Annotated in this window: 72 protein-coding genes; 39 read left to right on the forward strand and 33 right to left on the reverse strand. The window is 62.4% G+C overall.

Annotation, left to right across the window (positions count from 1 at the left end):
* Positions 1-134 precede the first annotated feature (134 nt).
* The 3 genes from gyrB to dnaA form a co-directional block, all read right to left on the reverse strand.
* Positions 135-2,606 (reverse strand): DNA topoisomerase (ATP-hydrolyzing) subunit B, encoded by a 2,472-nt coding sequence (gene gyrB / locus KHO23_RS30210; RefSeq protein ID WP_211616037.1) that lies wholly within the window; start codon positions 2,604-2,606, stop codon positions 135-137.
* 115 nt (positions 2,607-2,721) lie between these two features.
* Positions 2,722-3,825 carry a DNA polymerase III subunit beta gene (gene dnaN / locus KHO23_RS30215; RefSeq protein ID WP_074281733.1) on the reverse strand — a complete coding sequence of 368 codons (1,104 nt, stop codon included), beginning with the start codon at positions 3,823-3,825 and terminating at the stop codon, positions 2,722-2,724.
* Positions 3,826-4,044: 219 nt separating this feature from the next.
* Positions 4,045-5,676: a chromosomal replication initiator protein DnaA gene (gene dnaA / locus KHO23_RS30220; RefSeq protein WP_236067051.1), complete on the reverse strand. Its 1,632-nt coding sequence runs from the start codon at positions 5,674-5,676 to the stop codon at positions 4,045-4,047.
* Positions 5,677-6,059: 383 nt separating this feature from the next.
* Here dnaA and rpmH point away from each other — a divergent pair, with 383 nt between their 5' ends.
* From rpmH to yidC, 4 genes are all read left to right on the forward strand, one after another.
* Complete coding sequence (gene rpmH / locus KHO23_RS30225; protein ID WP_004198824.1) at positions 6,060-6,194, forward strand: 50S ribosomal protein L34; 135 nt, start codon at positions 6,060-6,062, stop codon at positions 6,192-6,194.
* Positions 6,195-6,208: 14 nt separating this feature from the next.
* The gene (rnpA, locus tag KHO23_RS30230; protein WP_211616040.1) at positions 6,209-6,706 is read left to right on the forward strand and encodes a ribonuclease P protein component; all 498 of its coding nucleotides are present in this window, start codon (positions 6,209-6,211) and stop codon (positions 6,704-6,706) included.
* 115 nt (positions 6,707-6,821) lie between these two features.
* Complete coding sequence (gene yidD / locus KHO23_RS30235; protein WP_007180115.1) at positions 6,822-7,052, forward strand: membrane protein insertion efficiency factor YidD; 231 nt, start codon at positions 6,822-6,824, stop codon at positions 7,050-7,052.
* A gap of 30 nt (positions 7,053-7,082) precedes the next feature.
* Complete coding sequence (gene yidC / locus KHO23_RS30240; protein ID WP_211616042.1) at positions 7,083-8,744, forward strand: membrane protein insertase YidC; 1,662 nt, start codon at positions 7,083-7,085, stop codon at positions 8,742-8,744.
* A gap of 138 nt (positions 8,745-8,882) precedes the next feature.
* Here yidC and KHO23_RS30245 read toward each other — a convergent pair whose 3' ends face one another.
* On the reverse strand, positions 8,883-9,317 hold the full coding sequence (locus KHO23_RS30245; RefSeq protein WP_211616044.1) for an XRE family transcriptional regulator: 435 nt from the start codon (positions 9,315-9,317) through the stop codon (positions 8,883-8,885).
* Between the two features lie 347 nt (positions 9,318-9,664).
* Between KHO23_RS30245 and mnmE the strand changes: the two genes are divergently transcribed.
* The 3 genes from mnmE to KHO23_RS30260 all read left to right on the forward strand — a co-directional run bounded on the left by mnmE (position 9,665) and on the right by KHO23_RS30260 (position 12,885).
* Positions 9,665-11,059, forward strand: a complete 1,395-nt coding sequence (mnmE, locus tag KHO23_RS30250) for a tRNA uridine-5-carboxymethylaminomethyl(34) synthesis GTPase MnmE (RefSeq protein WP_211616046.1) — start codon at positions 9,665-9,667, stop codon at positions 11,057-11,059.
* Positions 11,060-11,235: 176 nt separating this feature from the next.
* The gene (locus KHO23_RS30255; protein WP_211616048.1) at positions 11,236-12,447 is read left to right on the forward strand and encodes a tyrosine-type recombinase/integrase; all 1,212 of its coding nucleotides are present in this window, start codon (positions 11,236-11,238) and stop codon (positions 12,445-12,447) included.
* A 276-nt stretch (positions 12,448-12,723) separates the two neighbouring features.
* Positions 12,724-12,885 (forward strand): hypothetical protein, encoded by a 162-nt coding sequence (locus tag KHO23_RS30260; RefSeq protein ID WP_211616050.1) that lies wholly within the window; start codon positions 12,724-12,726, stop codon positions 12,883-12,885.
* Between the two features lie 97 nt (positions 12,886-12,982).
* On the opposite strand, the gene KHO23_RS30265 is transcribed toward KHO23_RS30260, so the two are convergent.
* On the reverse strand, positions 12,983-13,327 hold the full coding sequence (locus tag KHO23_RS30265; RefSeq protein ID WP_211616052.1) for an ecotin precursor: 345 nt from the start codon (positions 13,325-13,327) through the stop codon (positions 12,983-12,985).
* A gap of 271 nt (positions 13,328-13,598) precedes the next feature.
* On the opposite strand from KHO23_RS30265, the gene KHO23_RS30270 reads away from it, so the two are divergent.
* From KHO23_RS30270 to KHO23_RS30300, 7 genes are all read left to right on the forward strand, one after another.
* On the forward strand, positions 13,599-15,224 hold the full coding sequence (locus KHO23_RS30270) for a methyl-accepting chemotaxis protein (RefSeq protein WP_211616054.1): 1,626 nt from the start codon (positions 13,599-13,601) through the stop codon (positions 15,222-15,224).
* 65 nt (positions 15,225-15,289) lie between these two features.
* Positions 15,290-15,754, forward strand: a complete 465-nt coding sequence (locus tag KHO23_RS30275) for a chemotaxis protein CheW (protein ID WP_211616056.1) — start codon at positions 15,290-15,292, stop codon at positions 15,752-15,754.
* A complete protein-coding gene (locus KHO23_RS30280; RefSeq protein ID WP_211616058.1) occupies positions 15,751-17,223 on the forward strand; it encodes a CheR family methyltransferase in 1,473 nt (490 codons plus the stop codon). Before KHO23_RS30275 ends, KHO23_RS30280 begins: the two co-directional genes overlap by 4 nt.
* 10 nt (positions 17,224-17,233) lie before the next feature.
* Positions 17,234-17,908, forward strand: a complete 675-nt coding sequence (locus KHO23_RS30285) for a chemotaxis protein CheW (RefSeq protein WP_236067052.1) — start codon at positions 17,234-17,236, stop codon at positions 17,906-17,908.
* A complete protein-coding gene (locus tag KHO23_RS30290; RefSeq protein ID WP_211616062.1) occupies positions 17,905-20,415 on the forward strand; it encodes a hybrid sensor histidine kinase/response regulator in 2,511 nt (836 codons plus the stop codon). Before KHO23_RS30285 ends, KHO23_RS30290 begins: the two co-directional genes overlap by 4 nt.
* Positions 20,416-20,432: 17 nt before the next feature.
* On the forward strand, positions 20,433-21,449 hold the full coding sequence (gene cheB / locus KHO23_RS30295; RefSeq protein ID WP_211616064.1) for a chemotaxis response regulator protein-glutamate methylesterase: 1,017 nt from the start codon (positions 20,433-20,435) through the stop codon (positions 21,447-21,449).
* 71 nt (positions 21,450-21,520) lie between these two features.
* The gene (locus KHO23_RS30300) at positions 21,521-22,630 is read left to right on the forward strand and encodes a diguanylate cyclase (protein WP_328822011.1); all 1,110 of its coding nucleotides are present in this window, start codon (positions 21,521-21,523) and stop codon (positions 22,628-22,630) included.
* A 103-nt stretch (positions 22,631-22,733) separates the two neighbouring features.
* On the opposite strand, the gene KHO23_RS30305 is transcribed toward KHO23_RS30300, so the two are convergent.
* Positions 22,734-23,549, reverse strand: coding sequence for an SDR family NAD(P)-dependent oxidoreductase (locus KHO23_RS30305; RefSeq protein ID WP_211616066.1), 816 nt, complete (start codon positions 23,547-23,549; stop codon positions 22,734-22,736).
* A gap of 177 nt (positions 23,550-23,726) precedes the next feature.
* On the opposite strand from KHO23_RS30305, the gene KHO23_RS30310 reads away from it, so the two are divergent.
* The gene (locus tag KHO23_RS30310) at positions 23,727-24,662 is read left to right on the forward strand and encodes a GlxA family transcriptional regulator (protein WP_211616068.1); all 936 of its coding nucleotides are present in this window, start codon (positions 23,727-23,729) and stop codon (positions 24,660-24,662) included.
* 82 nt (positions 24,663-24,744) lie between these two features.
* Positions 24,745-25,170 (forward strand): HIT family protein, encoded by a 426-nt coding sequence (locus KHO23_RS30315; protein WP_211616070.1) that lies wholly within the window; start codon positions 24,745-24,747, stop codon positions 25,168-25,170.
* A gap of 247 nt (positions 25,171-25,417) precedes the next feature.
* On the opposite strand, the gene KHO23_RS30320 is transcribed toward KHO23_RS30315, so the two are convergent.
* Positions 25,418-25,636: a hypothetical protein gene (locus KHO23_RS30320; protein WP_407946087.1), complete on the reverse strand. Its 219-nt coding sequence runs from the start codon at positions 25,634-25,636 to the stop codon at positions 25,418-25,420.
* Between the two features lie 247 nt (positions 25,637-25,883).
* Between KHO23_RS30320 and speG the strand changes: the two genes are divergently transcribed.
* Positions 25,884-26,426, forward strand: coding sequence for a spermidine N1-acetyltransferase (gene speG / locus KHO23_RS30325; RefSeq protein WP_211616072.1), 543 nt, complete (start codon positions 25,884-25,886; stop codon positions 26,424-26,426).
* Between the two features lie 444 nt (positions 26,427-26,870).
* Entirely contained in the window at positions 26,871-27,209 is a 339-nt protein-coding gene (gene sap1, locus KHO23_RS30330; RefSeq protein WP_211616074.1) for a surface attachment protein Sap1, read from the forward strand.
* Positions 27,210-27,462: 253 nt separating this feature from the next.
* Here the strand turns inward: sap1 and KHO23_RS30335 are convergent, their stop codons facing one another.
* The 5 genes from KHO23_RS30335 to KHO23_RS30355 all read right to left on the reverse strand — a co-directional run bounded on the left by KHO23_RS30335 (position 27,463) and on the right by KHO23_RS30355 (position 34,610).
* Positions 27,463-29,196 (reverse strand): IlvD/Edd family dehydratase, encoded by a 1,734-nt coding sequence (locus KHO23_RS30335; protein ID WP_211616076.1) that lies wholly within the window; start codon positions 29,194-29,196, stop codon positions 27,463-27,465.
* A 45-nt stretch (positions 29,197-29,241) separates the two neighbouring features.
* Positions 29,242-30,246 carry an L-arabinose ABC transporter permease AraH gene (gene araH / locus KHO23_RS30340; protein WP_211616077.1) on the reverse strand — a complete coding sequence of 335 codons (1,005 nt, stop codon included), beginning with the start codon at positions 30,244-30,246 and terminating at the stop codon, positions 29,242-29,244.
* Positions 30,247-30,301: 55 nt separating this feature from the next.
* Entirely contained in the window at positions 30,302-31,861 is a 1,560-nt protein-coding gene (gene araG, locus KHO23_RS30345) for an L-arabinose ABC transporter ATP-binding protein AraG (RefSeq protein WP_211616079.1), read from the reverse strand.
* A 106-nt stretch (positions 31,862-31,967) separates the two neighbouring features.
* Positions 31,968-32,972 carry an arabinose ABC transporter substrate-binding protein gene (locus KHO23_RS30350; protein ID WP_211616081.1) on the reverse strand — a complete coding sequence of 335 codons (1,005 nt, stop codon included), beginning with the start codon at positions 32,970-32,972 and terminating at the stop codon, positions 31,968-31,970.
* Positions 32,973-33,158: 186 nt separating this feature from the next.
* The gene (locus KHO23_RS30355) at positions 33,159-34,610 is read right to left on the reverse strand and encodes an aldehyde dehydrogenase family protein (protein WP_211616083.1); all 1,452 of its coding nucleotides are present in this window, start codon (positions 34,608-34,610) and stop codon (positions 33,159-33,161) included.
* Between the two features lie 189 nt (positions 34,611-34,799).
* On the opposite strand from KHO23_RS30355, the gene KHO23_RS30360 reads away from it, so the two are divergent.
* Together KHO23_RS30360 and KHO23_RS30365 are read left to right on the forward strand one after the other, a co-directional pair.
* Positions 34,800-35,777, forward strand: a complete 978-nt coding sequence (locus tag KHO23_RS30360) for a LysR family transcriptional regulator (RefSeq protein ID WP_211616085.1) — start codon at positions 34,800-34,802, stop codon at positions 35,775-35,777.
* A 151-nt stretch (positions 35,778-35,928) separates the two neighbouring features.
* Positions 35,929-36,483 carry a YaeQ family protein gene (locus tag KHO23_RS30365; protein WP_211616087.1) on the forward strand — a complete coding sequence of 185 codons (555 nt, stop codon included), beginning with the start codon at positions 35,929-35,931 and terminating at the stop codon, positions 36,481-36,483.
* 124 nt (positions 36,484-36,607) lie between these two features.
* Here the strand turns inward: KHO23_RS30365 and KHO23_RS30370 are convergent, their stop codons facing one another.
* Positions 36,608-37,033 (reverse strand): VOC family protein, encoded by a 426-nt coding sequence (locus KHO23_RS30370; RefSeq protein WP_211616089.1) that lies wholly within the window; start codon positions 37,031-37,033, stop codon positions 36,608-36,610.
* 397 nt (positions 37,034-37,430) lie between these two features.
* Here KHO23_RS30370 and ada point away from each other — a divergent pair, with 397 nt between their 5' ends.
* The 4 genes from ada (at position 37,431) to KHO23_RS30390 (ending at position 42,229) form a co-directional block, all read left to right on the forward strand.
* Positions 37,431-38,609, forward strand: a complete 1,179-nt coding sequence (gene ada, locus KHO23_RS30375; protein ID WP_211616091.1) for a bifunctional DNA-binding transcriptional regulator/O6-methylguanine-DNA methyltransferase Ada — start codon at positions 37,431-37,433, stop codon at positions 38,607-38,609.
* Complete coding sequence (locus tag KHO23_RS30380) at positions 38,606-39,523, forward strand: DNA-3-methyladenine glycosylase family protein (RefSeq protein ID WP_211616093.1); 918 nt, start codon at positions 38,606-38,608, stop codon at positions 39,521-39,523. Before ada ends, KHO23_RS30380 begins: the two co-directional genes overlap by 4 nt.
* A gap of 340 nt (positions 39,524-39,863) precedes the next feature.
* Complete coding sequence (gene gshA / locus KHO23_RS30385) at positions 39,864-41,480, forward strand: glutamate--cysteine ligase (protein ID WP_211616156.1); 1,617 nt, start codon at positions 39,864-39,866, stop codon at positions 41,478-41,480.
* 257 nt (positions 41,481-41,737) lie between these two features.
* Complete coding sequence (locus KHO23_RS30390) at positions 41,738-42,229, forward strand: hypothetical protein (RefSeq protein WP_211616095.1); 492 nt, start codon at positions 41,738-41,740, stop codon at positions 42,227-42,229.
* Positions 42,230-42,598: 369 nt separating this feature from the next.
* Here the strand turns inward: KHO23_RS30390 and KHO23_RS30395 are convergent, their stop codons facing one another.
* Positions 42,599-44,161, reverse strand: coding sequence for a DHA2 family efflux MFS transporter permease subunit (locus tag KHO23_RS30395; protein ID WP_211616097.1), 1,563 nt, complete (start codon positions 44,159-44,161; stop codon positions 42,599-42,601).
* Between the two features lie 133 nt (positions 44,162-44,294).
* Complete coding sequence (locus tag KHO23_RS30400) at positions 44,295-44,837, reverse strand: MarR family winged helix-turn-helix transcriptional regulator (RefSeq protein WP_211616099.1); 543 nt, start codon at positions 44,835-44,837, stop codon at positions 44,295-44,297.
* A 252-nt stretch (positions 44,838-45,089) separates the two neighbouring features.
* Here KHO23_RS30400 and KHO23_RS30405 point away from each other — a divergent pair, with 252 nt between their 5' ends.
* Together KHO23_RS30405 and KHO23_RS30410 are read left to right on the forward strand one after the other, a co-directional pair.
* The gene (locus KHO23_RS30405; RefSeq protein ID WP_211616101.1) at positions 45,090-45,464 is read left to right on the forward strand and encodes a hypothetical protein; all 375 of its coding nucleotides are present in this window, start codon (positions 45,090-45,092) and stop codon (positions 45,462-45,464) included.
* Positions 45,465-45,647: 183 nt separating this feature from the next.
* Entirely contained in the window at positions 45,648-47,216 is a 1,569-nt protein-coding gene (locus KHO23_RS30410; RefSeq protein WP_211616103.1) for an efflux transporter outer membrane subunit, read from the forward strand.
* A gap of 40 nt (positions 47,217-47,256) precedes the next feature.
* Here the strand turns inward: KHO23_RS30410 and KHO23_RS30415 are convergent, their stop codons facing one another.
* The 8 genes from KHO23_RS30415 to gspG all read right to left on the reverse strand — a co-directional run bounded on the left by KHO23_RS30415 (position 47,257) and on the right by gspG (position 54,238).
* Positions 47,257-48,036, reverse strand: a complete 780-nt coding sequence (locus tag KHO23_RS30415) for a type II secretion system protein N (RefSeq protein ID WP_211616105.1) — start codon at positions 48,034-48,036, stop codon at positions 47,257-47,259.
* Positions 48,037-48,058: 22 nt separating this feature from the next.
* Positions 48,059-48,562, reverse strand: coding sequence for a type II secretion system protein M (locus KHO23_RS30420; protein ID WP_211616107.1), 504 nt, complete (start codon positions 48,560-48,562; stop codon positions 48,059-48,061).
* Positions 48,559-49,980, reverse strand: a complete 1,422-nt coding sequence (gspL, locus tag KHO23_RS30425; RefSeq protein ID WP_211616109.1) for a type II secretion system protein GspL — start codon at positions 49,978-49,980, stop codon at positions 48,559-48,561. Before gspL ends, KHO23_RS30420 begins: the two co-directional genes overlap by 4 nt.
* 28 nt (positions 49,981-50,008) lie before the next feature.
* On the reverse strand, positions 50,009-51,061 hold the full coding sequence (gspK, locus tag KHO23_RS30430) for a type II secretion system minor pseudopilin GspK (protein WP_236067054.1): 1,053 nt from the start codon (positions 51,059-51,061) through the stop codon (positions 50,009-50,011).
* A gap of 881 nt (positions 51,062-51,942) precedes the next feature.
* The gene (locus KHO23_RS30435; protein WP_211616111.1) at positions 51,943-52,620 is read right to left on the reverse strand and encodes a PulJ/GspJ family protein; all 678 of its coding nucleotides are present in this window, start codon (positions 52,618-52,620) and stop codon (positions 51,943-51,945) included.
* Positions 52,598-53,014, reverse strand: a complete 417-nt coding sequence (gene gspI / locus KHO23_RS30440; protein WP_211616113.1) for a type II secretion system minor pseudopilin GspI — start codon at positions 53,012-53,014, stop codon at positions 52,598-52,600. The genes KHO23_RS30435 and gspI overlap by 23 nt, the downstream gene beginning before the upstream one ends.
* A 1-nt stretch (position 53,015) precedes the next feature.
* Positions 53,016-53,594, reverse strand: coding sequence for a GspH/FimT family pseudopilin (locus KHO23_RS30445; RefSeq protein WP_211616115.1), 579 nt, complete (start codon positions 53,592-53,594; stop codon positions 53,016-53,018).
* Between the two features lie 179 nt (positions 53,595-53,773).
* A complete protein-coding gene (gene gspG / locus KHO23_RS30450) occupies positions 53,774-54,238 on the reverse strand; it encodes a type II secretion system major pseudopilin GspG (protein WP_211616117.1) in 465 nt (154 codons plus the stop codon).
* A gap of 260 nt (positions 54,239-54,498) precedes the next feature.
* Between gspG and KHO23_RS30455 the strand changes: the two genes are divergently transcribed.
* On the forward strand, positions 54,499-54,912 hold the full coding sequence (locus tag KHO23_RS30455) for a type II secretion system protein N (protein ID WP_211616119.1): 414 nt from the start codon (positions 54,499-54,501) through the stop codon (positions 54,910-54,912).
* A gap of 205 nt (positions 54,913-55,117) precedes the next feature.
* On the opposite strand, the gene gspF is transcribed toward KHO23_RS30455, so the two are convergent.
* The 3 genes from gspF to gspD are packed head-to-tail and all read right to left on the reverse strand — an operon-like array spanning position 55,118 to position 60,292.
* Entirely contained in the window at positions 55,118-56,335 is a 1,218-nt protein-coding gene (gene gspF / locus KHO23_RS30460) for a type II secretion system inner membrane protein GspF (protein ID WP_211616121.1), read from the reverse strand.
* Between the two features lie 4 nt (positions 56,336-56,339).
* Positions 56,340-57,890: a type II secretion system ATPase GspE gene (gene gspE / locus KHO23_RS30465; protein ID WP_211616122.1), complete on the reverse strand. Its 1,551-nt coding sequence runs from the start codon at positions 57,888-57,890 to the stop codon at positions 56,340-56,342.
* On the reverse strand, positions 57,887-60,292 hold the full coding sequence (gene gspD / locus KHO23_RS30470) for a type II secretion system secretin GspD (protein ID WP_211616124.1): 2,406 nt from the start codon (positions 60,290-60,292) through the stop codon (positions 57,887-57,889). The genes gspE and gspD overlap by 4 nt, the downstream gene beginning before the upstream one ends.
* Positions 60,293-60,809: 517 nt before the next feature.
* Between gspD and KHO23_RS30475 the strand changes: the two genes are divergently transcribed.
* Both KHO23_RS30475 and KHO23_RS30480 read left to right on the forward strand, forming a co-directional pair.
* Positions 60,810-61,256: a lytic transglycosylase domain-containing protein gene (locus KHO23_RS30475; RefSeq protein ID WP_211616126.1), complete on the forward strand. Its 447-nt coding sequence runs from the start codon at positions 60,810-60,812 to the stop codon at positions 61,254-61,256.
* Between the two features lie 143 nt (positions 61,257-61,399).
* Positions 61,400-62,716, forward strand: a complete 1,317-nt coding sequence (locus tag KHO23_RS30480; protein WP_211616160.1) for a GTP-binding protein — start codon at positions 61,400-61,402, stop codon at positions 62,714-62,716.
* 135 nt (positions 62,717-62,851) lie between these two features.
* Here KHO23_RS30480 and KHO23_RS30485 read toward each other — a convergent pair whose 3' ends face one another.
* The gene (locus KHO23_RS30485; RefSeq protein ID WP_006050811.1) at positions 62,852-63,130 is read right to left on the reverse strand and encodes an HU family DNA-binding protein; all 279 of its coding nucleotides are present in this window, start codon (positions 63,128-63,130) and stop codon (positions 62,852-62,854) included.
* A 415-nt stretch (positions 63,131-63,545) separates the two neighbouring features.
* Here KHO23_RS30485 and mnmC point away from each other — a divergent pair, with 415 nt between their 5' ends.
* The 7 genes from mnmC (at position 63,546) to KHO23_RS30520 (ending at position 72,760) form a co-directional block, all read left to right on the forward strand.
* On the forward strand, positions 63,546-65,513 hold the full coding sequence (gene mnmC, locus KHO23_RS30490; protein WP_211616128.1) for a bifunctional tRNA (5-methylaminomethyl-2-thiouridine)(34)-methyltransferase MnmD/FAD-dependent 5-carboxymethylaminomethyl-2-thiouridine(34) oxidoreductase MnmC: 1,968 nt from the start codon (positions 63,546-63,548) through the stop codon (positions 65,511-65,513).
* An 848-nt stretch (positions 65,514-66,361) separates the two neighbouring features.
* Positions 66,362-67,567, forward strand: a complete 1,206-nt coding sequence (locus tag KHO23_RS30495) for a cation:proton antiporter (protein WP_211616130.1) — start codon at positions 66,362-66,364, stop codon at positions 67,565-67,567.
* Positions 67,568-67,698: 131 nt separating this feature from the next.
* The gene (locus tag KHO23_RS30500) at positions 67,699-68,814 is read left to right on the forward strand and encodes a YbdK family carboxylate-amine ligase (protein ID WP_211616132.1); all 1,116 of its coding nucleotides are present in this window, start codon (positions 67,699-67,701) and stop codon (positions 68,812-68,814) included.
* A 535-nt stretch (positions 68,815-69,349) separates the two neighbouring features.
* Positions 69,350-69,988 (forward strand): MarR family winged helix-turn-helix transcriptional regulator, encoded by a 639-nt coding sequence (locus KHO23_RS30505; RefSeq protein WP_211616134.1) that lies wholly within the window; start codon positions 69,350-69,352, stop codon positions 69,986-69,988.
* Between the two features lie 127 nt (positions 69,989-70,115).
* On the forward strand, positions 70,116-70,829 hold the full coding sequence (locus tag KHO23_RS30510; RefSeq protein ID WP_211616136.1) for a glutamine amidotransferase: 714 nt from the start codon (positions 70,116-70,118) through the stop codon (positions 70,827-70,829).
* A 73-nt stretch (positions 70,830-70,902) separates the two neighbouring features.
* Positions 70,903-72,015 (forward strand): NADH:flavin oxidoreductase/NADH oxidase, encoded by a 1,113-nt coding sequence (locus KHO23_RS30515; protein ID WP_211616138.1) that lies wholly within the window; start codon positions 70,903-70,905, stop codon positions 72,013-72,015.
* 220 nt (positions 72,016-72,235) lie between these two features.
* Positions 72,236-72,760, forward strand: coding sequence for an SET domain-containing protein (locus KHO23_RS30520; protein WP_211616140.1), 525 nt, complete (start codon positions 72,236-72,238; stop codon positions 72,758-72,760).
* Between the two features lie 71 nt (positions 72,761-72,831).
* Here the strand turns inward: KHO23_RS30520 and KHO23_RS30525 are convergent, their stop codons facing one another.
* Together KHO23_RS30525 and KHO23_RS30530 are read right to left on the reverse strand one after the other, a co-directional pair.
* Positions 72,832-74,340, reverse strand: coding sequence for a sensor histidine kinase (locus KHO23_RS30525; protein WP_211616142.1), 1,509 nt, complete (start codon positions 74,338-74,340; stop codon positions 72,832-72,834).
* A gap of 150 nt (positions 74,341-74,490) precedes the next feature.
* The gene (locus tag KHO23_RS30530; protein WP_028197606.1) at positions 74,491-75,177 is read right to left on the reverse strand and encodes a response regulator transcription factor; all 687 of its coding nucleotides are present in this window, start codon (positions 75,175-75,177) and stop codon (positions 74,491-74,493) included.
* A gap of 184 nt (positions 75,178-75,361) precedes the next feature.
* On the opposite strand from KHO23_RS30530, the gene KHO23_RS30535 reads away from it, so the two are divergent.
* Entirely contained in the window at positions 75,362-75,586 is a 225-nt protein-coding gene (locus KHO23_RS30535; protein ID WP_063498128.1) for a DUF3717 domain-containing protein, read from the forward strand.
* A gap of 94 nt (positions 75,587-75,680) precedes the next feature.
* Here the strand turns inward: KHO23_RS30535 and KHO23_RS30540 are convergent, their stop codons facing one another.
* Positions 75,681-76,025, reverse strand: a complete 345-nt coding sequence (locus KHO23_RS30540; RefSeq protein WP_268963962.1) for a 4a-hydroxytetrahydrobiopterin dehydratase — start codon at positions 76,023-76,025, stop codon at positions 75,681-75,683.
* 49 nt (positions 76,026-76,074) lie between these two features.
* On the reverse strand, positions 76,075-76,965 hold the full coding sequence (gene phhA, locus KHO23_RS30545) for a phenylalanine 4-monooxygenase (RefSeq protein ID WP_236067053.1): 891 nt from the start codon (positions 76,963-76,965) through the stop codon (positions 76,075-76,077).
* A 148-nt stretch (positions 76,966-77,113) separates the two neighbouring features.
* On the opposite strand from phhA, the gene KHO23_RS30550 reads away from it, so the two are divergent.
* Positions 77,114-77,605 carry an Lrp/AsnC family transcriptional regulator gene (locus KHO23_RS30550; RefSeq protein WP_211616146.1) on the forward strand — a complete coding sequence of 164 codons (492 nt, stop codon included), beginning with the start codon at positions 77,114-77,116 and terminating at the stop codon, positions 77,603-77,605.
* An 84-nt stretch (positions 77,606-77,689) separates the two neighbouring features.
* Here KHO23_RS30550 and KHO23_RS30555 read toward each other — a convergent pair whose 3' ends face one another.
* Both KHO23_RS30555 and KHO23_RS30560 read right to left on the reverse strand, forming a co-directional pair.
* Complete coding sequence (locus KHO23_RS30555) at positions 77,690-78,226, reverse strand: class IV adenylate cyclase (protein ID WP_172162018.1); 537 nt, start codon at positions 78,224-78,226, stop codon at positions 77,690-77,692.
* Positions 78,227-78,569: 343 nt separating this feature from the next.
* Positions 78,570-79,469: a LysR family transcriptional regulator gene (locus KHO23_RS30560; protein ID WP_211616148.1), complete on the reverse strand. Its 900-nt coding sequence runs from the start codon at positions 79,467-79,469 to the stop codon at positions 78,570-78,572.
* Positions 79,470-79,602: 133 nt separating this feature from the next.
* Here KHO23_RS30560 and KHO23_RS30565 point away from each other — a divergent pair, with 133 nt between their 5' ends.
* A complete protein-coding gene (locus tag KHO23_RS30565) occupies positions 79,603-81,141 on the forward strand; it encodes a CoA-acylating methylmalonate-semialdehyde dehydrogenase (RefSeq protein ID WP_211616150.1) in 1,539 nt (512 codons plus the stop codon).
* The last annotated feature ends 214 nt before the right edge of the window (positions 81,142-81,355 follow it).

Below are 81,355 nucleotides of genomic sequence, written 5' to 3' on the forward strand. Positions count from 1 at the left end.
ATGCCGATCCGGGACTGGAAAGCAGCCCTGAACCGCTTCACCATCCAGTTCGAAGAACGGCTCGTGCCGGGTTAAACACAAACCCGTTTACACAAAATTCGGGACACCCTCGCGCCGTACGGCCGCGGCCTTCCTCAAACATCAATATTCCCCGCCCTCAACGCATTCGACTCAATGAAAGCCCGACGCGGTTCCACATCATCCCCCATGAGCGTAGTAAAGATCCCATCAGCCGCAATAGCATCCTCAATCTGCACACGAAGCAAGCGACGCACGGTCGGATCCATCGTCGTCTCCCAAAGCTGCCCAGGGTTCATCTCACCGAGACCCTTATAGCGCTGCTTCGAGATATTGCGTTCAGCATCAGCCAGCAACCACTTCATAGCGCTCTTGAAGTCGGTAACAGCCATACTCCGCTCACCACGCTTGATCACCGCCCCAGTCCCAATCAACCCCTTAAACGTATTAGCGGTATTGATCAGCTGCTGGTAATCAGCAGTCAACTGAAAATCCTGATCCAGCACAGAAATCTTCTGATTGCCGTGATGAGTCCGCGCGACGCGCAGCGAGCGCAGCTCACGCACCGGGTCATACATCGTCGTGACCTTAACCTCGGGCTTCAACGCATCATCACGCAACTTAGCTTCGAGAGCCGCCGCCGAAACCGCAGCCGCTTCCTCGCTAGACAGGTCAATAACAACCCCATCCATCACAGCCTCAAGCGCCCCAGCGTCATACAACCGGCTCAGTCGGTTCACCACAGCCTGGGCCAACAAATAAGCCCGAGCCAACTCACCCAACGCATCCCCAGTAATCGGCGTAGCCCCTTCCGAAGCCAACAACTCCGACCCCTGCAACGCCAGCTTCAGGATGTGAGCATTAACCTCAGCCTCATCCTTCAAATACCGCTCATCCTTACCCGCCTTGATCTTGAACAGCGGCGGCTGCGCGATATAGATATACCCACGCTCGATCATGTCCGGCATCTGACGATAGAAGAACGTCAGCAGCAGCGTGCGGATGTGCGCGCCGTCCACGTCAGCATCGGTCATGATGATGATGCGGTGATAACGCAGCTTGTCGAGGTTGTAGTCTTCCTTGCCGATCCCGCAACCCAGCGCCGTAATCAGCGTCACAATCTGCTCCGAAGAAAGCAGCTTGTCATAGCGCGCCTTCTCCACGTTGAGCACCTTGCCGCGCAGCGGCAAGATCGCCTGAAACTTCCGGTCACGCCCCTGCTTCGCCGAGCCGCCTGCCGAGTCGCCCTCGACGATATAAATTTCCGACTTCGCCGGGTCCTTCTCCTGGCAATCCGCCAGCTTGCCCGGCAGACCCACGCCATCCAGAACGCCCTTACGACGCGTCATTTCACGCGCCTTGCGAGCCGCATCCCGCGCCCGCGCCGCATCAACAATCTTGCCGCAAATGATCTTCGCGTCGTTCGGCGTTTCCAGCAGGAATTCTTCAAGCGCCTTCGCGACCACATCCTCCACCGGCGCGCGCACTTCCGACGACACCAGCTTGTCCTTGGTCTGCGCGCTGAACTTCGGCTCCGGCACCTTCACCGACAGCACGCACGAGAGCCCTTCGCGCATGTCGTCACCGGCCGTTTCGACCTTCGCTTTCTTCGCAACTTCGTGATCGGTGATGTACTTGTTCAACACGCGCGTCATCGCCGCACGCAACCCGGTCAAGTGCGAGCCGCCGTCGCGCTGCGGAATGTTGTTCGTGAAGCACAGCACGTTTTCGTTGTAGCTGTCGTTCCACTGCATCGCGACTTCGACGGCAATGCCGTCCTTCTCACCGCTCACGTGGAAAATGTTCGGATGCAGGACGGCCTTGTTCTTGTTGATGTACTCAACAAAACCCTTCACACCGCCCACAAACGCGAAATCTTCTTCCTTGCCCGAGCGCTGGTCGGTCAGCTTGATTCGCACGCCGTTATTCAGGAACGACAGTTCGCGAATCCGCTTGGCCAGAATGTCGTAGTGATATTCGACATTGCCGAAAATCGTTTCGTCCGCCAGGAAGTGCACTTCGGTACCGCGGTTTTCGGTGTCGCCAATGAGCTGAATCGGCGAGACAGCCACGCCGTCGATCTCTTCGAGCACGCGGTTCTGCGGCACGCCACGGTGGAATTCCATGAAGTGCTTCTTGCCGTCGCGGCGAATCGTGAGGCGCAGCCATGCCGACAGCGCGTTCACGCACGAGACGCCCACACCATGCAGGCCGCCGGACACCTTGTAGCTGTTCTGGTCGAACTTGCCGCCGGCGTGCAACTCGGTCATCACGATTTCAGCGGCGCTGCGCTTCGGATCGTGCTTGTCGTCCATCTTCAAGCCGGTCGGCACACCGCGGCCGTTGTCGGTGATCGAAATCGAGTTGTCCGCGTGGATAATCACCTGGATATCGTTGCAATGCCCCGCCAACGCTTCGTCGATCGAGTTGTCCAGCACTTCGAATACGAGGTGATGCAGACCGGTCCCGTCCGATGTATCCCCGATGTACATCCCGGGACGCTTGCGCACTGCCTCCAGACCTTCAAGGATCTGAATCGACGAGGCGCCGTAGCTGTTATCGGGTTGCGAATTGTTCGTGTCAGTCATGGATTTTTTCCGGTTCTGCGTTACTGCAAGGTTGCTGCTCGGGACTTTTCAAAACACCATAAAAACGCCAAAGGGGCGCTGCGCCCCTTGGTGTTGTTCTTTGGTTTTGGACGCGTTAGATGCGCATCGGCATCACGACGTATTTGAATTCGTCGTTCTCGGGAATCGTGATCAACGCGCTGGAGCTGGCGTCGCCAAGGCTCACTTGCAACATGTCGACCTTCAGGTTCGCGAGCACGTCGAGCAGATACGTGACGTTGAACCCGATATCGACGCTGTCGCCGTCGTACGCGATTTCCAGTTCTTCCTGCGCCTCTTCCTGATCGGCGTTGGTCGACATGATCTTCAACTGGCCCGGCTCGATGATGCAGCGCACGCCCTTGAATTTGTCCGACGTCAGAATCGCGGCGCGTTGCAGCGAGCGCTGCAGTTCTTCACGGCCGATCAAGAACTGATTCTTGTGCGACTTCGGAATCACGCGCTGGAAGTCGGGGAATTTGCCTTCCACCAGCTTCGACACCAGTTCGACCTGGCCGAACGTGAACTTCACCTGCGTTGCGGCGATGTCGATCTTCAGCGTGTCGTCGATGTCTTCCAGGAGACGCTGCAATTCCAGAATCGTCTTGCGCGGAATGATCACTTCCTGGCGCGCGAACGAGCCTTCGATCTTCATCGACGAGAACGCGAGGCGGTGGCCGTCAGTCGCGACCGCCATCAGCTGGTCGCCGTCTACCACCAGCAGCATGCCGTTCAGGTAGTAGCGGATGTCCTGCTGGGCCATCGAGAAATGGACCATGCCGAGCAACTGGCGGAACGTTTTCTGGGGAACCACCAGGTTCGCGCCGTAGTCTTTAGCCTGAGCGACGGTCGGGAACTCGTCGGCCGCCAGCGTTTGCAGCGCAAAGCGGCTTTTGCCGGATTGCACGGTCAAACGCTTGTCGTTCAGCGTAAGCGTGACCTGCCCGTCGGGCATGGCGCGCAGAATGTCGAGGAGCTTTCTTGCTGCCACCGTGGTCGCGACCGAATCGCCGCCCACGCCAAAATCGGCACGCGTGGTGATCTGCAACTCGAGGTCGGTCGACAGGAACGACACGTCAGGGCCGTTCTTGGTAATCAGCAAATTGGCGAGGATCGGCAACGTATGGCGGCGTTCGACGATGCCGCTCACGGTTTGCAGCGGCCTGAGGAGGTTATCGCGTTCGGTCTTGACCAGTTGCATAGAGTTCCTTCGTTGATATGACGGCCTGCGCGCCTGACTTGCCAGCCTTACAGCGCGCAACCGCGGCTCCCCGCCGGCGCCACGCAGCGCCTGTCACGGCGTGAATTCCGCCCGCGGCCGCCGGGCGGTTAAACCTGTATTGTGCCTGAAAACGGAACCGCTCCACTAAAATGGGGGCGAGTTCCGAAATAAACAGGTCGAATTTCCCATCCGACCTGCTTATCCCTTCAGCGTTTGCTCCAGCACGTGCAGTTCGTGGTTCAGCTGCGCGTCCGTGCCGCGCTCGGCGGCAATCTTGCGCACCGCGTGCAGCACGGTGGTGTGGTCGCGCCCGCCAAACAGCTCGCCGATTTCCGGCAAACTCTTCTGCGTCAGCTCCTTCGCCAGATACATTGCGATCTGCCGCGGCCGCGCAATGTTCGCCGGACGCTTCTTCGAATACATGTCCGCGACCTTGATGCTGTAGAAGTCAGCCGTGGTCTTCTGGATGTTTTCCACCGAAATCTGCCGGTTCTGCACCGTGAGCAGGTCTTTCAGCGCTTCTTTGGTCACTTCAATCGTGATTTCGCGGCCGTGGAACTTCGAATACGCGAGGATTTTGCGCAGCGCGCCTTCCAGTTCGCGGACGTTCGAGCGCAGATGCTTGGCGACGAAGAACGCGACGTCTTCATTCAGGCTCACGAACTCGGATTGCGCCTTGCGCATCAGAATCGCGACGCGCATTTCCAGCTCGGGCGGCTCGATCGCCACCGTCAGGCCGGAGTCGAAGCGCGAGATCAGGCGGTCGTCGATACCGGAGATTTCTTTCGGATACGTGTCGCTGGTGATGATCACCTGCGCCTTGTTCGCGACCAGCGCCTCGAACGCGTAGAAGAATTCCTCTTGCGTGCGCGACTTGCCGGAGAAGAACTGAATATCGTCGATCAGCAGCAGATCGAGCGAGTGGTAGTAACGCTTGAAGTCGTCGAACGCCTTGCGCTGGTAGGCCTTCACCACGTCGGACACATACTGTTCCGCATGGATGTAGCGAATCCGCGCGCCGGCCTTGTCCATTAGAAGCTGGTTGCCGATCGCGTGAATCAGGTGGGTCTTACCCAGACCCACGCCGCCATATAGAAACAGCGGGTTATACGAGATGCCGGGATTGTCCGCGACCTGAATCGCCGCGGCGCGCGCCAACTGGTTGGCCTTACCGGTCACGAAGTTGTCGAAGGTCAGCACGGGGTTGAGCTTCGAACGCTCGTACATGGAGTCGTTATCGCCGTTGCCGTTCGAGCTCGCGCTTTGGCCCGGACGCCATGTACGGCGGGCAGCCGCGGCTTCGTTCGCGTCGAGGCTGGGCAGATCGAGGTCGGCGGCATCTTCAGCCGCCGCGCGGGCGTTCGCGTTGAGGTCGGCCGCAGCGCGTGCATTCGCGTTGAGGTTCGCCATGGCGCTGTTCGCGCCGTTGGCGCGCGCAGCATGTGCCGATTGCACGGCGCCGACGGCCGCGTCCACTGCGGCACCGCCGCCGTTTGCACCAGACGAATGGCCGCCGCCCATCGAGCCTGAAGAAGACGCACGCGCCGGCGCCGACGACGCTGCCGCGGGGGCGCGCATGCCTGCTTTCGGGTCCAACACAAATTGCACGTCGACCGGGGCGTGCCAGAAATCGCGGGCCATGTCCGCGATGCGGCCGGAGAACTGGCTCTTGACCCAGTCGAGCTTGAAGCGGTTCGGCGCAGCGATGCTAAGCGTGTTCGCAGCGGCGTCGAAGGCGACCGGGGCCAACGGTTTGATCCACGTCACGTACTGCTGGGGCGTTAGCTCGCGCTCCAGCAATGCGGAACAGTGTTGCCAGAAATCGTTCATCGAGTTGCTGTCGTTATGGTATGCACGGCGTTCGCCGCTGCCCCTGTCGCGTTCGCGCAACAAGGCCCTGAGCAGCCAGGCGTAACGGCTCCAGGCGCTTGTGCCACAAGGGTTTGCGGGGCAAGCGAGCCGGAGCGGCGTGCAGGATTTTTGGGAAGTAAGGCGAGATTCTAACGCCAAAACGTCGGCGAAAGGGAGTTATCCACAGGGACGGATCATCTGACGAAGTCTCCCCGTGACGAGGCCGAACCAGGCTAAACTATTGACGGTCAACGAAAAACCGGTTTAAATAGCGGGTTCCGCGAAAACCAATTCAGTAAACCTCCGGCCATTGCGCTTTCAGCGATGATCGCGCGGTTATTTTTCGATCAAGTGAGAGCAACATGAAACGTACTTACCAACCTTCCGTTACCCGTCGCAAGCGCACCCACGGCTTCCGCGTTCGCATGAAGACTGCAGGTGGCCGCAAGGTCATCAACGCACGCCGCGCGAAGGGCCGCAAGCGCCTCGCCATCTAAGGCAGGCGAGCGGATTGCGCGCTCTGTCTGTGACAAGCGACGCCCGCGGTGAAGCGGGAGCGGCTGGGGCGCCGCAACTGGGCTCGGTTCCGTTGCGAGCGCAAGCCGCCTTCCCCAAAGCCGCAAGGCTACTGAAAACGGATGAATTTTCATCCGTTTTTCGTTTGCGCCCGTGGCGCCGCACCGCCCACTTCGTGGTGTACGGCCGGCCCACCGGCAACGACGCTCGCTTAGGCCTCGTGATCGGCAAGAAGTATGCGCCGCGCGCGGCCACGCGTAATCTGGTACGTCGACTCGCGCGTGAAGCCTTCCGGCTGCGTCGCGCGGAATTCGGCGGTTGGGATGTGCTGCTGCGTCTGCACACGCGCTTCGACAAGAAAGCTTTGCCGAGCGCCTCGTCGCCCCCGTTGAGGGCGCTGTGCCGCAGCGAGATAGAGGCGTTGCTCGACAAGGCAGCGCGCGAAATTGTCCGTCGCGAGGCGCCGCCCGCGGAAGCGCCCAAGACGGAATGACGCTCAAGTGACTGCCCGCTTTGCAGTACAGGCCGCCAAAGTAGGTCGGGCAGCCAGGCTGCACGGGCGTCGCCCGGTACTCCACGTTGCGCGGCGCAGCTAGGCCGCACCAGTCATGCAAACGGTACTCATCGCTTTACTGCGTTTCTACAAGGTTGCCGTGAGCCCAATGCTCGGCAACCGGTGCCGTTTTTACCCTTCCTGTTCTGATTACGCGCGCGAAGCAATCCAGTATCATGGCGCCGCGCGCGGGACTTATCTCGCCGCCAGGCGTATTTGCCGCTGCCACCCGTTTTCCGCGGGCGGTATCGATCTCGTCCCGCCTCCCACTTCTGAAAAGCGCTGACGCGCCGTTCCATCGACACTGAGACAACGCATGGATATCAAACGCACCGTCCTATGGGTCATCTTTTTCATGTCAGCGGTCATGCTGTTCGACAACTGGCAACGCGACCACGGACGCCCGTCGATGTTCTTCCCGAGCGCCAACCCGACCAAGACCGTCGGTAGCGCCGCACCGGGAACCACGACGCCGGGAACCCAATCCGCCGATCTGCCGGCCACCAACGCAGCAGCGCCGGGCAATGCGCCGGCTGCCGCGGCTCAGGGCCAGCTGATCAGCTTCAGCACCGACGTCTATAACGGCGAAATCGACACCCGCGGCGGCACGCTGTCGAAGCTGTCGCTCGTCAAGCAAGGCGACGGCAAGACGCCCGATCTGGTCATCACGCTGTTCGACCGCACCGCGAACCATACGTATCTGGCGCGCACGGGTCTGCTCGGTGGCGATTTCCCGAACCATAACGACATCTACACGCCGGTGCCGAACCAGCCGCACGATCTGCCGGGCGACGCCAAGTCGTTCCAGCTCAGCTTCGAGTCGCCGGTCAAAGGTGGCGTGAAGGTCATCAAGACCTATACGTTCACGCGCGGCAGCTATGTGATCGGTGTCGACACGAAGATCGAGAACGTCGGGACCGCGCCGGTCACGCCGTCGGTCTATATGGAACTGGTGCGCGACGATACGCCGGTGGAAACGCCGCGCTTCTCGCACACGTTCATCGGGCCGGCTGTCTACACCGACCAGCACCACTTCCAGAAGATGACGTTCAGCGACATCGACAAGAACAAGGAAGACTTCGTCAATTCGGCCGACAACGGCTGGATCGCGATGGTGCAGCATTACTTCGCGTCGGCGTGGATTCCGCAGCAAGGTGCGAAGCGCGACATTTATGTCGAGAAGATCGATCCGACGCTGTATCGCGTCGGTGTGAAGCAGCCGGTGGCGACCATCGCCCCGGGCCAATCGGCTGACGTGTCCGCGCGCCTGTTCGCCGGTCCGGAAGAAGAGCGCATGCTCGAAGGCATCGCCCCGGGTCTGGAACTGGTGAAGGACTACGGCTGGGTCACGATCATCGCGAAGCCGCTGTTCTGGGTGCTCGAGAAGATCCACAGCTATGTCGGCAACTGGGGCTGGTCGATCGTGCTGGTCACGCTGCTGATCAAGGCCGTGTTCTTCCCGCTGTCGGCGGCAAGCTACAAGTCGATGGCGCGCATGAAGGCGATCACGCCGCGTATGCAAGCCCTGCGCGAACGCTTCAAGGGCGATCCGCAGAAGATGAATTCAGCGCTGATGGAGCTGTACAAGACCGAGAAGGTCAATCCGTTCGGCGGCTGTCTGCCGGTCGTGATTCAGATTCCGGTGTTCATCTCGCTGTACTGGGTGCTGTTGTCGTCGGTTGAAATGCGCGGCGCACCGTGGATTCTCTGGATTCACGATCTGTCGCAGCAAGATCCGTTCTTCATCCTGCCGGTGCTGATGGCCGTCTCGATGTTCCTGCAGACCAAGCTGAACCCGACGCCGCCGGACCCGGTTCAAGCCAAGATGATGATGTTCATGCCGATCGCGTTCTCGGTCATGTTCTTCTTCTTCCCGGCCGGTCTGGTGCTGTACTACGTGGTGAACAACGTGCTGTCGATCGCCCAGCAGTACTACATCACGCGGATGATGGGTCAGTCGAAAACGAAAGCAGCCTGATTGACGTCTTGTCTGAAGCGGGTGGTGGTAGCGCCCGCTAGCTGACAGGCAGAAGCAGAAGCTAGCTGTTAAAAAAAGCCGCCCGGTTTGCGCCGGGCGGCTTTTTTGTTGGTCGGCCGATTGGCACTTGATTGGCACTTATGGTTTGATCGGGTCTTCAGGCGCGGCGCCCGTTGCCTGTTCCGTACCACCATCAAACTCAGTGATCATTTCTTCCAGCAGATTGCGCTGCTTCGGCGACAAACCCGCGAACCTCGTAGCCAATTCGATCGTTTCAGGTGAAAGTGGATACTTCTCGCCACGGGCAAGCGGTTTAGCCTTGCCGGATGGGGCGGGTCCGTAGTGCAGCCAGTGCACGTCTTTTTGCAGCCATGTAGCTAGAACCTGCAACTTATCGCGCTTTGGAATCGTCGTACCCGCGAGCCATTTGTGCGCGGTTTGCGGTGAGACGGCAGGGCCATTGCCATAGAGCAGATTGAATTCCCTGGCTAAATCGGTCCCACCCTTAATGTCTTTGGGGAGTGAGTCTTTCAGCCGTTTGGCGAAAGCTGCTTTTTCTTTGGAGGTCGGCATGGGCCCGATTGTGCAATTCGGCGCATAACCAGTGGACAACCATCCAGGCTATGTTTTAGCGTCTGTAAGCTATTTTTAGCCTGAAATCGCCACCTAATAACGCGTTTCACGATTTCGCCGAATACCGTCTTTTCCTTGCGTAGCATGCGTTTTAGGCATTCTGGCGTGTCCATCTGTCGCAAGTGCGTCTTAGGCTATCTTAGCTTGTGTGAGATAAATCCTTATTAGTCTTATGGAAATTAGGCCGCCCTAGGAATCGAGCCCTAGTCCAGAGCCAGAGGATGCCCGCGTTACAATGCGCGGCGCCCGCTCATGCGCATTCAATCCCTTCTGATAGTCTCGTCCCCATGCTCGCCACCGATTCCGATCCGATCGTCGCCATTGCCACCGCACCCGGCCGAGGCGGAATCGGGGTCGTGCGGATTTCGTGCGGACGTGCCGGGGCAGTCGCCGCTGAGCCGCTGATGCAAGCACTCACCGGCCAGGCACTCGCGCCACGGCATGCGAGTTATGTGCCCTTTCTCGACGACGTCGGCAACGCGCTCGATCGCGGTATCGCGCTGTACTTTCCCGCGCCGCACTCCTACACCGGCGAGCATGTGCTCGAGTTGCAAGGCCACGGCGGTCCGGTCGTGCTGCAACTGGTGCTGCAGCGTTGCATCGACGCCGGCCGTGCGTTTGGCCTGCGCCTCGCCGAACCGGGCGAATTCACGCGGCGCGCGTTTCTCAACGACAAGCTGGATCTGGCACAAGCGGAAGCTGTCGCCGATCTGATCGAGGCCAGCACCGAGGCTGCGGCGCGCTCGGCAGGCCGCTCGCTCGACGGCGCGTTTTCGCGCGACATCCACGCGCTGGTCGAAGAGGTCATCACGCTGCGGATGCTGGTCGAAGCGACGCTCGATTTCCCGGAAGAAGAAATCGACTTTCTCGAAGCCGCCGACGCCCGCGGCAAGCTCACGCGAATTCGCGAGCGCCTTGCGCACGTACTGAGCGAAGCACGCCAGGGCGCGTTGCTGCGCGAGGGTTTGTCGGTGGTGCTGGCGGGGCAGCCGAACGTCGGCAAGTCGTCGTTGCTGAACGCACTGGCCGGCGCGGAGCTGGCCATCGTCACGCCGATCGCCGGCACGACGCGCGACAAAGTCGCGCAGACAATCCAGATCGAAGGTATTCCACTGCATGTGATCGACACGGCCGGCCTGCGCGATACCGAAGACGAGGTGGAAAAGATCGGCATTGCGCGCACATGGAGCGAGATCGAACGCGCGGACGTCGTGCTGCATCTGCTCGATGCGCGAACCGGCATGACCGCCGAAGACGAAACGATCGCCGGTCGTTTTCCGGGCGGCGTACCGGTGGTGCGCGTGCTGAACAAGACCGATCTGACCGGGCTCGCACCGACCGCGGCACCGCTGGACGCCGATCTGGATCTCAGCGAAGTGCGGCTCTCGGCGAAGCAAGGCGATGGCGTGGCGTTGCTGCGTGAGGAATTGCTGCGCATCGCCGGCTGGCAGGCCGGCGCGGAGAGTGTCTACCTTGCGCGCGAGCGGCATCTGATTGCGCTGCGCGCAGCCCAGGAACATCTGGCGACGGCTGCGGCGCACGCCGATCAGAACGCGCAAGCACTGGATCTGTTCGCCGAGGAGCTGCGCCTCGCGCAGGACCAACTGAACTCGATCACCGGTGAATTCAGTTCGGACGACTTGCTCGGCGTGATTTTCAGCCGGTTTTGTATCGGCAAGTAAGCAAGGCCGGTAATTTGTGCGTGGAAGGCTTAGCTGGTATGGCAAAGATGGCGTTTCACCACAATCTCCCGGACACGCGAAAAATGCCATCTGTTGACCCAAACGTATCAATTTCTTTGGTACACAAAAGACATCCAGCTTAAAATCGCCGCTGTCCGAGTATCAATCGATCCGCCATGCCCAAACTAGCCGCCCCCCTCACCGAAACGCAGATCCGCGCGCTTGAACCCCGCGCCACCCGGTATTGCGTCGCGGACGGCAACGGCCTTGTTATCGAAATCATGACAACGGGCACCAAGGTCTGGCGTTTCCGCTATTCGCTGAACGGCAAGCGCCAGCCGCTCGTCACGATCGGCGACTACCGGATGATTTCGCTGCGGGTCGCGCGCGCCAAGGCGCAGAAGTACGCTGAGATGGTCGCGAGCGGCAACTCGCCAGTGGCGACGGCGCGCCGCGACCGCGGGGTGGAGAGCAAGATAGAGGTGCTGCGCGAGGGCGCGGAACTCTATCTTGCGACGGAGATGGCTGGCAAGTCAGCGGAATATCAGCGCACCACGCGGCGCGCGTTCGAAAAAGATGTGCTGCCCGCCATTGGCGCCAAGCCGATCAAAGCCGTGACGGACGACGACATCCGCGCAATTTGCGAGCAGATCAAAAGCCGTGGCTCGCCCAAGATGGCGCTGCACACGCGCAACGCGGTCAAGCGGCTCTATGAGTACCTGATCGCCCGGCAACTCGCCACGGCCAATCCGGCAGAGCTCATCCCGGCCCGCTTCATCGCAACGCCGGACAGCCGCACCCGCGTGCTCGCTCCAGACGAAATGGGCGCCATGCTCCGCGCGATTTATGCATCGAACATTCGACGTCCGCTGAAATTGGCTTTGCACCTGCTCGTGCTGACGATGGTGAGGAAATCGGACATCGTCGAGGCAGCCTGGTCCGAATTCAACCTCAACACAGCGCGATGGACGATCCCCGCCGCGCGGATGAACAAGGGCCGCGAGCACGTGGTGTATCTCTCGCATCAGGCGGTCGCCCTGCTTCGCGAGCTCCAGGACACGAAAACCAGCCGAAACTTCGTATTCCCGAGCGTCAGGGGCGACGATCGGCCGATCGCGAAAAGCACGCTCAATCAGGCCGTCAAATCGCTCGGACTCGACGTGGAGCATTTCGTCCTACATGACTTTCGGCGTACCGCCGCCACCCGCTTGCGCGAATTGGGGCAGCCTTCGAGCGTGATTGAAAATGCGCTGGCGCATATCGTCAAAGACGCCCCGGGGGGAGACGACCACGCGAAGCATGTCGCGCAACGGCGGGGAACCTCGCAACTGTGGGCGGATTTCGTCGACGCCCAGATCGAGAGCGGCCGACAAGGCGCGATCGGCTAAGTGCGGCAGGTGTCAGGCCGGTTGCCACGGTTCATCACGCCATTGGACAACGGCATGTTTGATGGTACACAGCTAAATCGACGCCATCCACAAGTACCTGCCCGAGAAAAGAAAAATATCTTTCTCACTAGGTTCTTAATTGCCTTGCGCCACACCCTGCCAGCCCCTTCGCGTCATTTCCAGCGCGCGGCCAGCCAACCCATCACAGCGTCCTTTTTTTTCTCGCCGTTCATCGCCTAAACTAGAGCATGGATGCAAGCCGGGACGGAGGCTCCCATGTCTGAATCGTTGATGGCTTATTTGTTGGGACCTTTGGTGATGCTGCTGGTCGGCGTGGCGATCTGGGCCGCGTCCCACTCCCGCCACAAGACGAAGCCGGAGCGCCTCGAACGCTGGCTCGACACGCATTACGCGGAGTGGCTGCATCACAAGCACTGAAGGCAGACACCCAAGATGACAAGGCCGTCGCACATTGCGACGGCCTTTTTCTCTGTGGTGCGCGAGCACTGAGACTGCGCGCGCCCGCGCAACTCATTTACCAGCCCGGTTGTTGTTGCTGCTGCGGATACCCATATTGTTCGGGCGGCGGCGCACCGCACGCGACGTACGCGCGCTGGTACTGGTCATAGCAATATCCGGGCGGCGGCCCCGCATACACGGGCGCCGGCTGATACACCGGTTGCGCATACACAGGCTGCGCATAGACCGGCTGCTGGTAAGCGACCACAGGCGCCGGATTCAGCGCGGACGTGACCACCGCACCGAGCAAGGCACCGCCGATCAGCGCCCCGACGACATCGCCGCCATTACCATGAGCCGACGCCTGACCGGCTACGCTCAGGCTCCCCACCATCACCAACGCCACCGCAATCTTTTTCATGTTTCGCTCCCGCCGTTCAAGCATGGAACAGATTGTGTAGGGCACGCGTGGAAATAGATGCTGCAGTTGGTAACCGGGCATTACGGGTGTAACGCCTAGGTGAACATGCGCCACACCGACCGCCATCCATTCCCACGATCAATGTAAAATTCGCCGCATGACCCGTCGGACAAATCCGACGACCCGCAAAGCTTTCCGATCCTTCGACCCCGAGACCAACAAGTCGGCATCGGGCGTCGAGCCCAAGCCAAAAAAGTTAAGGGGCGTGCGCGTGAAACAATGGACCATCCGGCAACGGATTCTGTGCAGCTTCGGGATCGTGCTGATCGTGATGCTGGCAATGGCAATCGTCACCTTCGAGCAACTCGGCGGGATTGACCGCGACGCGAAGAGCCAGCAAGAAGACTCGATGCCCGGCCTCTACTACGCGACCGCCATGCGGGCGGCCTGGTTCGAGAACTACACCGTCACGCAGCGTCTCATTTACGTGGATGCGGACCCCGAGTCCGTCAAGCGCGATACCGTACGTTTGCAAGAGACCGAGCAAACGCTTCAAAAGCTGTTCGGCGACTACGGCGAGACCATTTTCCGCGACAACGATCGCGAGTTCTTCAATGACTTCCGGCAGCAGCACACGCAATACCTGCCAATCCAGGCATCTCTGTTGAACGTCTTGCCGAGTTCGAAAGAGAACGCCGCGCGGATCTTCAACACGCAACTCACGTCGATCTGGGAAGCGGGCCGCCTGTCGGCGCGCAAGCTGGTCGAAAACAACAAAACCGACGCCGACAAAGCCGCCGAAAACATCCGCAACTCGGTCGAGACGACCCGTATCGTGCTGCTCGTGATGCTGCTGATCGCCGCCGTCGCTGCCGTGCTAGCCGGCTACTGGCTGCTGCGCGCGGTCACCACGCCGATGGCTAAGGTGCTGCAGGTCGTCGACATCATGCGCACGGGCGACCTCACGCAACGTCTGCAACTGAACCGCGCGGATGAAATCGGCGCGCTCGAAGCGGGCTTTAACCGCATGACCGACGAGCTCACCGCACTGGTCGGCCAGGCGCAGAAGTCGGCGGTTCAGGTCACCACCTCGGTGACGGAAATCGCCGCGACCTCGCGCGAACAGCAAGCCACCGCGAACGAAACCGCGGCGACCACCACCGAGATCGGCGCCACATCGCGCGAAATCTTCGCGACCTCGCGTGACCTGCTGCGCACGATGAACGAAGTCTCCGAAGTAGCCGGCCAATCAGCCGCGCTCGCCGGCACCGGCCACGCCGGTCTCGCGCGCATGGAAGACACCATGCGCCTCGTGATGGAAGCCGCCGGCTCGGTCAACGCGAAGCTGGCGATCCTCAACGAGAAGGCCAGCAACATCAATCAGGTCGTCGCCACCATCACCAAGGTCGCGGATCAGACCAATCTGCTCTCGTTGAACGCGGCGATCGAAGCAGAAAAGGCCGGCGAATACGGCCGGGGCTTCGCGGTCGTGGCAACCGAGATTCGCCGACTCGCCGATCAAACCGCCGTCGCAACCTACGACATCGAACAGATGGTCAAGGAGATCCAGTCAGCGGTGGCGGCGGGCGTCATGGGCATGGACAAGTTCTCCGAAGAAGTGCGGCGCGGCATGCTCGACGTGCAGAACGTGGGCGGCCATCTCACGCAGATCATCCAGCAGGTGCAGGCGCTCGCGCCGCGCTTCTCGATGGTCAACGAAGGCATGCAGACGCAAGCCACCGGCGCCGAGCAGATCACCCAGGCGCTGACGCAGCTCTCGGAGGCGGCGCAGCAGACGGCGGAATCGCTGCGCCAGTCGACCCAGGCGATCGATGATCTGACACACGTCGCCAATAGTCTGCGTACCGGCGTATCGCGTTTCAAGGTGATGGCCTGACGCGCCGCGCGGGCTCGTTCACGCGCGCTGAAGCACTCACCCACACGCCATCCCAGCCCACGCCGATGCTCTTCATCCTCTTCACGCTCGATAGCGAACGCTACGTGATCGACGCGACACAGGTGGAGCGTCTGATGCCGCTCACGCCGCAGTCGCCGCCCAAGACGATCCCCGGCGCGCCGTCGTGGGTCGCGGGCGTACTCGATCACGAAGGCACGCCGCTGCCGGTGATCGATCTGCCGGCGCTCGCGCTCGGCCGCCCCGCCGCGCAATTGATGTCGACGCGCGTCGTGCTGGTGCGCTATCCGCACGCGGGCACGGTGCGCCTGCTCGCGCTGCTGCTCGAAGGCGCAACGCGCACCATCCGCCTCGACGCCGACGCGTTTCACGACGCCGGCATCGACATGCCGCACGCGCGCTATCTCGGCCCGGTCGCGAGTGAAGCAAGCGGTCTGGTGCAATGGATTCGCGTCGAGCACCTGCTGCCCGACGACGTCAAAGCCCTGCTGTTTCCCGAGGCGCACGCATGAACGCGCATCACGATAACGCGCCGCTCTATCGACGCTTCACCGATCTGCTGCATCGAACCATCGGGCTCGATGCAGCGTCGCTCGGTCATCGCGCGATCGAACGCGCGGTCGATCAGCGCGCCGCCGCCTGGTGCGCGGACGGTCACACCGACGCCACCCTCGCCGACTACTGGGACGCCGTGCAAGCCTCGCCCGCCGTGGTGCAGGCACTGGTGGAAACGGTCGTGGTGCCGGAGACCTGGTTCTATCGCGACGCCGACGCGTTCAAAGCACTCGCACGCCTCGCGCGCGAACGCGTCGACGAGCGCGGCACCGCGCTGCCGTTGCGGATTCTGAGCCTGCCCTGCTCGACCGGCGAAGAGCCGTACACGATCGCGATGACACTGCTCGATGCTGGCGTCGACGCCGCGCATCTGCGCATCGACGCGATGGATATCAGCGAGCGCTCGCTGGCCGTCGCGCAACGCGCCGTCTACAGCCGCAACTCGTTTCGCGGCAATGCGTTCCCGTTTCGCGACGCCCACTTCACGCGCACCGAAGATGGCTGGCGTCTCGCTCCGCGCATCGTCGACGCGGTCCGGTTTTCGCGCGCCAATCTGATGCAACTCGATGCCACGGCGCTCGGCGTCTACGACTTCGTGTTCTGCCGCAATGTACTGATTTACTTCGACCGTGACGCACAACAGACGGCCCTGCATGCGCTCAATGACGTGCTGGCTGAAAACGGCACGCTGTTCGTCGGCCCTGCGGAAACCGGTTTGTTGATGCGTTATGGCATGCAGTCGGCGAAGATTCCCCTGGCGTTCGCGTTCCACCGCGCGGGCTCCGCTGAAGCGCAGTTCAACGGCTGGCACACCGCACCGCTCGCCACCGCCGCGGCACTCGCCATGACGCATTCGCCGGTGCCCGCGCTCGCGCCGCTGCAAGTGTTCTCGGCCGAGCCTTTCGCGTGGCCCGATCCGGTTGCACGCACCGCGTTCAGCGCGAGTTCGCCGCTCACGTTTTCCAACGGTACGTTACGGCCCTCGGCACTGAACGATACGCGGGCGCACTCGCCGGTTAGCGGCATGCCGGGTCGCGCGACCCACCCGTTGAAACCCGCGTCGCCGTCGCAGGACCTCGTGCCGCCCCAAATCACCTCGCCGCCCCACGCCGCGCGTGACACGCTGCAAGCCGCGCACGCATTGGCCGACGCGGGCCGCCTGACGGAAGCCGCGAACGCGATCAACGCTTATCTGGAACAGCACGCACCGCACGCCGAGGCGTTCTATCTGCTCGGCGTGCTGGCCGACGCCGGTGGCGACACGAATCTCGCACGCGGCCAGTATCGCAAGGCGCTCTACCTCGACCCGCAGCACGCCGAAGCACTCGCGCATCTGGCAACGCTGCTCGAACTCGAAGGCGACCGCAACGGCGCGCGTCTGTTGATGGAACGTGCGTCGCGCGCACAGCGAGCGCAACGTGGTTGAGGAGCGCACCGTGAGTTTCGACGATTGCTGGAACCGCATTGGCGTGCGCGGCGATTCGTCGTGCGAGCGGCTGGTCGAATACGTGCGCTGTCTGAATTGCCCCGTGTTCGAAGCGGCCGCGGCCAAATTGCTGGAGCGTCCGATTCCGCTCGTGGATCTCTCGCTGCATGACGCCGATACGCCGGCGCTACAGGCATTGCCGCAAAGGCATGATCCGCAAGGCGCAAGTGAATCGTTCCTGATTTTCCGCATTGACGGCGAATGGCTCGCGCTGCCTACACCGATCTTCAAGCGCATCGTGCAGACGCGGCCGATTCATACGTTGCCGCACCGCCAGCATCGCGCGGTGCTGGGCGTGGTGAATGTGCAGGGCGACCTGCTGGTGTGCCTGTCGCTCGCGCATCTGCTGGGTTTCGAGGCCGACATCGCCGCGAGCGACGATCAGGCGCGTCACGATCTGCCGCGTTTGCTGGTGGTTTCGCGCGACGAAGAGCAGGCGGTGTTACCCGTCGACCAGGTCGATGGCGTGCATCGCATCGCGATCTCTACTTTTTGCGCTCCGCCGGCGACACTCTCGCAAGCGGCTGCCGCGCATACGCGCGCCGTGGCCCCGTGGCGCGGCATGACGGTCGGCCTGCTCGACGCCGATGCATTGTTCGATACCTTGAACCGGAGTCTCGGATGACGGACGACCCGCGCCGCCCGTCGCTGATCGATCTCTTCCGCGAAGAGGCGCGCACCCAGGCACGCGTGCTCAACGACGGCCTGCTGACTCTCGACCGAGCGCCGCGCGATGCCGCCGCGCTCGAAGCCTGCATGCGCGCGGCGCATTCGCTGAAGGGCGCGGCGCGGATCGTCGGTGTGCAGGTTGGCGTCGAACTCGCGCACGCGATGGAAGATTGTTTTGTCGCGGCGCAGGAAGGACGCGCGTTGCTCGATGCCGCCTGGATCGACGAGTTGTTGCGCGGTGTCGATATCGTTGCGCGCATCGGCAATGACGAGGACGAGTCGGCGCGTGACGCGGTCAGTGCGTGCGTGGCGTCGTTGCAAGCGCGTATGGCGGGTGTCGTGCCGCATGGCGCGGCATTGCGGCGGGAGGCTGTTCCGGCGGCTGCCGCGCATCCTGCTCGCGTCGCCGGATCGGCATCTGGATCCGCAGCCAGCGTAGCCACCGAACCACAAGCCGCATCCGCCGACGCTGACCATGACGCCGACGCCGCATTCAATCTGCTGGCCAACGCCCTGCGCGCCGAAGCGGCGTCCGCCTCGACCGAACCGGCCAGCACGACTGCAAATGAGTCCGCGCCCGCCTCTGCAACCCCGTTCGCTTCTGCAAGCGCCTCTGCGTCCGCCGCCGCAACCCCGGCCGTTCCTGCAAACACCTCTGGGTCGTCGGCAGCAACCGCATCGGCCCCGAACGAAGCAAGCCTCCCAGCCACCGACCCCGGCCGCATGCTGCGCGTACGCGCCGACAACCTCGACCGGCTACTCTCCTTATCCGGCGAGTCACTGGTCGAATCGCGCTGGCTCAAACCCTTCGCTCAATCGATGCTGCGCGTCAAGCGCGTCCAACGTGACGGCGCACGCGCGCTGGATCAGTTGCACGAAACGCTCGCCGACCTGAAGCTCGACCCGCGCGCGCATGCCGCGCTCGAAGAATTGCGACGCCTCACCGCGGAATCGCAGCATCTGCTCGCCGAGCGTCTGGCCGATCTGGAGAACTTCGACCGCCGCTCGACACATCTGTCGCAGCAGCTTTACGACGCCGCGCTGCAATGCCGGATGCGCCCCTTCGGCGACGGCACCGGCGGTCTCGCGCGCATGGTGCGCGACGTCGCGCGCTCGCTCGGCAAGAAGGTCCGCTGGCAACTGGTCGGTGAATCGACTCAGGTGGACCGCGACATCCTCGATCTGCTCGAAGCGCCGCTCGGCCACATGCTGCGCAATGCGATCGACCACGGCATCGAAGCGCCTGCGATACGTCTCGCGCACGGCAAGCCCGAAGAAGGCACGCTGACGCTCGACGCGCGCCACACCGCCGGCGCGCTCCTCATCACCGTTACCGACGACGGCGCGGGCATCGACCTCGACGCGTTGCGCACGTCGATTGTCCGCAAAAAGCTGGCGAGCGCTGAAACGGCCGCGCGAATGTCCGAGACCGAACTGCTCGAATTCCTGTTCCTGCCCGGCTTCTCGCTGCGCGACCAGGTCACCGAAGTCTCGGGCCGCGGCGTTGGACTCGACGCGGTGTACGACGTCGTCAAACGCGTGCGTGGCGCGGTGCGCATCACGCAGGAACCCGGCGCCGGCACGCGTGTGCAGTTGCAGCTGCCGCTCACGCTCTCGGTGATCCGCAGCCTGCTCGTCGAAGTCGCGGGCGAGCCGTACGCCGTGCCGCTTGCGCATGTGAACCGCACGCTGCACGTGAGCCGCGCGGATATCGAATTGCTCGAAGGCCATCAGCACATTGCCTTCGACGGCCGCCGCATTGGCGTCGTCACCGCGCACCAGATTCTCGACACGGCGCCACCCGCCAACGAAGCCGACACCGTCAGCATGATCGTGATCGGCGACGGCGAGGAAACCTACGGCGTGGTGGTCGATCGCTTTCTCGGCGAGCGGATGCTGGTCGTGCAGCCGCTCGACCCGCGCCTCGGCAAGATCAGGAACATCACCGCCGGCGCGTTGATGGAAAACGGCGACCCGGTGCTGATCGCGGATGTCGACGACTGGCTGCGCTCCGTCGAGAGACTGGTGGCCGGAGGCGATCTGAAACACACGCAGCACGGCGCCGCCCTCACTGCCCGGCGCGTCACGCGGCGCGTGCTGGTGGTCGACGATTCGCTCACCGTGCGCGAACTCGAACGCAAGCTGCTGGCGACGCGCGGCTACGACGTGACGATCGCCGTCGACGGCATGGACGGCTGGAACGCGGTGCGCGCCGAGCGCTTCGACCTCGTGATTACCGACATCGATATGCCGCGCATGGACGGCATCGAACTCGTCACGCTCATCAAACGCGATCCGCAACTGCAGGCGCTACCGGTGATGATCGTCTCGTACAAGGATCGTGAAGAGGACCGCCGCGCCGGCCTGAACGCGGGCGCGGATTACTATCTCGCGAAAGGCAGTTTCCATGACGAAGCGTTGCTCGATGCAGTGCGCGATCTGATCGGCGAAGCTTACGGCTAAACCCACGGGTAAAACGGATGAAAATCGGAATCGTCAATGACCTGCCCCTCGCCGTCGAAGCGCTGCGCCGCGCGCTTGCCGCGCGCCACGACTACGACGTGCTGTGGGTCGCGCAGGACGGCCAGCAGGCGGTCGATTTCTGCACCGCGCAACGGCCCGACATCGTGCTGATGGACCTCGTGATGCCGAACGTCGACGGCATCGAAGCCACGCGCCGCATCATGGCGAAAGCGCCGTGCGCGATTTTGATCGTGACCGTCGACGTGGGCGCGAACGCGTGGCGCGTCTACGAAGCCATGGGCGCGGGCGCGCTCGATGCGGTCGATACGCCCTCGCTGAGCGGCCCGGACGCGCACAAGAGCATCGCCACCCTGATCGCGAAGATCGACCGCATCGGCGCGCTGGTCGCGGAGCGCAATACGCCAGGCGCCGCGGCGGCGGCGGGTCCGGCAAGCGTGACGACTCGCGACACGCCGCTGGTGGCGATCGGCGCTTCGGCGGGCGGCCCGGCGGCCCTTGCCACGCTGCTCGCCGACTTGCCGAAAGATTTCCCGGCTGCCATCGTCATCGTCCAGCACGTCGACGCGGCGTTCGCCGCAGGCATGGCTGACTGGCTGAATCAGCAATCGGCGCTGCCGGTGCGGATCGCGAGCGAAGGCGACCGGCCGCAAGCGGGCGTCGTCCTGCTCGCCGCCACCGACGATCATCTGCACTTGAAATTACCCAACGTGCTCGGCTATACGGACGTGCCGGCCGAAACGCCCTATCGGCCTTCCGTCGACGTGTTTTTTCATAGCGTCGTGGCGCGCTGGCCGGCTCGGGCGATCGGCGTGCTGCTGACCGGCATGGGCCGCGACGGCGCGATCGGCCTCAAGGCGATGCGCACCAAGGGTTATCACACCATTGCGCAAGACGAGGCGACCTGCGCCGTGTACGGCATGCCGAAGGCGGCCGCGGCGCTCGACGCCGCCACCGCGATTCTGCCGCTGCCCCGTATTGCCGCGGCACTCGCCGCCGCCGTCGGTGCACGTTGAGGCCCGGTAAGCGCACACTAGCCGCACATGAGCCCGCTACGACTTATTGACATTTATTCTGGCTGACCCACATGGACACTTCCAAACCGCTTCAGAACGCCACCGCGCCGGACCTCGCAGAACACGACGCGAACGCGCAGGTGTACGCGGCGGACGCGCCCAACAGCGCCATCGACGACGCATTGGCGCGCATCCTCGGCAATCCGCCCGCGGCCGAGTGCCCAATCATGGTGCTGCTGGTCGACGATCAGGCGATCATCGCCGAGGCGATCCGCCAGGCGCTGGCCGGCGAAGGGAGTGTCGATTTTCACTACTGCGCCTCGCCCGAAGAAGCGGTGCGCTGCGCGCAGGAAACCCGCGCGACGGTGATCCTGCAAGACCTCGTCATGCCGGGCACCGACGGCCTCACCCTCGTGCGGCAATACCGGCAAAATCCGGCGACGCGCGATATTCCGATCATCGTGCTATCGACCAAGGAAGAGCCGCTCGTGAAAAGCGCGGCCTTCGCTGCGGGCGCCAACGACTACCTCGTGAAGCTGCCGGATCGCATCGAGCTGATCGCACGGATTCGCTATCACTCGCGCTCGTATCTGAACCTGCTACAGCGCGACGAGGCCTATCAGGCCCTGCGTCAGTCGCAACAGCAGTTGCTCGCGACCAATCTGGAACTGCAGCGGCTCACGCATTCGGACGGTTTGACGGGTCTGTCGAATCGCCGTTACCTCGATCAGTATCTGGCCGCCGAATGGCGTCGCGGCACGCGCGACAAGACCGGCCTCGGTTTTCTGATGATCGACGTGGATAACTTCAAAGCCTACAACGACACCTATGGGCACGTCGCCGGCGACGAAGTCCTCAAGCGCGTTGCCCATACCATCGAGTCGTGCCTGGGCCGCTCGCCCGATCTCGCGGCGCGGTTCGGCGGTGAAGAGTTTGCGGTGGTGTTGCCGGGTGCGTCGTCGGGTGGATTGCGCTTGCTCGCTGAAAAGATCCGCCTTGCAATCGAAGGGCTCGGCATTCCGCATGCGGGTTCGACAAGCGGCGTTGTGACGATCAGCATCGGCGCGGCGATGATCGTGCCTTCCGGATCCGAACCGGTGACAATGTTGATCGAAGCCGCCGACGTCGGGCTGTATCGGGCGAAACGCGATGGAAAGAATCAGGTGGCGGTAAGCGGCTGATCCGGATTGCCACAGGGCCATACCCACACGCGCTTCGCCGCCTTTATCGACGGGATGACGGCACGAGGCGCACGTCACGTGGCCTCACGCGATCACCAGGTAGTCACTTGGCCGCCGCTGATCCGCGCGTGTAACGCGCGGCCGGCAGCTTATGCGACAGGTTCGGCTGCAGGTGCTGGCGAGCGTTGTTGAAGCGCTCCCAATCGGCGCCATCCGGCAGCGACGGGATGGTCACCAGCTCACCCTGATCGAGGCCGGCAAGCGCGGCGTCCACCATGTCCTCGGCGGTCATCACGATCTGCGTGGGAAGATGTTCGACCGCGAGACCGGCGCGGTCCCAGAACGCGGTACTGGTGGCGCCGGGCAGCACGGCCTGCAACTGCACGCCCTTGTCGCCCACTTCATGATGCAGCGACTGCGTCAGGTTCAGCACATAGGCCTTGGTGCCGCTGTAGGTGCCGTTCAGCGTCTCCGGCGACAGCGCGACGATCGACGAGATATTGATCACGATACCGTTGCCCCGCGCCACGAAACCGGGCACCGCCGCCGCCGTCAGGCGCGTCAGCGCCGTCACATTCAGGTCGATCATGCGTTCGAGCTGATCCACGTCCGAGTCGATCAGCGAAGCCGTCGCGCCAACGCCCGCGTTGTTGACCAGCATCGTGATGCTGCGGTCGGTCCGCAGACGCTCTTCGATGCGGCGCGTATCGGCTTTGTCGGTGAGATCGGCGGCGACGATATCGACATGGCGGCCGGTTTCGCCGGCAAGGCGCTCGGCCACGCCGGTCAGGCGCTTGACGTCGCGCGCCACCAGAATCAGGTCGTAGCCGCGGCGCGCGAGGCGGTCCGCATAAACCGCGCCGATACCCGACGACGCGCCCGTGATCAATGCCGTGCCCTTGTTTGCTTGCGTTGCCATCTGAAACTCTCCTTGCGGGCTTTGCGCGTCACGCGTGAGCCCTGATCGATGAATGGGGACAAACCGAAACTTCCGCCGCTGTGCCTTTTTTGTGAGCATCGCGGTGTTGACGAGAGGAGTCTAGGCGCGTAGCCTCTTGTCTCAAATGTCGTATTTGCCTCGTTTTGGGACATCGCAATGAGACGCGTCGGCGTGGTGGTTTTCCCCGGCTTCCAGATCCTCGATATGGTGGCGATCTCCGTGTTCGAGCTGGCGAACCTCGAAGCCGGGCAGCCGGAGTACAAGGTGGACGTCATCTCCGAACGGGGCGGGATGGTGCGCAGCTCATCGGGCGTCGAGATCGCCACGCAACCGTTTGGCGATCCGGCGTATGACACGGTGGTTGTGACCGGCGCGATGCAGATCGAGCCGTCATCGGCGGGCTTGCTGGCGTTTTTGAACGACGCCCTCGCCGCCTCGCGCCGCACCACCAGCATCTGCACGGGCGCTTTCGTGCTGGCCGAAGCAGGCATCCTCGACGGCCGGCATGCCACGACCCACTGGTACCACGCCCGCGAATTGCAACAGCGCTTCCCCGATACCCGTATCGACGAAGACCGCATCTTTATCGTCGACGGCTCGGTGTGGACCTCGGCCGGCATGACGGCGTGCATCGACCTGTGCCTGGCGCTGATCGAAAGCGACCTCGGCGTCGCGGTATCGCGCGCCATCGCCAAGAAGCTTGTGGTTTATCACCGGCGCACGGGCGGCCAGTCGCAGTTCTCGGCCATGCTCGACCTGGAACCGAAGTCCGACCGCATTCAGGACGCGCTGTCATACGCAAAGAGCCATCTGCGCGAGCCGTTGACGGTCGAGCAGCTCGCCGACGTCGCGCATCTGAGCCCCCGTCAGTTCAGCCGCGCCTTTCGCGACGAAACGCGCCAATCGCCGGCCAAAGCCATCGAGGCGCTGCGTGTGGAGGCCGCGCGCGCCATGCTCGAAGCGGGCCGTCACTCGATGGAAGCCGTCGCTGCCGAAACCGGTTTCGTCGACACCGAACGGATGCGGCGCGCGTTTTTGCGCGCGTTCGGCCAGCCGCCGCAAGCGATCAAACGCGCAGCCCGCGCGTTGTAGCTGTGCGCTGTAACAGAGGTGGTGGAGAATATCGCCGAGAGCAGTTCTACCTTGAACCCTACGGCAACCTAGAGGACGCGTGATGAACTACGACGACAGCAATCCCTTCGCGAAGATTCTGCGCGGCGAACTACCCTGCATCAAAGTGGCGGAAAGCGATGCGGCGCTGGCCTTCATGGATCTGATGCCGCAAGCGGACGGCCACATGCTGATCGTGCCGAAGGAAGCGGCGGTTGAGATTTTCGAGTTGTCGGACGCCTCGACGGTGGCCTGCATGCGCATGACACAGAAGCTCGCCATCGCCGTTCGTGCGGCCTTGCGCCCCGACGGTGTGTTCATCGGACAATTCAACGGCGCAGCGGCGGGACAAACGGTGCCGCACGTGCATTTTCACGTGATCCCGCGCTGGGAAGGGCAGCCGCTGCGCATGCATGCGCGCGAAGTCGCCGATGCGGCCACGCTCGAAGCGCTGGCCACGCGCATTCGCGACCATTGGCGCGCTCACTGACGCCGGGCGCGGCGCAACCGGTCATGCCCCGTAATATGTGTAATGGCCGGTGAAACCAGCCGTACGCCCTGTCCGGCTAGACTGGCGTCTGCCTTGTACCCGCAAGGCATTGAGTGTGGATCTCTTCTTAGCCTGCCCGAAACGGCAGGCTTTTTTATTTGCGGGTCGAGTTCGTGAATTGCCCTCGCCTCACGGCGACACTTGCAGCACGACGATCCATGCGGCTCACTGGCGACTCACCACCGGCTCAAAGCCGATGCCGCGTGCGCCGCAGCGGATGCCGCCAGTCGATGCGGCGCGGTTTCGCCGGCACCGTCCGCAAATCGTGCAGATCGTGCAGATGGCGATGCTCCTGCCACAATTCATCGGAGAAAAGAAACGCGACGATGAGTAGCGGGACGACCAGAAAGGCGCCCAATATCAAGTGCTCGATCACGGTAGCCTCCATCGCTAGAGCATGATTCATTGTAGAGCACCGCATGTGCCCGTACGGTGCCGGGCCCCTCACAAATTTGCGATAACCGGCCTGCGACAACGCGACGCCCCACCCCGGCCGAACCCGCGCGGCGCCTCGCGCTTTGCAAGAACGACCTGCGCAGGAACTGGACCTTGCAAGAACTCCCCGCGCCGAGCCCGGACTAACAGGAAACGCAAGCCGCGAGCTCCCGCATTGAGCTTGCGCACTCAAATCAATAATTCTCAAGGGGAATCCAATGACTATCGAACGCAGCAGCGAACTGACCCTGCGCCCGCTCGAGCGCACCGATCTGCGCTTCGTTCACGAAGTGAACAACAACGCGAAGATCATGCGTTACTGGTTCGAAGAGCCCTATGAAACGTTCTCTGAACTGACGCAGCTGTATGACCAGCACGTGCACGATCTGCGCGAGCGACGCTTCGTGGCGATCGACAATGGCGGCCAGACCGTTGGCGTCGTCGAGTTGATCGAGCTGGACTATATCCACCGGCGCGGCGAGTTCCAGATCATCATCGCGCCAGTTGCGCAGGGCCGCGGCTACGCCACCGTCGCCACGCGGCTTGCTATCGACTATGCGTTTTCGGTGCTGAACCTGCGCAAGGTCTACCTGATCGTCGACAAGTCGAATACCGCTGCCATCCACGTCTATGAGAAGTGCGGTTTCCGGCACGAGGCCGAGCTGATCGAGGAATTTTTCGGCAATGGCCGTTATCACAATGCGTTGCGCATGTGCATGTTCCAGTCCGAGTTCTTCAAGGCCCATCAGAACGGCGAGTGAGCTCAACCAGCGTTGCCAGGGGCGCCATGTTGCGTCACCTGGCACACCTGGCACCGTTTATCTTCTGTATACACACCGTTATTTCGTGATTTTTTATTAGTCGGAGGAATGACTTTGTGTGCAATGCACCAAGTCCATCCGTTAATTGTATTAATTCACTTAATTGGTGCCTCTCGTTTACGCGAATATGTGCCGCAAAGCTTTACTGGTTAAAGCGGTGCGCCCTGCCCGTCTTTTAGTTATCCGTTTCAATCCGCCCTGTTTAAGCCGCTGCTCAAGGTTTAAGCGGGTGCGACAGGTGGTGCGACAATTCGCCGCTGTTGCGACCGCACACAAGATGTGCTTGTCGTTCTCTCGCGTTCTCCTAAAGTGCAACGTGCGGGTTCGACGTTAAAGTTAAATACATAGCTAACCTGAGTAATTCAACCCGCACCGGAGGAAAAAATGAAGACGCGAATCGCCCTTGTTTTCGCCATTGCGGGTTTGGCTGCCGCTTCTGTTCAGGCGCAAGACGTCATGGTAAAGCCGCAGCAAACCATTCAGTTCAAGGCCAACGCGTATGGTTGCCTGTCGAAGGATAAACTCGACGCCGCCGATGTGCATGCGCAAGCCGGTGAACAGCAAAAGATGCAGGAATTCTTCTCCGGATATCAGTGCGTCTCAACGCCTGAGAACTCGAGTTTCCGCGTTGTGCGCGTGGTCGGCCACGATGTCGAATTCGTGAATGCCGCCAATAGCGATACACAAGGCCTCTGGGCAAACGATCGATTTATCAAGCAGTAAGCCGAACACCCATGCCCCGGCGAAATGCCGGGGTTTTTATTTGTGCCATCGACCCTCCGACTTTAAAAGTGGGCGGTTGGGAACCTGTGAGTTATAAAACGGCTGGGCATGGCATGCCCGGCCGTTTTTATTGCCGCTAGCTTTTTCCATGGTGTGAAGACGATGAAAAAAGCCGATGCGGGCTTTCGGTCCGCATCGGCAATACGCCTTCTCGCAAAGCGCAGGGAGAAACGTCCAGCCGGTCACATGGCGATCAATGCGAATCGCGCGGCACCGGCGCGCCGCTCGATCCGACCAGGAAGTCGAGATCCGCGCCCTGATCCGCTTGCAGCACGTGTTCGACGTAGAGCTTGTAGTAGCCGCGCGTGGGCGGCGCAGGCGGCTGCCACGCGGCACGGCGCCGCGCGAGCTCTTCGTCGGTGACGTCCAGATGGAGACGGCGCGCGTCGACGTCGAGTTCGATCATGTCGCCGGTTTGCACGAACGCGAGCGGCCCGCCCGCGGCCGCTTCGGGCGATACATGCAGCACCACCGAGCCATACGCCGTGCCGCTCATGCGGCCGTCGGAAATGCGCACCATGTCCGTGATACCTTTTTGCAGCACCTTCTTCGGCAGCGGCATGTTGCCGACTTCCGCAAAGCCTGGATAACCCTTCGGCCCCGCCCCCTTGAGCACCATGATGCAGTGCTCGTCGATATCGAGCGATTCGTCGTCGATCTTCGCGTGCAATTCTTCGATATTCTCGAACACCACCGCGCGGCCGCGATGCTTCAGCAGTTGCGGCGTCGCGGCCGAGGGCTTGATCACCGCGCCGTTCGGCGCCAGGTTGCCCTTGAGCACCGCAATGCCGGCCTTCGGCTTGAACGGCTCGGCGAAGCGCGTGATCACCTTCTCATCGTGATTCGGCGCGTTGCGCACGTTGTCCCAGATCGTCTTGCCGTTCACCGTCAGCGCTTCGCGGTGCAGCAGGCCTTGCTCGCCGAGTTGCTTGAGCACCGCGGGCAAGCCGCCCGCGTAGTAAAAGTCTTCCATCAGGAATTCGCCTGACGGCTGCAGATTCACCAGACACGGCACGTTCGAACCGAGCTCCCAGTCCTCCAGCGAAAGCGGCACGCCGATGCGCTTGGCCAGCGCGATCAGATGAACGACCGCATTGGTCGAGCCGCCGATCGCCGCGTTTGTGCGGATCGCGTTTTCAAACGCCTGGCGCGTGAGGATCTTGTCCATCGTCAGGTCCTCGCGGACCATATCGACGATGCGCCGCCCAGCCAGATGCGCGAGCACCTGCCGGCGTGCATCGACCGCGGGAATCGCCGCATTGTGCGGCAAGCCCATGCCGAGCGACTCGACCATCGAAGCCATCGTCGACGCGGTGCCCATCGTCATGCAATGGCCGCGCGAGCGGTTCATGCAGGATTCGGCTTCGGTGAATTCTTCCTGCGTCATCGTCCCGGCGCGCACTTCCTCGGACATCTGCCAGACACCCGTGCCGGAGCCGATGTTCTTGCCGCGAAAGCGGCCATTGAGCATCGGGCCGCCGGAAACGGCAAGCGCCGGCAAATTGCACGACGCCGCACCCATCAGCAGCGCGGGCGTCGTCTTATCGCAGCCGACCAGCAGAATCACGCCGTCCATCGGATTGCCGCGAATCGACTCCTCGACGTCCATCGAAGCGAGGTTGCGAAACAGCATCGCGGTAGGCCGCAAATTGGTTTCGCCGAGCGACATCACCGGAAACTCGAGCGGCAAACCGCCCGCTTCGTGCACGCCTTTTTTCACGTACTCGGCGAGCTCGCGAAAATGGGCATTGCAAGGCGTCAGTTCGGACCACGTATTGCAGATGCCGATCACCGGCCGCCCGTCGAATTCGTCGTGCGGAATGCCCTGGTTTTTCATCCACGAGCGATGCAGAAAACCGTCGCGGTCTTTGAGGCCGAACCACGCCTGGCTGCGCAGCGGCTTTTTAGTCTGGTTGGAATCAGCCATGAAATCTCCTGTTGGCAAGCATGTGGGGCGGGGCGCGCGTCAGCGTCAGTGCACGCGCTTGCTGCGTCGGAACTGATCGAACAGTACCGCGAGCAGCAGGATCCCGCCGCGAATCAGATATTGGTAGAAGGTCGGCACGTTCATCAGGCTCATTGCGTCCTGCACCGAGCCCATGATCAGCACGCCGACCAGCACACCGGAAATCGTCGCGACGCCGCCCGTTAGCGAAACGCCGCCGAGCACGCATGCGGAGATCACGCCGAGTTCGAGACCGACCGACGTTTTCGGGTCGCCGAGACTCATGCGTGACGCCAGCATCACGCCTGCAAAGCCCGTCACGAGGCCCTGCAATACGAACACTGTGATCTTGATCCGGGTAACCGGCAAGCCCGCGAGCAAAGCGGCCTCGCTATTGCCGCCGACGGCCAGCACGTTCTTGCCGAACACGGTTTTCTTCAGCAGAAAACCGAACAGCACGAAGCCGACGATGTTGCTCCAGATCGGATACGAGATGCCGAGGAACGAGCCGCCGCCGAGGTCGAAGAAACGCTCCTCCGAAATCATCACCGCGTCGCCGCTCGACGTGATGAAGGCGAGGCCGCGCACGACTTCCATCATCGCGAGCGTGACGATCAGCGAGTTGATCTTGTAGCGCGCGACCAGCACGCCGTTGACCAGTCCGACCGCGCCACCCGCGAGCACGCCGGCGGCGACACCGAGCATCACGCTATGCGTTGCGGTGATCAAGGTGGACGCCACCACGCCCGCGAACGCAACGATCGAGGCCACCGACAAATCCACTTCGCCCAGCGCGAGCACGAACATCATCGTCACGGAGATCGAGCCGATCAGCGTGACAGAGAGCAGCAGGCCCTGAATGTTTCGCGAGCTTAAGAAATCGGGCACGGTGAACGACAAAGCCGCGAACAGGATGACGAACACCATCACGATGCCGGACTTGTTGATCAGGTCCCAGGTGCGTGCGGCGCGTGCGGCGAGGCCCGCGGAAGCGATGGCTGGCGTAGAGGAGTCGGTTGAGGGTGTGTGCATGATGTCTATTCCGTTGACTTCAGTTTCCTTCGGTTTCCTGACGAATGCGGTGTTCCTAGCGCGGCAGCGCGAGCTTGATCAGCGCATCCGGCGTGGCCTGCGCCTTCGGCAGATTGCCGACGATGCGGCCTTCCTTCATCACGATCACGCGATCCGTCACGCCAATCACTTCGGCCAGATCGCTCGATACGACGATCACCGTGCGGCCCGCTTCGGCCAGCCCATACAGCAAGCCGTAAATCTCGCTGCGCGCGCCGACGTCGATACCACGCGTGGGTTCGTCCATCAGGAACACGTCGATATCTTCAGCGAGCCAGCGCGACAGAATCACCTTCTGCTGATTGCCGCCGGAGAGCGTGCCGATCGGCGTTTCGCCGTTACGCGTTTTGATCGAGAGCTTGCCGATAAACTCTTTCGCGGTCTGCGCTTCCTTGCGGCGATTGAGCACGTTGAAGCGGCTGAAGTGGCGGCGGCAACTGATATTGAGGTTGTCCGACACCGAAGCAATCGAGACGATGCCTTCCTGCTTGCGATCTTCCGGACACAGTGAGACGCCGGCGCGCACGGCATCGCGCGGTGTGGCAAAGCGCACGCGTTTTCCCTTGAGCACGATCTCACCGGCGCTCGGTTTCACGGCGCCGTAAATCAGTTTCATCAGCTCCGAACGGCCTGCGCCCACCAGACCGAAGAAGCCGACGATTTCGCCTTTGCGTGCGGTAAATGAAGCCGGTTCGCGCAAGCCGTGTCCCATCAAATCCCTGACTTCGAGTTGCAGGCCACCCAGTTCGCGTGAGCGGTAGCCGTACACGTCGGCGATCGAACGGCCCACCATGCAGCTGATCAGGCGATCGCGATCGAGTCCATCGCCCGCTTCGAACGTATCGATACGGCGGCCGTCGCGAAACACCGTCACGCGATCGCACAGTTCGTAGACTTCATCCATCCGATGCGTGACGTAGATGATCGCGCGGCCCTCGGCCTTCAACGCGCGGATGATCCGGAACAGCTGCACGGTTTCGCGCGACGACAACGAACTGGTCGGTTCGTCGAACGCAATCACACGCGCATCGCGCATCAGCGCCTTGCCGATTTCGATCATCTGCCGCTGACCGATCGACAGATTTTTCACCTGCTGCGCGGGGTCGATTTTTTCGCCGAGTCTTTCCAACTCGCGCACCGCTCTTGCAATCAGCGCCTTCTCGTCAAGCACGCCGAATCGATTGGGCAGGGCGCCGAGCATCAGGTTTTCCGCAACCGTCAACTCGGGCACCAGATGCAGTTCCTGATAGATGATCGCGACACCCGCCGCGATGGCCGCCTTGGTGGTGACGAACTGTTGCTCGACACCATCGAGCGACAAGGTGCCCGCCGCCGGCTGGTTCACGCCGGATAGCACTTTGAGCAGCGTCGATTTGCCCGCGCCGTTTTCGCCCATCAAGCCGTGTACCTCGCCGCGCCGCACGTCGAGCGACACCTGGTCGAGTGCGAGCACGCCGGGAAAGCGCACGGTGATACCGTCGAGTTGCAGATACGGATCAGCCGACGTAAGCGTAGGCGAGGGCGCTTGCGCGGGCGGCACCGCTTGGCCCGTTTCGCCAGTGTGAGAAACCGTCATCGAAAGCCTCTTGCGGGTGGACCATCTGTGCGGGCCGATTTCACGTTGACATGAGCGTGAGCGTGAACATGAAAAAGAGCCCGCAACGTGCAAACTCGAATACCGCTTAAATACCGAGCTCTTTACGCACGTCCAGCCAGTTGCCACGCACCATCAACTTGCCGGTGGTTTGCGTGTCGGCGGGCGGCTGCTTGCCGTCCTTGATCCACTCCACGAGATTCTCCGTGCTCTCCTTGCCGTGCATCGTCGAGCTCACGGCGATCGTGCCGTAGAAGCCTGTCGGCTCCTTCTTCTGGAACTCGGCAAACGCTTCGCCGGCACCGTTGATGCCTACGCCGATCACGTCGGCCGCCGGAATGTGCAGTTGCTCAGTCGCGCGAACGCCGCCCAGCACGCTTTCCTCGTTGAGCGCGAAGATCACCCATTTCTTGATGTTCGGATGCTGCGCGAGCACCGGCGACGACGCGTTGAAACCGCCTTCGTCATCGGTGGTCTTTTGCGGCGCGTCGAAGATGTTTTCCTTCTTGAAGCCGCCGGCCAGCAGTGTTTCCGTTGCACCGTCGGTACGCAGTTTGGCGGTCGGCAATTCGTAGTTCGTGATGCGCAGCGCGCCGACTTCTTCCGGCTTCCAGCCGCGGCGCTTCATCTCTTCAGAGATCGCAGTGCCGACCTGATTACCGATCTTGAATGCGGACATGCCCAGATGCGGCACGTTCGGCAGCGGCTTGCCGGTGGAGTCGACCAGTTGATCGTCCACCGTGACGAACTTCATGTTGTAGCGCTTCGCACGCGCCTCTATCGCCGGTCCGAGCCGCACGTCAGGCGCGCAGATCACGAAGCCTTTGGCGCCTTGCGCACCGAGGTTATCGATCGCGGCCAGCACCTTTTCGCCGTCCGGCGTGCCGATGTTGACCACCGAAAAGCCATCCTTCTGACCGAGCGCGGTGGCGGCTTTCTGTTCGTTGATAAACCACGCCTGTTCCGGCATCTTCACGAGGAAACCGACTTTGAGTTGCTGATCGGCATGCGCGGAGAATTGCGCGGCAAAGGGTGCGGTGAGCGCGGCGGCGGCGATCGCTGATAGCGTCAAACGGCGAAGCTTGCTGGTCATACCTGTCTCCTGAGGTTGAAAGGCTGCATTGATTTCGTTTAGTCGCAGCACGGGGTTCACGGCGGCGTCAGCCGGGGCGTGGATGAGCGATGGGGTAAAGCGCGCGATGCGCTGCTGGGCGAGCCATGCGGTAAGCCGCGCACTGAGCCATGGGCTGATCGGCAGATTGAGCGAGTGCCATGGCCGTCAACCCGCAACGTAGGCCGTTTTCATGGCCGTCCAGAAGGCTGCATCGGTTGCGCCATAGGCCGACGCCTTGCGACCGCCACCACCGGGCGCGTGATACTCGACGGCTGTCGTCGGCAGATTGATCGTGACGAGGCCGCACTGCGCGTGGCGGCGGAAATGCCGCGCGCGGCCGAGCGAGCGCGTGCAGATGCCGGCGCATAAACCGTAGGCGGTGTCGTTCGCGAGATGCAGGGCGTGGTCGTAGTCGTCGGCGCTCAGCACCACGGCTAGCGGGCCGAAAATCTCGTCGCGCGCGATGCGGTGCTCAGGTTCAGCGAGAAAGAGCGCCGGTTCAAAAAAGTAGCCCCGTGTCGCCCGTTCAAGCTGACGGCCGCCGTACAGCAATTGCGCGCCTTCCTGCTGGCCGGCACGCACGTAGTCGAGCGCGCGCTCCAGCTGTGCAGCGTTGGCGAGCGGGCCGATATCCGTGCCGCGCTTCAGCGCGTGATCGACGCTGAGCTTGGCGAGCCTGGTCTGCAACGCGTCGACGAACGGCTCCAACACCGCACGTTCGACGATCAGCCTCGACGCGGCCGTGCTACGTTGACCGCCACAACCATACGCGCCGCTGAGGGCTGCATCGACGGCGCCGTCGAGATCGGCATCGGCCAGCACCACGAACGGATTCTTGCCGCCCATTTGCAGTTGCACGCGCGCTTGCCGTGCAGCAGCGGCCTGCAAGACACGTGTGCCGTTTTCTGCCGAGCCGGTGAAGCTGATTGCCGCCACCAACGGATGCGCGGCGATCCGCGCGCCGACCTGCCGGCCGCTGCCCATCACGAGATTGAATACGCCGGCGGGCAAACCGGCGCGGCTCACGATCGACGCCAACGCCGCCGCGCAACCCGGCGCCGATTCGGCCGGTTTGAAGACAACGCAATTGCCGTAGGCGAGGGCGGCGCCGATCTTCGCGGCGCCAATCGCCAGCGGCGCGCTCCACGGCGCGATGATCCCGATTACACCGAGCGGTTCGCGCGTCACATCGATCTCGACACCGGCGCGCGCCGACGCTCCGGGCTCGGCATACGCGCGCAGTGCCTCGGCGGCGAAATACTTGAAAATCTGGCCGGCTCGCGTTACTTCGGCCAAGGCTTCCGGCAGCGTCTTGCCGACTTCACGCGCAAGCAGCCGGCCCAGTTCGTCACGGCGCGCGAGCATCTCGCTGCCGATCGCATCGAGCGCATCCGCGCGGCGCTGCGCCGAACCCAGGGACCATTCGCGGAAGGCCGCGCTGGCCGCTTCGATTGCGCTATCGGTCTGCCGCGCGTCGGCACGCACGTAGTCGCCGACCGGCTCATCCAGATCCGACGGATTGAGCGAGACACCCGTGGTCGCGCCCGTCTCCCAGCCGCCATTGATGTAATGGCGGAACGGACTGGCAACGAGCGGGACAAGCGGATCGCGATTCATCGGCAGGAGGGCGCCACCTAAGGAAACTCGTGAGGAAGCTCAGAAAGTCCACGAATGGTATGAGCCGCCCCAATAACTTTCCAATCCCTTTTTAGGCCATCCCGATATCAATTCCGATATGGCATCATGGAGACTTCCCGACGGCAAATCGTCCGACAGACGGCCTCAAGCCGCATAAGGAGACAGGCCATGACGCGTAGCTACTCGAACTGGTTCGTGCGGGCGCGGCTCAAGACGCGGCAGTTACTGCTGCTCGCAGCGATGGAGGAGGAGGGCAACGTCCGGCGGGCCGCCGACGTGCTCGGCATGACCCAGCCCGCCGCGTCGCGGCTTCTGAAAGAGCTGGAGGACATGCTGGAGGTGAGTCTGTTCGACCGTACGCCGCACGGTATGCACGCCACCCTGTACGGCGAAGTGATGATCCGTCACGCGCGCATGGTGCTCTCGAATCTCAGCCACGCGCATGACGAAATCTCGGCGCTGCGTGCCGGTCTGGCCGGCCAGGTGCGGATCGGCGTGATTGCCGCGGCCGCCGCCACGATGGTCCCGCGTGCCATCGCCGACGTGAAAAAGCGTTATCCCCAGTTACAAATCTGGGCGGAAGTGGAAACGTCAGACGTGATGCTGCCGAAACTCGCCGAAGGCGAACTGGACATCATGATCGGCCGGGTATTGGAGCGGCAAAATCAGTTCAAGACCGAAATCCGCTACGAACCGCTCGCCGACGAACCGCTGTGCGTGGTGGCGCGTCCCGGCCATCCTCTCGAAAATGAAACAGGTTTGACACTGCGGGGAATCGTCAACGCAAGCTGGGTTTTGCACCCGCCCGGCAGTGTTTTACGCCATCGCTTTGATCTGATGTTTTCGCAGATTGGACTGAATCCGCCCCAAAACGTCGTCAATACGAACAATTTTCTGGCGATTTCGAGCTTATTGCTCCAAAGCGACATGTTGGCGGTTTTACCTGATGAAGTGGCGCGTCAGTACCAACAGTACGGTGTTCTCAAGCGTATACCGATCGATTTACCGTACAGAATGGATACATTCGGTATCATCACGCGCCAGTCGCACCTGCTTTCGCCGGCGGCCTCCGTCGTCCTCGAAGCCTTACGGGAGGCCGCGGGCGAGGTCTACGGCACCGCCTTCGAGGCGCCAGTGGCGCGATAAATGCTTCTCCCATTGCGATAGTCGCAATTGCAGCCGGCCTTCGGCTGGGGAGGGACACGCGATGTACACCCAACACCGAAAACGGCAACGCGCCGTCGACGATTCTTTTTCTGTTCGCTCCGGTGGAGCGAGCGCCTGGTTCAGTAACGGCATGGCTCTCAAATCGACGATTTACAAGGCGGAACTTCAGATCGCCAACATGGACCGGCACTACTACGCCGACCATTCCCTGACGATCGCTCGCCATCCTTCGGAAACCGACGAACGGATGATGGTCCGCGTCGCCGCGTTCGCACTGTTCGCGCAGGAACGCCTCGAATTCTGCAAAGGTTTGTCGGACGTCGACGAACCGGACCTCTGGCAGAAGGACCTCACCGGTGCGATCGAAACCTGGATTGAAGTCGGCCAGCCGGACGAACGGCGCATTGCCAAGGCAAGCGGCCGCTCGACCGACGTGATCGTGATCGCCTATGGCGGCCGCACGTCGGACATCTGGTGGCAAGGGGTGCGCAGCAAGGTCGAGCGCATGCGCAATGTCACGGTCTGGACACTCGGCGAAGACGTGGCCGCCGCGCTCGGCAAGCTTGCCGAGCGGACCATGCGTCTGCAATGCACCGTGCAGGACGGCGAAGCATGGCTCGGCAGCGCCGACGCCGATGCGGTGAAAATCGAGTGGACGGTGCTGAAGGCGCCCGCCAAGGCTTGATTGCTCTTGATCACGCCGGCAGCGCATGCCGCATGAGTTCGTCTACGGCTGTGCGCGCCCGGCTGCCTTGACGCCGGCCTGTGGCGCGGGCCTGAAGTCGACGGCCACGCCTTTTATGGCGACATCATAGCGACGTCACACGCGAGGCTTCGGGCGGCCCTTTGAGTTCGACCATATTGCCCTCCGGGTCGAACAGGTACAGCGACTGCCCAAACCCATCCGCGCCATAGCGCAAAGCCGGCTCGCCTGGCCGCGCGCCGTGTTCGGCCAGATGCGCTGCGAGCGCCTCGGCGTCGAATGGCTCGACGCGCAAACACAAGTGATCCATATTCCGTCCCGCGCCCGGCACGCCGTTTTCGGGGTGATCGAGCTTCCCACCGACCTTTAACAGGTCGATCAGCGAGCGCCCCGCGCGCAATTGCGTCAGGCCCAGATCGGCCTGCTCCTTCTCGACGCTGCAACCGAGCACCTCGCAGTAAAAACGCGTCATCTCCGGAACGTTCGATGCCCGAATGACAATGTGATCGATCTCGCGAATGTGGATTTTCATATCGAACGGTCCCTTGGCTGGCTCGCAGAACGGATGAACAGCAACCAGTGTAGAAGAAAGGAAGGGGCAGCGAGAGCGGGAGATGAACCGGCCGCGAGGGACAGATCGGAAATGCTCAGACGAAAAAAAGCCCGCTCTATGTGGAGCGGGCTGAATCCATATCAGGAGGAGACATGGAGGAGACAAGTACTAATATACACATGGGGTTGGTGCGACGCAATAACTTTTTAAGGGAAAACCCGATATCGTGCCAAATTGTCGCAGTTTGAGGCGAAACGAGCGCCTGGTGGGGCTCGGGCCCTACGAGGAAGCGCAATGACAGAGCAAGAACCGGGGCGTAGTGTGTCGGCATGCGGCCTACATTGGTGAGCATCGACACCGCCTTTCCGGGACCATCATGAACCGCACCGACCGTACCGATATCGTCGACGAAACCGCCGTCGGCACCACCCGCTGGAGCACCGACGCCGAGCGTTGGGAAGCCGTCAACCGCCGCGAGCCGCAGGCCGACGGCGCGTTCTTCTACGCCGTCAAAACGACGGGCGTGTTCTGCCGGCCGTCCTGCGCGTCGCGCCAGCCGCGCCGCGAAAACGTCGCTTTCTTCACCGACGCAAACGCCGCGCGCGCCGCGGGCTATCGCGATTGCAAGCGTTGCCAGCCTGGCGGCCTGCCGCGCGAGCTGGAGATCGTCAATCGCGCTTGCGCCGCGCTGGATGCCGATCCGCAACAACGCCTCACGCTCGCGCAATTGAGCGATGCGGTGCACGTCAGCCCGTTCCACTTGCAGCGCCTGTTCAAGCGCGTGGTGGGCGTGTCGCCGCGTCAGTATCAGGCCGCGCAGCGCGGCGCCGCGTTGCGCGATGCGCTGCAGAGCGGCTCGGACGTGACGCGCGCCACGCTGGATGCCGGCTTCGGCTCACCCTCGCGGATGTACGACAGCGCCTCGGCTGAATTGGGCATGGCGCCGTCCGCGTTCCGCCGCAAAGGCGCGGGGCTCACCGTGCGCTACGCCAGCGCGCTGACCTCCCTCGGCTTCGTGCTGGTGGCGGCAACCGACAAAGGCATCTGCAAAATCGGTTTCGGCGACGATGCCGCGATACTCGCCGACGATCTGCGCGGCGAGTTCGCCAACGCCGATCTGGTCGAAGACGCAACACGGCTCGCACCGTTCATCGCGCAGATCAAAGCCTATCTGGACGGCACGCGTCAGGACTTCGACCTGCCTCTGGACATCGCCGCGACCGCGTTCCGGCAACGCGTATGGGACGCGCTGCGGCGCATTCCTTACGGTGAGACGCGCAGCTATTCCCAGATCGCGGAAGCGGTCGGCTCGCCGCGGGCCGTACGCGCGGTGGCCAGCGCGTGCGCGACGAATCCGGTCGCGCTGGCGATTCCATGTCATCGCGTCGTGCAAAAGGGCGGGGCGCTCGCAGGGTATCGCTGGGGCCTGCCGCGCAAGGCCGCGCTGCTCGACAATGAAGCCCAGCACGCCGGCGGCGTTTCGCTCGATGAACCCAATCGCCGCGAGCACGCAGCCGTGACTGCCCCCCTCACCAACCTGGACCACGCCGCGTGAGCACGCTTGACGACGTCGCAACACTCGAATTGCCGTTCAAACCACCCTTCGACTGGCCACGCCTGCTGCGCTTTTTCGGCGGACGCGCGACGCCCGGCGTCGAAGCGGTCGAAGACGGCGCCTATCGCCGCGCGATCGATTGGACCGGCGACAGCGGCACACTGACCGTGCGCCTGCATCCGCGCAAGCGCTGCATCGTCGCCAGCATCGAAGGTCCCGCGAGCCGTCATGCCGACGCGCTCGCCGCGCCGATCGCGAGAATGTTCGACCTGCACGCCGACCCCAAGAAGATCGGCAACGAACTCGCCGCCGACCCATGGCTCGCGCCGTTGGTCGAAGCCGTGCCCGGCTTGCGCGTGCCGGGCGCGTGGTCGGGCTTCGAGCTGGTGGTGCGCGCCATCGTCGGGCAGCAGGTCAGCGTGAAGGCGGCGACCACGATCATCGGGCGATTGGTGCAGCGGGCCGGCGAGCGCATCGAAGGTCATCCGCATGAGCACACCGCGTGGCGCTTTCCGACGCCCGCCGCACTGGCTGCTGTGGATCTGGAAAAGATCGGCATGCCGGGTAAACGCGTAGCCGCGTTGCAAGGCTTCGCGCATGCCGTGGCTTCAGGCGACGTGCCGCTCGACAGCAACGTCGCCGATGCCGACAGCCTGCGCGCAGCGTTGCTCGCACTGCCGGGCATCGGTCCGTGGACCGTCGAGTATGTGGCGATGCGCGCATGGCGTGACGCCGACGCCTGGCCCGCGTGGGACCTCGTGCTGATGCAGTCGATCTGCGCGCGCGATCCGTCGCTCGTGCGGCCCACGCAGCAACGCACTCGCACTGACGCCTGGCGGCCGTGGCGCGCGTATGCCGCGATGCATCTATGGAACGAGGTCGCGGATCGGGCAGGCGCCGCACGCGGCGGCTGAGGTTGCACGGCGGCCGGGGGAGTAAGGCCGCATGACGTGGTGAATCGGCCCGGCGGTTGCGAGCGGCAGTTGAGGCCCTGCACGCCGGTCAGGAACCAAAGCGGGTCGCGCCTCTGGCATGTGATCGGCAGCGTAACAAGGTGATGGGCAGGCAGTTTCGTATCGAAATTAGGCCAGGTTGTGTCGTCCGAGGGCCTGCCGAAGCGGCCTCAAGCAGCCGTTGTGGCGAGATGTTAAAGTGCCCGCTACCCGAAAATTCCGCCGAACGTTGTCAACCGCGCAGTGCTGCATGATCGCAGTGAAGCGGCACATGGCGGCCGACAACGCCCGACTCGCATCAATGCCAAACACGACACCTTCCCGCACGAACGACGCGTTATTGCACCGCCTGTCCGTGCTGACCGCGGGCCCGCAGCGCGACGCGCTGATACGCGGCCTGCGCGGCATCGAAAAGGAAAGCCTGCGCGTGACGCACGACGGCAAGCTGGCCATGACGCCGCATTCGCGCGCTCTCGGTTCGGCGCTTACGCATCCGTCGCTCACCACCGACTATTCCGAAGCGTTGCTCGAACTGATTACGCCGGCCGAGCACGACGTCTCGATCACGCTCGAGAAGCTCGATACGCTGCATCGTTTTGTCTACGCAGAACTCGGCGACGAGGTCTTGTGGAACAACTCGATGCCGGGCCTGCTGCCCGAGACGGACGACGGTATTCCGATCGCGCATTACGGCACGTCGAATATCGGCAAACTGAAGTACGTGTACCGGGTTGGCCTGGCGCTCCGTTACGGCCGCACGATGCAATGCATTGCGGGGATCCACTACAACTATTCGCTGAGCGAAGAAGTGTGGCGGGCGCTGCATGCCGACCAGCAATCCACGGCCAACGCCGTCGATTTCCAGTCCGACCGTTACCTCGCGCTGATCCGCAATTTCCGCCGTACCAACTGGCTGTTGATGTACCTGTTCGGGGCATCGCCGGCGCTGGATCGCCGATTCCTCCGCGATCGCCAGCACACGCTCGAGACCTTCGACGCCGACACGCTGTATCGCCCGTATGCGACCAGCTTGCGCATGAGCGACCTCGGCTACTCGAACACCACGGCGCAAGCCGCGCTGCGCGCCGACTACGACACGCTGCCGGGCTACCTCGACGCGCTCGCGAAGGCCGTGAGCCAGCCGTATCCCGCGTACGAGGCGATTGGCACGCAGCGCGACGGCGAGTGGGTGCAGATCAACACGAACGTGCTGCAGATCGAAAACGAGTTCTATTCGACGATCCGTCCGAAGCGCGTTACGTATCCGGGCGAGCGTCCGCTGCATGCGCTGGCTGCGCGCGGCGTGCAGTATGTCGAAGTGCGCTGCATGGACATCGATCCGTTTGAGCCGACCGGCATTTCGCTGGAGACGTCGCGTTTTCTCGACGCTTACCTGCTGGTGTGCGCGCTCGACGACAGCGCGTTGTTGCCGCCGGACGCGTACGCGGAGGCGAATCAGAACTTCGGCCGCGTGACGATGGAAGGCCGCAAACCGGGCCTCGAACTGACACGCGACGGCAACCCGATCGCGATGACGGATTGGGCGAACGAACTGCTCGTCAAAATCGACGCAGCCGCGGCAACGCTCGACGCATTGCACGGCGGCGACGCGCACGCGCGCGCGGTAGCGGTTCAGCGAGCGAAACTGGCGGACGCCTCGCTGACGCCCTCCGCGCGCGTGTTGCGGACCATGCGCGAAAAACAGCAGGGCTTCCTCGCGTTCGGCCTCGCGCAAAGCGAAGCGCACGCCGCTTATTTCCGCTCGCGTCCGCTAGATGCCGCGCAGACCAAGGAGTTTGCCGATCTTGCTGCGCAGTCGCTCGCAGAGCAGGCGAAACTTGAACGGGAAGAGGTGGGTTCATTCGACGCCTTTGTCGCGGCATACCGGGCGTACACACTGAACCGGTTTAGCGTCTAAACGACGAACGTAGGCTGCGGTGGGCTCATGCCGTTCAGTTAGCACTGAACGGCATTTTCATTGGTGAAGCCGGAATCGTCGCTGCGTGCCGCATATTCCTTTTGCGGCGGTAACGTCTACATAAAGCGATGCTGGCCGTGCGGCCATGGCGGCAATATCTCCGCATGTTCAGGCGATTCGCCAACGCGTATGAAACACCGTGCTGGGGATGCGGTCCAACTTTCATGACACGGGCCGGAGAGGGAGGCTTCAACGTGATGAAAAAAGGTCTGTTGGCCGTATTGTGCGTGGCGGCGGCGGCGGGGTGTTCGACGCAGGGGCAGGTCAATCCGGACGTCATGCAGATCGCGACTACACCGTTGACGTGTTCGACCAAGGCTGAGTGTGATGTCTGGTGGCAACGTGCGCAGACGTGGGTAGCGGGGCATTCGACGTACAAGATCGAATCCGCGACTGACACACTGATCCAGACTGCGGGTCCGGATGGCGGCAGGCGTGCGCTGGCTTACCAGATAACGCGCACGGCGAACCCTGACGGCACGGCAACGATTGGATTTGCGGCGCACTGCGATGGGTCGATGGGATGCAAACCGAACCCGTGGGAGGCGGGCGCCGACTTCAAGGAATACGTACGAGGCACGGCGGCGGACGCGCCGAGAAAGGGTGAGAAGCTATCGCAACCTGCACCGACGGCGAGGCATCCGGATGCCTCGGGACAATCGATCTCGGGGGACGCGATAACGCAGTGAGGGGGAGATGCTCACGCACAAAACTGCGAGCATGGCACTGAGAAACTCACCACCCAAAAAGACCGCAAGTGGTGTTAAGAACTACGCATCGGCGCGCGCAGCGCCGCCGGAAGAATGACGCCCTTGTCACTAACGCCGAATGTGCGAAAACACAGATTCCAGATGCACCACTACCGTGGCTGCGCGGGGGACCCGCTTAAGAGCTAGCGGTTTGAGCCGCTTTCTTTTGCCTACTTTTCTTTGCGGCAGGCAAAGAAAAGTAGGTGCCGCCCCGCACAGGGGCGACGCTAATGGACCAATAAGAAAACAAGGAAAGGCCAACGCCGCAGGCACGCAGACAGCAAGCGCCGCGCAGGCAACAGAAAAAACTTAGTGCCCCATAGAAGCCCCCAGCCCCTTCCTGGGCTTAGTAACCCAAACAAGCCCAGCCAGCACAAGAAACCCCGCACAAGAAATACGAAAAAAATCATTAGTCGCCATCATATAAGCCTGCGCGGTAACAACCTGATTCAACTGCGCGGTGAGACTATCACCCGAAAGCCCGAGCCCAGCCAACGCATTGGTATAAGCATTAGTATTAGCCGAATAGACATTAACCGAATCGGTCAACATCGCATGATGATAGATCGTATCGTTCTCCCAGTAAGTCGTACTGACAGCCGTCCCAATCGCCCCAGACAAAGTCCGAAAGAAGTTCGACAAACCGGAAGCGCTGGCGAGCCGATCATCCGACACGCTGGACAGCGTAATGGTAGTCATCGGCACGAAGAAACAGGCAACCCCAATACCCTGCACCAACCGCGGCCAGATCACATGATTGAACGGCACATCGAGCGTAAAAGTCGAGTTCCAGAACGACACAAACGCAAACACGATGAACGCAAAACTAGCGACAACACGCAGATTCAACCGATGCATATTCTTGCCGATCATCGGCGACAAAAACAGCGCAAGAATGCCGACCGGCGCGGTCGCGAGACCGGCGATCCCCGCGGTGTAACCCATCACCGTCTGCAGCCAGAGCGGGAAAATCACCACCGACCCGAAGAACGCCATAAATCCGAACGAAATAATCACCACGCCGAGCGCGAAGTTACGATCCTTGAATAGCGAAAGATCGACAACGGGCTCCTTCTCCGTCGTCTCCCACACCAGCAGGAAAGCAATCGACACCACCGCGATAATGGCCAGCGTGATGATAAACGTCGAGTTGAACCAGTCGCGATCCTTGCCCAGATCGAGCACCATCTGCAGGCACGACACGCCGATCACGAGCAACGTGAGCCCAACCGCGTCGATACGCTGTTTGGTGACCTTGGTCTCACGGCCGCGCAGCAGCAGGAACGCGCATACCGCCGAGAACAAGCCGATCGGCACGTTGATGTAGAAGATCCACGGCCATGTGTAGTTGTCGGTGATATAGCCGCCCATCACGGGCCCGAAAATCGGCGCGCAGATCACGGTCATGGCCCAGAGGCCGAGCGCGAGCCCGCGCTTTTCCGGTGGATAGGAGCGCATGAGGATCGTCTGCGAGAGCGGGACCATCGGCCCGGAGACAAGCCCTTGCAGCAGCCGGAACGCGATCAGCGACTCGAAGTTGTGCGCGAAACCGCACAGCGCCGAGGCGATCGTAAAAAGCAGAACGGACAGCGTGAAGAGCCGCACCTCGCCGACGCGCCGCGCAAGCCAGCCGGTCAGCGGCACCGCGATCGCCGAGGCCACGGAATACGATGAGATGACCCAGGTGCCCTGACTGGTCGCCACACCAAGGCTGCCGGAAATAGTCGGCACCGCGACGTTCGCGATCGACGTGTCGAGCACTTCCATAAACGTGCCGAGCGCGAGACCGACGGTGAGCAGCGCCAGTGCCCCGCCTTTGAGCGGAGCGGCTTCGGCGGCGGGTAGGGCTTCGGCGGGAGCCGTAGCAGCCATGTGTTTCTCCTCAGCTGGGAAAGCTTGTCGCGGCAGCTTTATCGCGCCCTTCGAATGGCGCGCTTACATGCCGGATCACCCTCTGCCCAGACAGATATTTTCAAACGATGGCGCGTTCAACAGCGCCTCTTGATTACTGCCCGCCGTGATCTGACGACGGCTCTTCGGGTGATGCATCCACCAATTCCTGCGACGGTCCAAGTCCGCAAGCGGCGCTTGCCCCCGCACCGATGCCATTCGCGATGAAACGGCCGAGCAGATCGAGCAGGGCGGCGTGGTCCGATTCGGAAAATCCGCGCAACTGCTCGTTCAGCACGGCGGCGCCCAGACTGGGCAATTGCTGCGCGGCTTCGCGGCCATGCGGCGTCAGTTCCAGCTTGACCATCCGGCGGTCGGCGTCGCTGCGCGTACGTACGACAAAGCCTTTCTTTTCAAGGCGATCGAGCAAGCGCGTCATCGATCCGCTGTCGTATGACATGGCGCGCGACAACTCGAACGGCGTGTTCGCGCGTTGCGCGGACAACATCAGAATCACGCCGATCTGCTGGGCGGTCAGTCCCAACGGTTTGACCGCACGGTCCATTCGCTCGACAAGCACGTTTCGCGCTTTCGTCAGGTAATAGCCAAGACTCGATTCGAGGTGAATCTCGTCCGCTTTGTAGGGGCCGTCAGTCATCGTGTATCCGGGAACATCGTCAAGCAGAACGAATTCTAGCTGCCTAAGCAGACAAGTCAAATTGGATTCGCGTCGCGCCAACCGCGCAAAAAACAACACCGCCATTGCAAGCGAAGCAAAGTATCTTGAAATTTGATTGCATAGTCAATATTATTGTAGGCAACGAGTTACGCGCGACCCGCGCCACCCGAGACCATGTTCTGACCGATTGTCTGCACGCCGCCATGGCGCCGTGCGCAAAGGATTTCCCCGATGCTGTACCTCAAAAACACCCTTGGCGGCTTGAGCCGCTCCCTGACCGATTCCGCGCTGAGCAGCTTTCAAGGGCCGCATCGCTGGTGGAAACTGGCGTTGTTCGCGGTGCTGTTCGTGCTGCCCGGTGGATCGGTGGGGGTCGCGGCGTTAGCGTGGGTCGAGCATCGGCGGGGGCAGAAGGGGACTCAGGCCGTCCCAGCCGAACTGGAGGGATTGCCGGTTGTCGGCAGCAGTGTCATCCCGGCGCCCAATGGCATCCCGGCCATCCCCGTGAACCCCGCTGGCGCCTGCCACACGCGAGGTGATGCACCGTGCCGGGCGGCGGCTGGCAAGCTGGCCCGGCAGACTACCGCGTCGGATTCGCGCGTCTGATCCGTAACAGCGCGTAACCATCCCGACACCCTAAGTAACACACCTCCGCCTCCCCCCGCATTACCCTTTCAGTTTCCCGCGCCCATGCGGCCCCATACGCTAACATTCCGGCAGAGCCATGATCTCGCCCGGCCGGCAGTGCCGCTATCGGCCGCACTGGGGCGTCCAGAAGGAATCCATTGCATGCAGTTTGATCGAATCTCGCGCGCGCGGACGCTTGCGCCCCGCGCCCTGACTATCGCAGTAGGGGCGGCCCTCGCCACCCTGCTGGCCAGTTGTGCGGTCGGCCCCGACTACAAGCGGCCCGCAGCCGAAATCCCCGCTTCCTACAAGGAAGCCGCGCCCGGCTGGAAAGTCGCCCAGCCAGCCGATCAGCAAGACCGCGGCGACTGGTGGACCCTCTACGAAGACCCGCAGCTCAACGCGCTCGAAGACAAGCTGAACGCGTCGAACCAGACCATCGCCCAATTTGCCGCCGCCTATCGCCAGGCACGTGCGCTGGTCGGCGAGGCGCGCGCGGCGTATTTCCCGACCGTCGGCGCATCGGCAGGCGCCACGCGCTCCGGCAACGGTTCATCGTCCAGTGGCAACTCGAGCACCGCCTCGAGCCGCTCCGGCGTCAGCAACAGCTTCAACCTGCAACTCGACGCGAGCTGGGAGCCGGATCTGTGGGGCTCGGTCACGCGCTCGGTGAATGCGCAGAAGGCCGGCCAGCAAGGTGCCGCAGCTGATCTGGCGAATGCGCGGCTGTCCGCTCAGGCCACGCTTGCGCAAACTTACTTCTCATTGCGCGCGCTCGATTCCACTCAAAAGCTGCTCGACGACACCGTCGCGGCCTATGAGCGTTCGTTGCAGCTCACGCAGAACCAGTACGCGGCGGGCGTCGCCGCACGCTCCGACGTGATTCAGGCGCAAACGCAGTTGCAATCGGCACAAGCGGCCGCCATCGACAATGGCGTGCAGCGCGCACAAGACGAGCACGCGATCGCCGTACTCGTCGGCGAACCGGCCTCGACCTTCTCGATTCCGCCCATGCCGCTCACGGCCACGCCGCCCGCGGTGCCCGCGCAGATGCCGTCGGCGCTGCTCGAACGGCGCCCGGATATCGCATCGGCTGAGCGCAAAGCCGCCGCGGCGAACGAACAGATCGGCGTGGCGATTGCCGCGTTCTTCCCGTCGCTGACCTTATCGGCCACCGGCGGCTTCCAAAGTTCGGTGTTCTCGCAGTTGCTGACCGCGCCGTCGCGCTTCTGGACGCTCGGCCCGCAACTCGCCGGCACGATCTTCGATGCCGGCTTGCGTCAGGCAAAGACCGAAGCGGCTCGCGCTGCTTACGATCAGGACGTCGCAGCGTATCGTCAAACGATTCTGGCGGCCTTCCAGGACGTCGAGGACAATCTCGCCTCGCAGCGCATCCTTGAACAGGAAATTGTCGTGCAGCGGCAGGCGGTGGATTCGGCGCGCCAGGCGCTCGCCATTGTCACGAACGAGTACAAGGCGGGCACGGTCGGCTACGTCAATGTGTTGACCGCACAGACCACCGCCTTCACGGCGGAGCTGAAGCTGGAGACCATCGCCGGGCAGCGGATGGTTTCGTCGGTGGGTCTGGTGAAGGCGCTTGGCGGTGGTTGGGACGCGTCGCAAATGAACCGCGAAACGGGCGATGTGGCCGCGCCGGCGCCGCTACCGGCATCGGCGGTGACGCCTGTGGCGCAAAGCGGGGCCGCGCCGCAACCGGCGCCGAGCAACTAGGCGCGCGAAACTCGCACCGGCTCTCGCACCAACCCGCGCCTCAGTGCACGAACGTCAATGCGACCGTGTCTGGTCCGCTTGGCCGCCCCAACAGATTCAGCAGTCCCGCGAGGTTGTCGCGCGCTTCCGGGGCGGCGCTGGCGGTCCCTTGAAACGAAGTCGAGGCTGCGGACACACTGCCATTGCCGGTCAGCATCAGCGGTCCCTTGAGGGTCGCCAGATCCAGCGTGGACGACGCGCCCTGCGCCTGGAACAGCAGACGGTAAGAGCCCAGCGGCTTGACCAGCGAGACGCGCGAACTGACGTCGTTCAGCGTCACGGTCAGTTGGCCGAACGCCTCCTGATTGAAGGTGCGCCAATCGGACCATGCGAGGCGCACGTTGCCTTGCAGATCGAGCGTATTGAACGGCGCACCGAGGCCGCTCAGCAGCGAAGCCGGTACTGCCATCGCGCCCGGCGTCACGGTGGCGGTACGCGGGGTGACGTCGACGGTGATCGGGTCGGGCATCGCTTCGCTGTGCCGCATGATCATCCGTACACGGCCGGTGAAGAGCGGCCAGAACGCCGTGCGCCATTCGATCCGCCCCGGCAGCAGGGTCGCGGCACTCATGTCGGAACCGGCCGCGAGCATCAACGTGGCCGAGCCATGCCACAGCGAGCCGGCGGGATCGACCAGATTGACGTGGCCATGGGTCTGTTTGGCGAACTGCGGTGTAATCCAGGCCGCCGGCAACAAGGTGAGCATCACGGCCACGCTCGCCAGCACCGCGATCGCCAGCCAGGGTAGCGCGACGCGCAGGCGCCGCATCCAGTAAGTCATGCGAGATCCTGTAACGGCGCGGTCATTTCGCGGTAGACGGCTGCAACGACGCCGTCAGATCCACCTGGCCGTCTTCCTTCAGGGCGCTCACGTGCGCCTCGGCGACCTGCACCTTGAACTGCTTGCGCGCGTCGTCGACCCAGCTCGTCCACGCGGGGAACGACGCATTCTTCATCTGGATCTGCACGGCGTTGCCGATCACCTGCACCTGGGTCGCGGCAAGGCCGTGATCGCTGAGCGATGCGCTTAGTGCGTCCTTCAGCGCGGCGCCGGTCGGCGCGACACCCTGAGCCGCTGCCGAGAGCTGGCGCGCTTCATTCGACTGCGCGGTCATCTGTGCCAACTGACGCTGCAAGCTGGGCAGCGATTCATGCAGATGCGCGCGGCCATCCTGCGCCGGCGCCCACAGCACCGACCACGCGATCACCACGGCTAGCGCCCCACCGCCCCACGCCAGCAGCGTTTTTTCGCGTTCGGTGCGCTGGTCCCAGAATCCAGCCCAGCTTTGGGCGAGTTCAGCTTTCATTGTCCGTTCCTGATGGTCCACTTGCCGGTGTTACTGTCGATCGCGCCGGTGAGACCGTTGCGCGAGAGGCGTTTGGCGAAATCGGGATCGAGTTTCACCTCGGGCTTGAAGGTCACATCCAGGCGCCGGTCGTGATAGTCGAGCGCGGCGATGCCGTTGACCGGCACCGGCGCCAACGAGCGCGCGAGGCCATCGGCGAGCGACAGAAAATCGTCCGGCGACAGTTCACCCGCCGCCACCCGCAACTGCTGCAACTGGCGCGACATCTGATCGGGCGCATCGAGCACGACCGTCGTCTTGGGGAAGGTGTTGAGGAGCAGCTCGGTCATCTGCGTGTTGATCGCGTCGCGCTGGCGCGAGAGCATCAGCCACTGCACGTTCGCGCCGACAATCGCAATCACGAGCGCGCCGACCGCCAGCGTGACCGGCAGCCGCAGACGCCGCAGCGTCGCGCGGTCGAGCCGCCACGGTTGCGAGGCAAACTCGAACTGGCACAGGTCGAAGCGGCACGCCAGCGCGCGGCGCGCGAGTTGCTCGAACGGCAACGGGCTGGCCCCGTGCACGTAGGCGGCGAGCTTGGCCGGGCTGGTTGCAGCGAGACTCGGCTCGTTGCCGGGCACTTCCGTCAGCATGTACAGCGAGACCGGCGCTGCGCCGGCGAGCGCGCCAAGCGTCGCGTTCACCGCGCTGGCCGGCACCGCCAGCCCCTCACCCTGCACGCCGCGCGCGATCGCCAGTTCAACGCGCGGGGCACCGTTGGTCATGGCGCTTTCGACTGCGCCCTCAAGCAGCAACGCAGGCGCGGTCTGAACAACGGCGCCGAGCACGGCCGCCACCATCGGCACCGCCGGCGCGACGCCTGGCGCCACCACCGGCGCGACACCCGGCAGCGACGTCGCCACGCTCGCGGAGCCCGCCATGACCGGCTCGCCCGCGTTGACCGTTTCCGCGACTTCGGCGAGCGTGTCGAGCGCGGCGGCTTGCGGCAGACAGCGCGTGACCGGCACGGCGCGCAGGCTGCGGTGGCCGGCGGCGGCAAAGCCTTCGCAGATGAAGCGGAACCAGCCGCGGTCGATGATCGCGAGCAACTGCTGGCCGCCCGCGACCGGCTGCGGATCGACGGCGATGTGACAGGTTTGTGGGTCCTGGATCAGCTGATCCTCGACGATATTCGGCAAAGCCTGACGCAGCCGCGGGCCACGCAAGGGCGGCAGCTTGGCCGGCATCATCAGCAGGTCGCGGGCGGCGACCATCAGCACCGTCGACGAGGCGCGCGGCAGCAGCGCGAGCGCCGAGCGGCCCGCGCGTTGGGTGCGGCCCGACTTGTCGAGCAGGAGGAACGGCAACTCAGGCAGTTGCCATTCCTGCGACGGCACCGCCGGATCACGCGGCGGCAATAGAACGATCAGCGTGCTCAAAGGCCACTCTCTCTGGGAAAGGCGTTATTCATAGTTGGTCTTGTATCCGCACGATACGCGTAGTGTGAGTCAAAGCGTCGCGATAGACGAGGGTCGTGCGGTCCACTACCGCGCGTTCGTGCTGCACACGGCCGTGGATCAGAAAGTAGTTCGAATTGACGTCCATATCATTCTGGTCGATCTGGACCTGCTGAAGGCCGGCGCCGCGCAAGGCGAGTTGCACATCGCTGACGTTATGGAAAAACACCGTCTGCCGACGCGCGACGAAGGCTTGCGCGGCGGACAGACTCATGCCCGGCACGATTGCCGCGACGACTTCTGCGGAGGCCGTATTCATGTTGACCGCCGACACTGTCGGCAGCACGGTAACGAACGGGCGCAGGCGCGCGATCATGTCCGGCGTATAGCCGGGGATATCGAGCAGCGAATCGACGCTGGTCATTTGCAGCGGCGCGACCGCCGCGTTGTCGTCGCCGTCTTCGATACCGGGTTTGTCGGTGAAGCTGCCGCCGGTGGCGCCGCCGCCCGCGGTGATCGGGGCCGCCGTCGTGCTCGTCGTGCCCGTGGTGGACGTGATCGTCTGAAAACGTGTCGCCGATTGGGCGAGGCTTGTGCGTACCTGCACGGCGGTGGCTTTCGCCAGCTGGCTGTTGACGCCGAGGGACACGAGCAGGCGCTGATAGGCGCCGATCTGTTCCGTGTTCAGTTGCATGATGCCGGGCGCGGGGCTCGATACCAGATTGCGGAGGTTGAATTTGGACTGGGCGTCTTCGATTGAGCCTGAGAGGTAGGTTTCCTGGCCTTGCTCGGCTCTGACTTCGCCTATTTGTCCAAGGAAATCAGACAGGCGTGTTTTGGCGATGGGGACGCCCCATAGGCCGCCTAGATAGGTGATGCCGGCTGAGGTGTCGCCTTCCGAGCGGAGGATCAGGCGCGTCCAGTCCAGTGCGCCTCGGGCGACCCATTGCGCCTGGGATAGGAGGCGCTGGTTTTCAATCCTGCGGATTTGGACTTGCTGGCGCCAGAGCATGCCTGATACTAAGATCGCTGATAGCGCGACTACTAGTAGGGCGCTGATGATGGCTGCGCCGCGTTGGTTTGTCTGCGGTTGGTGTTTTGTCTGTGTGCCTGCGGTGTTGGCCTTTCCTTGTTTTCTTATCGGTTTATTAGCGTTCCCCCTGTGCGGGGGGGCACCTACTTTTCTTTGCCTGCTGCAAAGAAAAGTAGGCAAAAGAAAGCAGCTCAAACCGCTAACTCTTAAGTGGGTCCCCCAGCTCGGAGGGGGCAGTGGTGCATCTGGAATCTGTGCCCCCACATCCTCAACCCGAAGTGACAAGGCAGTCATTCTTCCCGCCTCGCGCCGCGCGCTCGCCGGAAAGGCCTGCTTTGATAACCATTGGCTTCGTTTAAGAGGGGTGGGGTCCGTCAGGACGCGCCCGCCAGACGCACTAAAGACAGTGCCCATCGAGGCGTAGGTGCCAGAGGAAGCGCCGACCAGAGCATAGGTATCAGAACCGCCGGAGGAAGTGCCGGCTCGTGCGCAGGCGCTAGACGCACCCGGCCTTTTTTGTGAAGTACCGCTCGGCGCGCGCAGCGCCGCCGGAACGGATGACGGCCTTGTCACCAAGGCTGAGTGTGCGAGGGCACCGATTCCAGATGCACCACTACCGTTAACTGCGCGGGGGACCCGCTTAGCATTAGCGGTTTGAGCCGCTTTCTTTTGCCTACTTTTCTTTGCGGCAGGCAAAGAAAAGTAGGTGCCCCCCCGCACAGGGGGAACGCTAATAGACCGATAAGAAAACAAGGAAAGGCCAACAACACCCCAAGAGCGCAGACTAACCCGCCACACGGGCAAAACCCCGAAGCAAAGGCCCTGCCGCAGACATCCAGCCAAAGAGCGTCGCGAAGACACCACAACCAAAGAACCCAATCGTCGCGGAGACAAAAAAGAGAACTTCATACTCATTCTCCGACGAGAAAAACCCGCATAACAGGCCGCGCCAACGACTTAGCCCCGACACTCACTTCCAGCCCAGTCACCGACCGCGGCAGCGGCGCATTCCCCAACTGGGGCACCTTCAAATTATTGTCGTTCTCGGTAATCGCACTCTGCACATCCTTCATCTGCGTGGTCCAGCCGACCTTCGGCACATAAACACGAGCCGAAATAGCACCGACACCGCCCATCAAAGGCACCGCCGTCCAGCCACTTCCCTCGCCCCCGCGCAGCGCACTCCGCAACTCGCCCACATTCCCGAGCGGCGGCGACGCATACCGGATCACGCGCCCCTCGGACACGCGATACCTCACCACCTGCAAGCGTGGCGCCGTCCCCGGCAACACTGTCTCCCGCACGATTTGCAACACGCTGCCGCTGACCGACACGGCCGCCTGCCCGGACTCGTCATCCGACGCGGCCTGCCGCGCGTCGATCCGCATCTGGTCGAATAGCTGCGCAAAGACGCGCTCGTCTTCCATCGCGTTCGTAATCGTCTCCCGGCCACGAATGATCTGGTCCAGCCCGCGCCACGACAACACGGCAATCACCGCCATGATCGCAATCGCGACCAGCAGCTCGATCAGCGTGAAACCACGCGCGCCCGATCGGCCGCGGCGCTTACAGCGAACGGTTGTTTTCATTCGCGACCACCGTGACCATCTGAGCGAGATTGCCGGAACGCCCAGGCATCGTCACCATCACTTCCACTCGACGAAACACCGGGTTCGGCGTCGCCGTCACATGCTCGGTACAGATCAACTGCAAATTGCCCTGCGAACAGTCAAAACTCGTCGAGCCGACGTTCGGCCAGCCATGCGTCAAATGCAATTGCGCCAGCGTATTGTCCGCACTCCATCCCGCCAGCAGCCGTCGATGCAAGTCGGCTTCGCCGCTCGCAAGACTGCCCACCGCGCGCAACGACGCCGCCAACGCAATCGCGATGATCGCCAGCGCCACCAGCACTTCGATCATCGTAAAACCGCGCTGCGAATCACACTGCGATTCGCGCGCGCCCACATCCTTGCAACGACGCATCTCAGTGCACCTCATAGCGGCCGTTGCCCGTGCCGACGATCGTCGCGCGCCCCGCTGCCGAAAACAACGTGATCTGTACGGGCACGTCGATCGCCTCGGTACCGAACACGACTCGGCTCGGGTGCGAGTCCGACCCCGGGTAATCGATCGTGACGCCAGTCACACCACCTTCCCAATTGCGCGGCCCAAGCAGGTCGTCATGCAGCGGACGCCAGCCGTCCTCAGTACGCAAATCGAAACGGAACCCGCCGTCGAGCGGTTGCCATGCGATCGGCCGTGCACGCACCTGGGCTTCGTCGCCGGCCGATTCGAACAGCAGCGCGAGCCGCTGCGCTTCTTCGTTCAGATCGGTGCGCGGATTGCGGGTCATCGTCAGTGCTGTTAGCGATACGAGAATGCCTGCGATCACCAGCACCACCATCATTTCCAGCAGCGTGAAGCCCGCCGCACGCTTCGGGCCGCCTGCACCGAAACCGCGGGCGCCCCGCAGTCCGCGCACGCGTGCGCGGTCGCACGCCGTGCCCGGCAGCGAGGCCGTACACAGAGTGTCCACGTGGGACTTGCAAGCGGACAGTCGCATAGTGCCGGCCACGAACGATCAACTAAAGATCAGAAAAACAATACGTCGATAAGACGCGCGACGGATCGCGAGGAAGCAGGGCGATCCGGCACGCCTGACAATCAACGGCGCTTAATGAGCAACTGCAGAGCAACTGCAGAACAACTGCAGAACAACTGCAGAACGACTGAACTACCGGACTACTGCCACGAACCGATGTCGGCATCATTGCCTTCGCCACCCGGCTTACCGTCCGCGCCATAGCTGAACACATCGATTTCACCATGCACGCCCGGGTTCAGATACTGATAGGTATTGCCCCACGGATCGTTCGGCAGACGTTCGAGGTAACCGCCATCCTTCCAGTTGTTCGGCACCGGGTCGGTGGTCGGCTTTTCGATCAGCGCGCGCAGGCCTTGCTCCTGAGTCGGATAACGGCCGTTGTCCAGACGATAGAGTTTCAGCGCCTGCATGACCGTGCCGATGTCCTGTTTGGCGGCGACGCGCCGCGCTTCGTCCGGGCGGCTCATGATTTTCGGCACGATCAATGCGGCCAGAATGCCCAGAATCGCGATCACGACCATGATTTCAATCAGCGTGAAACCGCGCTGACGACGGCTGCGCGGAGCCGCGATTTCAATACGTCGTGTGGTCGACAGTTGCATAGCTTGCTACCTCTTTCAGGTGAAATTTTCGATCCGGCGGGACTCGCGTGTCAGCCAATCAGGGTGTCATTGAACGCGCCCGGCCGGTCATTTTAATGTCATGGTGTTGAAGGGTTGCGAGAAAACGCCAGGCCCCCAAAGTTTCCGCTCAGCAGGCAGTCCCCTTGGGGGATCGTCTCCCCTCGGGGGCCTGGCGCGAAGCGCCAGGTTAAGGCACTTTCCCCCAACGCAATTTTCACAATAGTCCGTACAATATGCGCATGAACGCCATTCAAATCCGCCTTCTGTCGCTCGCGCTGTTCGCCGTGTTTTGCGCGACGCTGACCTACTGGGTCATCACGCTCTCCACGACGTCCGGCGCGCCGTTGCCCGCTGCCGCCGCGCATGCGCAGGTCTCGACCGAACAGGCCGCCACGCTGTTCGGCGGCCAGCTCACCCGCAGCGCCAACCAGGACGTGCATCTGTTCGGCATCCTCGCTTTGAGCGAAGGCGCCGCAGCCATCGTCAGCGTCGGCGGCGAACCGCCACATGCCGTGTCGATCGGCAGCGCCCTCATGCAAGGCGCCAAACTCTCCGAAGTCCGCGCCCGCTCGATCATCATCGACCGCAATGGCGCGCATTCCGAAGTGTTCCTGCCGGCCAATCCGGCAGGTCCCACCATCTACGTCCGCTAATTCAGGCGTTGTGCCTGGCTTCAGCTGATTGCGCGGCCGCTGCCACGGCTGCCACCTGCGATTGTCACAGCGGTGACAATCCGGGTTACCACCGGTGGCTGCAACAGTGGCTGCAACAGTGGCTGCAACCGTTGTTGCAACCGTTGTTGCAACCGTTGTTGCAACATTAACCGCTGCCACCGCGCGATCGGAAAACCTCTCCGCCTTACTGCACCAGGTTGTTCAACTCGATGATCGGCAGCATCACCGCCAGCACGATCACCAGCACCACGCCCCCCATCGCCAGAATCAGCAGCGGCTCGAGCAGGCTCGTCAGGAACATCGTGCGACGCTCCAGCTCGCGTGCTTCGCCGTCGGCCGCGCGGTCGAGCATGGTGGTCACGTCGCCGGTCGCTTCACCCGAACGGATCAGGTGAACCAGCACCGGCGGAAACGTCTTCGTATTACCGAGCGCGCGCGATAGTGACGTGCCTTCGCGCACACGCACGATCGCATCGTCGATGTTCTCGCGCATCGCGTTGTTGCTGAGCGTTTCGGCGGCGGCTTGCAGCGCGCGCAGAATCGGCACGCCCGCTGCCGTCAGAATGCCGAGCGTGCTGGCAAAGCGCACCGTGTTGTAGCCGCGCACCAGCTTGCCGAGCAGAGGGGCGGTCAATAGCCACCGGTCGAATGCGAGGCGCGGGCCGGGCTGCTTCAGGATCGAGCGGACCAGATACGCCAGCGCAGCGATGCCGATCAGCATGGCCCACCACCAGTGCCGCACGAAACCGGACAGCGCCATCATCATGATGGTGAGGAAGGGCAGTTGCTGCTTGGTGCTGGCGAATACGTTCACCACTTGCGGCACCACATAGCTCAACAGAAACGTGACAATGCCGAACGCGATAAGGGTCACGATCGCCGGATACGTGAACGCGAGCACGATCTTCTGCTTCAACGCATTGCGTTGCTCGATGTAGTCCGCGAGTCGCGAGAGCACCAGGCCAAGCTTGCCGGTATGCTCACCGGCGGCCACCAGCGCGCGATAGATCTCGGGGAAGTCTTTAGGATGCTGCGTCAGCGCATTCGCGAGCGAATGGCCGCCAAGCACTTCGGCGCGAATCGACGCCATCAGCTCGCGAATGTAGTCGCGCTCCGATTGCTCGGTCAGCACCGAAAGCGCTTCGTCGAGCGGCAAGCCTGCGATCAGCAGGCTGGCCAGTTGGCGCGTGAGAATCGCCTGCTCGCGCTGCGACAAACGCCGTCCCAGCGACAAGCGCTGATTGCGCTCGCCACGTGTGCGCGTCGCAGCCGGTTCGACGACGAGCGGCGTCAGTCCTTGCGAACGCAGATTGGTCCGCGCGCCACGCGCGCTATCCGCGTCGAGCACACCTTTTTGCGCCTTGCCCGCCGCATCGATCGCTTCGAAACGAAATGCCGGCATGACCTTATGCTCCGCCCGTCACGCGGATCACTTCTTCGAGCGACGTCAGCCCGGAGGCGAGCCAACGGTCCGCATCCTCGCGCAGCGTGCGCATGCCTTGCGCACGGCCCGAAGCCAGAATTTCCGCATCGGATGCGTTGCGGTGAACCAGCGTGCGGATTTCATCGTCGATCAGCAGCAGTTCATAGACGCCGCGCCGGCCTGCGTAGCCCGACTGCCCGCACCTGTCGCAGCCGACCGGATGCCAGCGCACGCTGCCATCTTCTTCGACGCGCTCTTCGCGGCACACCGGGCACAGGCGCCGCACTAGCCGCTGCGCCAGCACGCCGAGCAGCGACGACGCCAGCAGGTACGGTTCGACGCCCATATCGGTCAAACGGGTCACCGCGGAGGCCGCATCGTTCGTGTGCAATGTCGCCAGCACAAGGTGGCCTGTGAGCGACGCCTGCACCGCGATCTGCGCGGTTTCCAGGTCGCGGATTTCACCGATCATGATGACGTCCGGGTCCTGCCGCAGAATCGAGCGCAACGCTCGCGCGAAGGTCATGCCGATCCGCTCGTTGACCTGCGTCTGGCCGATGCCGGACAGGTCGTATTCGATCGGGTCTTCGACCGTCATGATGTTGGTGGTCGCGGTTTCGAGCCGCGACATCGACGCGTACAGCGTGGTCGTCTTGCCCGAGCCGGTCGGACCGGTCACCAGCACGATGCCGTGCGGCTTGCCGATCAGCTTGTCGAACTTGACGAGCGTATCGGGCGCCATGCCGAGCGCTTCAAGGTTCAGGCGCGAGGCGTCCTTTTCCAGCAGACGCAGCACCGCGCGCTCGCCGTGGCCGGTGGGCAGCGTCGAGACACGCACGTCGACCGGACGTCCACCCACGCGCAGCGTAATCCGGCCGTCCTGCGGCAGACGCTTCTCGGCAATGTCGAGCTGCGCCATGATCTTGATCCGTGAGATCAGCGCGCCGTGCAGCGCCTTTTTCGGCCGTACGACGTCGCGCAGCGTGCCGTCCACACGGAAGCGCACCACAGAAGAAGTCTCGAACGGCTCGATGTGAATATCCGAGGCCTGCTCGCGTGCCGCTTGCGTGAGCAGCGCGTTGATCATGCGGATGATCGGCGCGTCGTCTTCCGACTCGAGCAGATCCTCGACCTCGGGAATGTCCTGCATCAAACGCGACAGATCGACTTCACCTTCCACTTCGCCGACCACCTGTGCCGCGCTGCCGTCCTGGCGCGCGTAGGCCTGGTTGATCGCCTGGGCCAGTTGGTCGGCCGGCACACGCGTCACCGACAACGCACCGAAGTTGCGTGCGACTTCGGCAAGCGCCGCGTCGCTGGTGCGTTCACTGATCCAGACTTCGAGGCCGTCGGCGTGCTGATGCGCGACCAGAATCTGGCCGCTACGGGCAAAGCCGTAGGGCACGAGGCGCGCAGCGACCCCCGACGGCGCGATGCGTTCGGCATGCTCCGCCACGACCGCGGGCGCCATCGCCGAGGCGCTCGTCGCTGCCGGCGATCCTGAGGCTGACGGCGGCGTGGACGGCGTGCTCACGGCTGCACTCCAGGTGACGCCTTGGACGGCGCCGGCATCGGGTTCGTCTGTACAGGGCCGCCATTCATAACCGGATTCGTCTGCACGGCGGCGCCACTCGTCACCGGATTCGTCTGCGCAGCGCCGCCACTCGTCACCGGATTCGTCTGCACCGCACCGCCATTCATGACCGGCGCCGTACCGGAAACGGGCGGCGGCGCCATCTGTTGACGGCGCATCTGGTCGAGATTAAACAGGTTCATCGCGGGCGAACCACCCTCGGCCGGGCCGAGCGGCATCGGCGGAACCACCGGATCGTCCTTGTCCTTGATCAGGTTGTTGTCCGATTTGTACGCGCCCTGCACACCCTGGATGTAGTCGTAGCGGTTCGACGTCACGGCCTGCGCGGTATCGCGATCGCTGATGATCACGGGGCGCAGGAACACCATCAGGTTGGTCTTGTTGCGGGTTTTCTGTTCCGAACGGAACAACTGGCCGATCCATGGGATATCGCCAAGCAACGGCACCTTGCTGTTGCTGACCTGGTAGTTGTCCTGCATCAGCCCGCCCAGCACAATGATCTCGCCGTTGTCGGCGAGCACCGTCGACTGGATCGAACGCTTGGTGAATTCCGGGCCGGCCGGGTTGGTCGTCGCGTTGGTCGTGCCGTTGACGATCGCCGAGTCTTCCGTGTAGAGCTGCAGCTTGAGAATCCCACCGTCGGTAATCTGCGGTTTGATGTGCAGCGTCAGACCGACATCGACACGGTCGTAAGTATTGAACGCCTGGCTCGCGGTCGAGCTCGTGAGGTTCGAATACGAACCCGTCTGGATCGGCACGTTCGTGCCGACCACGATCTTGGCTTCCTCGTTGTCGAGCGTGATGAGGTTAGGCGTGGACAGCACGTTTGCGTCGGCGGTCTGCGATAGCGCCTGCAGCAGCGCGCCGAGTCCCTGCACACCGAAAATGTTGTGTATCCACCCGACGTTGAGCCCCTGCTGGAGCGCCCCGCCGCCGAGCGCGCTGGCGAGACCGCCGGTGGCCGTGTTTGCCGCGGCGGCCGCGGTCAGATTGACGATGCTGTTGCTGGAGCCGGTCGACAGGTTCGTGCCAGCAAAAACTGAATTGTTCGCGATCTGCCACTGAATGCCGAGATTCGCGTTCGTAGTGGAGTTCAACTCGACGATGAGCGCCTCGATATAGACCTGCGCACGCCGCGCGTCGAGCTGGTCGATCACCGATCGCAGGTTGCGGTACACCGGGTCGGACGCCGTGATGATCAGCGAGTTGGTTGCAGAGTCCGCCTGAATCATGCCGCCAGGCTGATTGTCGTCTCCCTTGTCCTTGTCCCCACCGAGCAGGCCGCCGGAACCGGAACCGCCGCTTGAGCCGTATCCTCCACCACTGCCACCCATCGGCGACGCCGTCGAACTGCTATTCAGCCCACCCGACGGCAGCGGCGGCGTACCCGACTGGCCCGTCGAATTGCTGCCCAGCCCACCACCGCCGCTCTGGTTGAACGAATTCGCTTCGCTCGAACCACCCGACGAACCGGTGTCGCCGCCTTTACCGAGCATCCCGCGCAGGGTCTTCGCGAGCTTCGTCGCGTCCGCGTTGCGCAGCGGCACGACGTGCATGTTGCCGGGCATGGTGGTCGGCGTGTCGAGTTCCTTTGCCAACTGCTTCGCGGCCGCGAGCCGCCCGCCGTTCGAGGCACGGATCAGCAGCGCGTTGGTGCGCGGGTCCGCGGTGACCGACACCTTCAGCGTCGCATCGGTGCTGCCGATCGCGCCGGGGTCGAGCATCTTGGTCAATTGCGCGGCGATGTCGATCGCGTTGGCGTTCTTCAACTGCACCACCGACACCGATTGGCCCGCAGCCGTGTCGACCCCCGCGATGATCTGCGCGATACGCCGCACGTTGTCGGCGTAGTCGGTCACCACAATCGTGTTGTTGGCCGGGTAGGCCGCCACGGTATTGTTCGGTGAGATCAGCGGACGCAAGACGGGCAGCAGGTTATTGGCCGATTCGTTCTTCAGCGCGAACACTTGTGTGACGATCTGATCGCCACGTGCAACCGGTGTATTGCCGACATAAGTCGGCACGCCTTGCAGCTTGGCATCGGCCTCGGGCACCACCTTCAACACGCCGTGGTCCTGCACCAGCGCAAAGCCCTGCATCCGCAACGCGGATTGCAGGGTCTTCAGCGCCTGATCTTCAGGCACCGCATTCTCCGACACGAGGTTCAACTGACCTTTCACGCGCGGGTCGACGATGATCGTTTTGCCGGTTGCCGCCCCGATCGCCTTGGCCACCTGGTCGATATCGGCGTTCACGAAGTTGAGTGTCACCTGTGCCTGTGCTGTCTGCGCGGTGATCAATCCAGCCACCAGCAGCGCCGTTGCGACGCGACGCAATGCCATACGATTTCTTCTCATGGAATGTGGGATCGATGCCGACGGCCGCAGCCGTCGACGGTCATGCAGTGCGAACATTTGAGCAGGCCGCCGCCCTGTCGGTCTGCCAGCCAGCCTCACGGGCGGTCAACGTCCCGGATGCCAGACATCCAATGTCCGAAAAAAATGAACAGTAACAGTTTTTCATGTCGGATTTGTCACAAAAGAAACGGCGCCGTGCGATTCCTCTAAAGACCGCCACAGACTGTCAAGCAATTGAAAGCAAATGAGCTTCTGTGTGTTGGGCCGCAAAAGCGCTTCGTTTTACGCTCGATTATGTCGGTTAGCCAACTTGACGCATATGAGCCTGCCGGTATGATACGAGGCGTTCGAGGTGCTGGTTGCGACTTGCCGAGGCGGGTTTTCCCCGATACCCGGCAAAAGCCCGGCCAGTGAGCGCTCACCGGCGCGCAGCGGCAGAAGTATGGCCGGTGCATTGCCTTACCAAACCTTACCCTTGAGATTTGATTAGTCGTCTTGACTGATGAAACGAACCTTCGTCACCGTCGCCGCAGGGCTTGCCATGCTGATCGCAGCAGGGTCCGCGCGCGCCGATTGCTTTGACGAGGCTGCGGGATATCAGAAGGTCAACCCCCTGATTCTGCGCGCAATTGCGTGGCAAGAGTCGCACAATCGGCCGGACGCGCTGCACAAGAACGCCAACGGATCGACCGACTACGGCGTCATGCAGATCAACTCGATCCATCTGCCTACGCTAGCCCAGTACGGTATCTCGCAAGGCACGCTGATGCAGCCTTGCAAGAACGTCTACATCGCGGCATGGCATCTGCGCCGCCAGATGAACAAGTACGGCAATACCTGGCAGGCGGTTGGCGCGTACCACTCCGAAACGCCGGCGCTGCGTGACAAATACGCGCAGCAGATCGCCGCGATCCTGCGCAAGTGGAATCTGATGCCGGCTGGGCACTGAGCCGTTCCCGCCACGCGGCCGTTCCCCGTTTGATGCACAATGCGGCTTCGTGCTGCCGTCGGCGTTCGGCCCTCTTCGGGCCCCGGAATCATGCGACTCCAAGCCCGGCACGCCCTCCAATCCTCTTGTCTTCCCGTACTGCGATGAACCAGCCGCTATTGCCCGTCACCGTGCTCTCCGGTTTTCTGGGCGCCGGCAAGACCACGCTCCTGAACCACATCCTCGCGAATCGTGCCGGTCTGCGCGTCGCGGTGATCGTCAACGATCTGGCCGCCGTCAATATCGATGCAACGCTCGTGCGCGATGCCGCCGCCCTCTCGCATCTCGAAGAGCAGCTCGTCGAGCTGTCGAACGGCTGCATCTGCTGCACGTTGCGCGACGATTTGCGGGTCGAGATCAAGCGGCTTGCCGCCGAACAGCGCTTCGACGCGATCCTGATCGAATCGACCGGTGTGGCCGAGCCCATGCCGATTGCCGAAACCTTCACCTTCGTCGACGACGACGGCGCGTCGCTGTCCGATGTCGCGCAGCTCGATACGATGGTCACGGTGGTCGACGCGTTCAACTTTCTGCGCGACTACGGTTCAGCCGACGCGCTCTCCGAACGGGGCCTCGCCGCGACTGACGAGGACGATCGGACGCTGGTCGAATTGCTGATCGAGCAGATCGAATTCTGCGACGTGCTGGTGGTGAACAAAGTCGATCTGGTGAGCGCCGATGAGCTCACGCGTTTGCAGCGCATCCTCGCCCGCATCAATCCGCGCGCCGTACAGGTGGTAAGCCGTTTTGGCGAGGTACCGCTTGCCGAAGTGCTGAATACCGGACGTTTCGATTTCGACGAGGCATCGAGCGCACCGGGCTGGCTGGCGTCGCTCAATCATGAAAATGAGCACGACCATGAACACGGCCATGCGCATCACGGCGAAGCGGACGAATTTGGCATCGGCAATTTCATTTACCGTGCGCGGCGGCCGTTTCACCCGGAGCGCCTGTGGGCGCTGCTGCATCAGGAATGGAAGGGCATCTTGCGCAGCAAGGGCTTCTTCTGGCTCGCCACACGTAACGACATTGCCGGTTCGCTGTCGCAGGCGGGTGGCGCTTGCCGCCATGGTCCGGCGGGGATGTGGTGGGCCGCCCAGGATCGCAGCGAATGGCCGGACGGCGACGACGAGCTGGCCGCCGAAATTGCCGCCGACTGGTATGGCGAACCGGACGATCTGAGTATCGGCGATCGCCGCCAGGAACTGGTGATGATCGGCGTCGGCATCGACGCGGCGGTCTGGAAAGCGAAGCTCGACGCGTGCCTCGTAAACGATGAGGAATATGCGGCGGGTCCGCAGGCGTGGCAACACTTCGCCGATCCGTTCCCGGCATGGGACTTCGACGAGGATGACCATGACCACGATCATCATGACCACGACGGGCACGGCCACGGCGAGATCGTGCATCGTCACGATTGAGCTTGAACGGCCCTTCGGGCTCGTGCCGAGTGATTAGCCGCGACGCCCGTCGCTGCTAATCACTAATGCCAGAGGAAAACGCAGACGAAAAAAAACCCGCCGTTGGCGGGTGTCAACTGCCAGGCAGTAATCTGCTTAGCGCTTGTTGACTGCGTCCTTGAACGCCTTACCAGCCGTGAACTTGACGGTCTTGGCGGCCGGGATCTTGATAGTCTCGCCGGTCTTGGGGTTACGACCCGTACGTGCTGCGCGCTTGCCCGAACCGAAGCTGCCGAAGCCGATCAACTGGACCGCATCACCCTTCGACACAGACTTCTTGATCACTTCAAGCAACGTGTCCAGCGTCTCACCGGTTTGAGCCTTGCTGGCGCCGGTCTGTCCTGCGACGGCGTCGATCAGTTCCTGTTTGTTCATTAAGGTTCCTTTCTGAGTTTAGGTTGACACGAACAGCGCGAACGCGCCGATTATACGTGCGCGGGCCGCACCGTCGAGCAGCTGCGGCTCCGGATCCCCTCCGGACAATTAGCACGGGGTAGTTGACTGCCCCGCGGCCGTGCTGCCGCTCCCTTCGCGGCGCTTGCTATGATAGCGCAGCGCAAACCCAATCAGGACAAGGGTTTCAAAGAATTAAGCGGTTCCGGGGCCGATATCGGGGAGAAACCCTTGTTTTTCCTCGTCATCGACCTCAATAGAAGGCTGAAACCCAGTATGGACGGGGCTTAGCGTTGGTTTTTTCCAACGTTACGCGCGTCTTTTTCGCCGCCCGGCGAGCTGCGCGCGCTGGCGGTAACGTCTGACCCGCTCTTTCTAGCGTCAATTTCCGCCGCGCATGACCGATCCGCTAATCCCCGCCGTCCTCGCTTTCCGCGACAACGGCACGCCGTTTTCACCGCTCTACGACGACATCTATCACAGCGCCGTCGGCGGTCTCGAACAGGCTGAGTACGTCTTCCTTCGCGGTAATGAGCTGCCGCAGCGGTGGCAGGGGCGCCGCATTTTCACCGTGCTCGAAACCGGCTTCGGCATGGGCATCAACTTCCTGACCACTTGGGCTGCCTGGCGTGCCGATCCGGCGCACTGCGAGCGGCTGCACTTCGTGTCGACTGAGAAGCATCCGTTTACTCAGGCCGATTTGCGCAGCGTTTATGCGGCGACGATTTCGGATCCGGAAATTGCCGCGCTGGCGCAAACGCTGGCCGCTGAGTGGCCGATGCTCGTTCCCGGCACGCACCGGCTCGAATTCGAGGGCGGACGGATCACGCTGACGCTTGTTTTCGCGGATGCGCTGGACAGCCTGTCAGCGTTGCGGTTGCGCGCCGACGCGTTCTATCTCGACGGCTTCGCACCGGCCAGGAACCCTGAAATGTGGACGCCCGCGATCTTCAAAGCGCTCGCCCGGGTAGCCGGTGAGGGCGCCACGTTCGCGACCTATAGCAGCGCCGGCGAAATCAAACGTGCGCTGACGCAAAACGGCTTTGTGTACCAAAAAGTTGACGGCTTCGGCTGGAAACGCGCGATGCTGGTCGGCCATTTCGCGCCACGCTGGCGCGTACGCCGCTATGAACCGCCCACGCCGCTTGAAGTCGACGAACGACATGCGATCGTGATCGGCACCGGGCTCGCCGGCTGCGCGGCGATCGAGCGGCTGATCTCGCGCGGCTGGCGCGTCACGTCGCTGGAACGGCACGCGTCGGTGGCTCAGGACGCCTCGGGCAACCCGGCCGGCGTGTTCCATCCAATGATCTCGCGCGACGACAGCGTCGCTTCGCGCGTCACGCGCGCGGGCTTTCTCTACACGCTCAGACGCTGGGCAACGCTCGAACGCCTGGGTCACCGTCCATTGCGTGGCGCGCCGGGGCTCTTGCAGATCGCCGCGGACGACGAAGAAGCACGCGCGATGAGCGAGGCAATCGCGGCGTTCGCTTACCCGTCCGAATACGTGACGCCCGTATCGCTGAGCGAAGCACAACGATTTGCGGGCATGCCGCTCGCGCGCAGCGGCTGGCTCTTTCCCCACGGCGGCTGGATCGACCCGGCGTCGCTTTGCGCCGCGCAGTGCGCGGCGGCGGGCGGGCTGCTTGAACGCTGCTTCGGCGTGGAGGTGGCGCACCTCGAACGGTCCGGGAATCAATGGACCGTCTTCGACGCAACAGGGCAGGTCGTCGCGCGTGCGCCGGTTATCGTTGTCGCAAGCGCACACGAGGCCGCACGCATCGCCGGTTTACGGCACGCGCCGACCCGCAGCATCCGCGGCCAGCTGACTTTGCTGCCACCGGGCACCGTCCCCCCGCTCGCTATGCCGGTAATCGGCGAAGGCTACGCCGTCCCGCTCGCCAGCGGCGTCACGCTGACCGGTGCGACCTACGAACTTGACGACCCTGATGCCTCGCTGCGACCGGCGGGTCATCTGGAAAACCTCGAGCGTGTCGGGCAGATGCTGCCGGCCTTTGACGGCATCGTGGATCCGGCAAGCGCGGCGGCGCTCGCCGGACGCGTGGCGTTTCGCTGCGTCACGAGCGACCGGATGCCCATGGTCGGCAACTTCGCCGACGAAGCCGCCTCGACCCGCGACGCCCATCGCCTGCGTGGAGCCTGGCCGCTTGATTTGCCACGCGTCGACGGCTTGTACGGCGCATTCGCCTACGGGTCGCGCGGTCTGGTATGGGCCGCGCTGGGTGCCGAGCTGATCGCCTCGCAAATCGAAGGTGAGCCATGGCCGCTCGAACGGGAGTTGGCCGAAGACATCGATCCTGCTCGCTTCCTCTTACGCGCGTTGCGCCATGGCACGGCGAGTTAACTGCGCGCGCCGAACCTCCGTGACGCGAAAAGTTATCCACTGAAACGTGTGGATAACCGCATCGTTTACCGGCGCAACTCATGTGGAACCGTTGTGGACGTAAACGGGGTAACTTTGCCGCCGCCGAAAATCGCGAAAAGTTACCCTTGTATACCCGCCGCTGCCGCACACGCTGTACATCGTGTTATGCGAGCGGCAACCCGATGAATTGATTCGGTAAACGGGAGTTATCCACAGAAATCGAGGCACCTTGTTAACTGTTACTACGTATACATACGGTAAACCTGTAAACAGAAGAGTCCGCTCGCGATCAAGCGCAATCGTTGAGCTCGGACCACCGGTACAACGGGTATAAAACGCGACCGACAACATCCCGAAAAAACACATCTGCAACGTTGAGTCTGTAGCCTATGAGAACCCGACCCGGCTTCAAAACGGTCGCTTTTTCCTCATCTTGCGAAGATAACGTACGTTTTTACCGTTTTGCCTGCATGTTCCTGTCTTTTCGGTTGAGTCTGAAAAAGCTATGGCACAATCGCCGTTCTTTCTCGCGTCGTGCCTCGCCTTTGGCGGCACACGCTGCAATGGAACGGTGCCGCTCAATCAGAATCTGATTCAAAGTCGACGGCGTTCTTTCACCGTGCCGTGCCGCCTACTACGGCCGCACCCCAGAATGCGCCGGGCTCCATGCGGCTGCGGCGCGTTCAGATCATCCGATCGTTGAAAACTCGCAACGCGGGTCACGCGAAGCGATCGCGACAGTGAGCGCCTCATGCGCTCACCCGCTCGCCGGTATTTGTGCGCCGGTTCGTGTCGTCTGCCGTTGCTGCCAAGGAGAACCCATCACAATGAAGTCGGCGTTTTCATTTTTTCCAGCCTGGCCACTCACACCCGACGCCATTTTTTGGGCTGGTCTCGCTTTGCTGGCCGCCGGCCTGTGCGGTGAGCTTTGCTATCGCGCATGGCGTTTGCCGCGAATTTCCGGATATGCGGTCATCGGTCTGATAGCAGGCGCAGCCGGTTTCGGCGTGATCGACGCGGAGTCCGCGAGCGCCGCGCGGCCGTTGCTCGATGTAGCGCTCGGTTTGTTGCTATTCGAACTGGGTAGCCGGCTCGATCTGCGCTGGATTCGCCGCAATCCCTGGTTGATTCTGTCGAGCGTCGCCGAAGCCACGCTGACGTTCGCGCTGGTTTTGCCGGTCCTGTTGTTTCTGAAGGTGCCGTTGATGGTGGCAACGGTGCTCGCCGCGATTGCCATGGCAACGTCGCCGGCGATGGTGATCCAGCTCAAAACCGAGCTACGCGCGGAAGGTCAGGTGACGCAACGTTTGTTGACCTTGACCGCGCTGAACAGCATGTACGCGGTGGTGATCGAAAAGCTCGTCTCGAGCTGGTTGCATCAGGAGGTTTACGGCAACGTTTACGCCACGATTCTGCAGCCGCTTTATCTGCTGGTCGGCTCGCTCGTGCTGGCTTATCTACTGGCGCGTACCTGCACGTTTTTTTATCGCCGCCTGAACATGCAGGATGAACATTCGTTCGTCGCGCTGTTCGGCCTCGTGTTGCTGGCCATTGCGGTGGCGCATGTGTTCAAGCTTTCCACCATTCTTGCCTTGCTGGCCGCAGGCATCATCGTGAAGAATCTTGAAGCGCGTCCGCAGTTGTGGCCGGAACATTTCGGCACGGCCGGCTGGTTGTTGACCGTGATTCTGTTCGTGTTGACGCTGACTACATTCGAATGGAAAGACATCGCGCTTGGCGGAGTTGCGGCGCTGGGTCTGATTGTGGCGCGTCTGGTTGCGAAACTGGTGGGGGTGATGGCCTTCGCCAAGCCGAGCGGTTTGAACTGGAAGCAGGGTATGGCGCTCGGTTTGTCGCTATCGCCCATGTCGGCGCTCGCGTACCTGCTCGTCGACGATACCTACAGCCTTTATCCGAATTTCGATCCGCAGTTGCGCGCGATCGTCATGTGTTCGATTTTCGTGTTGCAGATTCTCGGGCCATGGCTCGTGTATCGAAGCCTGGCGCTCGTGGCCGAACGGCGCGAAGAGTAAGCGCGCAAGCCGCTGCTCGATACTTCAGGCGCTTGAATTGTGCGCTTTATCCGACTTATTCGATTTAAAAACGGCCGGGTGTGTGACACAGGCATGTGACACGCACCGGCCGACCTGACTCAGGGGACGCCATGTCACTCGAACCCTTCATCGATTCGAAACCGTTCACTTTCGGTGTCGAACTCGAGATGCAGATCGTGAATACGCACGACTATGATCTGACCAAAGCCGGCTCGGATCTGATGCGTCTCATCAAGGATGAAAAAATCCCCGGCAACATCACGCCGGAAATCACCGAAAGCATGATCGAGTTGTCGACCGGTATCTGCACGACGCATGAACAGGCCGTGACCGATTTGCGCAAAATCCGTGACACGCTGGTTTCCGCAGCCGACCATCTGAACGTCGGCTTGTGCGGCGGCGGCACGCACGCATTCCAGCAATGGAGCGAAAGGCAGATCGTCGATACGCCGCGCTTTCAGTATCTTTCAGAGTTGTACGGCTACCTTGCCAAGCAATTTACGGTGTTCGGCCAGCACGTTCACATCGGCTGTCCGGATCCGAACAGCGCGCTGTATTTGCTGCACTCCATGTCGCGCTTCATTCCGCATTTCATCGCGTTGTCCGCCTCGTCGCCGTTCGTACAAGGTGTCGATACCGGTTTTCATTCGGCACGACTGAATTCCGTGTTCGCGTTCCCGCTGTCGGGCCGTGCGCCGTTCGTGCTGACGTGGGACAGCTTCGAAGAATACTTCTCGAAGATGGTCCACACCGGCGTGGTCAACAGCATGAAGGATTTTTACTGGGACATCCGGCCGAAGCCTGGTTTCGGCACGATCGAAGTGCGCGTGATGGACACGCCGTTTTCAGTGGATCGCGCCGCGGCGATTGCCTGCTATATCCAGACGCTGGCACGGCATCTGTTGCTCGACAAGCCGATCACGCCGAAGGAAGACGATTACCTCGTCTACACGTTCAACCGGTTCGAGGCATGCCGCTTTGGTCTGGCGGGCAACTGCATCAACCCGCAAACGAGCGAACGCAAGACGATTTCCGAAGACATCCTCGAAACGCTGGATTTGATTGCACCGCACGCCGAAGCATTGGGTTCGGGCAACGCGCTCGCCGAAATCGGCGCGATTGCGCGCGGTCAGGTCAATGACGCGACGTGGCTGCGGGGCGTCTTCGAGCGGGAAAAGTCCTTGCACGAAGCTGTAAGGCAGCAGTGTCTGCAATGGCGAGCCTAGCCAGATGCAGGATTGCTTACGTTAAACCGTAAGGAAGACCCGCTTCGAGCGGGTTTTTTTCATAAAAAAAATTTCTAGCCCGAGGGCTTCAGGTTTTTCTAAAGTTTACGTATACAAACGTAGTAGTAGTTAACAAGCATTGCATCTGCCTGTGGACAACTGAATAATTCCCTGCAAAGTCAAAGTGCTAGGTAAACCATAACTGGGCTGATACGGGACTTGTCGGCGCCGGTAAACGAGGACAACTTCGGTAAGGGTGGAGGGGGGCGGTTGCTTATCAAGAATCGGCACACACGTCATCCCCCGTGTTTTCCCATGGTTATCCACAGCTTGCATTGGATAAGTTAGCTGTACGATTGGCCGGTCTCGCATAGAATGTCGTTTTCGCTGCTTTGGCTTGCAAGGCGTTAAATTTTTGAGATAGTAGAAACCGTCTCGTCTGCTTTTGGGCGAGGCTACCCCACACAGGCTACGGGCGTGTTTGGCGGCGGTTCGCCGGCATCGCGCGCAAGCTTTAATAAACCAAACGAAGATTATGAGCGAAGGCGTATACGGAGAAAAGGCAACCGGGCGAGTGACCCACAGCCTATTGCGATTGAGCACGGCCATGCGGAGCCAGGCTTGGGAATGGGCGGAAGGCGCAGGCCTGACGCCGACCCAGGGCGAAATCCTGGTCTTGCTGATGCAGCGTAAAGGCCCGATGCGTCTTGGCGAAATTGCCCGTGAAACGGCGCTGACCGCCGCGACCACCAGCGATGCCGTGAGCACGCTTGAGACCAAAGGCCTGGTCGAAAAACGCCGTGCCCTCGACGACGGCCGCGCCCTCGCGGTCCGTCTGACGGCGCGTGGCCGTACCGCCGCCAAGCGCGCTGCGCAATGGCCGGACTTCCTGGCCAAAGCGGTCGGCACGCTGCGCGACGAAGAGCAGACGCTGTTCTATCGCACGCTGCTCAAGACCATCCACCAGCTGGAAGCGCAAGGCACGATTCCGCCGCACCGTATGTGCCTGAGCTGCACGCATTTCGAGCCGAGCAAGAATCCGAAGAAGACGCCGCATCACTGCGCGCTGCTTGACATGAACATGTCGGACACGGATTTGCGTCTCGATTGCTCGGTGTACGAAGCGGCTGACGTCGCCACCCAGAAGAAGACCTGGAAGATCTTCGCCCAGTAAGGCGGCTTCTTCCCGGACAATCCGCTACACTGCGAAGCCTGTTCCAGCGGGCGGCTATTGCCGTCCGTCGGACAGTTCGCGCCGCGTAGCGGCAAGTCTTTAGTCAACCTGAAGGTGGGACAGGCTGATGAATCGCGAAGTTCTGGCCATTCGCCACGTGCACTTCGAGGATCTGGGCAGTCTTGAGCTGGAGCTCGGCGAGCGTGGCCGGCCGGTGCGTTATCTCGACGTCGGTTTTGCCCGTATCGAGGCACCGGACCCGGTTGCGGCGTCCCTCATGGTTGTACTCGGCGGCCCGATCAGTGCAACCGACGACGCGCGCTATCCGACGCTCGTCCCGTTGCTCACCATGATCGAAAAGCGCATTGCCGCCGGTCTGCCGACGCTCGGCATTTGCCTCGGCGCGCAATTGATCGCGCGCGCACTCGGTGCGCGGGTCTATCCCGCAGGCCATACCGAACTCGGCTGGACACCGCTTACGCTCACTGATTCCGGCCGTGCGTCGCCGCTGCGTCATCTGGATGGCGCGCACACGTCGATGCTGCATTGGCACGGCGACACCTTCGATCTGCCCGATAACGCCACACGTCTCGCCTCGACGCCTGCCTGCGAAAACCAGGCTTTCTCCTGGGGCGGCCACGTGCTTGGCCTGCAATGTCATCCGGAGATTCGGGCTGACCGGTTCGAACCCTGGTTGATCGGCAACGCCGGTGAGATTGCCGGCCACGGTATCGATGCACGTCAGTTGCGGGCTGAGACGGCGCAGTTCGGTCCGGTGCTGGAAGCCGCCGCGCGCCGGATGTTCGGTGAGTGGCTCGATCAGGTGGAACCGAAACCCTGAGCCGGGGGTGCCTGCAGATAATCACCCGCGGTGCTATGCTCGATCGCTCTTGGGTTTTTACCGGGCGTAATCCATGAGCGCGCTTTTTTCCCCGCTCACGCTGCGTAGCGTGACGCTTCCTAATCGTATCGTCGTCTCCCCGATGTGCCAGTATTCCGCCGATCGCGGCGAGGCTACGGCTTGGCACATGATCCATCTTGGCAGTCTCGCGTTATCCGGTGCCGGCATGCTGTGCATCGAGGCGACCTCTGTCGAGCCGGATGGCCGCATTACGCCTGGCGATCTCGGACTGTGGGACGACGCCACCGAAGCCGCGCTCGTGCCTGTCCTGGCCGCGATCCGCAAGCATTCGCACATTCGCGTTGCGATGCAGTTGGCGCATGCAGGGCGCAAGGCGTCGAGTCAGGCGCCTTGGGAGGGCGGCCAACTGATTGCGGTTTCGCAAGGCGGCTGGCTGCCGCATGCGCCGTCGGCGTTGCCGCACAAAGCGGGTGAAGAGCCGCCGCTTGCGCTCGATACACCCGCATTGAACCGGATTCGCGAAGCGTTCGCGGCTTCCGCGCGCCGCGCCGCGCGCCTCGGCGTCGATGCGCTGGAAATACACGCGGCGCATGGCTATCTGCTGCATCAGTTCCTGTCGCCGATCGCCAATCAACGCAGCGACGACTACGGCGGTTCGCCAGAAAACCGCATGCGCTTTCCGCTCGAAATCTTCGACATCGTGCGCGCCGCGTTTCCCGCCGACAAACCGGTCGGCGTGCGGGTCTCGGCGACCGACTGGGTCGAAGGCGGCTGGACGCTCGAGGACACGATCACGTTCGCACAGGAGTTGAAAAAGCGCGGCTGCGACTGGATCGACGTATCGTCCGGCGGCGTCTCGCCGTTGCAAAAGATTCCGCTTGAGCCGGGCTATCAGATTCCTTTCGCGCGGGCCGTCAAACAGGCAACCGGCCTCGCGACCATCGGCGTGGGTCTGATTACCGATCCGCTGCATGCCGAACAAATTATCGAAGAGGGTGATGCGGATCTGATCGCGTTGGCCCGTGCGCTGCTCTACAACCCGCGCTGGCCGTGGCATGCCGCGGCGCAACTGGGCGCGACGGTCGAAGCGCCGCCGCAGTACTGGCGCTCGCAACCGCGCGACCAAAAAGCACTGTTCGGTGAGATTTCGTTCGGACAACGGTGAACTTGCCATTGCGCCTCATGCGCGCACGTCTTTTTGACGGTTGAAGGAAGCCGTCTTGAGCGTGTAGGATGCCGGATGTGGCGCATGAGCGTCGCAAGTCGACGCGGCGCTCGCAAGGCGCCGCGTTTGCTATCCGCGTCAGAAAAAGCAGCGCGCTAGACGCGGGCATTTTTGGCGGCTGCCGGATCTTCACCCCCAGTTCTTCACAAGGATTCATTCAATGAGTTCACGCAGGATCGCCGTGCGCCGTTCGGGTGTGCACGGCAAAGGCGTGTTTGCCATCGAGCCGATTGCGGCCGGCGAGCGGCTGATCGAATACAAGGGTGAGCGGATCTCCTGGAAAGAAGCGTTGCGCCGTCATCCGCACAATCCGGACGAACCGAATCACACGTTCTACTTCGCGCTCGATAGCGGCAAAGTGATCGACGGGAAGGTGGACGGCAACAGCGCGCGCTGGATCAACCATTCGTGCGCACCAAATTGCGAAGCCGAAGAGATCGATGGTCACGTGTATGTGCACGCGCTGCGCGACATCGCCGAGGGTGAGGAAGTCTTTTACGACTATGGCCTCGTCATCGACGCGCGCCAGACCAAGAAGCTCAAGAAGGAATACGAATGCCGTTGCGGCGCGCGCAAATGCCGCGGCACGATGCTGGCTCCGCCGGAGAAAGAGAAAGGCGTTTCCAGCTCCGACAAGTCGGCAAAGAAGGTGAAGACGTCGGAGAAAAAAGCGAAGAAGAAATGAAATGCGGGCTGCCTGAGTTGACGTAAGTGAACTCAAGGCAGCCCGTGGCGGCGCTTTGGGCCGCTGTAGAGTCACATATCGATCGGCGCCGAGTGCGCCGATTTTTTTGCCGGTCGCCGTGTGCCGGGATCGGCGTCCTGTTGAACGCTGGTCGGGGCGGGTATCAGTGGAATACGCACGATGAAACGCGCACCGCCGTCCGGCGAATCTTCGTAATGCACGCTGCCGTGATGCAGCACCATGATGTCGTGAACGATCGCGAGACCGAGACCGGCGCCGCTATCCACGCCGGCTTCGCTCTGGCCGTCGCCGCGGAAGAATCGTTTGAACAGATCGGCTTGCTGCGTGGGCGGCACGCCCGGCCCATTGTCTTCGACGACAATCTCGGCCATGCGCAGATCCTCGATCACGGTTTGCGACACCGTCACCGTGATGCGGCCGCCATCGAAGCGTGAAGGCGGCACGTACTTGAGCGCGTTATCCAGCAGATTGGCGATCACTTCGTGCAGCAGCACCGGATTGCCGCGGACCATCAGCGGGTGATCGTTGGCCGGATCGTCGAGCCGCTGGAAGCCGAGGTCGACGTGGAAGGTCAACGCGCGCGGCACCCATTCCGCGCCCGTATCGAACGCGAGCGCGGCCATATCCACGTTGACGAACCGTGCCGCCTGTTCGCCCGGCTCGGCGCGCGCAAGCGAGAGCAACTGGTTCGACAACCGCACGGCGCGGTCGGCCGCAGCGCGCAATTCACGGACCGCGACGAGCGTCTGCTGCGGGTCGCGCGCGACCGCGGCCTGTTCCGCATGCAGTTTGACGGCGGTGAGCGGTGTGCGCAGCTGATGCGCGGCGTCGGCGATAAATTTGCGCTGTCCGTCGAGGGCGGTTTTCAGACGATCGAGCAGCGCGTTCAACGCGCCGGTGAGCGGCCGGATTTCAACCGGCACATAGGTTTCGTCCACCGGTTCGAGCGACGTATGGGTCTGCCGGTTCAGCGAGTCGGCGAGATCGGTTAGCGGATTGAGCTGTTGATTGACGACGCGCCAAACGATCACCCAACCCGCCAGCAGTAGCAAGAGCAGCGGCATCATGATCGCGACCAGAAACTCGGCGGCGATGCGAAAACGGTGATGCACCGGCTGACCCACTTCGACGACGATCGGATTGCCGGTAGGCTGATCGACGCGTACCTGTGCCACCCGCACGGTCACGCCTTCGTGCTGGGTTTCGAACACGTACGCATAGTGCATACGGCGCACGCTGGTGCCCTGCAGCGGCAGATTGTGGTCGCCGGCGATTTCGGTTTCGCCGTTGCTGATCCGATAAACGAGTTGTTCGACCGGATCGGAGAACATGGCCTGCGCGAGCGGCGGCACCGTCACCTTGGCGTCGGGGCCGGCTATCTGGATCTGTTTGGAGATCGCGGTGGCGAGATCGGCGAGCGACCGGTCGACCACGTGCTGCGTGTACTGCCACGCCAGCCAGTAAGCGATCAGGCCGCTCATGAGCGCGAGCAGCGAAAGGGGAGCAGCGAGGCGCCGCAGCAGCGTGCGGCGCAGACTATTGGCGGCCGGCTGGGGCATGATCGAACGCGCGGGAAAGAGGCAACGGCGTGAAGCACCGTGGCGCCGTGAAAACTCGCCGGATGCCGGCGAATGGCGCACCGAGTGCGCGGCGCCGGCCCGGCGCTGTCAGGCCGCAATACACATTACACATTGCGGCCCTTGCAACGATTATGCGGCCTGACGGATTTCCTGCAACAGGTAACCGAAGCCGCGTACCGTGACGATTTCGACACGGCAGTTTTCGAGCTTTTTGCGTACCCGGTGCACATAGACTTCGATCGCGGTATCGCCGAGATCGCCGCCGAAGTGCGTCAGATGGTCTTGCAGCTGAGCCTTGCTGACCACACGGCCGTGGCGCAGCAGCAGCATTTCGAGTACCGCGAATTCGCGCGGCGACAGTTCGAGCGGTTTGTCGTCGTTGAAAATGCGGCGATCGACGCCCGACAGACGCACACCGCCCAGCGACACTTCCGGACGCGGCATGTCGCCATGCGGGCCGCTGCGGCGCATCACGGCGCGGATGCGCGCTTCGAGTTCGGTGGGTTCGAACGGCTTCAGCATGTAGTCGTCGGCGCCGGAATTCAGGCCTTGCACGCGGTCGTTCAACTCGTCGCGCGCGGTGAGGATGATCACCGGCGTGTGGCGATTGCTCTGACGGAAGCGCGCGAGCAGCGTCATGCCGTCGATACCGGGCAGGCCCAGATCGAGGATCACGAGCTCATGGCGGTTTTGGGTGAGGGCCTGTTCGGCGAAAATGCCGTCATGGACCATGTCGACGGTGAAGCCGGCTTGTTCGAGACTGCTTTGGATGCCGCGTGCGATGGGGCGGTCATCTTCGATCAGAAGGAGTCGCATGGATTTCGCTCAAGTACAATGGTTTTAGGCGTTTGGGCAAGCGGTTCGCCGGGGCGCCTGCTGCACAGGCAGCGTGCCGCGCGGCCGTGCCGAACCGGCACCAGGCGGCCACGAAACAGCTATCGAGCAGCCATGAGGTAGCCCGAAAGCAGCCATCAAGCAGCCACCGAGCGATCACGACGTCATGTCCGAGATAACGATTCACGAACTGGAAGCCGCAATCAACTTCTGGCGCGCCCGCTCACCTTCGAGCGGCGACGAACTCGTTCTGTGCAAGGAGGCAAGCGCGCTCTCCAAGCCGTATGCGCTGATGATTGTACAGCGTCAGCAGACGCTATCACCGGATCGTTTGGACGGGATCGCGAGGCTTGCGTGGGATTCTTACGTGCGCCTTAATAATAGCCTGTAGAACTGAAGGGTTGGGCGGAGAATTGCCTGCAATGCCCTTTCATTACCGTCAAATCGGTCGATTCGGTGTGTATCAAGGCTTCTGATTGCCTGTATTACGCTGTAATACTGTCGATAAATCGGGCCAATTTGATGTCCCGCTCGGTCAAACCATTGGCCTCGTGCGTCGACAGTGTGATCTCCACCTTGTTGTAGACGTTGAACCATTCCGGGTGGTGATCCATCTCCTGCGCCTTGATGGCCACGCGCGTCATGAAGCCGAATGCCTCGTTGAAGTCGGCGAACTTGAAGTGGCGCTGGATCGCGTCGCGGCCCGCCACGGCTTGCCAGCCACGCAGTTCCGAAACCTGCGTGGCGCGTTCTTCGGAAGTCAGTTTGCTAATCATGGTGCTACCTCGTTGATCTGAACAGGCACGCCGGCAGGCGTGCGTATCCGCTATTTTTTCACGGATGCCATCAGTCTGCTGTCGGACTGCTCGGGCTGGGTTGTCAAATATCGCCGTCGATTTGCCAGCCTTCCTGCGAGCCGCGCGTGATGACCTTATCGCCCTCGAGCACGTCGCCTGCCGCGAACGGCGGCTCTGCGGCCAGCTTTGCCAGCAGCGGCGCGAAGTCGGTTTGCGCCACGCCGAACAATTGCGCGAAGTCGTCGATCACGAAGTAGGTTTTCTGGAACGTGTCGATGCGATAGCGCGTGCGCATCACGCGTTCGAGGTCGAAGCCGAGCCGGTTCGGCGCCGCGCTTTGCTGGCTGTAGAGCGTCTCGCCCTTGCTCGACACGATGCCCGCGCCGTAGATCTTTACGCCGTTCGGACTTGCCGCGTCGCGGATCAGGCCGAACTCGACGGTGTACCAGTAGAGACGCGCGAGCAGCGGCAGCGCGCCCGCATCATTCGCGGCGAGCGCGGCGCGGCCGTACGCATGCATGTAGTCCGCAAACACCGGATTGATCAGGAGCGGCACGTGGCCGAACAGATCGTGAAAACAGTCCGGTTCCTGCAGATAATCGAGTTGATCGGGGCGGCGCATCCACCATGTCACGGGAAAACGGCGGTTCGCCAGATGCTCGAAGAACACCTGATCGGGCACGAGTCCGGGCACCGCGACGATTTGCCAGTCCGTCGCGGGCGTTAGCTTTGCGTTGATTTCGTCGAAGGAGGGCACGCGCCCGGACGGCATGCCGATACAGTCGACGCCTGCCAGAAACTCATCGCATACACGGCCCTTGAGCAGCGCTGTCTGGCGTGCATAAAGCTGTTGCCAGACAGCGTGGTCGACCGCGCCATATCGTGCGATAGGCTGGTCGATGGTGAAATCGGCTCGGGTTTCGAGGCCGGCGTCGAATTGCTCTTTGAGTTTGGCGGTGTTGGCTGTGGACATGATGCTGCGCGCTCTACGGTGACTGCTGATTGAAACGGTGATGCAAGTGTAGAGCGGCGAGCGTGCGGAATGGGCGCAATGATGGCGTTATGACGTGTCAATATGCAATAATCATGCATTAAATACAGGTTTAATGCGGAAATCTCTCATGCTAGAACTCGATCACTTCGATCTCGCGCTGCTGGACGTTCTTCAGCGCTTTGGGCGGGCCACGCATCAGCAATTGGCTGAGCAGGTGCCGCTGTCGCCGTCGCAGATCGGGCGGCGCTTGCAGCGCCTCGAGCAGGTGGGTGTGGTGGACGGCTATCGCGTCGTGCTGCGCCCGGAAAAACTCGGGCTCGGCGTGACGGCTTTTACGAGTCTGAAGCTGAAGCATCACGGCGACTCGATCATCGAGCAATTCCAGCAACAGATCGAGGTGCTGCCGGAAGTACTGGAATGTCACGCAGTGGTCGGCGACGCCGATTATCTGCTGCGCATTGTCGCGCCCGATCTGAATTATCTGTCGACGTTCGTGATGAAGAAGTTGATGCGTGTCCCGGGCGTAGACAGCGTGCGCTCCAATATCGTGTTGACCACGTTCAAGCGCAATGGGCCGTTGCCGCTTGGTCATCTGTCGCCGGGGGCGGCCGCTACCTGATGCTGCGGCTTCCCGGCCGTTGGGGGTGTTGAAGAGGGGAGCGGCTCCGAGGTTGATTTCGCCGCGACCCGCGACGCTTCAGTTTTACGCAGCTTGCTTGGGTTCGTTGTCCGGGCTCAGCAAATCGACGTAGGCCACCGCGACCAGATCCGACTCCGGCACGCCGAGGGTCTGGAACATTGCGTGCGCTTCGGCGTGGCCGCCTTCTTCGTCGTCGTCCTGAGCCAGCACGACTTCCAGCTCGACGAAGTCGCCGAGACCATCGACCCGGTCCAGATGGATCCGCGTGCGTCCTGTCAGATAAACGTGACGTTCCTTCGTGACGATGCCACGCGTGGTGAGCGCCGTGGCGAGCAGCGCGTGCATGGCTTCAGGGTTGGTCACCGGGCTGCGCGTGTAATACGACGCCTTCGGGCCGTCGCGGTCGTCGCGCTGGTAGAAGATCAGTTCGGCCGGCGTGCCGTCGTCGAACTGGCGCAGCTTCAGGCGGCCACGCGGGACATCGTAGAAAAAGTCCTGCTGACGGAAGATCAGCGGCGCGTCCGGTGCAAGCTTTGCGGCTCGCTCGCGCAGTTGCTCGAAATGCTGGGCGCGGGCTTTGATTTCAATGTTGCGTGCCATGTCAGGCTCCTGTCGAAGGATGGCGTGGTCGGCGGCTTCCGGTGTTGCCGGGCGAAGCCGCCGGGAAGGACAAAGTCAGACGGAACAAAAACGAAGCGGGGCCGGCGCGTGAGCGCAAACCCTCAATCTAACAAAAAGCGCGTGACGACGTCGTTTCAGATGGCGGGGTCGACGACGATGGCCTGTCAATGTGACCCGCGCCGACGAGCGCCAGAGGCGATCAGCGCGGCTGTTCTACACGGAAAAGCCAACCAGCATGACCAGCGGCCGCACGGTGAGCGGCTGTCATGAGCGTGGCTCATATCGCGCTCGTTGTGCCCTCATGCACCCCCTCATGCCGCTTTCATGTCGCCCATTGCTGCTCGATCAGCTTCAACGCGGCGGCGATCGCCGGTTCATCCTTGCGCTCCGCCAGCGTGATAAAGCTGAGCTGGGTCGGCACCGTGACGCCTTCGACGATGGTCAACGCATGCGCATGAGCTTCAGCGATCGCGGTGGCGTCGCGCGCGAGCGTGAGGCCGACACCTGACTTGACCAGATCGAGCATCGACGGCTCCTGATCCACCTCCGCCACCTTAACCGGTTTTACGCCGGCTTCGTCGAAGCAGCGCGACAACAATCGATTGTGCGCGGACGCGGGCGGCGTCCAGATCCACGGCAGCGCGGCGAGCGAGCGCCAGTCCCGCGCGCCCTTCACGCGATCTTTCCATCCCGCCGGCGCGAGCACGCGGTACTGAAAGTGCGTGAGCGTGACGGCGTGAAAGATGGCTCCGTCACGGCTATCGTCGTCGGATGGCAGGCCGATGTAATAGCCCACATCCAGTTCTCCCGCACGAACCTGCTCCAGCACCCAGCCCGACATACCGTGGCGCAAGGCCGTTTCGATGTGCGGCCAGGTTTCCACCAGTTGCTTGAGAAAGCCGCCGAGGCGCAGGAAAGCCGGATCGAGAATTGTGCCGATCCTTAATCGACCGCGCACTTCGTGGCGCAGCGCCGCCGCCGCGCGCTGCACGTCGCTCGCGGCACCCAACGCGCGCTCTGCATGGGGCAGCAGGGCCTGGCCGTCGCGGGTCAGCGAAAGCCCGTGTGAGGTCCGGGTGAACAGCGTCACGCCGAGCGTCTCCTGCAAATGCTTGATCTGCAGGCTGACGGCAGGTTGGGTCAGGTGAAGTTGCACCGCGGCGCGCGTGAGATTGCCCTCGCGCGCGACGGTGACGAACGCCCGTAGCAGAGTGAGATCCATATCCTGATATTAGCCCGGCTTATAGCGCAGTTGAGCATTACTCATTGGATTTGTCGCCTCGAAGCGCCGTACGCTTGCGTTCATCACGCCGGTTTCGGTGGGCGGAAGACATTCATAGGAAGAGGACACGAAGATGAGCGAGACCTATCAGGACGAGACCGTCCGGAGCGAGACGAGCGCACGCGCGCTGACCCATTTCATCAACGGCAAGACGATCGAAGGCACGAGCGGCCGCTTTGGCGACGTCTTCAATCCTGCGCTTGGCAGCGTGAGCGCACGTGTGCCGCTGGCGAGCGTCGCTGAAGTAGATGCGGCCGTCGCTGCCGCCAATGCGGCGTTTCCGGCATGGAGCGAAACTGCGCCGATCAAACGGGCGCGCGTGCTGTTCAAGTTCAAGGAATTGCTCGACCGTCACCATGACGAACTCGCGGAATTGATCACCCGTGAGCACGGCAAGGTGTTTTCGGATGCGAAGGGCGAGGTGATGCGCGGCATCGAGATCGTCGAGTTCGCGTGCGGCATTCCGAATCTGCTGAAGACCGACTTTACCGACCAGATCGGCGGCGGTATCGACAATTGGAATTTGCGTCAGCCGCTGGGCGTGGTTGCCGGTATTACGCCGTTCAATTTTCCGATGATGGTGCCATGCTGGATGTTTCCGGTGGCGATCGCATGTGGGAACACGTTCGTGCTGAAGCCGTCGGAGCGCGATCCGTCCGTCTCGAGTCGATTGGCCGAACTGCTGAAAGAAGCGGGATTGCCGGATGGCGTGTTCAACGTCGTGCATGGCGACAAGGTGGCGGTGGATGCATTGCTCGTGCATCCCGAGGTGAGTGCGTTGTCGTTTGTCGGCTCGACGCCGATTGCCGAATACATCTATACGGAAGGCACGAAGCACGGCAAGCGCGTGCAGGCTTTGGGCGGTGCGAAGAATCACCTCGTGGTGATGCCGGACGCGGATCTCGATCAGGCTGTCGATGCGTTAATTGGCGCGGCGTATGGTTCGGCGGGCGAGCGTTGCATGGCGATTTCGGTGGCGGTCGCGGTGGGGCATATTGCAGACGAACTGATCGGGCGGCTGACGCCGCGAGTGAAGAGTCTGAAGATTTTGAACGGCATGGAATCGGAGGCCGAGATGGGGCCGTTGGTGACGGCGGCGCATCGCGAGAAGGTGACGGGTTATATCGATGCCGGTGTTGCGGCCGGGGCGAAGCTGGTTGTTGATGGGCGTGGCCATGAGGTGGCCGGGCATGAGAAGGGGTTCTTTCTCGGCGGCACGTTGTTCGACGATGTCTCGACTGATATGAAGATTTACCGTGAAGAGATTTTTGGTCCTGTGCTGTGTGTTGTGCGAGTGCCGGATTTTGCTTCTGCTGTTGAGTTGATTAACGCTAACGAGTTTGCTAATGGGGTGTCGTTGTTTACCTCCGATGGTGGGGTGGCTCGGACTTTTTCCCGGCAGATTCAGATTGGGATGGTGGGGATTAATGTGCCGATTCCTGTGCCGATGGCGTGGCATTCGTTTGGTGGGTGGAAGAGGTCGCTTTTTGGCGATCACCATGCCTATGGGGAAGAGGGTGTGCGGTTCTACACGCGGTATAAGAGCATCATGCAGAGGTGGCCGGATAGCATCGGCAAGGGGGCTGAGTTCACTATGCCGGTGGCTAAATAAGGTTTGGTTTTTTGCCTGCGGCGGCGCTTGTTGGTTGTATGCCTGCGGTGTTGGCCTTTCCTTGTTTTGTTATCGGTCTATTAGCGTTCCCCCTGTGCGGGGGGGCACCTACTTTTCTTTGCCTGCCGCAAAGAAAAGCAACCGTATTGGAAGTCAAGCGGCGAACAGGTGCTCAAGGTAGCAAGTGTCAGAGGCAGGGAGCATTTTGCGCGCA

This window comes from Paraburkholderia haematera, from assembly GCF_905220975.1.
GTDB classification, from domain to species: Bacteria; Pseudomonadota; Gammaproteobacteria; order Burkholderiales; family Burkholderiaceae; genus Paraburkholderia; species Paraburkholderia haematera.

Bases quoted from the DNA above. Each gene is read 5' to 3' on its own strand.
- gyrB (WP_211616037.1), bottom strand. From the start codon at position 2,606: ATGACTGACACGAACAATTCGCAACCCGATAACAGCTACGGCGCCTCG.
- dnaN (WP_074281733.1), bottom strand. From the start codon at position 3,825: ATGCAACTGGTCAAGACCGAACGCGATAACCTCCTCAGGCCGCTGCAA.
- dnaA (WP_236067051.1), bottom strand. From the start codon at position 5,676: ATGAACGATTTCTGGCAACACTGTTCCGCATTGCTGGAGCGCGAGCTA.
- rpmH (WP_004198824.1), top strand. From the start codon at position 6,060: ATGAAACGTACTTACCAACCTTCCGTTACCCGTCGCAAGCGCACCCAC.
- yidD (WP_007180115.1), top strand. From the start codon at position 6,822: ATGCAAACGGTACTCATCGCTTTACTGCGTTTCTACAAGGTTGCCGTG.
- yidC (WP_211616042.1), top strand. From the start codon at position 7,083: ATGGATATCAAACGCACCGTCCTATGGGTCATCTTTTTCATGTCAGCG.
- KHO23_RS30245 (WP_211616044.1), bottom strand. From the start codon at position 9,317: ATGCCGACCTCCAAAGAAAAAGCAGCTTTCGCCAAACGGCTGAAAGAC.
- mnmE (WP_211616046.1), top strand. From the start codon at position 9,665: ATGCTCGCCACCGATTCCGATCCGATCGTCGCCATTGCCACCGCACCC.
- KHO23_RS30255 (WP_211616048.1), top strand. From the start codon at position 11,236: ATGCCCAAACTAGCCGCCCCCCTCACCGAAACGCAGATCCGCGCGCTT.
- KHO23_RS30260 (WP_211616050.1), top strand. From the start codon at position 12,724: ATGTCTGAATCGTTGATGGCTTATTTGTTGGGACCTTTGGTGATGCTG.
- KHO23_RS30265 (WP_211616052.1), bottom strand. From the start codon at position 13,327: ATGAAAAAGATTGCGGTGGCGTTGGTGATGGTGGGGAGCCTGAGCGTA.
- KHO23_RS30275 (WP_211616056.1), top strand. From the start codon at position 15,290: ATGCTCTTCATCCTCTTCACGCTCGATAGCGAACGCTACGTGATCGAC.
- KHO23_RS30280 (WP_211616058.1), top strand. From the start codon at position 15,751: ATGAACGCGCATCACGATAACGCGCCGCTCTATCGACGCTTCACCGAT.
- KHO23_RS30290 (WP_211616062.1), top strand. From the start codon at position 17,905: ATGACGGACGACCCGCGCCGCCCGTCGCTGATCGATCTCTTCCGCGAA.
- cheB (WP_211616064.1), top strand. From the start codon at position 20,433: ATGAAAATCGGAATCGTCAATGACCTGCCCCTCGCCGTCGAAGCGCTG.
- KHO23_RS30300 (WP_328822011.1), top strand. From the start codon at position 21,521: ATGGACACTTCCAAACCGCTTCAGAACGCCACCGCGCCGGACCTCGCA.
- KHO23_RS30305 (WP_211616066.1), bottom strand. From the start codon at position 23,549: ATGGCAACGCAAGCAAACAAGGGCACGGCATTGATCACGGGCGCGTCG.
- KHO23_RS30310 (WP_211616068.1), top strand. From the start codon at position 23,727: ATGAGACGCGTCGGCGTGGTGGTTTTCCCCGGCTTCCAGATCCTCGAT.
- KHO23_RS30315 (WP_211616070.1), top strand. From the start codon at position 24,745: ATGAACTACGACGACAGCAATCCCTTCGCGAAGATTCTGCGCGGCGAA.
- KHO23_RS30320 (WP_407946087.1), bottom strand. From the start codon at position 25,636: ATGAATCATGCTCTAGCGATGGAGGCTACCGTGATCGAGCACTTGATA.
- speG (WP_211616072.1), top strand. From the start codon at position 25,884: ATGACTATCGAACGCAGCAGCGAACTGACCCTGCGCCCGCTCGAGCGC.
- sap1 (WP_211616074.1), top strand. From the start codon at position 26,871: ATGAAGACGCGAATCGCCCTTGTTTTCGCCATTGCGGGTTTGGCTGCC.
- KHO23_RS30335 (WP_211616076.1), bottom strand. From the start codon at position 29,196: ATGGCTGATTCCAACCAGACTAAAAAGCCGCTGCGCAGCCAGGCGTGG.
- araH (WP_211616077.1), bottom strand. From the start codon at position 30,246: ATGCACACACCCTCAACCGACTCCTCTACGCCAGCCATCGCTTCCGCG.
- araG (WP_211616079.1), bottom strand. From the start codon at position 31,861: ATGACGGTTTCTCACACTGGCGAAACGGGCCAAGCGGTGCCGCCCGCG.
- KHO23_RS30350 (WP_211616081.1), bottom strand. From the start codon at position 32,972: ATGACCAGCAAGCTTCGCCGTTTGACGCTATCAGCGATCGCCGCCGCC.
- KHO23_RS30355 (WP_211616083.1), bottom strand. From the start codon at position 34,610: ATGAATCGCGATCCGCTTGTCCCGCTCGTTGCCAGTCCGTTCCGCCAT.
- KHO23_RS30360 (WP_211616085.1), top strand. From the start codon at position 34,800: ATGACGCGTAGCTACTCGAACTGGTTCGTGCGGGCGCGGCTCAAGACG.
- KHO23_RS30365 (WP_211616087.1), top strand. From the start codon at position 35,929: ATGGCTCTCAAATCGACGATTTACAAGGCGGAACTTCAGATCGCCAAC.
- KHO23_RS30370 (WP_211616089.1), bottom strand. From the start codon at position 37,033: ATGAAAATCCACATTCGCGAGATCGATCACATTGTCATTCGGGCATCG.
- ada (WP_211616091.1), top strand. From the start codon at position 37,431: ATGAACCGCACCGACCGTACCGATATCGTCGACGAAACCGCCGTCGGC.
- gshA (WP_211616156.1), top strand. From the start codon at position 39,864: ATGCCAAACACGACACCTTCCCGCACGAACGACGCGTTATTGCACCGC.
- KHO23_RS30390 (WP_211616095.1), top strand. From the start codon at position 41,738: ATGAAAAAAGGTCTGTTGGCCGTATTGTGCGTGGCGGCGGCGGCGGGG.
- KHO23_RS30395 (WP_211616097.1), bottom strand. From the start codon at position 44,161: ATGGCTGCTACGGCTCCCGCCGAAGCCCTACCCGCCGCCGAAGCCGCT.
- KHO23_RS30400 (WP_211616099.1), bottom strand. From the start codon at position 44,837: ATGACTGACGGCCCCTACAAAGCGGACGAGATTCACCTCGAATCGAGT.
- KHO23_RS30405 (WP_211616101.1), top strand. From the start codon at position 45,090: ATGCTGTACCTCAAAAACACCCTTGGCGGCTTGAGCCGCTCCCTGACC.
- KHO23_RS30410 (WP_211616103.1), top strand. From the start codon at position 45,648: ATGCAGTTTGATCGAATCTCGCGCGCGCGGACGCTTGCGCCCCGCGCC.
- KHO23_RS30415 (WP_211616105.1), bottom strand. From the start codon at position 48,036: ATGACTTACTGGATGCGGCGCCTGCGCGTCGCGCTACCCTGGCTGGCG.
- KHO23_RS30420 (WP_211616107.1), bottom strand. From the start codon at position 48,562: ATGAAAGCTGAACTCGCCCAAAGCTGGGCTGGATTCTGGGACCAGCGC.
- KHO23_RS30435 (WP_211616111.1), bottom strand. From the start codon at position 52,620: ATGAAAACAACCGTTCGCTGTAAGCGCCGCGGCCGATCGGGCGCGCGT.
- gspI (WP_211616113.1), bottom strand. From the start codon at position 53,014: ATGCGTCGTTGCAAGGATGTGGGCGCGCGCGAATCGCAGTGTGATTCG.
- KHO23_RS30445 (WP_211616115.1), bottom strand. From the start codon at position 53,594: ATGCGACTGTCCGCTTGCAAGTCCCACGTGGACACTCTGTGTACGGCC.
- gspG (WP_211616117.1), bottom strand. From the start codon at position 54,238: ATGCAACTGTCGACCACACGACGTATTGAAATCGCGGCTCCGCGCAGC.
- KHO23_RS30455 (WP_211616119.1), top strand. From the start codon at position 54,499: ATGAACGCCATTCAAATCCGCCTTCTGTCGCTCGCGCTGTTCGCCGTG.
- gspF (WP_211616121.1), bottom strand. From the start codon at position 56,335: ATGCCGGCATTTCGTTTCGAAGCGATCGATGCGGCGGGCAAGGCGCAA.
- gspD (WP_211616124.1), bottom strand. From the start codon at position 60,292: ATGGCATTGCGTCGCGTCGCAACGGCGCTGCTGGTGGCTGGATTGATC.
- KHO23_RS30475 (WP_211616126.1), top strand. From the start codon at position 60,810: ATGAAACGAACCTTCGTCACCGTCGCCGCAGGGCTTGCCATGCTGATC.
- KHO23_RS30480 (WP_211616160.1), top strand. From the start codon at position 61,400: ATGAACCAGCCGCTATTGCCCGTCACCGTGCTCTCCGGTTTTCTGGGC.
- KHO23_RS30485 (WP_006050811.1), bottom strand. From the start codon at position 63,130: ATGAACAAACAGGAACTGATCGACGCCGTCGCAGGACAGACCGGCGCC.
- mnmC (WP_211616128.1), top strand. From the start codon at position 63,546: ATGACCGATCCGCTAATCCCCGCCGTCCTCGCTTTCCGCGACAACGGC.
- KHO23_RS30495 (WP_211616130.1), top strand. From the start codon at position 66,362: ATGAAGTCGGCGTTTTCATTTTTTCCAGCCTGGCCACTCACACCCGAC.
- KHO23_RS30500 (WP_211616132.1), top strand. From the start codon at position 67,699: ATGTCACTCGAACCCTTCATCGATTCGAAACCGTTCACTTTCGGTGTC.
- KHO23_RS30505 (WP_211616134.1), top strand. From the start codon at position 69,350: ATGAGCGAAGGCGTATACGGAGAAAAGGCAACCGGGCGAGTGACCCAC.
- KHO23_RS30510 (WP_211616136.1), top strand. From the start codon at position 70,116: ATGAATCGCGAAGTTCTGGCCATTCGCCACGTGCACTTCGAGGATCTG.
- KHO23_RS30515 (WP_211616138.1), top strand. From the start codon at position 70,903: ATGAGCGCGCTTTTTTCCCCGCTCACGCTGCGTAGCGTGACGCTTCCT.
- KHO23_RS30520 (WP_211616140.1), top strand. From the start codon at position 72,236: ATGAGTTCACGCAGGATCGCCGTGCGCCGTTCGGGTGTGCACGGCAAA.
- KHO23_RS30525 (WP_211616142.1), bottom strand. From the start codon at position 74,340: ATGCCCCAGCCGGCCGCCAATAGTCTGCGCCGCACGCTGCTGCGGCGC.
- KHO23_RS30530 (WP_028197606.1), bottom strand. From the start codon at position 75,177: ATGCGACTCCTTCTGATCGAAGATGACCGCCCCATCGCACGCGGCATC.
- KHO23_RS30535 (WP_063498128.1), top strand. From the start codon at position 75,362: ATGTCCGAGATAACGATTCACGAACTGGAAGCCGCAATCAACTTCTGG.
- phhA (WP_236067053.1), bottom strand. From the start codon at position 76,965: ATGTCCACAGCCAACACCGCCAAACTCAAAGAGCAATTCGACGCCGGC.
- KHO23_RS30550 (WP_211616146.1), top strand. From the start codon at position 77,114: ATGCTAGAACTCGATCACTTCGATCTCGCGCTGCTGGACGTTCTTCAG.
- KHO23_RS30555 (WP_172162018.1), bottom strand. From the start codon at position 78,226: ATGGCACGCAACATTGAAATCAAAGCCCGCGCCCAGCATTTCGAGCAA.
- KHO23_RS30560 (WP_211616148.1), bottom strand. From the start codon at position 79,469: ATGGATCTCACTCTGCTACGGGCGTTCGTCACCGTCGCGCGCGAGGGC.
- KHO23_RS30565 (WP_211616150.1), top strand. From the start codon at position 79,603: ATGAGCGAGACCTATCAGGACGAGACCGTCCGGAGCGAGACGAGCGCA.